We start from the raw sequence: 113,586 nt of genomic DNA, 5'->3' as shown, positions 1-113,586 counted from the left end.
GTGGAGCTCGAAGTCACGGGAGCCTCCGTGGCTGTTCTTCGCTGTGCGTCGGTCGGGCTGCGGATAGCTAACGCCCTCCGCAACACGACGTCAACAGTTTGTTGAAATTCCGTATACAGAAAGAGCCGCCGCCCGGTGGTCCGGGCGGCGGCTTGATCGATCATGCATCGGCAGCCGGTGCGAGTGTGTCCCAACTACCCGCTCTTGGCGCCGTTTTCCCTGTTCAGGTAGTTGTACACGGTGAACCGGGAGACGCCCAGCGCCCCCGCCACGGTCTCGACCCCATGGCGTACGGAGAAGGCACCGCGTGCCTCCAGCAGCCGGACCGCCTCCTGCTTGGCCTTGCGGTCGAGCTCGGCCAGCGGCATGCCGTGCCGGCGCTCCATCGCGGCCAGGATGTGGTCCAGCGACTCCGAGAGCTGCGGCAGCCGGACCGCCACGACGTCCTCGCCCTCCCAGGCCAGCACCACGTCGTCGGGGTGCGCCTCGCCGGGGCCGACGAGCTCGGCCCCCATCGCGTCCACGAGCGGCTTCACCGCGGTGACGAGGGGGTGGTCCACCGGTCCGGTCACTTCGGGTCCTCCCCGATGACGTTGACCTGGAGCGAGACCCGGGTGGCACCCGATGCCAGCGCTTGCCGCAGCAGGCTGTCCACCGCCGTGAGCACCTGGTCGGCGCCGCCCTCCGCCGTGTTGCCGAACGGACCGACGTCGACGGCGTCCAGTTCGGCCCCCTGGATGACCTCGCGCGCCACGACCGCGTGCGCGGGCGCCTCGTCCAGATCGAAGGGCTCGGTGGTGAACTCCACTCTCAAGCGCATGGTGCCTCCCTGATACGTCGCACCGCGTCCGGTGCGACCTGCGGCTCGGGCTCGACCCTAACGCCCCCGCACCGGCAGCACGCAGACGGCCGCCGGGGCCGCGTACGGGGTCCCGACCGCGGTCAGGGCGCCGGACGCGGCGTCCACCCGGAAGGCGGTGACGGTGCCGGACCGCTGGTTGGCGGCGAAGAGCAGGGCGCCGTCCGGCGAGAACGCGGTGTGCCGGGGGAAGTCGCCGCCCACGGGCACCGTGTCGAGCAGGCGCAGCGCGGCCCCGCCGTCCTCGATCGCGTACCGGGTGATGCTGTTGTGGCCCCGGTTGGCGAGGTAGGCGAACCGGCCGTCGCCGGTGACCAGGAACTGCGCGGGGTAGCTGGTGCCGGAGCCCGTGCCGGTGGACTGCGGGTCCCCCGGGGTCAGCGCGCCCGTAGCGGGGTCGTACCCGCAGACCACCGCCGTGTTGTCGAGCTCGCAGGCCAGGTAGGCGTGGCGCCCGTCGGGGTGGAAGGTGAGGTGGCGGGGCCCGGCGCCCGGCCGCAGCGCGGCGTACGAGACCTGCGCCAGGGTGCCGCGCGTCTCGTCCAGCCGGTACGTGTACACCGTGTCGTTCCCGAGGTCGACGGCGAGCACGTGGGCGCCGTCGGGCGAGGTGATGATCTGGTGCGCGTGCGGGCCGCCCTGCCCCGGTCCGGGGGCGGGCGAGCTGTGCGCGACCAGGTCGGTGCGCTCCCCCACCGATCCGTCCTCGGCCAGGGGGTGCACGGCGACGCTGCCCGAGGTGTAGTTGGCGCTCAGCAGCCACCGCCCGCCCGGGTGGACCGAGAGGTGACAGGGTCCGGCGCCGCCGGTGGACCGGGTGCCCAGGACGCGGAAGGTGCCGTCACCGACGAGGGCGATCGCGGTGACGCCGCCGTCCTGCTGCTCGTCCACCGCGTAGAGCGTGGCGCCCGAGGGGTGGAGGGCGAGGTACGACGGGTTCTCGACGCCCGTGACGACGGTGCGGGCGGTGATGCCCGCCGTCTCCGGGTCGTACGCGGCGACGCCGACGCCGGTGCCGCCCGGGCTGGTCGAGGTGTAGGTGCCGAGGTAGAGGGTGCCGGTGCTGGTGGTGGCGGGGTGTGCGGGGTGCGGCGGGTGGTGGGGGTGGCGGGGCGCGGGGTGGTGCGCGGAGCGCGGCAGGCTGGGGGCGGCGGCGAGGGCACCGCCCGCCAGGAGGGCTCCGAGCAGGGTGCGGCGGCTGGTGGGGGACGTCATGCGAGGCACCTCGTGGGGTTGGTGGCGTCGGATGTGCCAGCCACAGTGGCCCTGCTCGGGGCCCACCGCAAGAGGCGCACCGGCCATTGCGCAGGGCGCAACGCCTGCCCGGGCGCCGGTGCCGGGTCAGTCCCCGGACTGGATGTCGCCCCGCGTCGAGGACGTGATCGGCTCGCGCTGCGCGAAGTCGCCCGGCGGGATGCCCGGATGGTGGCCGCCCTCGACCGGTGCGACGGCGGCGGCCGGGCCGAGGGCCAGCCGGGACACGATGCGGTAGCGGTCGCCCCGGTAGAGCGAGTGCACGTACTCGACGGGGCGGCCGGTCATGTCCGAGGTCAGCCGCTCGAAGAGCAGTGCCGGGGACAGCTCGGGCACGTCCAGGAGGCGGGCCTCGGCGCGGGTCACCACGGTCGGTTCGATCGCCTGGACCGCCTCGTGGACGTGCACGTCGTGCCGCTCGCGCAGGTGCTCGTACAGGTCGCCGCTCTCCAGTTCCTCGGCGGAGAGGCCGGGCACCAGCTCGGCCCGGATGTGCAGGTGCTCGATGGCCATGGGGGCGCCGTCGACCAGACGCAGCCGGGCGACGTACACGATGTCGGCAGCCGGTGACATGCGCAGCTTCCGGCCGACCCGGGCGCCGGCCTGGACGGTGGTGAACTCCAGCAGCCGGCTCGACCAGGCCCCGGACGCCTGCGGGACCGACAGGGCGAGGTCGGCCGAGATCAGCTCCTGGGTGATCTTCTCGGGGGCGACGAACATGCCCCGGCCGTGCTCCCGCACCAGCAGCCCCGTCGCGACCAGCTCGTCCACCGCCGCGCGCAGGGTGGGCCGGGAGACGCCGAGCGTGGCGCACAGGGATCGCTCCGACGGGATCGCGTCGCCCGGACGCCGGGACTCGATCATTTCCAGGATGGCGTCACGGGCCCGCTCCCGTTTGAGCACCGTGCCCGATGCGTCGGCGTCCATGCGCTGCCCCCTTCTGGCGGGTTACCTACCTGACCACTGGACCACTGGTCAGATGGATTGTAGCCGCTTTCGCGGGCCACCCCTCCGAAAGATTCCCAAAACCCGTTGAATACAAGGGGCTTGACGGCTCCATTGGTCCATGCCACCTTCATCCACCAACAAGAGGTGAGCTGTCCAGCGGCCTTCACTGGTCAGGTGGTCAGGTCCTGTTCTCCCAGAGGTGAACCGTGAAGTACCGCTTGCTTGCCGGTGGGTCCGCGCTCGTGCTGGCCGCCGTGCTCAGCGCCTGTGGCTCGTCCGACGACTCCTCCGACGCGTCCGGTGACGGCCGGACCAGCATCGACGTCTGGCTGATGCGCGACAGCGTCTCGGCCCAGTTCCAGAAGGAGTTCGTCCAGGGCTTCGAGAAGGCTCACCCCGACATCCGGGCCCGGATCCAGATCCAGGAGTGGGACGGCATCGGAGAGAAGATCACCGCAGCGCTCGCCAGCAACGACGCCCCGGACGTCATCGAGAGCGGCAACACCCAGGTCGCCCAGTTCGCGCAGAGCGGCGGACTGCTCGACCTCAGCGACAAGGTGGACGAGCTGAACGGCAAGGACTGGCTGGGGGGCCTCGCCGAGCCGGGGTCGTACGAGGGCAAGCAGTACGGCATCCCGTACTACGCGGCCAACCGCGTGGTCATCTACCGCACCGACCTCTTCGAGAAGGCCGGCGTCGACGCGAGGACCATCAAGACCCGCGACCAGTGGATCGCCGCCACCGAGAAGCTCGACAAGGGCGGCAACCAGGGCATCTACCTGCCGGGCCAGACCTGGTACGCGCTGGCCGGCTTCGTCTGGGACGAGGGCGGCGAACTCGCCACCGAGTCCGGGGGCAAGTGGAAGGGCGCCCTGGACACCCCGGAGGCGCTGCGCGGCATGGAGTTCTACAAGCGGCTCCAGGCGCTCGGCAAGGGGCCCAAGGACGCCGACGAGGCCGACCCGCCGCAGGCCGACGTGATGGCGCAGGGCAAGGTCGCCCAGGTCATCTCGACCCCGGGCGGCGCCAACGTCGTCATCGAGAAGAACCCCGACCTGAAGGGGAAGCTGGGCTTCTTCCCGATCCCCGGCAAGACCGCCGACACGCCGGGTGCCGTCTTCACCGGCGGCTCGGACCTGGTGATCCCCACCGCCTCCGGGAAGCAGGACGCCGCGCTCACGTTCATCAAGGAACTCACCGGCGACACCTGGCAGAAGAAGCTCGCGGTCGCCATGAGCTACGTGCCGAACCGGACGACGCTCGCCTCCGCGGTCGCCGCGGACCCGGGCGCCGCCGCGATGGCGGTCGGCGCGGCGAACGGCCACGCCACGCCCAACACCCCGAACTGGGCCGCGGTCGAGGCGGAGAACCCGATCAAGGACTACATGACCGCCGTCCTCACCGGGGGCGATCCGGCGAAGGAGGCGGCCAAGGCGTCCGCCGACATCACCCGGGCCATGAACTCCGGCTCCTGACCGCCCGTCCGCCCACACCCCGGAGAGGAGGCGTGCCGTGTCGGTCATCCGGGAACGGACCGCACCCCCCAGTCCCCTGCGCCGGGCCGTACCCGGCACGTCCGGACCGCCGCCCCGGCGGCGGTCCGGGGAGCCGCGCGGCCTGTGGCCGTACGCCCTGATCGCACCCGCGGTCGGCGGCATGCTCTACCTGCTGGTCTATCCGCTGCTGCGGGCGGTCCTGATCTCGCTCCAGGACTTCCGGCTGCGGCAGCTGATCACGGGTGACGCGGAATTCGTCGGGCTGCGCAACTACCGCGCGCTGCTGGGCGATCCGCGGTTCTGGCAGGTCGTCCGGCGCACCTTCCTGTTCATGGCGGTCAACGTGGTCCTCATCATGGTGATCGCGACGCTGGTCGCCCTGATGACGGAGCGGCTGAGCAGGATCGCCCGGACGGTGGTGCTCAGTTCGCTGGTGCTGGCCTGGGCGATGCCGGTGATCGCGGCCACCACGGTCTTCCAGTGGCTGTTCCACTCCGAGTTCGGCATCGTCAACCACCTGCTGACCGGTGCGGGCTTCTCCTCGTTCGACCGGTATCCGTGGTTCGCGCACGGCACCGCCGCCTTCGCCATCCTGGTGCTGCTGGTCGTGTGGCAGTCGGTGCCGTTCGCGGCGATCACCCTCTACTCCGGGCTGACCACGGTCCCGACCGAGCTGTACGAGTCGGCCCGGCTGGACGGCGCGAGCGGCGCCCGGATCTTCCGCTCGGTCACCCTGCCGGTGCTCCGGCCGATCTTCCTGCTGGTGTTCTCACTGGAGGTGATCTGGACGTTCAAGGCGTTCGTCCAGATCTGGGTGATGACCCGGGGCGGGCCGGGCGACGCGACGACCATCCTGCCCGTGTACGCGGTCCAGACCGCGCTGGCCGGCCAGCGCTACGACCTCGGCTCGGCCGCCTCGATGGTCACCGTGGTCCTGATGTCCGGGGTGCTCGTCCTCTACTTCCGCCAGATGCTCCGCCAGGAGGACGAGATCCGATGAACCGTGCCCGTAGCGCCCGACTGCGGCGGCTGCCGCTGAACGCCGCCGCCACGCTGACCGTCCTGGTCTGCCTGTTCCCCGTCTACTGGATGATCTCCACCGCGTTCAAACCGTCCAAGGACATCCAGTCGTCCGACCCGCGACTCTTCCCGCGCACCTGGACGCTCGACCACTTCCGCACCGCGGTGCACGCCGACGGCTTCGGGATGTTCTGGCGCAACAGCGTGCTGGTGACGGTGAGTTCGATCCTGCTCGCCCTGATCGTCGCCCTGGCCTCGGCGTACGCGGTGGCCCGGCTGCGCTGGAAGGGGCGGCGGCAGTTCATGCTCATGGTGTTCATCGCGCAGATGGCGCCCTGGGAGTCGCTGATCATCCCGGTCTACATCATCTCCCGCGACACGGACATGCTGGACCGGCTGCCGACGCTGACCCTCGTGTACTTCATGGTCACGCTGCCGTTCTCGGTGATCGTGCTGCGGGGCTTCATCGGGACGATTCCGCCGGAGCTGGAGGAGGCCGCGCAGGTCGACGGCTGCACCAGGACCGCCGCGTTCCGGAAGGTGGCCCTGCCGCTGCTCGCGCCGGGACTGATGGCCACCTCGCTGTTCGGCTTCATCACCGCCTGGAACGAGTTCGCGTACGCCAACTTCCTGATCATCAAGCACCAGGACAGCCGCACCCTGCCGGTCTGGCTGTCCTCCTTCCAGAACACCTTCGGCACCGACTGGGGCGCCACGATGGCCGCCTCCACGCTCTTCGCCCTGCCCGCGCTGGTGGTCTTCCTGCTGCTCCAGCGCCATGTCACCTCCGGCTTCGCCGCCGGCGCCGTCAAGGGTTAGGGCCTTTCGGCCGTGTCCACACCCCCTCCCGGAGGCCCCGCATGCCCGCACCCCGCCCCGAACACTCCCTCGTCCCCCGCCCCCGCAAGGTCTCCGCGCGCCCCGGCCGCTTCACCCTGACCCCGGACACCGGCATCCGCGCCCACCCCGGCGCGGAGGGTGCCGCCGACCTGCTGCGCACCCTGCTCGCCCCCGGCACCGGGCTCCCCCTCGCCCCCTCCCCCACCGGCCGCGTCGTGCTCGCCCTGGACCCGCAGCTGAGCGGCCTCGGCGAGGAGGGGTACGGCCTCACCATCGGCCCGGACTCGGTGCTGATGCGGGCCGCCCGCCCGGCCGGCCTGCTATGGGGGGTCCAGACCCTGCGCCAGCTGCTGCCCGCCGAGGCGCTGTCGGCGGGGGCCCGGCGGGGCGGCGCATGGTCCCTGCCGTGCGTGGAGATCAGCGACGTCCCGGCGCATCCGTGGCGCGGCACGATGCTCGACGTGGCCCGGCACTTCCAGCCCGTCTCCTACCTGCGTCGTTACGTGGACCTGATGGCCCTGCACAAGCTGAACACGCTGCACCTCCACCTCACCGACGACCAGGGCTGGCGGATGCCGGTCGCCGCGTATCCGAGGCTGACGGGGATCGGCGGCCACCGCAGCCAGTCGATGGCCGGTCCGCCGGGCGGCCCCGTCGAGCGCTTCGACGGCATCCCGCACTCGGGGGCGTACACCACCCAGGAGTTGCGCGGCCTCGTCCGTTACGCGGCGGCGCGCGGGGTGCGGGTGGTGCCGGAGATCGAGATGCCCGGCCATGTCCGGGCCGCCCTGGCCGCCCATCCGGAGCTGGGCAACGACCCGTCGAGGCGGCTCGGCGTGTGGACCCGGTGGGGCGTGTGCGACACGGTGTTCGGGGTGCACGAGGAGGTCTTCGACTTCTGCCGGACGGTGCTGGACGAGGTCATGGACGTCTTCCCGTCCCCGTACATCCACGTGGGCGGCGACGAGTGCCCGACCATCGAGTGGGAGACCAGCCCGGCGGCCCGGGAGCGGGCCGCCGCCGAGGGGCTGCCCGACGCGCGGGCCCTGCACGGCTGGTTCATGGGCCGCATCGGTGCGTACGTCGCCGAGCGAGGCCGCATCCCGGTCGGCTGGGCGGAGACCGGCACCGAACTCCCCCCGGAATTCACGGTGATGACCTGGCGCGACCCGGCCCACGCCCGCGCCGCCGCCCGCCGCGGCCACCAGGTGGTCGCCGCCCACTACCGGGCCACCTACCTCGACTACGCGGAGTCCGGCGCCCCCGGCGAACCGCTCACGCAGCCGGGCCCGCCGGTCGAGCTGCGCACGGTGCACGGCGACCGCTCGCTGACCGACGACTGGGAGCCGGGTGACGCGGTCCGGCTGCTCGGTACGCAGGCCCAGCTGTGGACCGAGTACGCGCCCACCCCGGACCGGATCGAGTACCAGACGTATCCCAGGCTGTGCGCCCTCGCGGACCGCGCCTGGTCCGGCGGCGGCGACGGCTGGCCCGGCTTCCTCACCCGCCTGGGACACCACACGGCCCGGCTGGACGCACTGGGCGTCCGCTACCGCCGCCTGAACCCCCGGCCGCTCACCGCGGCATCCCCAGGAACAGCGCCGACCCCGTGACATCCCACTCCCCAGGAACAGCGCCGACCCCCTGAAGTCGCACTCCCCCACGACGTTCCCGGAAGGAACACACGCATGAAGTCACACGCGAAGAGCCGGCTGCGCGCCGCTGCCGCTGCCGCTGTCACCGTGGCGCTCGGCTGTACGGCCCTGGCCGCCGTCCCCACGACGGCGAGCGCCGCCGGCGAGCCGATCGCCGTGCAGTACCGCACCGGCGCGTCCGGCGCGAGCGCCGACCAGAGCGAGCCCTGGTTGAAGGTCCGGAACACCGGCAGCGGGTCCGTGCAGCTCAGCGACGTGAAGATCCGCTACTACTTCAAGGGCGACGCGGTGGGCGAGGCCTACCGGTTCGCCTGCTCCTGGGCGGTGAGGGGCTGCGGGAACATCACGGGGACGTTCGGCACGCTCGCGCATCCGACCGCCAGTGCCGACCGCTACCTGGAGATCGGCTTCACCTCCGGCGCGGGCTCCCTGGCACCGGGTGCCGACAGCGGTGACCTGCAGCTGCGGTTCTACCGGTCCAGCTGGCAGCCGCTGGTACAGAGCGACGACTACTCCTTCGGCGCCGGCGCGACCGCGTACACCGACTGGACGAAGGTGACCGCACAGCTGGGCGGCACCACGGTCTGGGGCACCGCCCCCGAGGGCAACGACCCCACCGACCCGACCGATCCGACGGATCCGACCGATCCGACGGACCCGGGTGAGGACGGGCCGACGCTCTTCGACGACTTCAACTACAGCAACCACAGCGACCCGCAGATCGCCGCGCACGGCTGGAGCGTCCGCTCCAACGCGGGCGGGCCCGGCGTGCCCGGCGCCACCTGGGCGCCGGAGAACGTCACGTTCGCGACGCAGAGCGGCAACTCCGTCATGAACCTGGAGACGTCGACGGCGGGCAGCGGCGAGTCGACGAAGCAGACCGAGATCCTGACCCAGTCGATGAAGTTCCGGAACGGCACCTACGCGGCGCGGGTCAAGTTCAACGACGCGCCGAAGTCGGGCCCGGACGGGGACCACTTGGTCCAGACGTTCTTCACCATCAACGACCTCAAGGCCCCGATGGCGGACGACTACGCCGAGTACGACTTCGAGTACCTGCCCAACGGCGGCTGGGGCGAGAGCGGCAACATCCTCTACACGACCTCCTGGGAGACCTACCGGCCCGACCCGTGGGAGGCCGTCAACCAGCACACCGAGTCCCGGCAGAGCTACGCGGGCTGGCACGACCTGGTCGTGACCATCGACAACAGCGCGATCACGTACTACATCGACGGTCAGCTCTTCGGCACGCACGGCGCGGCCTACCTGCCGGAACGCGGCATGTCGATCAACTTCAACCAGTGGCTGATCGACCTGGCCGGGCAGACGAGCACCACGCCTCGCGCGTACGACCAGCAGGTGGACTACGTCCTGCACGTGAAGGACAAGGTCCTCACGCCTTCGCAGGTGAACGCGAAGGTCGCCGCGTTGCGCGCGGCGGGGACGACGTTCCAGGACACGGTTCCGGCCGGGTGATCCGGTAGCGGAACGCACGGGCGGGGGCGGAGGCCGACGGGCCTTCACCCCGCCCTTTCGCATGCCCTCCGAGAGGTGCGCGCCACCTCCCTGACCGGCACGAATTACGGGCACCCCCTTGACAGCCCCGCCACCCGCCGGGCAATCTTCCATTAAGCAGAAACAAACTTCCGCAATACGGAAGGAGCGCCGAAACCCTCATGGGCTACCCGGACCAGCGCTTCGATGTGAACCTCTCGATCCTCTTCACGGAACTCCCGCTCCTGGAGCGTCCCGCGGCAGCCGCCGCGGCCGGCTTCACGGCGGTCGAGCTGTGGTGGCCCTGGATCGAGACCCCCACCCCCGAGCAGGCCGAGCTCGACGCCCTCAAGAAGGCGCTCGACGACGCCGGCACACAGCTGATGGGCCTGAACTTCTACGCCGGACAGCTCCCCGGCCCCGACCGCGGCGCGCTCTCCGTGCCCGGCGCGGAGTCGGAGCGGTTCCGGGCCAACATCGAGGTGGCGGCCGGCTTCGCCGCCTCGGTCGGCTGCAAGGCGCTCAACGCGCTGTACGGCAACCGGGTCGACGGCGTCGACCCCGCCGTCCAGGACGAACTCGCCCTGGAGAACCTCGCACTGGCGGCCCGCGCCGCCGACCGGATCGGCGCGGTGCTGCTGATCGAGACCCTGAACGCACCGGAGTCCCCGCGCTATCCGCTGGTGAGCGCCCCGGCCGGGATCGAGGTCGTGGACCGGGTCAACGCGGCGACGGGCCTCGGCAACGCGAAGTTCCTGCTGGACCTGTACCACCTGTCGATGAACGGCGAGGACCTCAGCCAGGTCATCACCGCGTACGCCGACAAGACCGGGCACGTCCAGATCGCCGACAACCCGGGACGCGGCGCGCCCGGCACCGGCTCGCTCCCCCTGGAACAGCTCCTGGACGAGCTGACGAAGGCCGGTTACGAGGGCTGGGTCGGGCTGGAGTACAAGCCCGGCGACCGCCCGAGCGCCGACTCCTTCGACTGGCTCCCGGCCGCCGCGCGGCCCGCCCGCTGAGGCTTCCCAGGAGCCCTTGTACACGCTGATCGGAAGGCACCCTCATGAGCAACAACCTCCCCAAGGTTGCGTGGATCGGTCTCGGCATCATGGGTTCGCCCATGTCGGAGAACCTGATCAAGGCCGGTTACGACGTCACCGGCTACACCCTGGAGCAGGACAAGGTCGACCGGCTGGCCGCGGCCGGCGGCACCGGCGCCGCCTCGATCGCCGAGGCGGTCCGGGACGCCGACGTGGTCATCACGATGGTGCCCGCGTCGCCGCAGGTCGAGGCCATCTCGTACGGCCCCGACGGCATCCTGGAGAACGCGAAGCGCGGCGCGCTGCTGATCGACATGTCCTCGATCACCCCGCAGACCTCCGTGGACCTCGCGAAGAACGCCGCCGAGAAGGGCATCCGGGTCCTGGACGCCCCCGTCTCCGGCGGGGAGGCCGGCGCGATCGAGGCCGTCCTGTCCATCATGGTGGGCGGCGACCAGGCGGACTTCGACGCCGCGAAGCCGCTGTTCGAAGCGCTCGGCAAGACCATCGTGCTCTGCGGCCCGCACGGCTCCGGCCAGACGGTGAAGGCCGCGAACCAGCTGATCGTCGCTGTGAACATCCAGGCGTGCGCCGAGGCCGTGGTCTTCCTGGAGAAGTCCGGGGTGGACCTCGCCGCCGCGCTGGACGTCCTGAACGGCGGCCTGGCCGGCTCGACGGTGCTGACCCGCAAGAAGGACAACTTCCTGAACCGCGACTTCGCCCCGGGCTTCCGGATCGACCTGCACCACAAGGACATGGGCATCGTCACGGACGCCGCCCGCAACGTCGGTGCCGCGCTGCCGGTCGGCGGTGTGGTCGCCCAGCTGGTCGCCTCGCTGCGCGCGCAGGGTGACGGCGGCCTGGACCACTCGGCGCTGCTGCGCTCGGTCGAGCGGCTGTCGGGCCTGCCCGTCCAGGGCTGACCCCGGCCGCCCTCCCCCGCCCCACAGACTTCCGGACGGTGCCGTCGCTGACAACCTGTCCTGTCGCGCCCAGGCGCCGGCACCGTCCGGAACACCCTCCCACCACGAATTTCAACAAACTGTTGACGCCGCATCCGGGGCCTCTTTACGCTCCGGACACGCCCCCAGGAATCTGCCCCCTGGCCGTCGCAGTTCAGCAGCTCCCCGTACGGAAGGTCGCCCCGACACCATGACGCAGCGTGTGCTTACGACCGAGTCCGGCGCCCCGGTCGCCGACAACCAGAACTCCGCCACCGCGGGTGCCGGAGGCCCGATCCTCCTTCAGGACGGCCACCTCCTGGAGAAGCTCGCCCGCTTCAACCGGGAGCGCATCCCGGAGCGCGTGGTGCACGCCCGGGGCTCCGGCGCGTACGGCTACTTCGAGGTGACCGACGACGTCACCGCGTACACCCGGGCCGACTTCCTCTCCGAGGTGGGCCGCCGCACCGAGACGTTCCTCCGCTTCTCCACCGTCGCCGACTCGCTGGGCGGCGCGGACGCGGTGCGCGACCCGCGCGGATTCGCGCTGAAGTTCTACACGAACGACGGCAATTACGACCTGGTCGGGAACAACACCCCGGTGTTCTTCATCAAGGACCCCATCAAGTTCCCCGACTTCATCCACTCGCAGAAGCGCGACCCGTTCACGGGGCGTCAGGAGCCGGACAACGTCTGGGACTTCTGGGCGCACTCCCCGGAGGCCACGCACCAGGTGACCTGGCTGATGGGCGACCGGGGCATCCCCGCCTCGTACCGCCACATGAACGGCTACGGCTCGCACACCTACCAGTGGACGAACGCCGCGGGCGACGCGTACTTCGTGAAGTACCACTTCAAGACCAACCAGGGCGTGCGCTCCCTCTCCGCCGACCAGGCCGCCGAGCTCGTCGGCAAGGACGGGAACTCGCACCAGACGGACCTGCTCCAGGCCATCGAGCGCGGCATGAACCCGTCCTGGACGCTCTACGTGCAGCTCATGCCGGCCGCCGAGGCGGCGGACTACCGCTTCAACCCGTTCGACGTCACCAAGGTGTGGCCGCACGCGGACTACCCGCTCCAGCGGGTGGGCCGCCTGGTGCTGGACCGCAACCCGGACAACGTCTTCGCCGAGGTGGAGCAGGCGGCGTTCTCGCCGAACAACTTCGTGCCCGGCATCGGCCCGTCCCCGGACAAGATGCTCCAGGGCCGCCTGTTCGCCTACGCGGACGCGCAGCGCTACCGCCTGGGCATCAACCACACCCAGCTCCCGGTGAACGCGCCGCGCGCCGCCACCGCGGACAACTACGGCCGCGACGGCCTCCACGCCACGCGGTACGGCTCGCGCCACGACAAGAACTACGAGCCCAACTCGTACGCGGGCCCGGCCCAGACGGACACGGCGCTCTCCGCCCCGCTCCCCGTCCAGGGCTGGACCGGCACCCACGAGGCACCCCTCCACACCAAGGACGACGACTTCTTCCAGGCGGGCGAGCTGTACCGCCTGATGTCGGCCGACGAGAAGGACCGCCTGATCGCCAACATCGCGGGCGGCCTCTCCCAGGTCTCCCGGGACGACGTCATCGAGAAGAACCTCGCCCACTTCCACGCGGCCGACCCCGAGTACGGCAAGCGCGTGGAGGAGGCGGTCCGCGCCCTCCGCGAGGACTGACCTCACCCCCGAACCCTGCCCGCGCCGACGCGTCCACCCGGATGAGGGGTCATCGCACGGCACGGGCAGGACGAGGCCGCGGCGGTGGCGCGATGCCAGTGCGGTGGTACGCGGAGGGCGGTCCGGTCGCCAGACCTGAAGGCCCGTGCAGCCCCCCTTCGCGCTACTGCCGCGGCCCCTGTTCTTCCCTGAACCAGGGCGCGGAGTACGGATACGGTCCCGTACTCCGCGCCCTTTTCACGCGCTGCCGCTGTGGCGGAAGCCGATGTGGCGGTGAGCCGCAGTGTCACCTCAGAAGACCGGCGGCTTCACCATGAAGTTCTCGCCGCCGTACAGGGATTCGTAACGGACTTCTATCACCAGCCGGCGCGTGACGAGTTCCCAGAACCAACCGTGCTCGTCATCGCTGAACTCGTCCAGAGAAAGGAGGAAGGTGGACTGCCCGGCCAGCACCACGGCACCGGGACGCAGGGAATGCGCCTTGGGACTTGTCGGCAGCAGCTCGCGGATGCGTTGCTGCGTGTGGTAATCCCACTGCCCGATGACCTCCCCGTCCAGGCGTACGACCGAGCCCGTCACGATCGCCGGCCCGAGCCCGGCGTTGGTGAGGCGTAGCCCCGCTTCCGTACCTTCGTACGCCTTCACCCGATGCATATGCAGCAACGGCCGCACCGACTGCCGACCGTGCCGCCTGCTGTCCCGGGCCTGCGTGTAGCTGATCCAGAGAGAGCCGAGCGCCACGACTACCGCCGCGATGGCGGTGACCGTGTCTGCATCCATGCGGATACCCCCGTGCGAAGCCGCGGACAGTGCTCAGGTCCTCCCCCACCGGTCTCCGTTCCACTCCTCCACCGACGAGGGCGAGAAGGGCTCCGTCAGCCATCAGCGGGTATTGCTCACTTCTCAGGCGTGGGAGACGTGGAGTTCAGGGGGAGTTCGGGAATCCTGTCGAGGCACCTGAACACCACCGCAAGGAGCCCTCCAGTGCGCCGCCCGACCCGTAGTGCCTTCGCCTCCCTCATCGCCGCAGCCGCCCTCGCCCTCCCCCTCCTCACACCCACGCCCGCCTCGGCCGCCACCACGACCACCAGCCGCTTCGCGAACTACCGCTACGGTGACTGCCTGCGCGAGAACTCCGAGACCGGCCTCAAGGGCGACCGCTGCACCACGGGACGCGGCAGCCTCCGGTGGCAGTGGAACGGCCGCCTCAACACCACCACCACGCTGAAGAACAACTTCTGGGGCCGCTGCCTCGACAGCAACGACCGGGGCGACGTCTACCCCCAGCGCTGCAACGGCGGCTCGTACCAGAAGTGGCGCACCGTCCAGCCCGCCGCCCGCAGCGCCGTCCTGCTCCAGAGCGTCGGCACGGGCCGCTGCCTCTACCAGCAGGACAACGGCTACTACCGCACCGCCGCCTGCGACCGAAACGCCCAGAACCAGCGCTTCACCATCGGCTGAGACGAAGGTCCCGCCACCGCCCGCCCCGCCTCGGCGTCCGATCCGGCAGCAACGGCTCGATCCGCGCCCACTGCGCGTCACTCAACGGCATGCCCCAACGGGCGACTCACATCTACGGAGGCAATGGCAGCCCGCCGTACTGGTCAGATGGACCGCAGCACCTGGTCGGGCTCCGCCAAAGCCTCTGCGGCGTACTCAGCGAAATCCACGTTGGCGAGCGCCAGGTCCGCCTGGACGCCATGCACCGCGGCGGGCAGGGCTCTGAACTCCCTGGGATCCGGCGACTCAATGAGTTCCTGATAGTAGACGGGGTCGAGGCCACTCACGTCCTCCCAGACGGTCGACAGAGCCAGCAACGCCCGCACCGGCGAATTCATCGTGCCGCGGTCAGCGAGAAAGACGACAACCAGGCCCTCATCCACCACGGCGGCAAGAACCTCGTCGGCCGTTGCTCCTGACCAGGCAGGTGCATCGACCAGCTGCACTGCTGCGTCGAACTCACCGCTTGGCCCCCACGGCTGCTGCAACTCCTCAACCACCGCGCTCCATGCCTCGTCGTCGCTGAAGTCGGTCCTGATGACGAGAACGTCGAACAAGTCGCGTCCGATCTCAGGCAGCACTCGCTCAAGGTTTTCGGGCAACGTCATGCCCAGGACTCTCGCATCCCGCACTGACAAACAGCTCCTGCGGGAGGGGGAACTGCATCCGCGAGGCGTCACCACCGCCGCCCCCTCTCAGGACGGGAGTTCTGGCAGTCCCGTTGGACCGTCTATCTTCTCGGACATGGATCATCGAGGAGAGTTTCGTCGGGCCGCGCTCGGACTCGGCATACCGGACGACGAGATCAGCAGATTCGGCCGGCATCTCCGACTGTCGATCGGGCTGTCCCCCGTGGGCGATGGTGTGCCGGTCGGGCACATCGGTGGGCTGCCCAGGCTGCCCGTGGGCATGGAGTGGCCCTCCGCCGAGAACATTCCGTTGCCGCTGCTCCTCTCCGTCGACTGCGCCGCCCTGCCGGGAGTCGACGGCTTCGATCTGCCGGCGGACGGGACACTGCTCTTCTTCGTGCATCAGCAGCTGGACCATGAGGACCGCTCCGGGAGGTACGCGCGGGTCGTGCACGTGCCCGACGGCACCGAAACCGTGGTCGCGGAGGCCCCCGGCCCCGACTGCGTGCGCGAGCGGCTCGACGTCCGCGCGGAGCTCGGAGCTGAACTGCCGCTGTGGCTGCGCGAGAGGGACGAGGACGAGGACTGGCACGAGTTCTGGGAGGACCTCGGATGGGAGGACATGTCGCCCTTCCAGCAGCGATTGGCCCGGTACATGGAGCAAGATCTGCCGCATCTGGACGAACTGCGGGCCCTGGCACACGATCTCTGGCCGTCCGACGCCGCCGTGTCCCTCGGCGGGTACGTCGATGACGAGGTGATCGGCGGCATCGCGGAGCAGACCCTCGCGGGACGCGAGAAGGAAGGGAAGATCCCGTCCATCCCGATCGCGCAATGGCCGTCCCGTCTGGAGGAGGAACGGCACCGGCTGGCAGACGAGTGGATCTCCCTCGCCCGTGAATCGCGGGCTTACGAGGAGTACCGCACGAGTTTCGTCATCCGCCACGACGACCTGGCCGCCGCCCGGGTGGGCAAGGCGCTGGCCGTGACGGGGTTCGAGGCTCCCTGAGACACGGCTCGCATCGCAGCGCGGGGCCCTCCCCCTTCTATACACCGCGTGTATAACGTGAATGTATAGTCACTGCCATGACCTCCCCGCCCTCCACGTCCGCGACGACCTCGCCCCCCGCCCTCCGGCACCCCGCCGCATGGCGGGGCCACGCGGCCCTCACGCCCGCGCTGTGCGCCGCCACCGGTATCGCGCTCGGCGTCCTGACGAACCTGCTGCAGGGGTGGCTGCCCTGGCCCTGGAGCCAGTTGGCGAACTCCGGCGGGGTGTGGTCGGTGCTCGCCTTCGCCATCGGCGCGGTCCTCGCGGCGCGCGACGGCGAGATCCGCCGCATCGCGACGGCCGGTGCGCTCGCGGAGATCGGGCTCGTCGTCGGCTACTACGGCTACGCCGAACTGGGCCGCGGAGGCATGGGGAGCCTCGTCTTCCCTCTGGTCTGGCTGGTCATGGCCTGTGTCACCGGCCCGCTCTTCGGCACGGCCGGTGCCTGGTCGCGGCGCAGTCCCCGGCTGTGGCGGCGCGTCGGGTCCCTGGGCGCGGTCGGCGGCCTGTTCGGGAGCGAGTGCCTGCACTCCTGGCTGACACTCGGATACGCCGGCCAGGCCGGTGCCTGCGCCGCAGTCGCCTGCGTGCTGCCCCTTGCGCTGGCCCGCACCTGGCGCGAACGCGGCCTGGGCCTCGCCGTGGCGGTTGTCGCTTCCCCGGTGGCCTACGCAGCCGTGTACGGGCTGCTGGATCAGGTCTCCGGCTGAGGGCACCCACGGTTTTCCGCAGGTGCCCTTCCACGGGCCCCAGGCCCTGCCGCGTCACGCCTCCGCGTAAGGCCGGATCGCCGTGGGCGCGTGGCCCGGCTCCGTCGCCACGTCCTCGAACTCGTTGACCGACGCGATGTCCGAGCCGCTCATCGAGATGTTCGTGACCCGCTCCAGGATCGCTTCGACCACCACCGGGACCCGGTGTTCCGCAGCCAGCTTCTTGGCCTCCTCGAAGGCGGGGAGGAGGGCGTCCGGTTCGGTGACGCGGATGGCCTTGCAGCCCAGGCCCTCGACCACCTTGACGTGGTCCACGCCGTAGACGCCCAGCTCCGGGGAGTTGAGGTTCTCGAACTCCAGGTTGACCTGGAAGTCGATGTCGAAGTTGCGCTGGGCCTGGCGGATCAGGCCGAGGTACGAGTTGTTGACCAGGACGTGCACGTACGGGATGCGGTGCTGGGCCCCCACCGCCAGCTCCTCCAGCATGAACTGGAAGTCGTAGTCGCCGGAGAGGGCGACCACCGAGCCCTCGGGGTCGGCCGTGGCGACGCCCAGGGCGGCCGGGATCGTCCAGCCGAGGGGGCCGGCCTGGCCGCAGTTGATCCAGTGGCGCGGCCGGTACACGTGGAGCATCTGGGCGCCCGCGATCTGGGAGAGGCCGATCGTCGTGACGTACCGGGTCTCCGGGCCGAACGCACGGTTCATCTCCTCGTACACCCGCTGCGGCTTCAGGGGCACGTTGTCGAAGTGCGTACGGCGCTGCAGGGTCGCCCGGCGCTCCTGCGTGGACGCCGCCCAGGCCGAGCGGTCCTTCAGACGGCCTGCCGCCTTCCGCTCCCGGGCCACCTCCACGAACAGTTCCAGCGCCGCCTTCGCGTCGGAGACGATGCCCAGGTCCGGGGCGAAGATCTTGCCGATCTGGGTGGGCGCGATGTCCACGTGGACGAACGTGCGGCCCGCCGTGTAGACGTCCAGCTTGCCGGTGTGGCGGTTGGCCCAGCGGTTGCCGATGCCGAGGACGAAGTCGGACTCCAGGAAGTTCGCGTTGCCGTAGCGGTGCGAGGTCTGGAGGCCGACCATGCCGGCGTTCAGCTCGTGGTCGTCGGGGACGATGCCCCAGCCCATGAGCGTCGGGACGACCGGGACGCCGGTCAACTCGGCGAACTCGACGAGGAGTTCCGACGCGTCGGCGTTGATGATGCCGCCGCCCGCGACGAGCAGCGGGCGCTCCGAGGCGTCGAGCATGTCCAGCGCGCGTTCGATCTGGCGGCGGCTCGCGGCGGGCTTGTGCACCGGCAGCGGCTCGTACAGGTCGGGGTCGAACTCGATCTCGGTGAGCTGCACGTCGATCGGCAGGTCGATGAGGACCGGGCCGGGGCGGCCGGTGCGCATCAGGTGGAACGCCTGCTGGAAGACGCCGGGGACCTGCGCGGCCTCCAGGACGGTGGTGGCGGCCTTGGTGACCGGGGCGGCGATCGAGGCGATGTCGACGGCCTGGAAGTCCTCCTTGTGCAGGACGGCGGTCGGCGCCTGGCCGGTGATGCACAGGATCGGGATCGAGTCCGCGATCGCCGAGTACAGGCCGGTGATCATGTCGGTGCCGGCGGGCCCCGACGTACCGATGCAGACGCCGATGTTGCCCGGGCGGGCCCGGGTGTAGCCCTCCGCCATGTGGGAGGCGCCCTCGACGTGGCGGGCGAGCGTGTGGTGGACGCCGCCGGACGCCTTGAGGGCCGCGTAGAAGGGGTTGATCGCGGCGCCCGGCACACCGAACGCGTTGCTGACGCCTTCGCGCTTGAGGATCTCGACTGCCGCGCGGGCAGCGGTCATACGAGGCATTGAGTGCTCCTGCTCGTCCCTGGGTGGAGTCGGGGATGGAGTCGGGCTCTGTCGCGCCACCTGAGAGCACCAAATCACCGATTCCGCATTGCGGAAAACATCTTCTGTTATGTGGAAGCAAATCTAGGCCGCGCCCGGACCGGCGTCAAGGGAGGCGGAACCCGCGCGGAGAAGGGCGCCAAGTGGAGCGAATCCGCACCCGGCGGCGGGCTCTTGGGGGAGCATGGAGGGATTACGGAAGTGGTACGGAGGGAGCACGGCGTGGAGTCAGTGCCGGTACGGTGCCCGGCCTGTCGCCGCGACCACGCGTACGTGACCCCCGTCTACCCGTGCCCCTGCGGGGAGCCGACCGCCCCGCCGGTGCTGCGCGGCGCACCCGCCGTCCCGATCACCCATCGCACCTGGAACGACGACTGGGTGACCGTGCGGTGCCGGGGCTGCGGGCGGCACGACCAGTGGCCGCAGCCCGAGCTGTGCTGCCCGTGCGGCGCGGTGCTGCGGGTGCCGGTGCGGCCGGTGGCGTCCGCCGGCGCGGTCCGGCCCGCGCACATACCGCTGCCGCGCACGGCGGCGGCGCCCCGTCCGGCGTTCCGCCCGCTGACCATCCGTACCGCCCGGGACGCGGTCGCGGCGGCGGCGCTCTATCTGACCTGGCTGGGCTTCCGGGACGTGACGCACCCGGTGAACCGGCCGGCGTCGCGGATCGACCTGCGGGCGGCCGGGCTGATCGCCGAGGTCGACTCCACGACCGGGCCGACCGGCCTCCGCGACGTCGAGTGCCTGTGGCTCAACGCGCTCAACGGCTCGGTGCGCGGGGTGCTGTTCTCACTGGCGGGCTACACGCCGGAGGCCCGCAAGCGCGCGGACACCCTGTGCGTGCCGCTGTTCGTGCTGGACCTCACCGGCACGCCGCAGCCGGTGAACGGCGCGGCGGACGAGCTCGTCAGCACCGGCGCCTGACCGCGCGCACGCCACATTTTCGGACACCCGAACCGGTCGAGGTGTCGTACCTCACAGAAACCGCCCGGCCACCCTGCGTGTGATCCGTCACGTTCTGGCCAACGGCCCCCGATCTGCGGTCCGTTGTCAGTGGCGGGCCCTACAGTGGAGCGCATGGTCTTAACTCCACGGACTTCACCACCCTCGGACACACCCGCGCACGCCCCCGCGCTCCCGAGGCGCTCCGCCCTGGAGGCCAACGAGGCGATCCGCGCGCTCGTGGACGCCCGCGCGGGCCAGGACTGGTCCCCCGTGGAGTCCGCCGCGTACGAGGTGCTGCTCCTCCAGTGGGCGGCGGCCACGCGCGGCGGCACGGGGGACGTGACCGAGGCGGCCTGAGCCCCCGGCCCGATCCAAAGGAAAGGCCCTAACGCCCGTAGTTCTCCCGCAGTTCGATCTTGCGGACCTTGCCGCTGACCGTCATCGGGAAGGTCTCCAGGATCTGGAGCAGGCGCGGGACCTTGTAGTGCGCCAACTGCCCCTCGCAGAAGGCCCGTACGTCGTCCAGCGCGGGCGGGTCGGCCGGGTCGGCGGGGATGACGCAGGCCAGCACCTCTTCCCCGTAGCGCTCGTCCGGCACGCCGACCACCTGCACGTCGGCGATCTTCGGGTGGCGGTACAGGAACTCCTCGATCTCGCGCGGGTAGATGTTCTCGCCGCCCCGGATGATCACGTCCTTGATGCGGCCGACGATCTGCACGTAGCCGTCCTCGCGCATCAGCGCCAGGTCCCCGGTGTGCATCCAGCGCCCCGCGTCGATGGCCTCGGCGGTCCGTTCGGGCTGGTCCCAGTAGCCGAGCATCACGCTGTAGCCGCGGGTGCACAGCTCGCCGGACCGCCCGCGCTCCAGGGTCACACCGGTCGCCGGGTCGATGACCTTGACCTCGATGTGCGGCATGACGCGGCCGACCGTGCCGGTGCGGCGCTCCAGGTCGTCGTCGCGGCGGGTCTGCGTGGAGACCGGGGAGGTCTCCGTCATGCCGTAGCAGATGGACACCTCCTCCATGTGCATCTCGGCCACCACCCGTTTCATCACCTCGACCGGGCACGGCGACCCGGCCATGATGCCGGTGCGCAGCGAGGACAGGTCGTACGAGGCGAAGTCCGGCAGGTTGAGCTCGGCGATGAACATCGTCGGCACCCCGTACAGCGAGGTGCAGCGCTCCTGCTGCACGGCGCTCAGCACGGCGGCCGGTTCGAACGAGCCGCCGGGGATCACGATGCAGGCGCCGTGCGAGGTGATCCCGAGGTTGCCCATCACCATGCCGAAGCAGTGGTAGAAGGGGACGGGGAGGCAGACCCGGTCCTGCTCGGTGTAGGCGACCAGCTCCCCCACGAAGTATCCGTTGTTGAGGATGTTGTGGTGGGAGAGCGTCGCGCCCTTGGGGAAGCCGGTGGTGCCGGAGGTGTACTGGATGTTGATCGGGTCGTCGCAGGACAGCTCCGCCTCGCGTTCCGCGAGCTGATCGGCCGTCACCTCGCGTGCGGCGGCGAGGAGTTCGTCCCAGGTGCTGTCACCGATGTAGTGCACGGCGCGCAGGTCCGGGCAGTTGGCGCGGACCTGTTCGACCAGGGCGCGGTAGTCGCTGGTGCGGTGGGCGAGGGTGGCGGCCAGCAGGCTGATCCCGGCCTGCTTCAGCACGTACTCCAGCTCGTGCGCCCGGTAGGCGGGGTTGATGTTCACCATGATCGCGCCGATGCGCGCGGTGGCGTACTGGACCAGCACCCACTCGGGGCAGTTGACCGCCCAGATGCCGACCCGGTCCCCCTTGGCCACGCCCGACGCCATCAGCGCCCGCGCCAGCTCGTCAACGGCCGCGCCGAACTCCGCGTACGTCCAGCGCCGCCCGGACGGTACGTCCACCAGCGCCTCCCGGTCGGGCCAGGCGGCGACGGCCCGGTCCAGGTTGCGTCCGATGGTGTCGCCGAGCAGGGCGGTGGTGCCGGTGCCGTGCGCGTACGAGAGCTCGGTCATGCCAGGTCCCCCTCGGCGTACTCGGTGCCGCCGCCCTGGGCGGTGCGCTCACGCAGTTCGATGCGGCGGATCTTGCCGGAGACGGTCTTGGGCAGCTCCGCGAACTCCAGCCGCCGCACCCGCTTGTACGGGGCGAGCACGGACCGGGAGTGGGCGAAGAGCACCTTGGCGGTGTCGGGTCCGGGCTCCCAGCCCTCGGCGAGCACCACGTACGCCTTCGGGACGGAGAGGCGGACGTCGTCGGGGGCCGGGACGACGGCGGCCTCGACCACCGCCTCGTGCTCCAGCAGGGCGCTCTCCAGCTCGAACGGGGAGATCTTGTAGTCCGAGGACTTGAAGACGTCGTCGGCGCGCCCCACGTAGGTGATGTAGCCGTCCTCGTCGCGGGAGCCGATGTCACCGGTGCGGTAGTAGCCGCCGGCCATCGCCTCGGCTGTGCGCTCCGGGTCGCCGTGGTAGCCGGTCATCAGGCCCACCGGGTGCGCCGACAGGTCGAGCGAGATCTCGCCCTCGACCGCGCCCGGCTCACCGCTCACCGGGTCGAGCAGGACCACCCGGAAGCCAGGGCTGGGCCGCCCCATCGAGCCGGGCTTGAGGACCTGGCCGGGGGTGTTGGCGACCTGGACGGCGGTCTCCGTCTGGCCGAAGCCGTCGCGGATGGTGACGCCCCAGGCGCGCCGGACCGCCTCGATGACCTCGGGATTCAGCGGTTCACCGGCCGCCACGACCTCGCGCGGCGGGGTCTTCAGCTGGGTCAGGTCCGCCTGGATGAGCATGCGCCACACGGTGGGCGGGGCGCAGAAGCTCGTGATGCCGGAGCGGTCCATCTCGGCCATCAGGCGGCCGGCGTCGAAGCGGGTGTAGTTGAAGATGAAGACGGTCGCCTCGGCGCTCCACGGCGCGAAGAGGTTGGACCAGGCGTGCTTGGCCCAGCCGGGCGACGAGATGTTGAGGTGCACGTCGCCGGGCTTGAGTCCGATCCAGTACATCGTTGCCAAGTGCCCGACGGGGTAGGAGACATGGGTGTGCTCGACGAGTTTGGGGCTGGCGGTCGTGCCGGAGGTGAAGTAGAGCATCAGCGGTTCGTCCGCGTCGGTCTCGCGGTCCGGCGTGAAGGTGCGCGGGGCCCCGGCCGCCTCCGCGTAGTCGAGCCAGCCCTCGGTTGGGGCGCCGACGCAGATCCGGGTGTAGCGGCCGGGCACCTCGGCGAACTTCGCGGTGTCGGTGTCACGGACCAGGACGTGCCGGACCCGGCCGCGCTCGACCCGGTCGCGCAGGTCGGCGGGGCCGAGCAGCGGCGTCGCCGGGATGACTACGGCGCGCAGCTTCATCGCGGCGAGCGCGGTCTCCCACAGCTCGACCTGGTTGCCGAGCATGACGAGGACGCGGTCGCCCTCGCGCACCCCCTGGGCGCGCAGCCAGTTCGCGGCCCGGTCGGAGCGGGCGGACATCTCGGCGAACGACACCTCGGTGCGGGTGCCGTCCTCCTCCACGATGTGCAGCGCGGTGCGGTCGTTGTCCCGGGCGATGACGTCGAACCAGTCGAGCGCCCAGTTGAAGCGGTCGCTGCGGGGCCAGCGGAAGCCCTCGTACGCGGCGGCGTAGTCCTCGCGGTGCCGGAGCAGGAAGTCCCGGGCCGCCCGGAACGTCTCCGTCGCACTCGTTTCCGGCATGTGCCCTCCTCTTTACCGACCCGGCCGGTCCTTTGGCTCCTCACATGATGTAAACAGTGACCCAGGTCTCACCACCCCCGGACGGGGGTGTCGCGGGGCCGCCATTCCATCGGGGGCGGGGCAGAGAGGCGGCAGGGTGCCGGAATCCGTCGAGGCGGTCGAGATGCAGGCGGCGCTGCTGCGGCTGCGCCGGACGAGCGGGCTGCCGGTCGCCTTCGGCGGGCTGCTCTCGGACCGCCGCCACGCCAGGATCGCCGAGGTGAACGGGGCGCGCACGGCCGCGCTGCGCGGGCTCGTGATCTCGTCGGGCAGCGGCCTGGGCGGCAAGTCCATGGCCCTGTCCAGGCCGTGCGCGGTGACCGACTACCGCTCCTCGCGCCACATCAGCCACGAATACGACACGGCCGTCGCGGCGGAGGGCCTGCGCTCCGTGGTCGCCGTCCCCGTCGTGGTGCGGCGCGAGGTGCGGGGGGTGCTGTACGGGGCGCTGCGCGAGCCGCTCGCGCTCGGGGACCGCACGTTCGACGCGGCGGTGGCCGCCGCCCGTGACGTGGAACAGGCGCTGGTGGTCCGGGACGAGGTGCGGCAGCTGCTGGCGGCGGGCCGCCCGGCCCCGGACGCCGCGCCCGGGGCCGCGGGGGCCTGGGAGGACGTCCGGGAGGCGCACCGCGAGCTGCGCGCCCTCATGCCGAAGGTGCTGGACCCTGCGCTCCGGGACGAGCTGCTCGCCGTGTGCGGGCGGCTGGCGTCGGCGACGGGCGCCCGGGAGCCCGGGGGGCGGGAGGTCCGGCTGGCGCCGCGCGAGATCGATGTGCTGGCGTGCGTGGCCGCGGGCGCGACCAACGCGGTGGCGGCGGACCGGCTGGGGCTGCGCCCGGAGACGGTGAAGGGCTATCTGCGGTCCGCGATGCGGAGGCTGGGCGCGCACACCCGGCTGGAGGCGGTCGTGGCGGCGCGGCGGGCGGGGCTGCTGCCGTAAGCGCGTCCCGCGCGCCGTCAGGCCTCCCCCGCCGGTGGGCGTCCCCGGCGCCGTCGGGCGCCCCCCGCCCCGTGAACCGGCCCCCGCTCCCGCGACCCCGTCAGCGCCCCAGGTCCACGAACGACCCGAACCGGACGTCGTACTCCGCGGCCTGCGTCATCGCCGTGATCACGTACGCCGCCTCCTCCGTCACGGCGTCGCGCTCGGCGGGGGTCAGCGGGCGGACCTCCTGGACGGTGACGACGGCCGGGGCCCGCGGCGGGGTGTCCAACCGCCAGACCGCCGCGAAGAAGCCGTCCACCAGCACGCTGCCGTAGGTCTGGTTGCCCACCCCGTTGAGCCCCTTGAGGTCCGCCGGGATGACCCGGGTGCGGTCGGCGTGGCCGAGGAGGACGTTGTCGAACTCGGGCAGGAAGCGGGGCGGGGCGGGGGTGTCCTCGGCGGGGCGCGGGGCGTCCGGCAGGTCGAAGAGCTCGGTGCCGTGCTCGTCGCGGAAGGTGACGAGCCGGGGCCGCAGCCGCTCGAAGACCTCCTTCAGACGGGTCAGCCCCGCCCAGCTCTGCATGTCCTTGACCGATGCGGGGCCGAACGCGCCGAGGTAGCGCAGCACGGCGTCCTCGATGTCGGGGGCCGCGTCGGCCGTGCGGCCGAGCCAGTGTTCGACGGTGGTGAGCGCGACGCCGCCGCTGGTGCCCCAGAGGCCGCGCGGGGTGACCTGGACCAGGGGCAGCAGGCAGCGGGCGGCGGTGCTCAGGGCCTGCGGGTCCGCTTCGGGCCACTCGGTGAGGAGCCGGGTGCGGATCTCCTTCGGGGTGCGGGGCGCCTCCTCGACGTATGCCCGGCTCAGCTCGCGCAGCCGGTCCAGGTCCACGCCCGTGAGCCTCTTGCGGAAGATGCCGAGCTCCCGGTCACGGGCCGCCTGCACCAGGGGCCTCAGGGTCAGGGCGTCGTCGGCGGTGTGCGTGTGGATGGTCGAGCGCAGGGTGACGATGCGGACGACCTCGCGGGATTCCATGAGCACGGACAGGTCGGCGGGCCGGAAGCCTTCGAGCCGGGCCAGGAGCTGGTAGTACGGCGGCTTGGTGTTCTGCGCCTGGAGGCCGACGAGGTGGCCGACGGCGTCCTTCGCGCTCATCGCGGTCCGGCGCAGCAGGAGCTGGCGGTCCAGCGTCGCCCGGCCGAGGGCCCTGGGCGTGAGCACGGGGACGGGGACGGCACCGGCGGAGGTCTTCTTCTTCACGGCCATGACGGCACGCTACGGGGGAACGAGGACAGATCGCGTCCTGATGGGACACCTTAAGGGCCGCCACGCCCTCCCCCGGCGAAGCCGGGCTCGCGGCGGGCCCCGCCCGCATGATGGTCCGGTGATCGCCGTCCTGTTCGCCGTCCTGACCGCCCTCAGCAACGGCTCCGCCTCCGTGCTCCAGCGCCGGGCCGCCCTCGACGTGCCGCAGACCGAGGCCATGCGGGTGTCCCTCATCGGCCATCTGCTGCGCCAGAAGGTGTGGCTCGCGGGAATCGCCCTGGTCATCGTCGCCGCCGTCTGCCAGGCCGTCGCGCTGGCCACCGGCCCGATCTCCGTGGTGCAGCCGATCTTCGTGATCGAGCTTCCGGCGACCCTGCTCCTGGCCGGTTTCATGATGCGGGCACGGCTGCCCCGGACGGTCTGGCTGGGAGTCGCCGCCGTGACGGCCGGGCTGGCTCTCGGGATGGCGACGGCCGCACCGGGCGGCGGCAGCGAGAGCGTGCACGGGGCGGCGTGGGTGCCGGCGCTGATCCTGACGGGCGTGGCCGAGGCGCTGCTGATCGCGGGTGCGCTGGCCACCCGCGGCAATCTCCGGGCGGCCCTGCTGGCCACGGCCGCCGCCTGCGCCTACGCGCTGACCGCCGCGCTGATGAAGGACGCGATGTCACGGCTCGACTCGGGCGGCGCGGGGGCGCTGTTCAGCGCCTGGCAGCTGTACGCCATGGCGGCGGCGGGGGTCGGTGCGCTGTTCCTGCTCCAGAACGCCCTTCAGGCGGGCACGCTCGTCGCCGTGCAGCCGTGTCTGACGCTGGGCGACGCCCTGATCAGCGTCCTCTACGGGGTGACCCTGTTCGGCGAGGAGGTGCGCACCGGCTGGTGGGTGCTGCCCGAGCTGCTGGCCCTGGGACTGATCGCGGCGGGGTGCGTGGAGCTGGCGCGGTCGCCGCTGGCCGCCGGGAACCCGACGGCCCCGCCCCGCGCGCGCCGGGTCGACTGACCGGGGCGGGCACGGGCCGGGGCCGGTGCGCGTGCTACTTGCTGATCGCGAAACGCATCAGGGCGTGCTCGTCGCCCTGCTTGATCTTGCCGGTCTCGTTGATCACCTGGAGCTTCCAGCCGGCGCCGACGCGCATGGCCTTCGCCACGGCGCAGCCGTTGTCGTTGGTGAGCAGGCTCGGCCAGATGTCGGCGACCTGCTGGCTGCTGCCGCCCGTGGCGTCGTAGACCTTGATGCTGACGTTGCGCGCGTTCTGGAAGGAGCTGCCCTTCTTGTACGCGGCGGCCACGAAGACGATGGCCGTGACGTTCGGCGGAATCCGGGCGAAGTCGACGGTGACGGTCTCGTCGTCGCCGTCGCCCTTGCCGGTCTGGTTGTCACCGCTGTGGGTCAGCGAACCGTTGCCCAGCGGGTCGAGGGAGTCCAGACCGGCCAGTCGCACGGGGTCCGCGCCCTGCATCGCGATGGCGATCAGGTCGAGGTCGGTGCCCTTCTTCTGCTTCAGCTTCCCCAACAGCCCGCCACTGCTGCCGACGGTGGGGTCCCAGGAGACGCCGATGGAGAGGTGGGTCACCCCGTCCAGGTCCGCCGGGCCGTCTTCCTTCTTCAACGTGATCATGCGTGATCCTCTTCGTGGCGAGATTCCTACAGGGTGAGTCTGCCTGGTGTCCTCCCACTACCCCTCACCAGGGGCAAAATTTCGACCAAGTGTGGGAGGTGCCCGGCCGTATTGTCCTGCCTCGGCATGATGTACGGGCACGTGTCCCCGTGATACGGGCACGCGAACGACGCCCGGTCCTGGGTCGGGCCGGGCGTCGGTTGTCAGCCGTTCAGGCGGCCTTCTCCGGCACCACCAGCGGGGTTCCCAAGTGCTGGTGGCCGCCGCTGGCGAGCATGCGCACCTCCGCGTGATCGCTTATCTCGGCGCGTACGATGCCGGTCTCGTCCTCGTAGACGGGATGTCCGCCGGCCCCGCTCTGTGCCGTCCGGTGGACGGTGACGGCGTCGTCCTCCACGGCCGAGGACTGGAAGACGAGCTGATAGCTCTCCGGATACTCCATGACGGCCTTTCCAGACGACCCTTTCCGGGCAGGTCGCTCGGGGCGCACCACCCGGCCTGCACTGTCCATGGTCGCGCAGCCCCGGGCGGAACGCAGGGGCGTGCGCGTCCTGCGGGCCCGGGCGGGGGCTGCCTATGCTGAAGGGGAGCCCCGCCGCGGGAAGGGAAGCGCCATGGACGAGGCCGGTCTGGGCGATGACGTCTATCAGCCCCAGCAGGAGCCGGAGGCATCCGATCCGGTCGAGCAGCTCGACACGGAGGACACCTTGGCCGATCCGGACGTGGACGACGTCCTGGACCGGGGCTACTCGCCTCCCGAGCGCCCCTACGCGGTGGACGACGTGGGCACCACCGCCGCCGAGCAGCACCGGGGCGAGTCCCTGGAGAGCCGCCTCGCGCGCGAACGGCCCGAGGACGACGGCCCGTCCGGCGACGGGGTCGGCGACGTCGTGGACGGGGACGGGGAACCGTGGGACGGCGAGGTCGGCACCGTACGCGCCGGGCGGCTCACCCGGGACCTGGACATCGACGACCCGGACAGCACGGCGGGCGAGGACGTCGGGATCGACGGCGCCGCCGCCTCCGCCGAGGAGGCCGCGGTGCACGTCATCGCGGACGAGGTGTAGGAAGGCCCGCTCCCCCCTTACCCCGGAGGTAATCGACGCCCCGCGCGGCCTTCGGCATCGTGTTCCTCACGAGCACAGCGCTCCCGGCCCACCGGCCGGAAGCCCTACCGGAGGGGACCCACGATGACCATGTACGCCGACGCCGTGCAGCGCTACTTCGCCGCCTGGAACGCCGGTCCCGACGAGCTGGAGAAGGCCGTCGCCGCCGCGTTCACCGAGGATGCCTCGTACACCGACCCGCTGGCCGACGTACGGGGCCACGAGCAGCTGGCGGCCGTCATCGGCGGGGCGCAGCAGCAGTTCCCCGGGTTCACGTTCCGGCCGGTCGGCGCGGTGGACGGGCATCACTCGCTGGTCCGCTTCGGGTGGGAGCTGGTCGCGCCCGACGGCTCGGCGCCCGTCGCCGGTTTCGACGTGGCCACGCTCGCCGACGACGGCCGGATCACCTCGGTCAGCGGCTTCCTGGACCGGGTGCCGGCCATGTGAGGAGGCGGCGGGGGGTACGGTTCAGCGGCGCGCGGTCCGGGCGGTGCGCGCGCCGCTGAACCGCACCGGGCCACGCGTCACCGAACGTTTTCCGGAATTCACCCCTGATGCCTTGTCATCGCCTGTTCTACGCGCATAGCTTGTGCTCCCTCACCACACTCTGAGGGGCATTCTCCGTGCGCATATCCACCACCCGTTCCGCCCTGCTGGCCGGCGCGGTAGCCGTGACGCTCTCGGCGACCGCGCTGCCCGCCGCCTTCGCGGCTCCGTCCGCGACCGCCGTGATCTCCGAGGTGTACGGGGGCGGCGGGAACTCCGGTGCGACGCTGACCCGTGACTTCATCGAGCTGGGCAACGCCGGTTCGGCCGCGTACGCCCTGGACGGGCTCAGCGTCCAGTACCTGCCGGGCGCCCCGTCGGCCGGTTCGCTGTGGCAGGTGTCCGCGCTGACCGGCTCCGTCGCGCCGGGCGGCCGCTATCTCGTCGCGGAGGCGGCGGGCACCGGCGGCACGGTGGCGCTGCCCACCCCGGACGCCACGGGCACCGTCGCGATGTCCGCCACGGCCGGCACCGTGGCCCTGGTCTCCGGGACGGCCCCGCTGACCTGCAAGACGGCCGCCGACTGCGCCGCCGACACCCGCATCGTGGACCTGGTCGGCTACGGCACCGCGGTCGTCCGGGAGGGCAGCGGACCGGCCAAGGGCACCTCGGCCACCGCGTCCGTGGCGCGGGCGGCCTCGCTCGCGGACACCGACGACAACGCCGCCGACCTGACCGCGGGGACCCCGACACCGGTGAACGCGGCCGGTGAGACCTCGGGCGGCGGCGAGGACCCGGGCGACCCGGGCAACCCCACCGAGCCCGGCACCGTGCGCGTCCACGACATCCAGGGCACCACCCGGGTCTCCCCGCTGGACGGCAAGGCGGTCACCGGGGTGCCCGGCGTCGTCACGGCGGTCCGGACCTCGGGTTCGCGCGGCTTCTGGATCCAGGACGCCGCCCCGGACGCCGACCCGCGCACCGGCGAGGGCGTGTTCGTGTACACCGGCTCGACGGCCCCGGCCGTCAAGGTGGGCGACTCGGTGCTGGTGAGCGGCACCGTGGACGAGTACTACCCGTCCTCCACCACCCAGTCGGTCACCGAGATCACCGCCCCGAAGGTCACGGTCCTCTCGTCCGGCAACGCGCTGCCCGCCCCGGTGGTGCTGGACGCGAACGCCGTGCCCGAGGCGTACGTGCCCTCGGCCGGGGGCGGTTCGATCGACACGCTGCCCCTGGAGCCGTCGACGTACGCGCTGGACCTGTACGAGTCGCTGGAGGGCACCCGGGTCCAGATCGCCGACACCCGCGTGACCGGCGCCACGACCGCGTACCACGAGGTCTGGGTGACCGTCGAGCCGCAGCAGAACCCGACCCGGCGCGGCGGCACGCTCTACGCCTCGTACACCGGCCAGAACTCCGGCCGGATCAAGGTCATGTCGCTGGACCCGGCCGCGCCGGTGCCCACCGCGAACGTGGGTGACGTGCTGGCCGGAACCACCTCGGGCGTCCTGGACTACGACTCGCACGGCGGCTACAACCTCCAGGCCACCGCGCTCGGCACGGTCACCGACCACCACCTGCGGCGCGAGGTCACGCGCAAGCAGAAGGGCAAGGAGCTCGCGGTCGCCACGTACAACGTGGAGAACCTCGACGCGCTCGACGACCAGGCGAAGTTCGACACCCTGGCCGAGGGCGTCGCGGTCAATCTCTCCTCGCCCGACATCGTGTCGCTGGAGGAGATCCAGGACGACAACGGCGCGGTCAACGACGGCACGGTCGGCTCCGAGGCGACGCTCAAGCGGTTCACGGACGCGATCGTCGCGGCGGGCGGCCCGCGCTACTCGTGGCGCTATGTCGCCCCGCAGGACGGGAAGGACGGCGGCGAGCCCGGCGGCAACATCCGCAACGTCTTCCTGTACAACGCCGAGCGGGTGGACTTCGTGGACCGTCCGGGCGGCGACGCGGCCACGCCCGTCGCGGCCGTGAAGACGAGGAAGGGCGTCACGCTGTCGGTGTCGCCGGGCCGGATCGCACCCGCGAGCGCGGCCTGGGACGACAGCCGCAAGCCGCTGGTCGGCGAGTTCCGGTTCCACGGGAAGTCCGTCTTCGTCGTCGGCAACCACTTCGCCTCCAAGGGCGGCGACCAGCCCCTGTACGGGCGCTACCAGGAGCCGGTGCGCAGCTCGGAGACCAAGCGCGTGCAGCAGGCGAAGGAGGTCAACACCTTCGTCAAGTCACTGCTCGCGGCGGACAAGTCGGCGCGGGTCGTGGTGCTCGGCGACCTCAACGACTTCGCCTTCTCGCCGACCGTGGGTGCGCTGACCGACGGCGACGTGCTCAAGCCGCTGATCACCACGCTGCCGGAGAACGAGCAGTACAGCTATGTGTACGACGGCAACTCGCAGACGCTCGACCACATCCTGACGAGCCCGGGCGTGCGCCGCTTCGACTACGACGTGGTGCACATCAACGCGGAGTTCGCCGACCAGGCGAGCGACCACGACCCGCAGATCGTGCGGGTCGACGTGAACGCCCCGGAGCACGGGCACCGTTGACCCGGCTCCCCCGGGCGGGCGGTCTCAGCCGCCCGCCCGGGGGACGGCGTGGCCCGCCACGCCCGTACGCGGACGCGGCAGCGCGGGGAGCGGCAGCAGCGCCGGGGCGGACTCCAGCGGCCGGTCGGTGACGAAGCGCGCCACCAGGTCCGCCACGTCGTCGGGGCGTTCCAGGACGACCCAGTGGTCCGCGTCGCCGATGGTCAGGAAGCGGCTGCCCTCGATCGTCGCCGCGAAGGCCCGCTGGTGGTGCGGTGAGGTGACGGTGTCGTGCTCACCCGCGAAGACGAGCGCCGGGACCCCGGTCAGCCCGCCGGAGAAGTCCGGTCGGTGTTCGAGGGACCGGCGCAGTGAGCGCTCGGCGTGCGGCGAGTGCGCGAGGGCGTGCGCGAAGGACCGGCGGACATAGCGCAGGGCCAGCTCCCGCCGGTGGACCGGCCGCTGTGGGTCCAGACACATCAGCGCCCCGGCGGCCAGGGCGGCGAGCCCGTCCGCGTCCCCGGCCTCCAGGCGGCCGAGACCGCGCCCCCACTCCTCGCACTGGGCCTCGCTGATGTGCGACGGCACGCCGCCGAGGACCAGGCGGGCGATCCGGCCGGGGGCGCGCCGGGCGCAGCCGAAGGCGATGGACGCACCGTAGGAGAAGCCGAAGAGGTTGACCCGGTCGGCGCCCAGGTCGTCCATGACGCCGGTGACGGCGGCGCACAGCAGGTCGTCCCCGGTGCCGGGCGGCAGCGGGTCGGCGCTGCCCATGCCGGGCAGGTCGAGGGTGATCACGGAGGCGTGCGGGCCGACGTGCTCGTCCATCTGCGGCCAGCCGTGGATGCCCTGGAGGGCGCCGCCGAGGACGACGACGGGTTCGGTGCGGGGCGCGGGCCGCGGCAGGAGCCGGTAGCGGTAGCGGAGCCCGCCGACGGTGAGGGTGCGGATGATTTCTTCGGTCATGAGCTGCGGTCACCTGGTGAGGACGAGGGCCGCGTTGTGGCCCCCGAAGCCGAGCGAGGTCTTGACGGCCGCTTCGAACGAGGCGGGCCTGGCCTCCTTGCTCACCACCTCGACCGGGATGTCCGGGTCGGGGGCGTCGAGATTGACGGTGGGCGGTACGAGCTGGTGCTGGAGGGCGAGGACGGTGAGCGCGGTCTCGATGCCTCCGGCGGCGCCGAGTGTGTGGCCGGTCATCGCCTTGGTGGAGGTGACGAGGAGGTGCTCGCCCAGGACGCGCCGGAGCATGGCCGTCTCGATCAGGTCGTTGGAGACGGTGGAGGTGCCGTGCGCGTTGACGTGGCCGATCGCGGCCGGGTCGGTCCCGGCGTCCGCGAGGGCGGTGCGCAGCGCGCGTTCGATGCCGAGCCCGTCGGGGTCGGGGGCGACGGCCGAGTAGGCGTCGCTCGATGAGCCGTAGCCCGTGACGTGGGCGCGGACGGTGGCGCCCCGGGCGCGGGCGTGTTCGGGGCGTTCCAGGACGAGGAGCCCCGCGCCCTCGCCGACGACGAAGCCGTCGCGGTGGCTGTCGAAGGGGCGGCAGGCGGCCTGCGGGTCGTCGCGGCGGGTGGAGACGGCCTTCAGGCGGCAGGCGCTGGCGATCAGGAGCCGGGAGCAGACGGACTCGGCGCCACCGGCGACGACGATGTCGCAGGCCCCGGTGCGCAGCATCTGGTGGGCGGTGCCGATGGCGACGGTGCCGGAGGAGCAGGCGGTGGAGACGGCCTGGCTGGGGCCGTGCGCGCCGAGGTCGGTGGCGACGCTGCTGGCGGCGCCGTTGACGACGGTGAGCGGGGCGAGCTTGGGCGAGACGCGGCGGGCGCCGCGTTCGGTGAGGGCGTCGTGCTGCTCGTCGTAGAAGGGCAGGCCGCCGTGGGCGGAGCCGATGACGACGGCGACCCGGCCGCTGTCCCAGACGGCGGGGTCCAGGCCCGCGTCGGCGACGGCCTCGCGGGCGGCGATGACGGCGAGGTGCGAGAAGCGGTCCATCAGCCGGTGCGCGGCGACGCCGAGCACCGCCCGGGTGTCGAGGCCGGTCACGCTGTACATGAAGTCGCAGGGCAGCCCGGCGAGTTCGGGCCGGTGCGGTACGCAGGGCGCGGTCGCGGGGTCGTTCACGGCGCGCCAGGTGGCCTCGGCGCCGACGCCCGCCGAGGTGACGAGGCCGATGCCGGTGACGGCCGCGGCGAACGGCGGCAGGCGGTGGGGGGCCGTCACGCGGCGGCCTTGCGGCGCACGGCGTCGACCAGCTGGCCGACGGTGTCGCGCGAGGTGAGCTGGACGTCGTCCAGGTCGACGTCGAGCCGGTCCTCGATGAGGAGCCGCAGCTCCTCCAGCGCCAGCGAGTCCAGCCGGAGCTGCCTGAGCGGCACGTCGGGGCGGATCGCCACGGGGTCGGTTCCGAAGTTCGCCGTCAGCAAGGTGCTGATCTCGTCTGCCGTGCTCATGCTCATCGGGCACTTCTCCGCTGTCGTACGCGGTGACGCCTTGCCGCGTGAGATGTGAGTGCCATCGGGGACGCCGGCCGGTCCGGAGTTCTCTGTTATACGCCCTGTCGGCGGCGGGCCCGGCCCGCGTTCCCCCGTGCGGTGGGCCGCCGTCCAGGTGTGCGAATACCGCGCGGCGCGCTGGTGCTCACCCCCCGTCAACTCCGCCGGAGTGCACGCGCTTCGACACGCCTGCGGGCTGATTGTCATACCCCTGGTGGCTCCTTATCGTGAGCAGGCTTTGCGGCCCCCCTGGCCCCGTCCGCCCTCCCCACAGAGCAGGAGCAGGTATGCCCACACGCGCCGCCCGCACCCGGACCCGCGCCGCCCTCCTCGCGGCCCTCACCGCCACCGTCCTCGCCGCGACCGGCACCCCCGCCCCCGCGGCGGCGGACCCCGGGCACCCGATGGACCGGGCGTTCACCCGGGCCGCCAGGGCGTTCGACGTACCGCGCGATCTGCTGGCCGCCGTCGGGTACGGCGAGACCCACCTCGACGACCACGCCGGACGCCCCAGCCAGGCGGGCGGCTACGGAGTGATGCACCTGGTCAGCAACCCGGCGCGGCACACCCTGGAGCGCGCCGCCGCCCTCACCGGCGAACCGGCCGCCACCCTGCGCACCGACACCGCCGCCAACATCCTGGGCGGCGCGGCGCTGCTGCGCGGTTACGCGGACGGGCTGGGCCTCGACGCCGCCGCCCGCGACGACATCGACGCCTGGTATCCGGCCGTCGCCCGCTACAGCGGCACGCGGGGCACCACCGCCGCGCTCTACGCGGACTCGGTCTACACCTTCCTGGCCGACGGGCTCGACGCGCTCACCCCGGACGGCGAGCGGATCACGGTGGCCGGACGGCCGGTCTTCCCGCAGCGGGACGGGGGCGCGGCGGCGGACACCGGGGCCCGGAGCGCCGACTACCCGGCCGCGCTCTGGGTCCCGGCCGACCCGAACAACTACACCGCCGGCCGGACCGCGAAGATCGACAAGATCGTCGTCCACGTCACGCAGGGCTCGTACGCGGGCTCGATCAGCTGGTTCCAGGACCCCGTGTCCGAGGTGAGCGCGCACTACGTGGTGCGGTCCTCGGACGGGCAGATCACCCAGATGGTGCGGGACGCCGACACCGCCTACCACGCGCGCAGCGCCAATGCCTCGTCGCTGGGCATCGAGCACGAGGGCTTCATCGACGACCCGACCTGGTTCACCGACGCGATGTACCGCTCGTCGGCGGCGCTGACCGCCTCGCTGTGCGACAAGTACGGCATCCCGAAGGACCGGGCGCACATCATCGGGCACAGCGAGGCACCGGGCAACGACCACACGGACCCCGGCCCCTACTGGGACTGGGACCGCTACATGGAACTGGTCACCGGCACCGGGACGGGCTGAGCGGAGGCGTCCGGGACCGGTCCACGTGACGTCACCGGTCGGCGCGGTCGTAGCAGAGCTCCACGACCCCGTTGCCGAAGGTGCGGGTGCCGGTGAGGCGGAGGGGCCGCAGGGTCTCCTCCGCCGGGAACATCGGCTTGCCCCGGCCGATGAGGACCGGGTGGACGTAGACGCGGTACTGGTCGATCAGGTCGTGCGCCGCGAAGGACGCGGCGAGCCCGGCGCCGCCGAGGGCGAGGTCGCCGCCGGGCTGCTCCTTGAGGGCCCTGACCTCCTCGGGGACGACCTCGCGGACGATGGTGGTGTTCCAGTCGGCGTGGTCCAGCGTCCGTGAGTAGACGTACTTCGGCATGTTCCGCCAGATGACGGCGAACTCGGCCATCGGACCCGCGTTGGCCGGGTCCTGGTCGGCGGTGGGCCAGAAGCCGGCCATCAGCTCATGGGTGACGCGCCCGTCCAGCATGCCGCCCATACCGGCCAGTTGCTCGTTGAAGTAACGGTGGAGCTCCTCGTCCACCGTGTGCCAGTCGATGTTCCGGTCCGGGCCCTCGATGAAGCCGTCGAGGGACATCGACATCCAATAGACGATCTTGCGCATCGGAAACCTCACCGGGCGTTCGGGGGACGGGGCGGTGAACGCCGCCGACGTTACCGGCGGCGGCCCGCCCGTGCTTGACGCCGAGCCGGACCGGCGCATAGGTGTCGGAGGCATGAGAATCGGAGAGGCGCGTGCCGCCGCCGCGCACTGGGTGTCCACGCACGCCCGCCCCGCGCCGGACTATCTGGGGGCCTACTTCAGCGGGTCCACGGTCGGGCGGCCGGACGACCCGGAGCTGCCGGTCTCCTCGGACGTGGACGTGGTCGTGGTGACGGCGGGGGCCGAGGTCCCGGCGAAGCCCGGCAAGCTCCCGCACCGGGGCGCGCTGCTGGAGATCACCTACGAGCCGTGGTCCCTGCTGGCCGACCCGGAAGCGGTGCTGGGCGCGTACCACCTGGCGGGCGGCTTCCGCCGGGACACCGTCATCGACGACCCCACGGGGCGGCTGCGCGCGCTGCACGCGTACGTCGCACCGCGCTTCGCCCGGCGGGTCCACGTGCGGCGGCGGTGTCTGGACGCCCGGCACCGCGTCGAGACCCGGCTCGCCGCCCTCGACACCGCGCAGCCCTTCGCCACCCGCGTACTGGCCTGGCTCTTCCCGACCGGGGTCACCGCGCACGTCCCGCTGGTGGCCGCCCTGCGCAACCCGACCGTCCGGCTGCGCTACCCCGCCGTACGGGACGTGCTCACCGCGTACGGGCAGGAGGCGCTCTACCCCGAGCTGCTGGCGCTGCTGGGCTGTGCCGAGGTGTCCGCGCCGCTCGTCCGGCACCATCTCGCCCAGCTGACACGGACGTTCGACGCCACGGTCCCCGTCGCCCGCACGCCGTTCCCCTTCTCCGGCGACCTCACCGAGCGGGCGCGGCCCGTCGCGGTCGACGGCAGCCGCGAGCTGATCGACCGGGGCGACCACCGGGAGGCGGTGTTCTGGATCCTGGCGACCTTCGCCCGCTGCCACACCGTGCTGGCCACGGACGCGCCCGCGCTGCACACGGCCCGGCTGCCGGCGTTCCGGAAGGCGGTCGCCGAGCTCACCGGCATCGCGCACACCGGCGACCTGCTCGCCCGGCGCGACGAGGTGCTGCGCTTCGTGCCCCGGCTGTGGGCCGTCACGGAGGAGATCCTGGCCGCCAACCCGGGGGTCGCCGACTAGCGGCGCACCCTGCTACCTTGCCCGCGTGTCTCTTCCCTGTGCGTAGGACCCCGTCGAGACCGCGCCCGGCGTACCGGGTGCGGCGTTCCGGCGTCCCCGCATGCCCGTGGCCAGGCCCCGCCGCGCCACCCTCCCGAGGAAGACCATGTCCACTCCTTCGTACGTCGCTGTTCTGCGCGTCCCGCACGCCGCGCGCGCCTTCGCCGCCGCGCTGACCGGGCGGCTCTCCTACGGAATCGCCCCGCTCGCCCTGCTGCTCGCCGTCAAGGAGGCCACCGGCTCCTACGCGGCCGCCGGGACCGTGATGGCCCTGTTCGGGGCCGCCAGTGTGTTCCTGTCCCCCGCCCGCGCCGGGCTGATCGACCGGCACGGCCCGCGCCGCGCCCTGCCGCCGATGGCCGGTCTGTACGCGGTGCTGCTCGCCGTCCTCGCCCTGGCCACCTGGCGGCCGGGCGCCTCCCCGCTGGTCCTCGGGGTCCTCGCCACGGCTGCGGGGGCCTGCACGCCGCCGCTCGGCCCGGTCATGCGGACGCTGTGGAGCGACCTCGTCCCCGACCGGGAGCTGCTGCGCCGCGCGTACAGCCTGGACGGGGTGGCCGAGGAACTGCTGTACGTCTCCGGGCCGTTGCTGGTGGGCGTCGCGGTGACGGTCACCGGGCCCGCCGTCGCCGTACTGGCCGGTGCGGTGCTGATCGCGGCCGGCGCGGGGGCGCTGGTGACCTCGCCCGCCGTGCCGCGCGGGAAGCCGGACCACCGCACCGGGGCGGACGGCACGGCCGCGGCCGGACTGCGGCTGAGCGCCGTGCCCGCGCTGCGACGGGCCGTGCTGGTGACGGCGGCCGTGGGGCTCTGCCTCGGGGCGCTGGATCTGCTGGTGGTGGCCCTCACCGAGGCGATGCACCGCGCGTCGGCGGTGTCCTGGGTGCTGGCCGCCCTGTCGGCGACGAGCGCGGCCGGGGGCCTGGCCTACGGGGCGCTGCGGTGGCGGGCGCCGCTGGGGGTGCGGCTGCCGGTGATGGCCGCCGGCCTTTCCGGCGCGGTGGCGGCGGCCGGGCTCGCGGGGAACGTGTACGTGCTGGTCGCCGTGGTCGGCGCGGCCGGGCTGTTCGTCGCTCCGGCGCTGACGACCGCGTACCTGATCGCGGACGAGTCGGCCGACGCGGCCCGGCGCACCCAAGCGGGCGCCTGGGTCAACACCGCGTTCAACGCGGGCTCGTCCGGCGGCACGGCCGCGGTGGGGCTCCTGGTGGACCGGCTGCCGCTCGCCCTGTGCTGCGCGGTGGCGGCGGCCCCGGCGCTGCTGTGCGCGGCGGTGGTCCTGGGCTCCGGCGTCCGGCGCGCCCGCCCGGGGGCGGGGGCGCCGGAGGCGGCGGAGCAGGTCAGCGGAGCTTGATCGCACCGCCGTCGGCCATCAGGGTCTGACCGGTCATGTAACGGGCGTCGTCGCTCGCCAGGAACGCGACGACGGGCGCGACGTCCGTGCGCGGGTCGCCGAAGCGGCCGAGAGGGACCTTGGCCGCGGAGAGGGCGTACTGCTCGGGGTGGGCCTCGGCCCAGGCGGCGACGCCCGCCGTCCTCGCCATCGGGGAGACGACGTTGACCCGGATCTGGTCCGCCGCCCACTCGTTGGCCACGACCCGGCTCAGGCCGCGGATGGCCTCCTTGCCCGCGGCGTACGACGCCTGGTTGGGCTGGCCGTCGATGCCGGCTCCGGAAGCGAAGTTGACGACCGCGCCCCGGCTCTTCCTGAGCTCGGGGTAGGCGGCGAGCATGAAGTTCCGGGTGGCGAAGAGCCCGGTGTCCAGGGCGAGCTTCCAGTCGTCGTCGGTTTGCTCCGTGAACGGGCGGACGCGGGAGGCACTGGCGTTGTTCACCAGGACGTCCAGGCCGCCGAAGCGCTCGACGGCCGTGGCGACCGCCCGGTCGGCGACCGCGCGGTCCGCGACGTCGCCCCGCAGGAACGCGACCGCGTCCCCGAGACCGTCCACCAGGGTGTCCCCGGCCTCCTGCTGGAGGTCGACGACCACGACGCGGGCGCCGCGCTCGACGAAGAGCCGGGTGACGGCTTCGCCGATCCCCGAGGCTCCTCCGGTGACGAGGGCGACCTTGTTCTCCAGTGTCATTGCGCTGTTCCTTCGACTCGCTGTGCCGGCCCCCGAACCCAGCCCTTCTTTATGCACCATACACTTCTTATGTATGTTGCATATAAGTGGGCCGGGCGGGGCGGCACGCGAAGGCGGCCGCCCACCCGCTCCCGGGTGGACGGCCGCCTCGTACGAGGGTTCAGCGGATCACTTCAGGCCGAACGCCCGGATGATCTCCTGGTCCACCGCGAGGCCGCCCGCGGCCTCGGCGTGGGCCTTGAGCGAGACCGCGGTGGCGCCCTTCTTCGGAGTCCTGAACCGGGCGGTCCAGGAACCCGTCCGGTCCTTCTTGAGCGAGACCGCGCTCCAGGTCTTCCCGTCGTCGTAACTCACCGACAGGGAAGCCTTCGTGGCCTTCACGGCACCGTCCAGCCACTCCTGCGTGGTGGACGACAGGCCGATCTCGGTCCACTTGCCGGCCCGCACGTCACCGGCGAGGTCCGTGGCGACGTCGTAGTCCAGCTGGAGCATCGGGATGTCGACCTGGTACGGGCCGTCCGGGTCGTTGGCGCCCGAGACGAACGTCCACTCCGAGTGGGTGCGCACGGACGTCTTCCAGGTGTCCGCGTCGCGCGAGGCGTCCAGCACCAGGCGGTAGGGCAGCTTCTCGTCGGGCAGGTCGCCGATGTAGCCGGCGCGGCCCGGGGACTCGTCGAGCAGCTTGTCGCCCTGGTAGACCGTCACCTTGCCGGTGTCGTACTCCTTGTCCGGCATGGAGCCCGAGTGCCCGGCCCCGCCGTCCGTCCACGGGGTGATGTTGTACTGGATGTCGCCCCACTGCGAGCGGTTCGGGCCCCAGTAGGCGGTGCCCAGGCGCGGCCGGGTGACGGGCGCGAACCAGTCGGCCTTGTTGCTGGACCCGGCCCGGTAGTCCATCTCGCCGCCGCGCTCCTCCAGCGCGGTGTCGGTGCCCTCGGCGTTGAACTGGGAGTGGTTCTCGTACCAGAAGGAGTCGCCCGGCAGCGGGTTGACCCACTCGGTGCGGGTGCCGGGGAACTTCTCGTACTCCTCGAAGCCGAGGCCGGGGCCGTATTCGGGGATGTCGTAGCGGAAGCCGCCGCCGACGACGTCGCGGTGGCCGTAGAAGGTGTTCTCGATCTTCGCCAGGTCGCGGGTGGCCGGGGCGAAGGCGAGCGAGCGGTCCGGGACGGTGCCGTCGTGGCGGTCGACCAGGTCGTAGACGTAGCTCGCGTACTTGTGCTGCTCGACGGTCAGCTTCTTGCCGCTCCGGGCGGCCTTGATCAGGGCCTCACCGGCGATCCGCTGGACGGTGGCGACCGGGACGGGGAGCGTGGTGCCGTAGTCGGCGTACGCCTCCATCAGCCGGCCGTCGCCCTGGTTGACGACGAACAGCGCCTTCGCACCGGCGGCGACGGCGGCGGCGAGCCGGTCGGCCGGGGCCACCGCGTCGCTGCTGCGGACCACGACGGCCTTGCCCTTGGCGTCGAGGTCCTTGTAGTCGGCGGCGGAGCCGTTGCCCGCGTAGACACCGCGGAGCTGGGCGCGGCTGTCCTCGGCGACGGGGGAGCCGTTCTGCACGGTGGCCGGGACGTCCTGGCCACCGGCGGTCAGGTCGAGCAGCTTCTCGCCCTGGCGCCAGCGGGTCAGGAAGGAGAAGTCGCCCTGGGTGACCTTCTCGGTCGGGGCCGCCCACAGCTGGTCGTACGTCAGCGGGATCTGGTACGCGTCGCGCTGGACGGTGCCGTTGGGCGCGGTGCGCGCCATGTCGTAGCGCAGCTGCCGGGTCTCGGTCTCCTTCGGCGTGCGCACGCTGATCTTGCGCGCCTTGGAGGCGTCGAGGGTGGCCGTGACCGGCTTGTCGAGGATGATCTCGGGAGCCGCCAGGAAGGCGATGGCCTTGGAGTCGGCGGTGTCGCCCTTGATGTCGGCGGCGGTCCAGGCGGTGTAGTTGCCCGGGGGCAGCCTCAGCGTCGTGTCGCCCGACACGGCGACGGGCGAGAGGTTCGGGTCGCCGAGCGCGCCGAGGACGACGGTGCCGTCCATGGGCTTGCCGGAGCGGTCGCGGAGCCGGAGCGTGAGGTCGTAGAGCTCCTGCTCCTTGTTGAGCGCGAAGCCGGTGTGCGCGACCACGGCGCCGGCGGCGTCCTTGGCGACGACCTGGCCGGAGAACGTGGTGCCCGGGTCCACCTTCGACGGGTCGAGCGTGAGGACGGCCTCGGCGGTGGAGCCGGCCGGGACGGTCAGCTGCTTCACGGACAGCGTGTACGCGTCCGACGCGCTGTCCGTCGCCAGGTCGAGGGTGACGTCGGCGGTGCCCGTGTTGCGGTAGGTGATGGTGCGCTCGGTGACCGGGTCGGAGGCGCTGTGCGGCCAGTCGTACGCGGCGACCGCGACGGAGCCGGTGGCCTCGATCTCCGTGTCGATGGCGGCCTTCACGTCGAGGCGGCCGGTGCCCTGCTCGTACGGGGTGTAGTCGGGCAGGACCTTGGACGAGGTCATCAGCGCGTCCTTGATGCGCTGGCCGGTCCAGTCGGGGTGGCGCTGCTTGAGGATGGCGGCGGCGCCGGCGACGTGCGGGGTCGCCATGGACGTACCGGACATCGACTGGTACATGCCCTCGATGCCGGGGACGGACTGGGAGGCGGCGGCGTTGATGTCGACGCCGGGCGCGGACAGGTCGGGCTTCAGGCCGTAGCTGCGCACCAGCGGGCCCATGGACGAGAAGTCGGCGCGGCCGTCCTGCTTGTCGACGGCGGCGACGGTGAGCGCCTTGTCGGCGGAGCCGGGCGAGCCGATGGTGCCCGCGCCGTACGCGTTGCCCGCGGCGATCACGAAGAGCGGGCCGCCGTCCGCGGAGAGGGTGTTGACGGCCTGGGACATGGGGTCGGTGCCGTCGTCGGGGACCGGTGAGCCGAGGCTCATGGAGACGACGTCGGCGCCCTCCGCCTTGGCCCACTCCATGGCCTCGATGATCCCGGAGTCGGCGCCGGAGCCCTCGTTGCTCAGGACCTTGCCGACGAGCAGCCCGGCCTCGGGGGCGACGCCCTTGTTGACGCCGTCGGACGCGGCGCCCGAACCGGCGATGGTGGAGGCGACGTGCGTGCCGTGGCCGTTCTTGTCGTCCACCTCCTCGCCCGGGACGAAGCTCTTCGTCTCCAGGATGCGGTCCTTGACGTCCGGGTGGTCGGCGTCGATGCCGGTGTCCAGGACGGCGACCTTGATGCCCTTGCCGTCGTAGCCCTCGGCCCACGCCTCGGGGGCGTTGATCTGCGGCACGGAGTCCTTGAGCGCGGCCTCGGCGCGGCCGTCGAGCCAGAGCTTGGCGATGCCGTTGTCCAGCGAGCGGGCCGTGGCGCTGCGCGCGATGTCGTTCCAGAAGGCGCGGGCGGTGTCCTTGCCGGCCTTGAGGGCGGCGCCGTGGATGGACTCCAGCTGCCGGACGGCCTTGCTGCCGCGCGGGGCGACGGGCAGCGAACGGGCCTTGGACGCCGGGTAGGTGGCGATCAGCGGGATGCCGCCGGTCGTCCTGTCGTCGTAGCCCATCCTGGCGAGCGCCGTGACGTTGAAGAGGCGGCGGTCCAGCTTGCCGGCCGCGAGCAGGCTCTGCGCCTCGTCGGGCAGGACGTAGACGTCGTCCCCCGCCTGCTGGACGTGGACACCGCCGGTCGCGCCCTCGGGGCGGTCCACGGTGACGGTGTCCTGCTTGCCCACGCCGTCGGCGTAGTGGACGACGTCACCGGTGACGAGGGTGATGTCGTAGCGGTGAACGGGCTGCGCGGCGGGGGTGGTTGCCGCGGCCGGGGAGGCGGGGGCGGCGTACGCGGCGCCCGTGACGGGCAGCAGCGCGCCGCTCATCAGGGCCGCGGCGGTGGCTATGACGAGGGTGCGTCGTCCGGCGCGTGCGGGTCTCGCCCGGCCGGTCGCGGTGGAGGGGGAGAAAGTCATGGGTGATGATCTACCGGTAAACCGGCCGCCGTGGGACGGTCCACGTCTGGCGCGAATGTGCCGTGGCGGTTAACCGCCGGTCGCGGACGCGGTGCCGCGAGGGCGACTTCAGGCCACCGAGCCGATGCGCCCCGCCGGAGGGAGCCCGCCGGGGTGATGGATCGGGGTGTGCGCGCCGGTCAGCGGGGCGCCGCTGCCGCCGCGCCGGACGGCGACGATCTCGGCGGCGATCGACAGGGCCGTCTCCTCGGGCGTACGGGCGCCGAGGTCGAGCCCGATCGGCGAGTGCAGGCGGGCCAGCTCCAGCTCGGTCACCCCGGCCTCGCGCAGCCGTTCGTTGCGCTGGAGGTGGGTGCGGCGGGAGCCCATCGCGCCGACGTACGCGACGGGCAGCCTGAGCGCGGCCTCCAGCAGGGGCACGTCGAACTTGGCGTCGTGCGTGAGGACGCACAGGACCGTGCGGGCGTCCACCGCGGTCCCGGCCAGATAGCGGTGCGGCCAGTCCACGACCAGCTCGTCGGCGTCCGGGAAGCGGGCCTCGGTCGCGAAGACGGGGCGCGCGTCGCACACCGTGACGTGGTAGCCGAGGAACTTGCCGGCCCGGACCAGGGCGGCGGCGAAGTCGATGGCCCCGAACACGATCATCCGGGGTGGCGGCACGCTGGACTCCACGAGCAGCGTGAGGGGCTGCCCGCAGCGCGAGCCGTCGGCGCCGATGGTGAGGGTGCCGGTGCGGCCCTGGTCCAGCAGGGCGCGGGCCTCGGCGGCGGCGGTGCGGTCCAGCTCGGGGTGTCCGCCGAGCCCGCCCTCGTAACGGCCGTCGGGGCGCACCAGGAGCGGGTGGCCGAGGAGTTCGGCGGGTCCGTCGGTGATGCGGGCGACCGCCGCCGCCTCGCCGCGTACGGCGGCGGCGAGGGCGGCGGCGTACACCGGGCGGGCGGGGTCGTCCGCCCGGACCGGGGTCACCAGGATGTCGATGACGCCGCCGCAGGTCAGGCCGACCGCGAAGGCGTCCTCGTCGCTGTAGCCGAAGCGTTCGAGGCGGGTGAGGCCGTCGTCCAGCGCCTCCTGGCACAGCGCGTACACCGCCCCCTCCACACACCCGCCGGAGACCGAGCCGATCGCCGTGCCGTCGCGGTCGACGGCCAGCGCGGCCCCCGGCTGGCGGGGCGCGCTGCCGCCGACGGCGACGACGGTGGCGACGGCGAAATCGCGTCCCTGCCCGGCCCAGCGGTCGAGCTCCTCGGCGATGTCCAGCATCTCGGTCTCCTAGGGCGTGTGGGGCTGCGGGTCAGCTGACGCCGAGCCAGCTCTCGATCGGGTGCAGGGCGAAGTAGACGACGAAGATCACCGTCAGGCCCCACATGAACGCGCCGACCTCGCGGGCCCGGCCCTGGGCGGCCTTGATGGCGACGTACGAGATGACGCCCGCCGCCACACCGGTGGTGATGGTGTACGTGAACGGCATCAGGACCACCGTCAGGAACACCGGGATGGCCACCGAGCGGTCGCTCCAGTCCACGTGCCGTGCGTTCTGCATCATCATCGCGCCGATGACGACGAGGGCGGCGGAGGCCACCTCGGCGGGCACGATCGCGGTGAGCGGGGTGAAGAAGAGGCAGGCGGCGAAGAAGAGGCCGGTCACGACGGAGGCCAGGCCGGTCCTGGCCCCCTCGCCGACGCCGGTCGCGGACTCCACGAAGACCGTCTGCCCGGAACCGCCGGCGACACCGCCGATGGCTCCGCCGGCGCCGTCGATGAACAGCGCCTTGGACAGGCCCGGCATGCGCCCCTTGTCGTCGGCGAGCCCGGCCTCCGTACCGACGCCGATGATGGTGGCCATGGCATCGAAGAAGCCGGCGAGCACGAGGGTGAAGACGATGAAGCCGACGGTCATCGCGCCGACGTCGCCCCAGCCGCCGAACGAGACGTCGCCGAAGAGCGAGAAGTCCGGCGAGGAGACCGCGGAGCCCTTGAGCTCCGGCGGGCCGCTGCTCCAGATCTTGGGGTCGACGTCCGCGAGCTTGTTGATCACGACGGCGACCACGGTGCCGACGACGATGCCGATGAGGATCGCGCCGGGGATGTTGCGGGCCTGGAGCATGAAGATCAGCAGCAGGGTGACCGCGAAGACGAGGACCGGCCAGCCGGCGAGTTCACCGGCCGGGCCCAGGGTCACCGGGGTCGCGGTGCCCTTGCCGACGAAACCGGCCTTGTAGAGCCCGATCAGGGCGATGAACAGGCCGATGCCCATGGTGATGCCGTGCTTCAGCGGGAGCGGGATCGCGTTCATGATCAGCTCGCGCAGACCGGTGACCACCAGGAGGCAGATCACCGCGCCGTACATCACGCACATGCCCATGGCCTGCGGCCAGGTCATTTCGGGGGCGACCTGCGAGGACAGGACGCCGGAGACGCTGAGGCCCGCGGCGAGCGCGAGCGGGACCTTGCCGACGAAGCCCATGAGCAGGGTGGTCGCCGCCGCCGCGAGCGCGGTGGCGGTGATCAGGGCGGGCTGGCTGAGCAGATTGCCGTCGACGTCCTTGCCGCCGAGGATCAGCGGGTTGAGCAGGAGGATGTACGCCATGGCCATGAAGGTCGTGACGCCGCCGCGCACTTCCCGGGCCACGGTCGAACTGCGGTCGGATATGTGGAAGTACCGGTCGAGCCACGATCTGCCGGCGGGGACGCGCGAGCCGGGGCCCGCGTCCTCCGCACCGGTCTTCGGCTGCACTGACTGCTGGGTCATGATGCCTGACTCCCAAGGTTCACAGGGGCACCCGCGATGAGGAATCGAAATGCGGGATTTGGGATGACTGCGCTGGCGGCACGACCCGGGGGACGGCCCGAGACGAACTGTTCATGCAGGAAGGAGCGGAACGGTGGTGCTGTTCCGGTGCGGGGGGTTCGGGGCCGCGAGCGGGGCGGGACCCTGGGGCGTGTTTCGGAAGTAGCGCCGTCCGCCCGTAGGGCGGGTCCGGCGGCGTCTGGTGCGTGCGATCGCAAGGCGGAGGGTCGCCCCGATACTGGTTGTATCGGGGTGATCCCGACAACGCGGCGAGCGTGCGTGCCAGGCGCCGCCGGACAGGCGGGACTTTCGAAACACGCCCCGGCCTCCGGGCGGTGCGGGCCGGGAAGTGTGACGTTCACCGGTGGCGCGCACCGCCCGGAGAGCTGGTGGCGGAGCCTGGTCAGACGCCGGTGAGGTGTTCCGGCCGGACCGGCGTCCGGTTGAGCTCCAGACCCGTCGCGTTCCGGATCGCCGCGAGGACGGCCGGGGTGGACGACAGGGTCGGGGCCTCGCCGATGCCGCGCAGCCCGTACGGGGCGTGGTCGTCGGCGAGTTCGAGCACGTCGACCGGAATGGTCGGCGTGTCGAGGATGGTGGGGAGGAGGTAGTCCGTGAAGGAGGGGTTGCGCACCTTCGCGGTCACCGGGTCCACGATGATCTCCTCCATGACGGCGATGCCCATCCCCTGGATGGTGCCGCCCTGGATCTGGCCGACGACCGACAGCGGGTTGAGCGCCTTGCCGACGTCCTGGGCACAGGCCAGTTCGATGACCTTGACCAGGCCGAGCTCGGTGTCGACCTCGACCACGGCGCGGTGCGCCGCGAAGGAGTACTGGACGTGGCCGTTGCCCTGTCCGGTGCGCAGGTCGAAGGGCTCGGTGGGCCGGTGGCGCCACTCCAGCTCGATGTCGATCGCCTCGTCCTCCAGGACGTCCGCGATCTCGGCCAGCACCTCGCCGCCGTCGGTGACGACCTTGCCGCCCTCCAGGAGGAGTTCGGCGGTGGCCCAGGCGGGGTGGTAGGTGCCGAGCTTGCGGCGGCCGAGCTCCAGGAGCTGTTCGCGGACGGCCTCGCAGGAGTTCTTGACCGCGCCGCCCGTGACGTACGTCTGGCGGGACGCCGAGGTCGATCCGGCGGAGCCCACCTGGGTGTCGGCGGGGTGGATGGTGACCTGGGAGACGCCGAGTTCGGTACGGGCGATCTGGGCGTGCACCGTGACGCCGCCCTGCCCGACCTCGGCCATGGCGGTGTGGACGGTCGCGACGGGTTCGCCGCCGATGACCTCCATGCGGACCCGGGCGGTGGAGTAGTCGTCGAAGCCCTCGGAGAAGCCGACGTTCTTCAGGCCGACCGCGTAGCCGACGCCGCGCACGACGCCCTCGCCGTGGGTGGTGTTGGAGAGGCCGCCGGGCAGGGCGCGTACGTCCGGGTGTTCGCCGGCGCTCTCCCACTGGCGCTCGGGCGGCATCGGCATGGCCTTGACGCGGCGCAGCAGTTCGGCGACCGGGGCGGGCGAGTCGACCTGCTGCCCGGTGGGCAGCAGGGTGCCCTGCTCCATGGCGTTGAGCTGCCGGAACTCGACCGGGTCCATGCCCAGTTCGGCGGCCAGCTTGTCCATCTGCGCCTCGTAGGCGAAGCACGCCTGGACGGCGCCGAAGCCGCGCATGGCGCCGCACGGGGGGTTGTTGGTGTAGAGGGCGATGGCCTCGATGTCGACGTCGTCGATGACGTACGGGCCCACGGCCAGCGAGGAGGCGTTGCCGACGACGGCCGGGGACGCGGAGGCGTAGGCGCCGCCGTCCAGGACGATGCGGCACTTCATGTGCGTGAGCTTGCCGTCGCGGGTGGCGCCGTGCTCGTAGTGGAGGCGGGCCGGGTGGCGGTGGACGTGCCCGAAGAAGGACTCGAAGCGGTTGTAGACGATCTTCACGGGCTTGCCGGTGCGCAGGGCGAGCAGGCAGGCGTGGATCTGCATCGACAGGTCCTCGCGCCCGCCGAAGGCGCCGCCGACGCCGGAGAGCGTCATGCGGACCTTGTCCTCGGGCAGGCCCAGGACGGGCGCGATCTGGCGCAGGTCGGAGTGGAGCCACTGGGTCGCCACGTACAGGTCGACGCCGCCGTCCTCGGCGGGTACGGCGAGGCCGGACTCGGGGCCCAGGAACGCCTGGTCCTGCATGCCGAAGTAGTAGTCGCCCTTGACGATCACGTCGGCCCGGGCCTCGGCCGCCGCCGCGTCGCCGCGCACGATCGGCTGGCGGTGGACGATGTTGGGGTGCGGCACATGGCCGATGTGGTGGTCGTCGCGGCCCTCGTGGATGAGGGGGGCGCCGGGTGCGGTCGCGGACGCCTCGTCGGTGACGACGGGCAGTTCGCGGTAGTCGATCCGGATCTTCGCGGCGGCGCGGCGGGCCGTCTCCGGGTGGTCGGCTGCGACGAGCGCGACGGGTTCGCCGTGGTGGCGGACCCGGCCGTGCGCGAGGACGGGGGTGTCCTGGATCTCCAGGCCGTAGTTCTTCATCGCGGCCGGCAGGTCGTCGTAGGTGAGGACCGCGTAGACGCCGGAGGTGGCCAGCGCCTCGGAGACGTCGATGGAGACGATCTCGGCGTGCGCGACGGTGGAGCGCAGGGTGTGGCCCCAGAGCATGTCCTCGTGCCACATGTCCGAGGAGTACGCGAACTCGCCGGTGACCTTCAGGATGCCGTCGGGTCGCAGCGTGGACTCGCCGATGCCGCCCTTGGTGCGGCTGCCCTGGTTGATGTTGGTGGGGGAACCGGTGACGCCCATGGCTCAGACCGCCCCTTCCGCGCGGGCGGCCGCGAGGCGGACCGCGTCGAGGATCTTCTCGTAGCCGGTGCAGCGGCAGAGGTTGCCGGAGAGCGCCTCGCGGATGTCCGCGTCGGACGGCTGCGGGGTGCGCTCCAGGAGCTCGTCGGCCGCGACCAGGAGGCCGGGGGTGCAGAAGCCGCACTGGACGGCTCCGGCGTCGATGAACGCCTGCTGGATCGGCGAGAGCTCCCCGGTGTCGCGGGTCTCGTCGCCGGCGGCCGGCTCGGCCTTCCAGCGCTTGGCCCGGTCCAGCGAGGTGCCGCAGGCGCCGGAGGCGCAACCGGTGCCGGGGTGGGCCTCCGCGCGGTGGGCCGCGAAGTCGGCCAGCCCCTCCACGGTGACGACGTCTCGGCCCTCGACCTGGCCGGCGGCGACCAGGCAGGAGCAGACGGGGACACCGTCGAGGCGGACCGTGCAGGAGCCGCACTCGCCCTGCTCGCAGGCGTTTTTGGAGCCGGGCAGGCCCATGCGCTCGCGCAGGACGTAGAGGAGGGATTCGCCCTCCCAGACGTCGTCGGCCTCGTGGCGGCGGCCGTTGACCGTGAAATTGACGCGCATGATCAGGCGGCTCCTTCGGTGCTGCGGCCGTTGCCGCGGTAGGACTCCCAGGCCCAGCCGAGGGTGCGGCGGGCCATGATGCCGACGGCGTGCCTGCGGTAGCTCGCGGTGCCGCGCACGTCGTCGATCGGGTTGCAGGCGCCGGCGGCGAGCGTGGCGAACTGCTGGGCGACGGACGGCGTGATGATCGTCCGGCTGTCCCAGAACCCGCCCTCCTCCAGGGCGGCGTTCAGGAACTCCTCGGCCTCCTTCGCCCGTACGGGGGTCGGGGCGGCCGATCCGATGCCGGTGCGGACCGTGCGGGTCTCGGGGTGCAGGGCGAGGCCGAAGGCGCAGACGGCGATGACCATCGCGTTGCGGGTGCCGACCTTGGAGTACTGCTGCGGCCCGTCGGCCTTCTTGATGTGCACGGCCCGGATCAGCTCGTCCGGTTCGAGGGCGTTGCGCTTGACGCCGGTGTAGAAGGCGTCGATGGGGATCATCCGGCTGCCGCGTACGGACTCGGCCTCCACCTCGGCGCCTGCGGCGAGCAGGGCCGGGTGGGCGTCACCGGCCGGGGACGCGGTGCCGAGGTTGCCGCCGACGCCGCCGCGGTTGCGGATCTGCGGGGAGGCGACGGTGTGCGAGGCGAGCGCGAGACCGGGCAGCTCGGCCCGCAGGTGCTCCATGATCCGGCTGTACGGGACCGAGGCGCCGAGCCGCACGCTCTCCTGGCCCACCTCCCACTCGGTGAGCTCACCGATGCGGTTGAGGTCCAGGAGGTGTTCGGGGCGTCGGTGGTCGAAGTTGATCTCGACCATCACATCGGTGCCCCCGGCGATGGGCACAGCCGTCGGGTGCTCGGCCTTGGCCGCGAGCGCCTCCTCCCAGCTTGCGGGGCGAAGGAAGTCCATGGTGGCTCTCTTCTTCTCGGTCGGGTCTGCGCGGGGGGCTGGGTGACGGCCGGCCCTCGAACTTGTTCATGTCTTGTTCACGCGGTGTGTGGCCCAGTACACAAGCCCTGCTCCACCTGGTGCAGTCACCGAACCCATGAAGCGGTTGGCTGGTCTCCGCTCATGTCTTGTAGATTCGAACGAATGGCGGGGCCCAACAGCCTCACCGCAACACCCAGACTTCACCCGTACCAACGAAAGAGATCGGCGGCGACGAGATGCGGCTGCGCGCACTGCTGGAGAACGACGCGCTGGGCCTGCGGCTGCTCGGCGGCGACGAGGAGCTGGACCGGTCGGTCCGCGGCGTGATGACGACCGACCTGCGCGACCCGAGCCGCTACCTCACCGGCGGCGAGCTGGTCCTGACCGGTCTGGCCTGGCGCCGGGACGCCGCGGACTCGGAGCCGTTCGTGCGCATCCTGGCGGGCGCCGGGGTGGCCGGTCTCGCGGCGGGCGAGGCGGAGCTCGGCGACATCCCGGACGATCTGGTGGAGGCGTGCCGCCACCACCGGCTGCCGCTGTTCGCGGTCCACGAGACGGTCGCGTTCGCAACGATCACCGAGTACGTGGTGCGCCAGGTGTCCGGCGAGCGGGCGGGCGACCTGGCGGCCGTGGTGGACCGGCACCGCAGGCTGATGACCTCCGGCCCGACGGGCGGCGGCCCCGAGGTGGTCCTCGATCTCCTGGGCTCCGACCTGGACCTCCACGCCTGGGTGCTCTCCCCGACCGGGCGGCAGATCGCGGGCGCGGGCGCCCCGCTGCCCGCCGCCGCCGGGGCGGAGCTGGCCGGGCTGCATCTGGCCGCCGTCCGCTCCGGCCGCCGCGCCCCGCACCGGGCCACCCTCGGCGGTACGACGTATTCGCTCTTCCCGATCCGGAACAACGGCCGGGGCGGCGCGGTGCCGCCCGCCCGCGACGTGCGGGAGTCGGCGCTCTCCGACTGGCTGCTCGCCGTGGAGGCCGACGCGAGCGACTGGCCGGCCGCGCGGCTCGACCTGCTCCAGGGCGTCACCCAGCTGATCGCCGTCGAGCGCGACCGGCGCGACGCGGCCCGCACGGTGCGCCGCCGGCTCGCCCAGGAGGTCCTGGAGCTGGTCCAGGCGGGCGCCGCGCCCGCCGAGATCGCCGCCCGGCTGCGCGTGGCCACCCCGGTCCTGCTCCCCGGCCTCGGCACCGCGCCGCACTGGCAGGTGGTGGTGGCCCGGGTCGAGTGGGACGCGGACGGCGGGTCCGGGGTCCCGGGCGGCCCGGTCACCCAGGCGCTCCTCGAGGAGATCCTGGTCGACCCGGCGGTGACCGGACCCGACTCGGCCGACCGGATCGCCGTCGCCCACACCGGCGAGGAGGCCATCGCCCTGGTCCCGCTGCCCGCCGCCCCGGACGGGCCGGACGGCACGGGAGACGAGCCGTCCGACGGCGGTGACGAGGGGCCCGCCCTGCACGCAGACGCGCTGCTCGCCGCCGTGCGCGCCCCGCTCTCCGCGGGCCTCGGCGACGACGGCCGCCTGACACTCGGTGTCAGCGCCTCGGTGCACTCGGCGGAGGGGCTGCGCGGCGCCCTGGAGGAGGCCCGGCACGCGCGCCGGGTGGCGGCGGCCCGGCCCGGCCGGGTGTGCGCGGCGGGCCACCACGAGCTGGCCTCGCACGTGCTGCTGCTGCCGTTCGTCCCGGACGACGTGCGCCGGGCGTTCACCGCGCGGCTGCTGGACCCGCTGCGCGAGTACGACCGGCGCCACCGCGCGGAGCTCATCCCGACCCTGGAAGCGTTCCTGGACTGCGACGGTTCGTGGACCCGCTGCGCGGCCCGGCTGCACCTCCACGTCAACACGCTGCGCTACCGGGTCGGGCGAATCGAGCAGTTGACGGGGCGTGATCTGGCGCGCCTGGAGGACAAGCTCGACTTCTTCCTCGCGCTGCGGATGAGCTGAAATCCCGGGCCGGACAAGGCCGCTGACGGCGTCCGACCCCGCACCGTCGATTGTGAAAAGTTTCACCTGACATTGCCTCGACCTCTTGGCCCGGCGTGCCATTCCGTGCTGTGATGCGGGCCATACTCAGCTCGAAGGCGCGCTCGGGGAGGGCAATGTGGCGCATACCGCCATGTCTGGTTCCGGAACGACAGCAGATGACGATCCTCCGCTCCAGACCGCGGTATGGCGGCTGCGCTCGCGCGGCTGCTGGACGGACGCCGCGGCCCTGCTGGAACACGACGCCGCCACCGACCCCGCCGCGGCCCTCCAGCGGACGGCCCTGCTGACCGAGCGGTGCCTGTACACCGGGCAGGGCTGGACGGACGCCGAGGACGCCCTGCGGACCGCCGAGGCCATGGCCCACGACGACGAGGAGCGCGGCGCGGCGGCCTGCGAGCGCGGCCACCTCGCGTACGCCTCGACCCTGCTCGGGGTGCGGGACCGGGCCGACGAGGCCCGGGTGGCGCTGGGCCGGGCCGCGGCCCTGCTCTCCCCCGCCGCCCAGGGGCGCCCGCTGCTCGACTTTCGGCGCGGCCTGATCGCGCAGAACATCGCGGACTCCCCGCAGGCCGCCCGGGCCGCCTACCGCAGGGCCCACGCCGGCGCGACCGCGCAGGGCGACGCGCTGCTGCTCTCCTCGACCTGGCGCCATCTCGCCCTGATCGCCCTGCGCGAGGGGGAGCTGGCGGAGGCCCGGCACGGCTTCGCGGAGTCCCTGCGGATAAGGGAGGAGCTGGGCTACCTGGTCGGTACGGCCCCGGCGCTCATCGCGCTGGCCGACGCCGAGCCGGAACCGGAGGCGGCGACCCGGCTGCGCGCCGAGGCGGCCCGGCTCTTCCGGCTCCTGGGCGGCGTCCCGACCTGGCTGGGCCCGCACCTGGACCAGCCCCCGCCGGAGACGGTCGAGGCGAACTGAGCGGGCTCCGGGGCGCCGACGCGCACCGGCTCAGCCGTCGGCGCCCGCGAAGTGCTCGCGTACGAGCGACTGGACGACGGCCACGTCCTGGGCGATCAGGGCGTCGAGCAGCGCGGTGTGCTCGGAGGCGTCGGCCAGCAGGTCGGCGCGCCGGGTGACCGGGTTGTCCACCAGGGGCCACTGCGAGCGCCGGTGCAGGTCGTCGGCGACGGCGACCAGGCTGTGGTTCCCGGCGAGGGCGAGCACCGCGCCGTGGAAGGCCCGGTCGGCCTCGGCGTAGCTCGCCCGGTCGCCGACGGCCGCCGCGGCCACGGTGGCGTCGGCCAGCGGGCGCAGCGCGCACCAGCGGGCGGGCGGGATCGTGCGGGCGAGCCGCAGCATGACGGGGACCTCGATCAGGGCGCGGACCTCGGCCAGCTCCGCCAGCTCGCGCGGGCCGCGCTCGGCGACCCGGAAGCCCCGGTTCGGCACGACCTCCACGGCCCCTTCGGTGGCCAGCCGCTGCATCGCCTCGCGCACCGGGGTGGCGGAGACGCCGAGGCGGGCGCCGAGCACGGGCGCCGAGTAGACCTGGCCGGGGACCAGCTCGCCGTCGACCAGGGCGGCGCGCAGGGCCTCCAGCACCTGGCCGCGCACGGAGTGCCGGCGCACCTGGGCGCGGGGGGCCTCGTGCGGCTGCTCGCCGTGGGTGTGCTCGCCGCGGGCCTGCTCGGGCACCCGGACGGCGGGGGCGGGCACGGCCGCGCCACGGTACGCGGGACGCACCTCCTCGCGCGCTCCGCCCTGCTCCACGGGCACCTCCCTCGGCCGGTCACGGGCGCGCTCGCGCGTCGGGCGCCCTGAGTGCACGATAGGCGCAAGGACCCCCAGTTCAAACATCGATCCGGCAGGGTAAGGTAAGGCTTACCTGCTGACGATCGTGAATCGGTGGTCCCCGCATGACCCTGCCCGCCCTGCTCCCCGCGGTGTCGGCCTCGCCCGTGGCCGACGCCTACGCGCGCCTGACCGAGGTCTTCCCCGGGGTGCGCGCCGAGATCCTGGCCGAGGGCGAGAGCGCCCCCGGCGGCCCCGGCTGGGTGGGCGCGCAAGAGCTGGCGGCCGGCGGCGAGGCCCTGGACACGTTCCTCGCCTTCGACGCCGAACAGGTGCGGCGGGACTACGGCCAGGAGGGCCGCCCCGATGTGATCGCCAGCTTCGGACTGCACCGGTACGCGTGGCCGGCCTGCCTGCTGGTGACGGTGCCGTGGTTCCTGCACCGCCGGGTGCCCCGCGTCCCGGTCGGAGACGTGTCGTTCCAGCGGGCGCTGGGCCATCTGACGCTGCGGGTGCGGGAGTTCGCCTGCCTGCCCGACGACCCGGCGGCCGGGCTGCCGGGGGCCCGTGTGGTGGCCGACGAGGCGGCGTTGCGGGCCGAGGTGCTGGACGCGGTGGCCGAGCACCTGGGCCCGGTCCTCGAGGGCTTCCGGCCGCGGATGCGGCGCGGCAGGCGGGCCCTGTGGGGGATGGCGACCGACGAGATCGTCGAGGGCCTCTGGTACGTCGCCCATCTGCTGGGCGAGGAGCGGCGCGCCATGACGGAGCTGGAGGCGCTGCTGCCGGGCACCACCGCGCCGTACGTCGGCACCGCCGGCTTCCGCGAGCTCACCGGGCCGAACGGGGAGTCGCTGCCGACCCGGGACCGGGCGAGCTGCTGCCTGTTCTACACGCTGCGCCCCGAGGACACCTGCGTCACGTGCCCGCGTACGTGCGACGAGGAGCGCGTCCGCAAACTGACGCCCGCGCCCTGATCCACTGCGCCGGACCCACACCGCCCGGACGGGTGGCAGGTATTCGAACATCGTGCGCAAGCCGCTGAAGGGTGTTCGACCAGAACGTCCATATCGACGGTCTCCTGCACCCCATTGGCGTTCTCTTGCCCCGAAACGGCCTGGACGTGACGGGATTTCCGCCACGATGGCGCCCGAAACGCCCTACGTGACGCAAGGGACCGCGCATGAGACTGACCGACATATCGCTTGACTGGCTGCTTCCGGGCGCCGTGCTGCTCGTGGGGGTCATGGCGGCGGTGGCGGTGGTCGCGCGCGGAAGGCGCGCCTCTGACACAGCCTCGGCCGACGACAGCTGGGAACGCAGCGAGGAGCGGCGCAGGCGCAAGGAAACGCTGTACGCCACCGCTTCGTACGTGCTGCTGTTCTGCTGCGCGGCGGTCGCCGCCGCCCTCTCCTTCCACGGGCTCGTCGGCTTCGGCGAGCAGAACCTCGGCCTCTCCGACGGCTGGGAGTACCTGGTGCCCTTCGGCCTGGACGGGGCGGCGATGTTCTGCTCGGTCCTGGCCGTGCGGGAGGCCAGCCACGGGGACGCGGCGCTCGGCTCGCGCCTCCTGGTGTGGACCTTCGCCGGTGCCGCCGCCTGGTTCAACTGGGTGCACGCGCCGCGTGGCATCAACCACGCGGGGGCCCCGCACTTCTTCGCCGGCATGTCGCTCTCGGCCGCGGTGCTGTTCGACCGCGCGCTGAAGCAGACCCGCCGGGCCGCGCTGCGCGAACAGGGCCTCGTGCCCCGTCCGCTGCCGCAGATCCGGATCGTGCGCTGGCTGCGCGCGCCCCGGGAGACCTTCGGCGCCTGGTCGCTGATGCTCCTCGAAGGCGTACGCACGCTGGACGAGGCGGTCGACGAGGTACGCGAGGACCGCAGGGAGAAGGAGCAGAACCGTCTCCGCAGAAGGGACCAGGAGAAGCTGGACCGGGCGCACATCAAGGCCCTGAACCGGCAGAACCGGGCCTGGGGGCGGCTCGGGCGGGGTGGCCCCCCGGTCGAGGTGGCGGCGCTGGCCCCGGCGACGGGCTCCGCGCAGTCCGTCGCGGAGCCCGCCATATCCGAGCCGGGTCAGCTGCCCCTGCGACCCCGGCCATCCCTGCAAGCCGTGAACCACTCGAACTCGGCGAGCGTCCCTGAACTGGGCGCGAGCGAATCGGCCCCGGTCGATCTCACCGCCGAGGACGACACCCAGGCCCTGCCCCGGCTCGATTCGCTGGAGCAGAAACTCAAGGACCTGGAGCAGCAGTTCGGCTGACACGGAACAGCGGATGCGAGGTGACGGCCCTGACGGTCCTCCCGGACCGTCAGGGCCGTTCGCCGTCCAGTTCGAACCAGACCACCTTGCCCAGCGAGCGGGGGCTGATCCCCCAGGAGTCGGCCAGACTCTCCACCAGGACGAGCCCCCGGCCGTGCGTACCGTCGTCGGCGGGCGGTACGTGCGGCTCGGTGTCCATTCCGGGGACGAAGTCCCGCACCTCCACGCGCAGTCGGCGGGGTGCGACGCTCACGGCGACGACCGCGCCGTCGTCCGTGTGCACCAGGGCGTTGGTCACCAGCTCGCTGAGCAGCAGCTCGGCGACCTGCGCCGGTTCCTCCTTCCACCGGTAGCGCAGTAACTCACGGACCGCGCCCCGGACTTCTCCCACGGCTGCCAGATCGGCCCGGTCCACCCTGCGATGCATCCGGGCCTCTTCGTGACGCTCCATCGTTTCCCCCGCCCACACGACCATTCGCCCCCTGTCTCGAAGGTGCTCAGGCAATGCATGCCCCGCGTGCGGGCTGCCACGCTTGCCGAGTCCTCCGGGCCGGGGGGAATCGTGCGGGGCTCAGGCCCGCTTGTAGTAGTACTTCATCCCGCTGACGTCGTGCTGGATGCCGCTGCCGTTGGTGACGAAGTAGGTCGCGCCCGTCGTGGTGTAGCAGTAGCCGGGGTTGGGGCCGACGAGCTTGAGGGTGCCCACATTGATCCGGCTGCTGGTGCTGGACGTCACTTTCCCTTCGTACGGGCAGTTGTTGTACACGTAGTCGCTGAGGCGCACCACGCCGTTCTTGGAGATGGTGACGGTGCCGGGCTGGCCCGGGTTGTACGTCTCGGCGTACTTCCAGGTGCCGACGAACGCCGCGGGAACCGTCGTGCCGCTGCCCGAGCCTCCGGTGGAGCCGCCCGACGTGCTGGTGGAGCCTCCGCCGCCGGACGTGCTCGTGGAGCCGCCCGAGGTGCTGCCGCCCGAACCGCCGCCGCTCGTCGTGGTGGAGCCTCCCCCACCGCCCGATGTGCTCGTGGAACCGCCGCCGGTGGCGGAGGAGCCACCGCCCGCTGTCCCCGCGTCCTGGCCGTCCCGGCCCGGCTCCCCGTCCTTGCCGTCCTCCCCGTCCTTGCCGGAGTCCGCCTTCTTCTTGCCGGGCGACGCCTTCGGGCTCTTGCTCGCGGCCGGGGACGCGCTGCCGGCCACCGAGGGCTCCGGGGTGGCGGTCGGGCCCGTCGAGGTGGCGACCGGGGGCGCGGCCTGCGCGTCGCCGCCGTCATGGCTGAACGGCTGGAGCATGACCAGCGTGCCGCCCCCGCCGCCTAGGACGACCACCAGCGGCACGGCGACGATCCAGCGGCGGCGCCGCTTCGGCTTCTCCTTCTCCGCCGTCTTCGCGCCCTTCACCTCCGCCGCCACCTCGGGCGCTCCCCGGAGGTCGACCGTCGGGCGGTCCCCCTCCTGCCGCAGCGGCGCGGCCTCCGCGTCGAGCAACTGCGCGGACTGGCGCGCCAGATGACTCACGACGGCGGCGGGCAGCCACGAGGAGGCGACCGGACCGGCCTCGCGCCCCGGCTCGGCCAGCAGCTCGTCCACCGAGGGCCGCTCGTCCACCGGCTTGACGAGCAGCCGGGCGATCAGCGCCTTGAGGTCCGCGTCCCGGACCCGCTTCAGCTCGGGCTCGGCCTCGGCGATCCGGTACATGATCGCGTGCTGGTTGCTCGCCCCGTGCCCGAAGGGAAGCGTTCCGGTCGCCGCGTACGTCAGGACACAGCCGAGGGTGAAGACGTCGCTCTTCGGGACCGCGCTCTCCCCGTGCACCTGCTCCGGGGCCATGAAACCGGGCGTGCCGATCATCATGTTGGTACTGGTGAGCAGGGACTCGACGGCGGTCCCTACGGCGCGGGCGATCCCGAAGTCGATGACCTTGGGCCCCTCCATCGTGAGCATCACGTTGGACGGCTTGAGGTCGCGGTGGACGATGCCCGCCGCGTGGATGTCCTTCAGCGCGTGCAGCAGCCCGGTGGCGAGCGCCTGCACCGAGGCGGCGGGCAGCGCGCCGTGGCCCCGCACGACCTGTTCCAGGGAGAGCCCGGGCACGTATCCCGTGGCCACCCAGGGGAATTCGGCGTCGGGTGCCGCGTCCAGGACGGGTGCGGTCCAGCGTTCGCCGACGCGCCGTGCCGCCTCGACCTCGCGCCGGAAGCGGCCCCTGAACTGCGGGTCCGCGACGTGCTCAGGGTGCACCACCTTGACCGCGACCGTGCGGCCGCCGTCGGAGCGGGCGAGGTAGACCCGGCCCATACCGCCGGCGCCGAGCCGGCCCAGCAGCAGATACGGCCCGACGCGTGCCGGGTCCGTCGGCGTCAGCGGCTTGATGCCTCCGTCGAGGTAGTCCTCGTTGTCCGCCTGGTCGTCGTTGTTCACGCCGTTCTCCTGAAGTCCCCGTATGCGGCCGCGACTTGGCGCGACAAACGTTCAGTGTGAAGCAAAGTGAGCGCCAATTGGAACAACTTCCGGAAACAATTCCGGAACCTTCTCTTACGCTGTTCCCGGCACCACCATGAGGAGCCAGAGATTCCGGAAGCGGGGCGGCGCGATGAGTCCGAAGCAGCAGCGTGGGGAGGCCACGGCCGCCCAGGTGCTCGACACCGCCCTGGCACTGTACGCGGCCCAGGGTGAGGCCGGCCTCACGCTGAACGCGATCACCTCGGCCAGCGGAGTGAGCGCGGGCAGTATCTACCACCACTTCGGCAGCCTCCAGGGCGTGGTCCTCGCCCTCGCCCAGACCTGGCTGGGCCGCCTCCTCGGCGAGGTGGTCGAGGCGCTGCACCAGGTGACCGACGCGCGCGGCGGGGTGCGGGCGCTGACGGAGACGTACCTCCGCTTCGTCCAGGAACACCCGGACGCGGCCCGGCTGATGCACTCGGTCACCGCCGACCGCGAGGCCATCACCAACGCGCGGCAGCTGCGGGGCGCCCAGGAGGCCCGGATCGCGCCGCTGGCCGCCTGGCTCCACGCGCACCGGGAGTCGGGCGAGCTGGCCGCGTTGCCGCTGCCCGTCCTGGAATCGCTGATCCTGGGTCCGGTGACGAGCATCGCGCGGCGCTGGCTGGCGGTGGGCGACATCGACATCGAGGAGGCCATCCGCACGGTGCCGTATCACATCTGGCGATCCGTCAGCCCGTAAGTCCTGCACGGACTTCCGTTCGACCGCCGCACGGTCGTGGCACCCGGACGGCCCCCGATGCGCCATGTGTTCCCTCTCCACGGTTAACTCTCGAAGAATTCACCCGAGTTGGCGTTGACGCGCCGCTGTCTACGCGCGTCATCATGGAGCATGCGAATCCCCCCACGGATCACCACGCTCGGCGGCGCTGCCGCCCTTCTGTCCGCTCTCCTCGTCGGCGGCCCGGTCACGGCGACCGCGTCGGCGACTACCGCGTCGGTCGGCAGCATCTGCTACTCCGACCTGCCGTCCCAGGCCCACGACACCCTCGACCTCATCGACGCCGGCGGCCCGTTCCCGTACGACCAGGACGGCACCGTGTTCCAGAACCGCGAGGGCGTGCTGCCCGCGCAGAGCACCGGCTACTACCACGAGTACACCGTCATCACCCCCGGCTCCCCGACGCGTGGCGCGCGGCGCATCGTCACGGGTGAGGAGAGCCAGGAGGACTACTACACCGCCGACCACTACGAGACGTTCGACCTGGTGGACCACGACTGCTGAGCCGTGCCCGTAGGGTCGGCCCCATGACCGTGACGTATGTGATCGAGGGTTCCCGGATCACCGGCCTGGACAGCTTCTGGACCGTGGTCGGTGAGGCGGTGAACGGGCCCGGCGGCTACTTCGGCCGCAATCTCGACGCCTTCGCGGACTGCCTGAGCGGCGGCATGGGCGCGCCGGACGACGGCGACTTCGTCTTCGAATGGCGCGACCATGCCTTGTCCGCAAGGGCGTTGGGTCATGCGGAGACCGCCCGTCGTCTGGACCGGCTGGCCGCCCGCGCCCATGAGAGCAACCGGAGCCGCCTGCGCGAGGAGTACGCGCAGGCGGCTGCGGGACGCGGTCCGACGCTCTTCGATCTGCTGGTGGCGATCATCCGGGACCGGGCGGGGCCGGGCGCGCTGCGGTTGCTCTGAGGGCGCTCCGGGCCCCGGGTCAGTAGCTCGTCGCGACGCTCACCTGCCCGAAGTCCCGCACGGCGTACAGGCTGATGTAGTGCGCACCGGCGGCCGGGTGGTCGATGGTGAGGGTGTGCGCGTTGCCGCTGCCGGTGACCCTGGCGGTGTACGAGCCGGTGGTGGCCCAGCCGGTGGAGCTGTAGTAGAGGTCGGCGTCGCCCGTGCCGCCGCTGGTGGTGATGGTCAGCCGGTCGGTGCCCGCCGGTATGTAGAGGTACAGGTAGTCGTAGTCGCCACGGGTGGCGTGCCGGCCGTCCCGGGCGCAGTCCTGGCCGAGTTCGCGGGTGTCGCTGCCGGTGCACGGGGCGGTGGGCTCGGTCGGCGGGTTGGTGGTGGTGCCGCAGCTGCCGGCCGCACAGGCCGTGAGCCAGGCCGCCCAGTCGGCTTCGTAGCGGCTGCCGATGGTGGAGGTGAGCAGGGTGCGGGCCCCGTTCCAGTCACCGGCCCGGTACAGGCCGAGGAGTTCGTCCACGTCGGCACGGTGCGACTGGAGCATGTAGCGCACGGCCAGGTACCCCCAGTTGTAGACGCGGGTCTGGTCGGCGTTCTCGTAGGTGGTGTCGAAGAGGGTGCGCAGGGTGTAGGTGTGGGTGCCCGCCTGGGCCAGGGCGTCGTCGTAGGTGACCTCGCGGTACGAGTAGGAGACGTACTCCGCGAAGCCCTCGATCCACCACACGGTCGGGGTGGTCACACCGGCCGCGAAGTCGCCCGCCATGTCGAACCGGCCGTCGAGGTAGTGGGTGTACTCGTGGTTGAGGTTCCAGATCTGGAAGTCGGGCCGGACCCACTCGGCCTCGTAGGCGATGAACCTCGGCTGGTTGCCGGCCGCTGAAGGGTCGCCCTCCAGGTACATCCCGCCGTTGTTGGTGTCGATGCCGTAGATGGCACCGGCGTAGGTCTGGTAGTCGGTGCTGGAATCGAAGACGACGACCTCGATGGTGGTGTTGCGGTCCCCGGCGACGGGGCCGCTGTCCCGGGCCACCTGGTGGAAGTAGGCGTCCTGGCCGCGCAGGCTGGCGCACGCCTCGGTCAGGTCGTCCGATGACATCTGCTGGGCGAGGATGCGGATGCTGTCGCTGCAGGTGTACGAGGTGGGCAGGACGGCGCTCCTGAGGCGTGCGGCCAGGTCGCAGGTGCCGTACGCGGAGCAGTTCGCGCTGTCGTAGTAGTCGGCCATCTCGGCCAGGCCGACCCAGAGCGGCGCGGTCCGCCCGGTGAGCGAGGAGCGGCCGAGGAGATCGATGACCAGCGGTTTCGCCGTGGGCCGCAGCGTGTCCTCCTGGAGGAAGCGGGCCAGCTCGCGGCCCGCGTTGGAGGTCAGGTAGGACTGGTCGGTGCCCAGCAGGTCCAGGTGGTCGCGGGCGAATCCGGCGAGCGCGTCGAGCAGGCTCGGGTCGGCCTCGACGGCGCTGACGAACGCGGGCAGCTGGTGGCCCCGGAAAGTCACGGTGTAGACGTTGTTGACCGCGTTGAGCATGTACCAGGAGCTGTTGTACGAGGAGTTGTAGCCGGCCAGCAGCCGTTTCACGACGTCCAGGTAGCGGGCGTTCTGCTCGGCGCTGTCGATGAGGACGACGGCCTCGGCCAGGGTCTCGCCGTTGGCGTCGGTGACGTCGCGGGAGTGCGCCGAGGCGAAGAAGGCGTCGAGGCCGCCCTGGATGGCGGTGCGCAGGGCGGTGCCGTACGGGCCGACGGTGCCGGGGTCGTAGTACTGCACGTAGTACCCGGCCCGCAGGTAGAGCACCAGTTGGGGCATGCCCGTGCTGCTGTCGCCGGGGTAGGCGGCCGATCCGTCGCGCAGGGCATCGGCCACGGTGACCATCTGGGCCTCGCGGAAGGCCAGGTAGCCGTCGTTGCCCTTGACGGAGAAGAGCGTGTTGACGCAGTCGGTGGTGGACGCCTTGATCTGCTGGACGAGGGCGCTGCCGGTGCGGCCGGTGAAGTCGGCGACGGAGCAGGCGGCCGCCCGCGCCGTGCGCCCGGTCTTCATCGAGGGGGCCGGGTGCTCCGGCTTCGTGGCGCGCGGGTCGTCGTAGTCGCGCCGCAGCGCGTCCTTGGAGGCGCTGAGCGGGGCCCGGTCGGCGGGGTCGGCGGCCGGTTCGCCCACATGGGCCGGGTCCTGGGCGGGCGCGGTGGGGGCCTGTCCGGCGGGTCCGCCCGGTTCGGACGGGGCCCGGCCGGTGACCCGGTGCGCTGCGGCGGCGCTCGCGGCGGCCGGGGCGGTGGGGCGGGGCTCGGCGGCCTGGGCGGGCGCGGCGAGCATGCCGAGGCCCAGGCAGGCGGCCAGGACCGCGGTGGTGAGTCCGGTGACTCTCTGTCGGACCGTTCGTTTCTTCACGTGCCGCCTCCCAGCGGTGTGATGGCCGCGCGTCGTCGCGCGGCTGTGGGGGATGGCGCGCGGGTGAGGCCGGACGGGGACGGCGGGCGACCGGAACGTCAGCTGAATGACATGGACACGACCTCAAGCGCGACCGTCAGTACAATGGCACATGTCACATGTCTTTAGGAAGCGGCCGTGACGACATTCGTGGAGGCGTCAACGCCCTTGTGCGTGAGGGAGTTTGAGACCCTACGCCCGGCTCGCCGGTGCACCCCGGCGGCCGTCCGCCCACAGCGAGCGGACGTGCGACATGTGGCCGAGCATGCAGGACTCCGCACCCTCCGCGTCCCCGGCGACCACCAGGTCGAGCAGCTCGATGTGCTCCTCGGCCGACGCGGCCAGCTGCCCGGTCTCGGCGAGCCGGTTCAGCCCGAACAGCCGCGAGCGCTTGCGGAGTTCACCGACCTCCTCGACCAGCCGGCGGTTGCCGGCCAGCCCCAGCAGGGCGAGGTGGAAGCGCCGGTCCGCCTCCAGGTAGCCCAGGATGTCGTGGCGGCGGGCGGCCTCGACGATCTCCTCGGCGACGGGCCGCAGCGCCTCCAGCTCGTGCGTCAGGCCCATGCCCGCGATCCGGCCGACCGTGGGGACCTCGATCATCGCGCGCAGTTCGGTGTAGTCGTCCAGGTCCTGCTCGGTCACCTCGGTGACCCGGAAGCCCTTGTTGCGGACGGCTTCGACCTGGCCCTCCCGGACCAGGTCGAGCATCGCCTCACGTACGGGAGTGGCGGAGACGCCGAACTGGGCGGCCAGCGCGGGCGCCGAGTAGACCGTGCCGGGCCGCAGCTCGCCGGAGACGAGGGCCGCCCGCAGCGCGTGCGCCACCTGGTCGCGCAGGTGCTCCTGCGCCGAGATGGCGTTGAGCGACGTCAGGCGGGCCATGTCTGTTCCTCCAGCACCGTGCGGAGGGCCAGAATACAATGTGACGTTGGACCCGGACCCCGCGCGGGCTCACAGCAGGAAGCCCTCCGGGAAGGGGTCTTCGGGGTCCAGGAAGTACTGCGCGGTCCCGGTGATCCAGGCCCGTCCCGTGACCGTCGGGACGACCGCGGGCAGCTCGCCCACCACGGTCTCGCCGACCAGCCGCCCGGTGAACCGGGTGCCGATGAACGACTCGTTGACGAAGTCCCGGCCCAGCGGGAGTTCGCCCCGGGCGTGCAGCTGGGCCATCCGCGCGGAGGTGCCCGTGCCGCACGGCGAGCGGTCGAACCAGCCGGGGTGGATGGCCATCGCGTGTCGCGAGTGCGCGGCGTCGGAGCCGGGCGCGATCAGCTGGACGTGCTTGAGCCCGTGGATCGCCGGGTCCACGGGATGGACCGGCCGGTCGGCGGCGTTGACCGCCTCCATCAATGCCATTCCCGCCGCGAGCAGTTCGTCCTTCCGGGCACGGTCGAACGGCAGGCCCAGGTCCGCCAGGCGCACCATCGCGTAGAAGTTGCCGCCGTAGGCGAGGTCGTACGGCACCTCACCGAAGCCGGGAACCTTCGCGGTGAGGCCGAGCCCCGCGCTGAAGGCCGGCACGTTGGTGAGGGTGACGGAGGTGGCGGCCCCGCCCTCCACCCGTACGTCCACGGAGACGAGCCCGGCGGGGGTGTCCAGCCGTACGGTGGTGACGGGTTCGGTGACCGGGACCATGCCGGTCTCCACCAGCACGGTCGCCACCCCGATCGTGCCGTGTCCGCACATCGGCAGGCAGCCGGAGACCTCCATGAAGAGCACTCCGAAGTCGGCGTCGGGCCGGGTCGGCGGCTGGAGGACGGCCCCGCTCATGGCGGAGTGGCCGCGCGGCTCGTACATCAGCAGGGTCCGCACCGCGTCCCGGTGCGCCATGAAGTACGCCCGGCGCTCGGCCATGGTGACGCCGGGGAGCGTGCCGATCCCGCCGGTGATCACGCGGGTGGGCATGCCCTCGGTGTGCGAGTCGACGGCATGGAAGACGTGGCGGCTGCGCATCGTCCCTCCCCCTCTCAGTCCAGGCCCTCGGCGAGGGCCTTCTCCGTGGCCGCGCGTACGGCGGCCAGGGCGTCGGCGTCGAGCGGCAGGCGGGGCGGCCGGGTGGGCCCGCCGTGCCGGCCAACGATGTCCATGGACGCCTTGATGGCCTGGACGAACTCCGGCTTGGAGTCCCACCGCAGCAGCGGGTGCAGCCGCCGGTAGAGCGGCAGGGCGCGCTCCAGGTCGCCGGAGACGGCCGCCCGGTACAGCGCGACACAGCCGCGCGGCAGCATGTTGGGGCAGCCGGCGATCCAGCCGACCGCCCCGGCCAGGGCGAGTTCGAGCAGCACGTCGTCGGCGCCGACGAGCAGATCGAGACCGGGCGCGACCTCCGCGATCTCGTACGCCCTGCGGACATCGCCGCTGAACTCCTTGACCGCGACGACCGACCCCTCCGCGTGGAGCTGCCCGAGCAGCCGGGGCGTCAGATCCACCTTGGTGTCGTACGGGTTGTTGTACGCGACGACGGGGAGCCCGGCCGCCGCCACCTCGGCGTAGTGCGCGCGGACGCCCGCGTCCTCGCACGGGTAGCCGTTGGGCGGGAGCAGCAGCACGGAACCGGCCCCGGCATCGGCGGCCTCCTCGGCCCGGCGCCGCGACTGCGCGCTGTCGTACGAGGAGACCCCGGGCATTACCCGCCCTCCGTCCCCGGCCGCCTCGACGGCGACCCGCACCACGTCCCGGCGCTCCCGGTCGCTGAGGGTCTGATACTCCCCCAGCGACCCGTTGGGCACCACACCGTCGCAGCCCGCGTCGAGGAGGTCGCGGACGTGTGCGGCGTAGGCGTCGAAGTCGACGGACCCGTCCTCGCGCAGGGTGAGCGGGGTGGCGACCATGACGCCCCGCCAGGGGGCGCGGGTGCGGGTGGGCTCGGCTGTCATGCGGGCTCCTCAGGGGTGGGTGTGCGGATACGGGTGCTCAGGCGTTGTCCGGCCGGGCGGCGCGGGCCAGCGTGGCGAGCGGGACCGGGCAGGCGAGCGGGCGCCGGTCGGGAGCGGCACCGGCACCGGACGGGCCGGCCAGGGCGCGAACGGCGAAGCCGCAGGTGCGGCCCTGGCACCAGCCCATGCCCGCCCGGGTGAGCAGCTTGGCGGTGCGGGTGTCGGCCGCGCCCAGTTCGGCGACGGCGGTCCGGACCGTGGCTGCGGTGACCTCCTCGCATCGGCAGACCTCGGTGTCCGGGGCGAGCCACCCGGTCCATCCCGGTCCCGGCCGGTGCGCGGCCCCCATCAGTCCGGCGAACCCGCGCATCCGGCGACGGCGGCGGACGAGCGCCCTCGCCCGGGCCGGGACGGGGCCGCCCCGCACGTCGGCGATCACCGAGAGGGCGGCCAGCTCGCCTTCGGCCAGGGCCAGTCGCACACCGCCGATGCCCCCGGTCTCCCCGGCGGCCCAGACTCCGGGCACGGTGGTGCGCAGCCGCGCGTCGACCTCCAGGACCGCCGAGCCGTCCGTGCCGGTGCGGGTGGCGCAGCCGAGGCCGAGGGCGAGGTCGAGCTGCGGCACGAGGCCGTGGCCGACGGCGAGCGCGTCGCAGTCGATGCGCCGCCCGGTGCCCGGCACGGGGCGCCAGGCGCGGTCGAGCCGGCTGACCGTGACCCCTTCCACGCGTTCGGTGCCGTGGACGGCGGTGACCGCCCGGTGCGTGAGCATCCGCACCCCGTACCGGGCGAGGCCCGCCCGGTGCCGGGCGCCTTCCGCGAGCCGGTCCGGGTTCGCGGCCAGGGTCAGGGGCGCCCGGGCGTACGCCGCGTAGCCGGCGGCCTCCACCAGTGCGGGCACCCTGGCCCCGGCCCCGGCCAGGGAGAGGGCGACGGCCTGGAGCAGCGGCCCGCTCCCGGCGACGACGACGCGCCGGCCGGGCAGCACGAGCCCCGACTTGAGCATGGCCTGGGCCCCGGCCGCACCGACGACGCCGGGCAGCGTCCAGCCGGGGAAGGGGAGTTGGCGCTCGACGGCACCGGTCGCGATCACGAGGCGGCGGGCACGTGGGGCGGCCCCGTCGCCGCCGTCCGGGCCGGTGAGCGCGAGCAGGGTCCAGTCCGCGCCGGTCCGCGTCACCGCCCACACCTGGTGGCCGGTGAGGTGGCGCACCCGCCCGGTGTCGCGGTGCCGGCCGAGGCGGGCGGTGAGCGCGGTGAACGTGCCCCGGCCGTGGAGCGGGGCCCCGGGGCGGACGGTGCCGAGGCCCGGGGCGGGTGCGCGGTAGTACTGCCCGCCGGGTGCGTCGGCCGCGTCGATCAGGAGCACGTCGAGCCCGGCGTCGGCGGCGGTGACGGCGGCGGCGAGTCCGGCCGGTCCCGCGCCCACCACGGCGACCTCGGCACGGTCAGGGTCGTGGTGCGGCATGTCCGTTGCCCTCCTGGGTGGTGACGGCGTCGCCGGGACGGGCGGGCAGCAGGCAGGCCCGCAGGTTGGGCCGCCCGTTGACGGTGGCCAGGCACTCGAAGCAGGAGCCGATCCCGCAGAAGGCGCCCCTGGGCCGCCCGTTGACCCGGGTGGTGCGCCAGCTGAGGACGGAGGCGGCCCACAGCGCGGCCGCGATGCTCTGCCCGGGCAGGGCGGGCACCGGGCGCCCGTCGAAGGTGATCTCGAAGGCGGACCCGGCACCGGCCGGCCCGGCCGGGCTGCGGGCGGGGTCACGTCGGCGTGCTCGTCTCACCGGGGCTCCTGTCTCGTGGATCGGGCGGTACGGGGAGGGACGGACGGCTCGCTGGGAGGGACGGACCGCTCACGGGGGTGGGGCCACGGCTCGCCCGCCCCCGGCGTCCGCCCCGAAGCGGTCCGGCCGGAACGGCTCCGCGTCCAGGGGCGGTCGCTCGCCCCGGACCGCCGCCGTGATCAGGACGCCCGTCGCCGGGGCCAGGCCGATGCCCGCGCCCTCGTGGCCGCAGGCGTGGAAGAGGCCGGGGACCCTCCGGTCGGGCCCGATGGCGGGGAGGTGGTCGGGCAGGTACGGGCGGAAGCCGTGGTAGGCGCGGAGCACCCGGGCGGCCCCGAGGACCGGGAACAGCGCGGCGGCCGCGTCGGCCAGCCTGCTGATCACCGGCACGGACAGGGTGCGGTCGAAGCCGACCCGTTCGCGGCTTGCGCCGATGAGGACGGGCCCGGCGGGGGTGCCCTCCACGACCGGTGACGTCTGGAGGGCGGCCGAGGCGCTGGACACGTCGGCCAGGTACTCGGCGGCGTACACCTTGTGCCGGATCAGCGGCGGCAGCGGCTCGGTCACCAGGACGAACCCGCGCCGGGGCAGGACGGGCAGCTCCACCCCGGCGAGCGCGGCGAACTCCCCGCCCCGTACGCCCGTCGCGTTGACCACGGCCGGGGCGAGCAGGTCACCGGCCTCGGTGCGGACGCCGCGCACCGCGCCCGTGGGGCCGGTGAGCACGGCGGTGACCGGGCGGCCGGTGTGCAGGGCCGCCCCGGCGTCGCGGGCGGCGCGGATCAGGTGGGCGGCGGCGAGGGCGGGCTGGACCTGGGCGTCCTCCGGGTAGAGGACGCCGCCCGCGAGGCCGGGGGCCAGGTGCGGTTCCAGCCCGGGCAGTTCGTCCGGGGCGACGGCGGTGGTGCGTACCCCGGCCCGGGCCTGTCCGGCGGCGGTCGCGGTCAGGGTCGCGAGGGACCGCTCGTCCGCCGCGACGACGAGGCCGCCCTTCTGCTCGTACTCGACCGCCCCGGGCAGCACCTCGGACAGCTCGCGCCAGAGGGCGGCGGAGAGCCGGGCGAGATCGAGTTCGGGGCCGGGCGGCTTGTCGGAGACGAGGAGGTTCCCCTCCCCCGCGCCGGTGGTGCCTCCGGCGGGCGGTCCGCCGTCCACCACCGCGACCGAGAGACCGGACCGGGTGGCGTAGTACGCGCAGGCGGCGCCGACCACACCGGCTCCGACGACGACAACATCCAGAGGCTGTCTCGTGAACACGTCAGTAATATGTCACATGGTTCTGAGGGTTCCAAGAGTGTGTCGCGCACGCCCTCATGACACTTCGTCAGCTCACGGCCGGGGCACGTTGCGGAGGTTGGAGCGGGCCATCTGAAGCATCCGGCCCACTCCGCCGTCGAGGACGATCTTGCTGGCGGACAGCGCGAAGCCGGTCACCATGTCCGCGCTGATCTTCGGCGGGATGGAGAGCGCGTTGGGGTCGGTGACGACGTCGACGAGCGCCGGGCCCTTGTGCTTGAAGGCGTCCTTGAGCGCGCTCGTCAGCTCCTTGGGCTTCTCGACCCGGACGCCGTACGCCCCCGCCGCGCGCGCCACGGCCGCGAAGTCCGGGTTCTTGTTGGTCGTCCCGAACGAGGGCAGGCCGCCGACCAGCATCTCCAACTCCACCATGCCGAGCGATGAGTTGTTGAAGAGGACCACCTTGACCGGCAGGTTGTACTGGACGAGCGTCAGGAAGTCGCCCATCAGCATGGTGAATCCGCCGTCGCCCGACATCGAGACGACCTGCCGGTTCCGGTCGGTGAACTGCGCGCCGATGGCCTGCGGCAACGCGTTCGCCATCGAGCCGTGACTGAACGAACCGATCACCCGGCGCTTGCCGTTGGGGGTCAGATAGCGGGCCGCCCAGACGTTGCACATGCCGGTGTCGACGGTGAACACGGCGTCGTCGTCCGCGAGTTCGTCCAGCACCGAGGCCACGTACTCGGGGTGGATCGGGACGTGCTTCTCGACCTTGCGGGTGTACGCCTTGACCACGCCCTCCAGGGCGTCGGCGTGCTTCTTGAGCATACGGTCGAGGAACTTGCGGTCGCTCTTCGCCTTCACCCGGGGCGTCAGACAGCGCAGCGTCTCCCGGACGTCGCCCCAGACGGCCAGGTCCAGCTTGGTGCGCCGGCCGAGGTGTTCCGGCCGCACATCGACCTGCACGATCTTCACGTCGTCGGGCAGGAAGGCGTTGTACGGGAAGTCCGTGCCGAGCAGGATCAGCAGATCGCACTCGTGCGTGGCCTCGTAGGCGGCTCCGTAGCCGAGCAGCCCGCTCATCCCGACGTCGTACGGGTTGTCGTACTGAATCCATTCCTTGCCGCGCAGGGCGTGCCCGACGGGGGACTTGATCCGCTCGGCGAACTCCATCACCTCGGCGTGCGCGCCCGCCGTGCCGCTGCCGCAGAACAGCGTCACCCGTTTGGCCTCGTCCACCATCCGGCACAGCTTCTCGATCTCGGCGTCGCCCGGCCGCACGGTGGGGCGCGAGGTGACCAGGGCGTGCTCGGCGGTCCGTTCGGGCGCGGGCTGCCCGGCGACGTCGCCCGGCATGGTCACGACGCTGACCCCGCCCTGGCCGACCGCGTGCTGGATGGCGGTCTGGAGCAGCCGGGGCATCTGCTGCGGATTGGAGATCATCTCGTTGTAGTGGCTGCACTCCTGGAAGAGCAGCTCGGGGTGGGTGGCCTGGAAGTAGTTGAGGCCGATCTCGCTGGACGGGATGTGCGAGGCCAGCGCGAGCACGGGGGCCATCGAGCGGTGGGCGTCGTACAGGCCGTTGATGAGGTGCAGGTTGCCGGGCCCGCACGACCCGGCGCAGGCCGCGAGGTCGCCGGTGATCTGCGCCTCCGCACCGGCCGCGAACGCCGCCGTCTCCTCGTGCCTGACCTGGATCCACTCGATGTCCGCGTGCCGCCGTACGGCGTCGACCACCGGGTTGAGGCTGTCCCCGACGACCCCGTACAGGCGCTTGACGCCCGCCCGGGCGAGGATGTCGACGAACTGCTCCGACACGTTCTGCTTGGCCATGGGTGACGCACTCCCTCTGCCTGTGCTCCGTGCACGTCCGGCTGTCCGGGACGCGGGGCGTCAAACCCCGGCCCGGACGGGTATCCGGAATCCATCAACCCATGGCGTGCGCGGTTACGCCTCCCAGACGCCGACCGCCGTCCGGTCGTCCGCGTACCCCTTCACCCGGATCCGGGTGTCCGCGAGGAACGCCCCGAGCCCCGGCGCCTCCACCGGCGACCAGCGCGTGGCGAGCTCGGCGGCCAGCTCCGGTTCGCCGCGCAGCGGGTCGGCGAGGCCCGCCCCGCACAGCAGCAGGGTGTCCCCCGGCCGGGCGACGGAGGCACGGAAGCGGAACGGTTCGGCAGGGGGCGGGAGGGGGTCCTCGACATACGGGGCGGGGCCGGTGGCGATGTTCAGGTCCATGGTCAGCCGGTCGCCCTCGGGCCCGCTCTCGGGCGGGCTCTCCGGCGCGGAGGAGCCGAAGCCGACCACCGGCTCACCGCTCAGCGCGGCGGGCGGTGGAAGCGCCGGTTCCAGGTCGTGCCAGCTGCCGTCGCGCAGCCGGAAGAGGCCGCCCGCGCCGATGCCGAAGAAGACCCGGGTGCGGCAGCCGGGGTCGGCGGACAACAGCAGGCATCGCAGGCTCGCGGTGTACGCGTCCGGTTCGACGCCCAGTTCGGCGGCGCGGGCGCGCAGCTTGCCGAAGGCGCGGTCGGTGAGCCGGTGGAGCCCGGACTTCAGGTCGGCGCGGCGGCCCGCCCTTATGTCGTCGGAGAGCCTGGCGTGGCTGCGCCCGACCGCCTCGCCGATCCAGTGGCAGGTGTCCGCCGCCGCCGTGCGCGCCCCCTCCGCGCCCCGCGACGCGCCCGCGACGGCCACCAGCACCAGCGCGTTCTCGCCGGTCCCGAAGCGCGCCGTCAGCAGCGCGTCCCGGCGCGGCTCGCCCCGGAACCGGGCCGAGTCACCGCGTACGGACGCGGCGCGCAGCGTGTAGGTCCCGTAGGTGGCACCGTCCAGGACCGTGTCCGGGACGACACGGGCGACTTCGTACGGGTCGGTGGCGGGCAGCGCCGTGGGCTCGGCGTCGTAGGTGGGCGGCCGGGCGCCGACGTGGTCGACCCGCGGCGGGGGCCCGACGGCCGGCTCCGGCGGCGCCTCGTCCGGGGCGGGTGCGTCCGCCTCGGCGCGCTCGGTCACCGGCCGCCTGGGCAGCGGGGGCGCTTCGCGCCCGGCGGGAACACGAGGGTCATCCGAGGGGGGCGGCGGCGGGGGCTCGGGCGGCGGCGGCCCTGGAAAGGTGCGCGGCCGCACCGGTCCGGCCATGGGCTCCCACGGGGCGCGGGGCGGCGTCCGCACGTCCCACGGGGCGCGGGCCTCCGGCTCCGGCGGGGTGTCCCGCTCCGTGTCCGCCGGACGGGTGACCGCCGCCGGGCCGGCCGGCAGCGACTCGTCCCTGGGCCCCGGTATGTCCACGGCCGCCACCGTGCCCGACGCCGAGTCGAACCGGTCGTCGAGGCTGTCGGCGGCCTGAGCCGCCCCCGCGTCCGGGGCGGATTCGTCGTACAGCCTGCGCCACCAGTCGTCCTCGTGGGCCGCGGGCTTCTCCCCCTGCTGACTCATGTCCTTATTGTCGACCGCGGGGGCGGTACGAAAACGGTCATCCGGAAAATCGGTCCGCCGGACGACCCCACCCCCCACGGGAAGGACGCCCGGCAGACCGGTCCTGAAAGCGGGTGCCGGACAAGGCACCGGTCCCGCTGTGACGTCACATTGGCAGAGTGGCGCACGGTGCGGCGATGATGTGCCGTGGCGAGATCACGCCGTGGCGACTTTTCGCCACACGTGTGCGCCGAAGGCGTACGCACGGTCCGGGGAGGGGTCGGGGATGCTGGCAGCCATAGGTCTTGACGAGAGGCAGGAGTCGGCCTACCGCGCACTGGTGGCGCTCGGGGCCGCCGAGTTGTCCGATCTCTCGCACCGGCTGGCGCTCCCCGAGCGGGACACGGAACGCGCGCTGCGCCGGCTGGAACAGCACGGCCTGGCCGCCCAGTCCTCCGCCCGCACGGGCCGCTGGGTCGCGGCGCCGCCCGGAGTCGCCCTGGGGGCGCTGCTCACCCAGCAGCGCCACCAGCTGGAGCAGGCCGAGCTGGCGGCGGTGCTGCTCGCCGAGGAGTACCGCGCCGACGCCGCCGAACCGGCCGTCCACGACCTGGTGGAGGTGGTCACCGGGGCGAGCGCGGTGGCCCACCGCTTCCATCAGCTGCAGCTCGGGGCGACGAGCGAGGTGTGCGCGCTGGTCACCGGGAAGCCGATCGCGGTCAGCGGCCTGGACAACGAGTCGGAGGAGGCGGCGGCCACCCGCGGGGTCTCGTTCCGGGTGGTCGTGGAGCGCGAGGTGCTGGGCCTGGAGTCCGGGATCGTGGAGCTGTCGGCGGCGCTCAGCCGGGACGAGCAGTGCCGGGTGGTCCCCCGGGTCCCGACGAAGCTGGTGATCGCCGACGGGGCGCTGGCCATGGTGCCGCTGACCGGCCGGGGCGCGGAGCCCGCCGCGCTGGTGGTGCACGCGTCGGGCCTCCTGGAATCGCTGACCGGGCTCTTCGAGGCGGTGTGGCGCGAGGCCATGCCGCTGCGGCTCGGCGAGGGCGGCGCGGTCCTCGCGGAGCCGGGCGGCCCCGACCCGACGGATCTGGAGATCCTGTCGCTGCTGCTGGCCGGCCTCACCGACGCGAGCGTCGCCAAGCAGCTGGACCTGGGCCTGCGGACGGTGCAGCGCCGGGTCAAGGGCCTGATGGAGCTGACCGGCGTCTCCACCCGGCTCCAGCTCGGCTGGCACGCGTACGAACGGGGCTGGGTGGCCCGCTAGTGACCTGGTCAGAACGGGCGGGAGCGGGCGGTCTCCGGCACGCTGGTCAGATGGGTGTGTGGCAGCTCGTCGCCGTCGGACTGGTGATGCTGCTCGGTCTGATCGGCGTGCTGGTGCCGGGCGTGCCGGGGCAGGCGATCGTCTGGGCCGCCGTCCTGTGGTGGGCGTTCACCGACACGACCCCGGCCGCCTGGGCCGTGCTGATCGGCGCGACGGCCCTGCTCCTGCTCAACCAGGCGCTCAAACCGCTGCTGCCGCCGCGCCGGCCCCGCGAGTCGGGCGCCCCGCGCCGGACGCTGATGCTGGGCGGGCTCGGCGCCATCGTCGGGTTCTTCGTGCTGCCCGTCGTCGGGGCGGTCGTCGGCTACGTCGGGGTCATCTTCGGGGCGGAGCGGCTGCGCCTCGGCAGCCGGGGCGCGGGCTGGACGTCGGTCCGCTCGGTGATGCGGGCGACCGGCTACTCGGTGCTCGTGGAGCTCTTCGCGTGCCTGCTGGTGACCGGCGCCTGGCTGGGCGCGCTGATCTGGGGCTGACGGCGGTGTCCGGCCCGCCGCACACCGTACGAACGCCAGGGCCGCCAGCCGCTCGCGCCCGGGGTGCCGTACGGGTCCACGTCCGGGTCGCCCAGCCCGCGCATCCGGATCAGCGCGGCGGTGGCGGGGCCGATGCCGGGCAGCCGGCGGAGCGCCTGCTCGGCCTCGTCGCGGTCGGCGCCCGCGTCCAGGCGTACGGTGCCGTCGGCGAGCGCGGTCGCCAGAGCCCGCAGGGCCGGGTCACCGGCCGCGTCGGCGAGCACGGCCGGCTCGGGGAAGACGTGGGTCAGCGCGCCGCACGGCACGTCGAGCGCCTTGCCGTACTCCTCGACCAGCTCCGCGGCCGCCGCGTCGCCCACCAGGGCCCGCACGGCGAACTCCTCGGCGTCGGCCGCCCCCGGCGAGCGCACCCCCGGCCGCGCCGCGACGTCCGGGGCGAGCGCGGGGTCGGCGGACAGCAGCTCGTCCACGGCGTACGGGTCGGCGTCCAGGTCGAAGAGCCGGCGCAGCCGCTGGACGGCCGTGGTCAGGTCGCGCAGGTCGGTGAGGTGGATGCGGGCGTCCAGCCAGTCCCCGGCGGACCGTTCGTCCACGGAGGTGACGGCGGTGCCGTACGGGAGGCGCAGCGTGCGCCGGTAGGTACGGCGGCCGGGCTCCCCGGTGATCTCCTCGACGCGGGCGACCGGCCCGACGGCGAGCAGGTCGAAGACGTCACCGGCGGCGTACGGTCCGCGGTGGGCGAGCCGGAGCGGGATGCCGGTGGCACCGGCCCCGCGGTCCGCGGCTCCGAGCCCCGTACCGGCCTCGGCGCGCAGGGCGCTCGGGGTGCGGGCGTAGATCTGCCGGACGGTGTCGTTGAACTGGCGCAGGCTGCCGAACCCGGCCGCGAAGGCGATCTCGGTGACGGGCAGGGCCGTGGTCTGGAGCAGGACCCGGGCGGTGTGGGCGCGCTGGGCGCGGGCCAGGGCGACGGGTCCGGCGCCCAGTTCCGCGTTGAGCTGGCGCTGCACCTGGCGGGAGCTGTAGCCGAGCCGGTGGGCGAGCCCGGGGACGCCTTCCCGGTCCACCACACCGTCGCCGATCATCCGCATGGCGCGCCCGACGACATCGGCCCGGACGTTCCACTCGGCGGAGCCGGGGACGGCGTCCGGGCGGCAGCGGCGGCACGCCCGGAAGCCGTTGGTCTGGGCGGCCGCCGCCGTCGGGTAGAAGCGGACGTTCTTCCGTTTGGGCGTGACGGCGGGGCAGCTCGGCCGGCAGTAGATGCCGGTCGTCTCGACGGCGAAGAAGAACTCGCCGTCGAAACGGGCGTCGCGGCTGCTGACCGCCTCGTATCTGGTCTCCTCGTCCATCACACCGTCCAGTGTGCGCCCCGCAGGGCACCGGCACTCGCGGTTTTCGGACGTGGACCGGAGGGGGTCGGCTAGCGAATCCGGCCGCGCTTGGCTTCGATCGCGGCGCGGCCCTCGGCCCCCTTCCGCTTCCAGTCGCGCCGGATCTCGGCCCGGACGCGGGCGTCGGTCTTGGCGACGATGCGCTGGTTCTCGCGCTGGAGCTTGCGGTAGCTGTCGAAGCGGCGCTCGGGCAGGACACCGTCCTCGATCGCCTCCCGCACGGCGCAGCCGGGCTCCGCCTCGTGGGCGCAGTCGTGGAACCGGCAGCCCTCGGCCAGTTCCTCGATCTCCGAGAAGACCTGGCCGACGCCGACCCCGGCGTCCCAGAGGCCGACCCCGCGCAGCCCGGGGGTGTCGATGAGGACCCCGCCGGTGGGCAGCACGAGGAGGTTGCGGGTGGTGGTGGTGTGCCGGCCCTTGCCGTCCACGTCGCGGGCGGCCTGGACCTCCATCACGTCCTGGCCGAGCAGCGTGTTGGCGAGCGTGGACTTTCCGGCGCCGGACACCCCGAGCAGCACGCTCGTGCCGCCGGAGACGATCGCCGAGAACACGTCGATGCCCTCGCCGGTGGTGGAACTGACCGGGAGCACCTGCACACCGGGCGCGACGCGCTCGATGTCCTGGACCAGGTGGGCGAGGGTGGCCGCGTCCGGGACCAGGTCGGCCTTGGTGAGGACGACGACCGGTTCGGCTGACCGCTCGCCCGCCCCGGCGGCGTCGCCCAGCAGCGCGTCACCGCCGGAGCTGGACATGGCGAGGGCCAGGAACCGCTCGACGCGGCCCAGGTCCAGCTCCACGGCGAGCGAGACGCAGATGACGATGTGGTCGACGTTGGTGGCGAGCACCTGGCCCTCGGAGCGCTTGGACGAGGTGGAGCGTACGAAAGCGGTGCGGCGCGGCAGCAGCGTACGGACGAACCGAGGGTCGCCGTCGGCGTCGACGGCCGCCCAGTCGCCGGTGCAGACGATCCGCATCGGGTCGCGCGGCACGACGAAGGCGGTGTCCGCCCAGATCGTGCCCTCGGGCGTGACGATGTCGCAGCGCCCGCGGTCGACCCGCACCACGCGTCCGGGCACCAGTCCCTGGGCGGCATACGGGGCGAACTCGGCCGCCCAGTCGTCGTCCCAGCCGTAGGGGGCGAGCGGGTGCGAAGCGGTGGTGGAGAGGGAGGAGGAGAAGGTGGAGAAGGACGGGAGAGACAAGGGAAACCCTTCACAGGGTGGCCCGGCGGTGCGCGCGAGGCGCGAAGAGGTCAGCCGGTGGCCACGGAGGTGACAAAGAGGAACTTCGACTCGTGGGCAGCGCCCACCGCAACGACCGTCGTCAATGTCCTCACCTCCGCATTCGTCCAGGTCCGGTACCGGCGGCAGGTCCGCCGTCCGTCTCGTCGCACACCATAGCCCCCCGCGGTGCGGCGGCTCAACGGATTATTCCGCGCGGACCCTGTTGCGGCAGTCATCCCCCGATCGGGTGATACGCATGGAGTTGGACCGGTCGCGGACGGTTAGGGTGCCGCACATGACCTCCCCCCAGACAGCCACCGGCTCGTTCACCCAGGCCCAGTTGGGCACCCTCATCCTGATCGGCTGGAGCGGCGAGTACCGGCAGAGCGGGCGCGACGCGGCCTTCCTGCTCGCCTACTCGCTGGGCGACGGATCGGACGGCCCGGCGGCCGGCGAGCACGCCATGCGGCTCGCCCTGCAGCGCAGCGGGCTCCCCGTCGGCGGTGCGCCGGTGCGGGCCGACGAGACGCCGGGGCTCCCGGTGAAGCTCCTCGTCCAGGCCGGCCAGGCCGTCCTGACCCTGCCGCACTTCAAGGCGCAGTACCCGGTGCGGCCCGAGTGGCTGGCGGCGGCGACCGACCAGGGCGAGGTGCACGCGATGTTCGCGACCCGCCCCTGGCCGCAGGGCGCTCCGGGGCTCCCCATCGGCGAGGCGGAGCTGCGTGCCTTCGCGGGCGATCCGGACACCATCGCGACCTCGGCGCACTGCGTGCTCCCGGTCCGCAGCCTCGGCTGACCCGGCCCACGGAAGAGGCCCACCACCCGGCGAGGGTGGTGGGCCTCCGTCATGCCGTACGCGCCCGCGTCGCACAGGACGGACGACGCGGGCGCGGCACGCGATCAGTTGTTGGCGACGCCGTTCCCGGAGAGGACCGGGATGCCGTTCACCAGGTGCGACAGGGGCTCGTCGCCCTTGGCCTGGGTGGAGTTGTCGGCGCACTGCTGGTTCTGCGGGTTGGACAGGACGTTGACGTCCTGGACCGCGACGGGCACCAGCAGACCCACCAGCGAACCGACGTTGGCCTTGACCGGGACACCCAGGCACAGGTCGTTGAGCGAGCCCTGGATGAGCTGGGCCTGCGGGCTGCCGTCACCCTGCGTCTCGGCGTTGCCGTACGAGCTGGTGGCGCCGTTGCCGTTGACCGAGGTGGTGCCCCCGTCGTTGCCGATCGCCATGGCCGAGGGGGCCGCGGCGGCCGACAGGCCGACCAGGGACACGGCCACTGCCGCGCCGGCCATCATCTTCTTCATCACGCTTCACCTTTCGGAGCGTTCCGTTTGGAACGTACTGATCAACCCCGTGCGGACGCTTCGGTTCCGCTGATCCACCCAAATGGGTTCGATCCCGCATGAGTTCGACGGGCCCGGGTCAGGCCCGGCCGCCCGCTTCGGCCGAGGTGCGCGCCGAGGGCACGAGTCCGCCGACGCGGGCGGGGCCGGGGTCCGGGGCCGGTTCGGCCCGGGCGGCGCGCCACTCGGCGAGGAGCCGGTCGTAGATCGGGGTTGCGCTGTCGGGGTGCCGGCTGGGGTGCTGGTCCATGCCCAGGCCCTACCCGTTGCGGCGCGGAACGGCCGCCCGTACTACGGCAAGCGGCCCAGCGAGCCGCCCTTTCGGGCGACCGCCGGGCCGCGTGTGGTGCGCCGTCAGTGCCGGTCAGTTGTTGCCGGCACCGTTGCCCGAGAGGATCGGGATGTCGTCCAGAATGTGCGACAGGGCCTCGTCGCCCTTGGCCTGGGTGGAGTTCTCGGTGCACTGCTGGTTCTGCGGCGAGGACAGGACGTTGATGTCCTGGACCGAGATCGGCACGACGCCGAGCAGCGAGCCCACGTTGGCCTTGGCCGGCAGGGCGATGCAGGGCTTGTTGAGCGAGCCCTGGATGAGCGCGAACTGCGGGCTCCAGTCACCGTGGGTGGCGGAGTTGCCGTACGCCTGCATGGCACCGTTGCCGTTGACGGTGGTGGTGCCCTGGTCGTTGCCGATGGCCATGGCCGACGGGGCGACCGCGGCCGAGACGCCGACGATCGATGCGGCGACGGCCGCCGAGGCCATCATCTTCTTGATCATGAAACTGCCCTTCTGGTTTTCTCTGGTTGCCCGCCGGTGCCGAGCGCACTGATCAACTCGGCGTGGCGGGAATGGTTGTGGCACATCACCCGAAAGGTGCGGGTCAGTTCGAGAGCGGGAGCCCACCGAGGAGCGGGGCCGCACCCTTGGCAGCGTCGGTGGCCTGGCCGGCTACCTTCGCGACGGTGCCGTCCTCGTGCAGGCGCTCGGCGGCGCCACTGACGGTGTCGAGCACCGGGTCGACCGCCTGCGGTGCGGCCGCCATGACCTGGTTGACGCCTCCGTCGAGGCTGAAGCTGGGGGCCGTGGTCGTGGTGACGGCGAAGGCGGGAGCAGCCGTGCCGAGTGCGACCACGGAACCGGCGACGAGCGCGGCGGACTTCGCGTACTTCACTTTCGGGTTCCCTTCTCAGCGGCGGCCGTTCCGGTCGCGTCCCCGCGCCGCACGTTGCCTTCTTTGGCCGTGTTCCCGGCCGCCCTTTCCCTGGCTAACGAACCGGATACCGCGGGGAAACTGTGCGTCGCGGGATTTCTCGGAGCGCGGGAGAACTTCCGGGCACGGGAAAAGCCCCGGAGCGTTCAGAACGCGGTCCGGGGCTTTTCGAGCCGAGACAATTCGGCGAGGTACGTCAGTCGTTGACGCAGGCGTTGCCGAAGGCCGGGTTCAGCAGGCCGATGATGTCGATGGTGTTGCCGCAGACGTTGACCGGGATGTGGACCGGCACCTGGATGTTGTTGCCGGAGATGACACCCGGGGAGGCCACGGCCGCGCCCTCGGCGCCCGAGTCGGCGAAGGCCGGGGCAGCGGCGCCCATGGCCATGAGCGTACCGGCGGCGACGGCGGCGATCTTGGTGTACTTCACTTGAAACCCTTTCTTGTGCGGAGTCCGGAGCGGCCACGGCTTTCGTGCCGCACGAGCGCGGACCTGATCGCTCGTAACTCCGCCACTCTCATTCGTAACGATTTCGGACGGTACGCGACACTGCTCGGCGAGGAGATTGCTCGAATAACGCCCGAATGATGCAGTTCCGGTCAGCCGACCGTGTTCCCGCCCGACACGCGCGAGGCGGCAGCGGGCCCGGGCCGTCCGGAGGAGGAACGCCGGCGGCCCGGGCCCGGGAGGGGGCCGGATCAGCGGTTGCCGGCGCCGTTGCCCGAGAGGACCGGGATGCCGTCCAGGATGTGCGACAGCGGCTCGTCACCCTTGGCCTGGGTGGAGTTCTCGGTGCACTGCTGGTTCTGCGGGTTGGACAGGACGTTGACGTCCTGGACCGCGATCGGGACGAGACCGATGAGCGAACCGACGTTCGCCTTGAGCGGCAGGCCGACGCAGGGCTTGTTGAGCGAGCCCTGGACCAGGTCGAACTGCGGGCTGCCGTCACCCTTGGTCACGGCGTTGCCGAACGACTGCGAGGCACCGTTGCCGTTGACCGAGGTCGTGCCACCGTCGTTGCCGATGGCCATCGCCTGCGCGGCGCCGAGCCCGAGGATGGAGGCGGCGACGGCACCCGTAGCCAGGACCTTCTTGATCACGATGAACCCTTCTCGTACTGGATACCCCGTAGCCGGAGCGCCCTGAACAACTGACGGGCCGACGTTTGGTTATCGCCATTCACTCGAATGCCTGGAAGACACGGACGTCCGTACGAAAGTGATCGAGTAATACTGTCGGAAATCGAGAGGCGAAACGTTCACTCGTAGCCCCGCCGCGTGCGCACAAAAAATTCACGGCATTCACGTTTCCCATGCACGCGGACGTCGTTATGGGTGTCGTCAAGCCGCTCAGCCAGGAGGGCCGCCTCTGGATGGGCGGGTCCGACGACTGCTGCACCGCCTGATGAACGAACCGAGGGCCCCGCGCCCGCGAGAAATGTCCAAGGAAGGGCACCAATGCGAAAAGCCTTGAGTAAAAGCATGCTCGTCATGGCGGCGGCGTCAGGCATCCTGACCGCCTCCGGCGGCTATGCCTTCGCCGATGCCACGGCCGACGGTGCGGCCGTCGGCTCCCCCGGCGTCGCTTCGGGCAACGTCGTTCAGGTCCCGGTGCACGTGCCCGTCAACGTCTGCGGCAACACCGTCAACGTGATCGGCGCGCTCAACCCCGCCTTCGGCAACGAGTGCGAGAACGAGGGCGGCTCCGGGGACGGCGGCTCGCAGGGTGCGAGCGCCCAGGGTGTGGCCGCCGGCTCCCCCGGCGTGCTCTCGGGCAACGTGGTCCAGGCACCGGTCGACATCCCGGTCAACGTCTGCGGCAACAGCATCAATGTGGTCGGCCTGCTGAACCCGGCCGCGGGCAACGAGTGCGAGAACGGCGACGACGAGGGCAACCCGCCCACCACGGAGCCGCCGACGGAGCACCCGCCGCACAAGCCGCCGCACCACAAGCCGCCGAAGGGTCACGACCACGACTGCGACTGCGGTCACCACCACAACCCGCCGAAGCCGCACCACCCGCCGAAGCCCCCGAAGCCGCCGGTGCACCACCACGACGACGACTGCCCGCCGAGCCACCACCACAACCCGCCGAAGCCGCACCACCCGCCGAAGCCCCCGAAGCCGCCGGTGCACCACCACAACGACGACTGCCCGCCGAGCCACCACCACAACCCGCCGACCCCGCCCACGGAGAACCCGCCCACGCACAACCCGCCGACCCACACCGGTTGGCACCACACGCCTCCGAAGCACCACAAGCCGCCGCAGATGGCGCACACCGGTGCCAACGAGAACCTGGGCATCGCCGGTGGCGCCAGTGCCGCGCTGGTGCTCGGTGGCGGCCTGCTGATGCGCCGCGCCCGCGCCGCGAAGAAGTGAGCTGACGCTTCCCCGAGCACGAAGAGGTCCGGCCCGACAGCCCTGAGCTGTCGGGCCGGACCTCTTGTGTGCGGCGCCCCGTGCGGCGTACGGGTCAGACCGTGCCGAGCCCCGCGCGGTCCAGGCAGGCGGCGACCGCCGCCGTCTCCCCGGCGTCCAGCGGGCGCATCGGCGGGCTCATCACGTTGGTGGCGATGATCCCCCGCAGCATCAGCGCCGTCTTGAACGCGCCGAGCCCCGCCGCCGTGGCCGACGCCGTGCCCGGGCGGGCGGCGCGCACGATGTCGAACAGCGCGACCAGGCGGTCCTGCTCGGCGCGCGCGGCCGCCCAGTCACCGCGCACCGCGGCCTCGTGCAGGCGTACGTACCCGTGCGGATCGACGTTGCCGAGCCCCGGCACCGAGCCGTCGGCGCCACCGAGCATCATCGCGTCGACCACCAGCTCGTGGCCGGTGAGCACGGAGAACCCCGGCAGTTCGCGGGCGCCGATGACCAGCCGGCGGAACGAACCGTCGTCGCCGCTGGAGTCCTTCACACCGGCCAGCACCCCGTCGGCGGCCAGCGGCAGCAGCAGTTCCGGGTCGAGCTTGCTGTGCACGCAGACCGGTACGTCGTACGCCAGGACCGGCAGGTCGAGGGCGGCGGCGACGTCCCGGAAGTGGCGGTCGATCTCCGTGGTGTGGGTGCGGGTGTAGAACGGCGCGGTCACCACGACGGCGTCGGCGCCCAGTTCGGCGGCGCGCCGGGCGCGTTCGACCGCCCGGTTGGTGGTGGTCTCGATGGCGCCGACGAGGACCGGCACCTGACCGCCCGCCGCCGCGACGACGGCCTCGATGACCCGGTCCTGCTGGCCCGGGGTGAGGTAGGCGGTCTCGCCGGAGCTGCCGAGGGCGAAGAGACCCGTGACACCGCCGTCGATGAGGTGCGCGACGACCCGCTCCAGCGAGGGGAGGTCGAGCTCGCCGTCCGCCGTGAGCGGGGTGACGACGGGCGGGATGACTCCCGTGTGGCGGGGGGTGCGGGCGGTCATGCGGTGCTCCTTGCGGATGGTACGGGGGACGCGGGGGTCTGGGGGTGGACGCAGTGGTGGCGGTGCCCTTCGGGCCCCTCGGTGCGTTCCGGGAAGGCGGTGGCGCAGGCGTCGTCCGCCTTCCAGCAGCGGGTGCGGAAGGGGCAGCCGGACGGCGGGTTGGTCGCCGAGGGGACGGGGCCGGTCAGCACGATGCGCTCGGTGCTCTCCAGCAGGCTGGGCGTGGCGGAGAGCAGCGCCTCGGTGTACGGGTGGGAGGGGGCGCCGGCGACGTCGGCCGCGCGGCCCTCCTCGACGATGCGGCCGAGGTAGAGGACGGCGATGCGGTCGGCGAGGTAGCGGACGGTCTGGATGTCGTGCGAGATGAACACCATGCCGAGGCCGAGGCGTTCGCGCAGGTCGACCAGGAGGTTGAGGACCTGGGCGCGGACCGACACGTCGAGCGCGGAGGTGGGTTCGTCCGCGACGATCAGTTCCGGTTCCAGGGCCAGGGCGCGGGCGATGGCGACCCGCTGGCGCTGGCCGCCGGAGAGCTGTCCGGGCAGCGCGGCGAGGGTGTGGCCGGGCAGGCCGACCAGGTCGAGGAGTTCGGCGACCCGGGCGGTGCGTGCCTCGCGGGTGCCCCGGCGGTGCACGTCGAGCGGGTCGCGGAGAATCTGTTCGACGGTGAGGCGCGGGTTGAGCGCGGTGGACGGGTCCTGGAAGACGACGCCGACGGCGGAGCCGAAGTCCTGGCGGCGCTGGGTCCCGGTCATCTCCCACAGGTCGCGGCCGTGGAAGGTGACCGTGCCCTCGGTGGGCTTCTGGAGGCCGGTCAGGACCCGGGCGAGGGTGGACTTGCCGCAGCCGGACTCGCCGACGAGGCCGACGATCTCGCCGCGCTTCACCTCCAGGTTCGCGTCGGTGAGGGCGTGCACGGCGTCGCGGCGGAAGACGCCTCCGCTGCGTGCCTTGTGGCGTACGTGGACGCCGTCGAGCCTGATCACAGGGCGCTCCCTTCCAGCTGTGCGGTCTTCGCGGGGTGGTGGCAGGCGAAGCCGTGGTCCTGCTCGGCGCCGCGCGCGGTGAGTGCCGGGGTGGTGGTGCGGCACAGTTCGGTGGCCGCGCCGCAGCGCGAGGCGAACCGGCAGCCGGGGCCGAAGCCCTGGGGTGCGGGGACGACGCCGCGGATCTGGTGCAGCCGGTCGGCGCCGGCCTCCAGCGAGACGACGGAGCCGAGCAGGCCGCGGCTGTAGTGGTGGGTGGGGGCGGTGAGTACGGAGCGGGTGGAGCCGATTTCGGCGAGCCGTCCCGCGTACATCACCGCGACGCGGTGCGAGAGGTCGCCGACGAGGGCAAGGTCGTGCGAGACGAGGACCATGGCGAAGCCGAGCTCCTCGCGGAGCCGGACGAGGAGTTCCACGACCTGGGCCTGGACGGTGACGTCGAGGGCGGTGGTCGGTTCGTCCGCGATGAGCAGGCGGGGGCTGCGGGAGAGGGCCATGGCGATCAGGACGCGCTGGCGCTGGCCGCCGGAGAGTTCGTGCGGGTAGCTGCGCAGGGTGCGTTCGGGTGAGAGGCCGACGAGTTCGAGGAGTTCGGCCGGTGTCTTGGTGCCGCCGCGCGAGGTGAGCTGCCTGAGCTGGGTGCCGACGAGCACGGACGGGTTGAGGGAGGAGAGCGCGTCCTGGTAGACCATCGCGATCTCGGGGCCCATCAGGGCCCGGCGTTCCTTCGGCGGGAGCGCCAGGAGGTTGCGGCCGCGGTACAGGATCTCGCCGCTGACCTCGGCGTTGCGGGCGAGGAGGCCCATGACGGCGAGGCTGGTGATGGACTTGCCGCAGCCGGATTCGCCGACGAGGCCCAGGGTCTCGCCCTCGTGGACGGTGAAGGAGAGCGCGTCGACGACCGGGGTGGTGCCGTACCGGTCGGGGAAGCGGATGGCGAGGTCGCGTACGACGAGGAGCTCGGCGGCGTCCTCGGGGACCGGCGTGATGGTGGCGTCCTGGGCGTTGACGCGCCGGGCGAGCTTGGCCAGGGCGGCGTCGATGTCCACGGTGGAGCGGGCCTCGACGGGGTCCGGGGCGGTGGGGGTGTCGGAGGGGGCGGTGGGGCGGGCGGACGCGGGCGCGGCGGAGGCGTCGGTCAGGCCCTCGGAGAGGATGTTGAGGGCGAGGACGGTGACGAGCAGGGCGAGGCCGGGGAAGAAGGTGGCCCACCAGCCGCCGGCCAGGAGGATCTGCCGGCCGTAGGCGAGGACGCTGCCCCAGCTGGGGTCGGGGTCCTGCACTCCGGCGCCGATGAAGGAGAGGCTGGCCTCGAAGATGATCGCCTCGGCGACCATGACGGTGGCGAACACCATGACCGGGGCCATGCAGTTGACGGCGACGTGCCGGAGCACGATGTAGCCGCGCCGGGCGCCGATGACCTTCTCGGCGGCGACGTAGTCCTCACCGTACTGGGACAGCACGTTGGCGCGGACCACGCGGGCGAGCGAGGGGGTGTAGACGAAGGCGATGGTGAAGATGATGACGGGGATGCTGGTGCCGAAGACGGCCACGAGGACGGCGGCCAGCGCGATCGGCGGGAACGACATCACCACGTCGAGGGTGCGCATCACGGACTCGTCGCCGAGCTTGCGCGAGGTGGCGGCGAGGGCGCCGAGCAGGGAGCCCGCGACCAGGGCGACGGCGGTGGCGCCGAGGCCGATGACCAGCGAGTAGCGCGAGCCGTGGACGACACGGGCGAAGACGTCGCGCCCGGCCCGGTCGGTGCCGAACCAGTGGTCGCCGCTCGGTGCCTGGACGGGCGTTCCGGTGGTGAGCGGGTTCTGGGTGAGCAGGGGGGCGAGGACCGCGCCGAGCACGACGAGGACGAGCACGCCGAGCGCGATGCGGGAGGTGACCGGCAGCGCGCGGAAGGCGATGCCGGGGCGGGAGAGCTTGGTGGTCAGCCGGCTGGTGGCAAACATGTCAGACCGTCCTGATGCGCGGGTTGACCAGCAGGTAGAGCAGGTCGACGATGACGTTGACCACCAGGAAGGCGATGGCGATGGTCAGTACGGTGCCCTGGACCAGGGCGACGTCGCCGCCCGTGACACCTTCGAGGATGAGCTTGCCCATGCCGGGCAGGTCGAAGATCGCTTCGATGACGACGGCGCCGCTGAGCAGGTAGCCGACCTTGACGCCGAGCACGGTGAGCGGGGTGACGAGCGCGTTGCGCAGCACCGAGCGGATCACCAGGAACACGGGCAGGCCGTTGCCGCGTGCGGTGCGGACGTAGTCGCGGTCGAGTTCGGCGACCATCGAGGTCCGTACGAGGCGGGCGAGCGAGGCGGCGACGGGGACGGCGAGCGAGACGGCGGGCAGGGCCATGCTGCGCAGCCAGCCGCCGAAGGAGTCGGCGGGGTTGGTGTAGCCGCCGGTCGGGAAGACCGGGGAGTTCAGGGCGAACTGCTGGATGAGGAGGACGCCGAGCCAGAACGAGGGGATGGCGACGCCGGCCATGGACAGCACCCGGAAGAGCTGGTCGGGCCAGCGGTCGCGGTACATGGCGCCGAGCACCCCCGCGACGACGGCGAGGACGATCGCGAGGATCAGGCCGAGGACCGTCAGCTGGAGGGTGAGCGGGAAGGCGGCGGTGATGCGGTCCGCGACGGGCTGGCTGGGCGGGACCGTCATGCCGAGGTCCAGGTGGAGCAGCTGCCCCAGGAAGTGGAAGTAGCGTATGGGCAGCGGGTCGTTGAGGCCGTTGGCCTCGGCGAAGGCCGCACGGGCCTCGGGTGTGGCGCTCTCCCCGAGCGCGTTGAAGGCCGGGTCGACCGGCGAGAACTGCAGCACCACGAAGACGAGCAGCGCGATGCCGAGGATCATCACCGGCATCATCGCGACGCGGCGCAGCGCGAGCCGGAGAAAAGCAACCATCGTCGGGTTCCTTGCGGTTGGGCGGTCCGGTCCGGGACGCCGGGTGGGGTCGTGCGTCCCGGACCGGGGTTTCGGGCGGGGGCTGACGAAGCCCTCAGCCGCGGCTGACGTCCAGGAAGGACAGGCCCGTGGTGGGCAGCGGCTTGAAGCCGGGGAGCGCCTTCTCGTTCCAGGCGGTGGGCAGCTTGCGGTGCAGGATCGGGTAGAGCGCGGCTTCGTCGGCGACGAGGTCGGTGACCTGGCCCCACAGCTCCTTGCGCTTCGCCTCGTCGGCGGCCTGGGCGGCCTTGTCGAGGGTCTGGCGCACCTTCTTGTACGCGGCGGACTTGCCCCAGCCGTAGCGGCTCTCGGGCCAGAAGCCGTAGTAGAACCAGCGGAGCAGCAGGTCGGCGTCGTTGCCGAAGACGGAGGGGTCGCCGGGGGCGACGAGGACCTCGAAGTCGCCCTTGTCGATCTTGGCGTACTGGGCCGGGGACTGGGCGATGTTGAGCGTGACCTTGACGCCTGCGGCCTCCCAGCTCTCCTTGAGCAGCGGGGCGATGTCCTTGACCCAGCCGGTGTCGGTGGTCAGGACGGTGAAGGAGAGGCCCTTGACGCCCGCCTCGTCCAGGAGCTTCTTCGCCTTGTCCACGTCGTGCGTGTAAACGGTGGCGGCCTTGTGGTAGTCCGGGTGGGTGGCGGGGACGTAGCCGGTGGCGGCGGTGGCGTTGCCGACCATGGCGGTGGAGATGATCTTCTCGGTGTCCAGGGCGTAGTGCAGGGCCTGGCGCACCCGCTTGTCGGCGAACCGCTTGTCGGCGGTGTTGAACATGAGGAAGAGCAGGCCGAAGGACTGCACCGACTCGGTCTTGGCGGAGCCGGAGAGGCGCTTGACGTCGATGTAGGGGACGTCCTCGATGGCCTGGACGCGGCCCGACTCCATGGCGCTGACGCGGGCCGACTGGTCGGACATCAGGCGCCAGACCATCTTCTTGGCCTTGGCGGGGTGGGCGCCGTTGTACTTGTCGTACGCCTCGAAGACGATCTTGTCCTCGCGGGTGGCGGAGACGAACTTGTACGGCCCCGAGCCGACCGGCTTCGCGTCGAACGCCTTGGGGTCGGGCTCCACGATCTTCTTCGGCACGATCCGCGCGACGGCGATGCGGGACGGGAAGAGCGCGAAGGGGTACTTGAGCTTGAACTCGACCGTGCCCGCGTCGACGGCCTTCACCGTGTCGATGAAGGGCACGAACTGCGCCATCAGGGAGGCGTTCTTCGGGTCCAGGATGCGTTCGAAGCTGAAGACGACGTCGTCGGCGGTGACGGGTGAGCCGTCGTGGAAGGTCGCGCCCTTGCGGAGCGTGGCGCGGTAGGTGGTGGCGTTGATCTTCTTCGGCATCTCGGTGGCCAGGGCGGGTCGTGCCACGAGTGTTGCCGGATCGAGATCCACCAGGCCCTCGAAGATGTGCATATTGGCGGCGTACGGGGTCGCACCCGAGGTGATCATGGGGTCGAAGCCGGTCGACAGCGGGTAGGACAGGCCGGCCTCGATGAGGTCGCTGCCGCTGCCCTTGTCGGTCGAGCCGTTGGCGGTCGAGGACGGCCCGCCGCACGCGGACAGGCCGGCCGTGATGGCGGCCGCGGCGCCGACGACGCCGGTGTAACGCAGGAAGGTGCGGCGCTCGACACCGGCTGATCTCAGCTCGGGCACGGGTCCTCCAGGGACTTGAGGTGGGGCGTCTGGGACGGAAACGGGGGCCGGCGCAGGTTCACGGGGGACCGCGAGACCCTGAGCGTCAGACGTCAGATGTCTGATGCCTTGATAGCGTGGGAACGTAGCTTGACAATCGAGAGGGGTCAAGAGGTGGGGAGTTCACATATGTCCGGCACGAAGCCCGGGAGGCAGCTGCTCCGGCAGGAAGTCGTGGACGGCATCAAGCGGTACATCCTGGAGGAACGACTCCGTCCCGGGGACCCGCTGCCCACCGAGCCCGCCCTGTGCGAGGCACTGGGCGCCAGCCGCTCCAGCGTCCGCGAGGCCGTCAAGATCCTCAACGCGCTGGACATCGTGGAGGTCCGGCACGGCCACGGCACCTACGTCGGCCGGCTGAGCCTGTCCGCGCTCGTGGAGAGCCTGACCTTCCGGGGCCTGCTCTCCCCCGACGACGACTTCCAGGTCATGGCCGATCTGGTCGACGTGCGCGAGCTGTTCGAGCGCGGGATGGCGGACCGGATCGTCTCGCGGCTGAGCGCGGAGCAGCTGGACGCGCTGGACGCCCTCGTGGCCACCATGCGCGAGACGGGCGCCCAGGAGGGGCACGGCTTCGTGGACGCCGACCGCGCCTTCCACGCCCAGCTCGTGGCCCCGCTGGGCAACGAGCTGATCGGCCAGCTCTCGATGGCCTTCTGGGACGTCTACACGATCGTCGCGCCGCACCTGGACGGGTTCACGCAGGCCGACGAGACGGAGACGATCACCGCCCACCAGAACATCGTGGACGCCGCGCGGGCCGGTGACATCGCCGGTTTCATGAAGGCGCTCGGCGAGCACTACGCGCCCGTGCGCCGCCGGATCGCGGAGGCCCGCGCCCGGCGCTGAGCCGCCGCGCGACGCGGAGCGTCGCCCGGCCGGGCGCGCGGGCGACTCCGGAACGCCCCCCTTGACGGCCGCCTCGGGCGGTGCCTAGGGTCCGTGTGCCGACAGGACATCTGACGTCATGCATCTGATGTCGAAGCTCGCTCCCGGCACTTCCCACCGCGCCCCAGGAGGGCACCTCCATGCCGTTGACGGACCTCTCGCTCGACGCCTGCCGCGACTACCTGCCGCCGCTGCCCGTCCCCGCGGACTTCGACGCCTTCTGGTCCCGGACCCTGGACGAGGCCCGCGGCCACGCCTCCGACAAGCCCGTCTTCACGGAGGTGCGGACGGGGCTCACCCAGGTCCGCACGTACGACGTGACGGTCCCGGGCTTCGCCGGGCAGCCGGTGCGCGGCTGGCTGCGCATGCCCACCGGGGCGACCGAACCCCTCGGCTGCGTGGTGGAGTTCCTGGGCTACGGGCGCGGCCGGGGCCTGGCCCACGAGAACCTGCTGTGGGCCTCGGCCGGTTACGCCCACCTGCTGATGGACACCCGGGGGCAGGGCTGGTCGGCGGCCGGCGGCGCGACCGCCGATCCGGACGGCGGCGCGTCCGGGGTGGTGCCCGGCTTCCTGACGCGGGGCATCGAGAGCCCCGAAACGTACTACTACCGGCGGCTGTTCACCGACGCGGTGCGGTGCGTGGACGCGGTGCGCGAGCACCCGGAGATCGACCCGGGCCGGATCGTGGTGACCGGGGTCAGCCAGGGCGGCGGCATCTCGCTGGCGGTCGCCGGGCTGGTGCCGGGGCTCGCCGGGGTCATGCCGGACGTGCCGTTCCTGTGCAACGTGCGCCGGGGCGCCGAGATCGCGGGGCGCCCGCCGTACACCGAGATCGCCGAGTACCTGAAGCTGCACCGCGACCGCACCGAGTCGGTCTTCGCCACCCTGGCCTACTTCGACGCCGCACTGCTCGCCACCCGGGCGACGGCCCCCGCGCTGTTCTCCATCGCGATGATGGACGACATCTGCCCGCCCTCCACCTGCTTCACCGCCTACAACGGCTACGCCGGGCCCAAGGACGTACGGGTCTATCCGTTCAACGGGCACGAGGGCGGCGCGGAATTCCAGCAGCGGGAGCAACTGGCCTGGGTGGCCTCCCTGTTCACCGGCCTGTCATCGGGGCAGGCCGGTCGCTCCTGACCGGAGGCACCTTCCGTGCGCAGACGATCCATGCTTTTCGCCGCGGGCGCGACAGCGCTGAGCACCCAGCTCGGCGACCGCGCCTCCGCCGCCGCCCCGGGCAGCGGCCCCCTCCTGGACCACAGCACCCCGGTGGACCTGGACGGCAGCGAGTACGTCGATCTGTCGACCCAGGTCGGCGCGCTCGCCCCGCTCACCGCGGGAACCGTCGTCGTCACCTTCCGCACCACGAGCCACAACCAGGCGATGACGCTGATCAGCGCGTCGGACCCGGCCGCCCCTTCGTCCAACATCACGCTCAACCTGAGCGGGGGCGCCCTTCAGTTCTCCGTGCGGGAGAAGGGCACCGTCCTCGTGAATGTCATGACCCGGACACGCTACGACGACGGGCGGAGCCACACCGTGGCCGTGACCGTCGACGCCTCGGGCACCCGCCTGCACGCCGGCGGCCGTACGGTCCTCGCAACCGGCGCGCACCCCTTCTTCGGCAGCGTCTCCGGGCTCACCTCGCTGTCGCTCGGCCGGAACACGGACAGCGACCACCCGGGCGGCGAGTGGTTCTGCACCGGCACCATCGAGCGCGCCGCGGTGTGGGGCCGGGTGCTCGGCGAGAGCGAACTCGTCGCACAGTGCCCGCGCCCCGACCTCGCGGACCTGGGCCGGCTCTCCGCCGTCCTCAACGGCGACACCCCGGCCACCTGGGTCATCACGGGTGACAGCATCACGCACGGCGCGCTGCACACCCATGGCTGGCGCAGCTACCCGGAGCACTGGACCGAGCGGGTGCGCTGGGAGCTGGGCAAGCCGAAGAACCGGGACTTCGTCATCGACTCCGGGGTGAGCGGCGCGACCAGCGCGGAGCTCGTCGCGCAGTTCGCCCAGCGGGTCACCGCGTTCTCGCCGCACGTCGTCTCGGTCATGATCGGCACCAACGACATCGCGACGGCCGGTCTCGGGCTCGACGCCTACCGGGCCAACCTGGTCTCGCTCGTGCGGTCGGTGCGCGCCCTGCCCGGCTCGCCCGTCCCGGTCCTCCAGGCTCCCAACCCGGTCGATCCGGCGAAGTGGCCCGGGCGGGTGCAGCTCTCCCAGTACGCGCGGGTCATGGGCGAGGTGGCGGCCCAGCAGAACGCGGTCTTCGTGGACCACTACGACGACTGGCTGACCGGCGACGGCGGCCAGGTCCCCCTGTCCCTGCTCAGCGACGGGCTCCACCCCAATGAGCGGGGCCATCACCGCATCGCCCTGAAGATGATCAAGGACCTGCGGATCTTCGAGGCGAACAGCCAGGTCTGCTCCCTGCGGATTCCGTAGTCCGGCCATCGCCTGCGTACCCCCTTCCAGAAGCACCACCCCTTCCGAGAAGAGAGATCGTCCATGCAGCGAACCGTCCCTGTCGCCCTGCTCGGCGCCGCCCTGCTGGTCGTCACCACGACCGGCACCGCGCAGGCCGCGTCGCCCGCCCCCGGCACGCTCACGTCCCAGGACCTGACCGTCGACGGCGTCGGCTCCCCCCACTACCGCATCCCGGCCCTGACCACCTCGAACAAGGGCACCCTGCTCGCCGCGTACGACGCCCGGCCGACCCTGGCCGACCTGCCGTCCAACATCGGGATCGTGCTGCGGCGGAGCACCGACGGCGGGACGACCTGGCAGGCGCAGCAGGTGGTCCGCAAGGACGCCGCGCCCCAGGGGTACGGCGATCCGAGCCTGCTGGTCGACCGGATCACCGGGCGGATCTTCCTGTTCTACGCGGCCGGGGAGAACCAGGGCTTCTTCGGCTCGGCCACCGGGAACGACGAATCCGATCCGAACGTCCTCCAGGCCGACTACAGCTACTCCGACGACGACGGGCTCACCTGGACCCACCGCCGGATCACCAAGCAGATCAAGAACCCGGCCTGGGGCGGGATGTTCGCCTCGTCGGGCGAGGGCATCCAGCTGCGCAACGGCCCGCACCGGGGCCGGCTGATCCAGCAGTACGCCATCCGGAACAACGGGGCCAACTACGCGGTCAGCGCGTACAGCGACGACCACGGGGAGACCTGGCACATGGGCACCCCGGTGGGCCCCGGGGGCGACGAGAACAAGACCGTCGAGCTGAACGACGGCACGGTCATGCTCAACAACCGCTCGGCGCCGTACCGTACGATCGCGTACTCCTCGGACGGCGGGGTCACGTACACGCCGTTCGTCCAGGACACCGAGCTGCCCGACCCGGCGAACAACGGCTCGGTCATGCGGTACGCCCCCGACGCGCCGGCCTCGGACCCGCAGTCCTCCTGGCTGCTGTTCAGCAACACCGACGCGACCTCGCGCAAGAACCTCACGGTCAAGATGTCCTGCGACAACGGGAAGACCTGGCCGATCAAGAAGGTGGTGGACCCGGGAGCCGCCGCCTACTCGACGCTGACCCGGCTCCCCGGCGGGCGGCTCGGCCTGCTCTACGAGCGGGGGAACTACGAGCACATCACGTACTCCTCGTTCGACCTGAAGTGGCTCGGCGGCACCTGCGCGGACATCACCATCACCCCGCCGGCCACCCTGAAGGCGGGGACGACCGCGGAGATCACCGTACGGGTCGTCAACCGGATGGACGTCCGGCGCGACGCGGGCACGGTCGAGCTGACCGTGCCCGCCGGCTGGACGACGAAGCCGGTGGCGTTCCCGGCGACCCGGCCGGGCGAGGGCGCCAATGTGAAGGTCCCGGTCACCATCCCGGCCGGCGCCTCCGGTGACGCGAAGCTGACGGCGACGTACCGGTCGAGCGGGAAGACCGCGTCGGGGAGCGCGACGGTGACGGTCACGCCGTAACCGGAGGGAGCGCCGGGTCCGGGGTGGCACCCGGACCCGGCGTGAGCGACGACGGTCGGATGTGGAGGCGGCGCACGTACTCCTGGGCCGTGGGCAGCGTCTCCAGCAGAATGCGCTGCTGGCGCGCGACCCGCAGGAACAGGGCGTCCGCCTCCTGCCGGGCCGCCGGGCGGTGGGCCAGGGCGGGCCTGGGCGAGGGCGGGTCCGTGAGCAGTGAGGCCAGCAGGACGTGGTGCGCCACCTCCTGGGGGTCCGGCCCCGGGGAGAGGCCGGCCCGATAGGCGGCCAGCGACTCCCGCGGGGCGTCGGGCAGCGGACGCGTGCGCCGGTCCGCCCAGAACGGGGTGTCGAGTCCGGGCGCCACGGCGTAGCGCAGCGCGGCCAGGTCGCGGGCCTCCTCGTGGTCCCGGCGGACCGCTCGGTGGTAGCGGGCCGCGGGCGCCTCCCGGTCCCGGAGTGCGGGGAAGTCCCGTATCAGGAGCCCCACTTGGCGCAGGACCTCGCCGAGACCGCCGTCCGCCAGGGGCTCCAGGACATGGGCGGCGCGGCCCACGGCGACGCAGTTCCCGACCCAGGACCGGCGCAGGTGCCCGGTGCGGTACCGGCTGTGCCGGACCGTCCCGTTCCGGGGGAGGGGGCCGTGCAGCGCGCGCAGCGCCTTCAGCGCCTCGTCGGGCCCGGTCAGGTCATGGGCGTAGACCCGGCCGGCCCCGAACCCGCCCAGCAGCGGCATCTTCCACGCCCATCCGTCGGGCAGGGCGGTGACCGTGGTGAAGGGCTCGATCGCGTGCGTCTCCTCGTCCATCGGGACGGTGACCAAGACGGCGCTGTCGCACCCCGGGCTCTCGTCCGTCTCGACGAACGGTTCCCCCAGCATCCCGGTCATCAGCAGCCGCTCGTCCTCGGTGCAGTCCAGGAAGAGGTCGCCGGGGACGGGGCCGGACTCCGTCGTCGTGTGCAGCAGCGTCGGTGTGCCGTCGGCATCGCGCTCGGCGCGGACGGGCGTGTCACGGACCTCGCGTACCCCGAATCGCCGCATCGCCAGGTCCCGCAGATAGCGCGTGAACATCGTGGTGTCGATGTGCCAGCCGTACGGAACCGCCGCGCGTCCGTCCATCCATCGCGGCGACTTGCCGGCGTCCAGCAAAGGCGGTTCGCGGAAACACGCGTAATCGAATGCCTCGATGGTCTCACCGCTGCCGCGCCGGTTCTGCCAGCATTCGAGAAGCGTGAATTCCTCGCACGAGGAAAGGGGCGTACAGGTGCGGTAGAAGTGGTCCGCGCGAAAGCGTCCCGCGCTCTCCGGGGCGGATGCGCCGGCCATTCCGGCGCGCCAGTCCGCGTAACGGACGCCGGTCGCGAAGGACGCCCGGCACGCCCGCATCCATTCCTCCTCCGGGACCCCGAGCCGGTCGAAGAGTTCGCGTTGCAACTCCGGGGGCACGGCGCTGACCTGGCCCGTTCCCGGGGCTCCGGCCGGACGCGAGGGCGGCTCCAGCACCGTGACGGAGACTGTGCCACCGAACACGGACGCGAGTCTGGCGGCGGCGGTCCAGCCGGCTGCCGTGCCGCCCACGACCACGATCCTCCTGATGAGACTTTCCATGGCGCCCACTCTCCCCGCCCTTTCTGTACCGCTTCCCTCGCGAATCCATGGAGACCTGTACCGGTCTGCACGGACGCGTACAGATCCTCCGGGGAATTCTTATATCCCCTCGGCCGAACCTGTTGGTGCGGGACCTGATCGGGGCCCGGACCCATACAGGAGGAATGATGTACGACAAGCAGCCCGGCCCCACGATGGTTCAGCATCCGCTGGAATTCCTGGCGGAGATCGAGCGACGGGAAGCGACGGCGCAGGAGATTCTGCTGCGGGACGCCGGGGCGCCCTGGACCGCCTTGCTGGCGGAGTACGTGGACGCCCTGACCGGTCTGGCGGCCCCGGGCACCGCCGCCACCGGCTACATAGCCGCCTACGGCTTGGACGAGGGCCATGCGGGCGGCTGCGGCTGACGCCGGACGGTCCGGTGGGCCGGCCGGAGTCCGGCCGGCCCACCGGACCGGGGAGGGAACGGGCGGGCGGGAAGAAGGGATCGGCCGCCTCACGCCGGGGCGGGGGCGAGGACGGGATCGGCGCACTGCTCCCTGGCGAACAGCCCCACCAGCGGCATGAAGCGGTAGCTCAGCCGGGCGGCGCCGTCGACGCTCCAGGCCTCCAGCAGCCGGGCGTCCGCCAGCCGTTCGAGCAGTTCCTCGGCCTCCTCCGGGCCCGTGCCCAGCAGCGCCGCGGCGTCACCGGCCGTCAGCGCGGACAGGCCGGCCCGTGCCAGCACGGCGAAGGCGGGCCTGGTGGCCCGGTCCAGCTGGGACAGGGCGGTGCGCAGCCCGGCCCGTACGTCGAGGGTGCCGATCCGCAGCTCCCCCAGCCGGCGGTCCTCCGGGGCCAGCCGCTCGGCCAGCCGGGCCGCGGGCCAGTGCGGGTGGGCGGCGAGCCGGGCCGCGGCGATGCGGAGGGCGAGCGGGAGCCGGTCGCAGAGTTCCGCGATCCGCGCCGCCGCCCCGGGGGCCCCGGCGAATCGCTCGGGCCCGGCGACGGCGGCCAGCAGGGCACCGGCCTCGGCGGGTTCCATGGGTCCGAGGCCGACCAGCCGGGTGCCCTCCAGCGAGGCCAGGGGGGAGCGCACCCCGCTGACGAGTGTGCGGCTTCCGCCGCTGCCCGGCAGCAGGGGGCGGACCTGGGCGTCGTCGGTGGCGTTGTCGAGGACGATCAGCACCGGGCGGCTCCGGGCGAGCAGGGTGCGGTAGAGCTGGACGCGTTCCTCCTGGGTCGCGGGCAGCCGGACCGGCGCGGTGCCGAGGGCCCGCAGAAACCAGCCGAGGACTTCGCCGGGTGCGCGGGCCCCGCCCTCGGCGGTGCGCAGGTCCGCGTAGAGCTGGCCGCCGGGGAAGTCGGCCCTGCAGCGTTCGGCGGCCCACAGGGCGAGGGCCGACTTGCCGGTGCCGGGTGCGCCGGTGACCACGACGTCCTGGTGGCCGCGCAGGGCGGCGAGCACGTCGCGCGTTTCTGCGGCGCGGCCGGTGAAGTCGCCGGGTGCGGCGGGCAGCATCGCGGGGACGAGGCCCTGCCAGCCGCCCCCGGGGGCCTCGGCCCCGGGCGGCGCGGGGACGGGTGCGGTGTGCCGGGGCCCGGGGTGTTGTCCGGGTGTCGGGGCCGGCGTCGCGCGGTCCCGCTCCGGTGCGCGGGTGGGCGGCTGTGCGCCGGTGAGGATTTCCTGGTGGAGCGCGCGCAGTTCCGGGCCCGGGTCGATGCCGAGGTCCTCGGCCAGGGCCCGGCGGCCCTTCTCGTACACCGTGAGCGCGTCCGCCTGCCGGCCGCAGCGGAACAGGGCGGTCATCAGCTGCCCGCGCAGCCGTTCGCGTACCGGGTGGAGCGTGACCTGCCGGGTGAGTGCCGGGACCATGTCGGTGTGCCGGCCGAGCGCGAGGGCCGCCTCGGCGTGGTTCTCCAGCGCGGAGAGGCGGGCCTCCTCCATGCGCGGGACCTCGGCCTCGGCGAGGTGTGCGGTGACGTCGGTGAGCGCGGGACCGCGCCACAGCGCGAGGGCGTCGTGCAGCAGGCGCTCCGCCTCGGCGTGACGGCCCGCGTGCAGGGCGTCCCGGCCCGAGTCGGCGAGTGCGCGGAAGACGTCCCAGTCGAAGCGGGCGTCGCGGATGTCCATGCGGTATCCGGGTCCGTGCCGTTCCAGGCCGAGGCCGGCGCCCAGGCGCGTACGCAGTCGCGACATGTAGGTGTAGAGCTGGTTCCGGCTGGTGGCGGGCGGGTCCCAGCCCCACAGCAGGAGGGTCAGCCGCTCGTCGGAGACGACCTTGCCACGGGCGAGGAGCAGGGCCGCGAGCGCGGTGCGCTGCTTGCCGCCGTCCAGTGCGACGGCGCGGCCGTCGAGCTCGGCCGAGACGGGCCCCAGGATCTTGAGTTCCATGCGGTTCCCCCGTTCAGCAGGCCCGTTCCGGTCGCCGGGCCACGTGGGGAAAACGCTATTGACCTGGTGTTTTTCTGCGCCATCGCCTCTATTTCGCGGTTCCGAAACCGAGATGAAAGAGCCTCAAAAAGGGTTCTCCGTAACGTTCATGGCACACACCGGGACAACAGCCCGAAACGCCCGTCGCAGCTGTCACAGGAGGTCATCATGAAGCTCTCCCCTCTCTCGGCCAGGACCGTTCCGGCGGGCCGTGTCGCGGCGGGAGCCGTGCTCCTCCTCGCGGTGGCCGGCACGGCGGGCTCCGTCGGCGTCATGGGTCCGGCCGCGCTCCGGTCCGGTACGGACGCCGCCGTGCGGGCGGTGGCCGACGATCCCTGGACCGTCGCCCCGTCGAAGCCGGCCGACGATCCGTGGACCGTCGTCCGCGCCGCGAAGCCGGACGACCCGTGGACGGTCGCCCCGGCGACGACGGCGGACGACCCGTGGACGTGAGCCGGGCGGTGCTCAGGGCCGTACGAGCGCGAACAGGCGGTCGGAGTCCCAGGTCTCGCCGTCGCCGAGCGCCGCCAGCAGCCGGGCGGACCTGTCCTGCCAGCCCGGCGCGCCGACCTCCGCGAAGAGGTCGTGCGCCGTCTTGAGACTCCCGGCCGCCCCGGCCCGGTCGGTGTGCAGGACCTGCACACAGCCGAGGACGATCGCGGCCCGCGCCTCCAGGAAGCGGTCGGGCACCTTGCCCGAGGTCAGCAGCGCGTCCCGCAGGACCGCCTCCGCCTCCTCCGTCCTGCCCCGGCACCACAGTGCCTCACCCAGGGTGCGCAGCGTGTGCGCCTCACCACGGCGGTCACCGCTGCCCCGGACCAGCTCCAGCGCCCGCCGGCTGGCCTCCTCGGCCCGCTCCCCCTCACCCCGGTGGAGCAGGGCCTCGGCCAGCCGGACGGTGTTCTGCGCCTCTCCCCGTACGGTGCCCAGCCCCCGGCTCCGGGCGACCGCCTCGGAGGACAGGCGCAGACTCGCCTGGGGGTCGCCCCGTTCCAGCTCGATCTGCGCCAACAGGCCCAGCACATGGGCCTCGGCGTAGTGGTCACCGACCGCGCGGAAGATCTCCAGCGAGCGGTGGGCCATCTCTCTTGCCCGGTCCATGTCACCGCGATGGCGTTCGCACAGCGCCAGGTTCCGCAGGACCAGGGCGCGTCCCTGATCCTGGCCCTGCTGCTCGAACAGCCGCAGGGCCAGGCTGAGTCGCCGGTGGGCCGAATCGTGGTCCCACCCGACGATCTCCAGGGTTCCGAGGGAGTGCAGCATCGCCGCCCGGCCGAGGGTGTCCCCGGTCCGGGTCGCGGCCTCCAGGGCCCGTTCGCCGCAGTCCCGCCAGTCCTCCAGGTAGTCGCGGTTCTGGAACAGCGTCACGCTCGTCATGGCCAGGTCCCAGGCATAGGCGGACTCGTCCTCGCGGGCGGCCTGTTCGACGAGACCGGTGATCGACGAGCGTTCGGTCTCGAACCACTCCATCGGGTCCTCCAGCAGGCTGTCCACCAGATGGCCGGGGAGCCGGTGGAGCGGCGCGGGCCCGTGGATGACGGTGTAGTCGCCGCCGTAGACCCGCCGGTGCGCCTCGCCCGCCAGTGCGAGCCAGGCCCCCCAGGCGCGCCGGCCGGCCGCGCGCAGTTCCTCCTCGGTGTCCTCCTCCCGCGCGCACTCGCGGGCGAACAGCCTCAGCAGGTCCTGGAAGCGGTAGCGGACGTGGCCGGTGGTGGCGCTGAGCGGTTCCAGGAGCTGGGCGTCGACCAGCAGCTCGATCAGGTCCTCGGCGTCGACGGGGTCGATGTCGAGGAGCGCGGCTCCGGCCCAGGCGGAGAAGTCCGAGACGTTGAGGACCCCGAGCCGCCGGAACATCCGGGCCGCGTCGGCGGGCAGGTCCCGGTAGCTGAGCCTGAGCCCGGCCCGGACCCCGCGCTCGTCCAGGCTGAGTTCGTCGAGCCTGCGGTGCTGGTCCTCCAGCCGGGCCACCAGGGTCCGCACCGACCAGTGGGGCTTGGCGGCGAGCCGTGCGGCCGCGATCCGCAGGGCGAGCGGGAGGCGGTCGCAGAGCGCGCTGAGCCGGGCGGCGCCCACCGGGTCGACACCGAAGCGGTCGTCACCGGCGACCCGGGACAGGAGGGTGATGGACTCGTCCTGTTCGAGGGCGCCGAGGTGCAGCGGTACGAAGGCGTAGTCACCGGCGAGCGCCCGGCCCATGGTGTCCCGGCTGGTGACCAGGACGCAGCAGCGTCCGGTGCCGGGCAGCAGGGGACGGATCTGCTGGAAGGAGCGGGCGTTGTCGAGGACGACCAGGACCCGGCGGCCGCCCAGCACGCTGCGGAAGAGGGCGGTGCGCTCGTTCTGGTCGGCGGGGATCTGCGGTCCGGGCACGCCCAGGGCGCGCAGGAACCTGTCGAGCACCGCGGCCGGTCTGCGGGGCGCCTCGGCCCCGTCGTAGCCGCGCATGTCCGCGAAGAGCTGCCCGTCGGGGAAGCGCGCGGCGACCTGGTGGGCCCAGTGCACGGCGAGGGCGGTCTTGCCGACGCCGCCGGTGCCCGTGATGGACCCGACGGGGAGCGCGCCCCCGTCGAGGTGCTCCAGGAGCCGGTCCAGCGAGGCGAGTTCGGCGTGGCGTCCGGTGAACGACGCGGCGCTGGGCGGCAGGTGGGCGGGGACGGTCGTCTGGGGGACGAGGGTGACGGATTCCGCGGGCAGGCCGAGTCGCGGGGAGTCGGCCAGGATCTCCTCGTGCAGTTCCTGGAGGGCGGGGCCCGGGTCGATGCCGAGTTCGTCGGCGAGCAGCCGCTGGGCGTCGCGGTAGGTCTCCAGGGCCTCGGCGCGGCGGCCCGAGCGGTACTGGGCCAGCATGAGGTGGCCCTTGGCCTGTTCGCGGAGCGGGTGTTCGCGGACGAACGTGCTCAGTTCGCCGGTCATGTCGCGGTGCTGGCCGAGCGCGAGGCGGAGTCCGGCGTACTCCTCGTACACGTCGAGGCGCATCTCGGTCAGCTGGGCGGCCTCGGACTCGACGCGTTCACCGGAGATGCCTTCGAGCGCGGGGCCGCGCCACATGGCGAGCGCCTCCTCGAAGTGGGCGCAGGCCTCCTCGGACCGGCCCCGGCGGGCGGCCTCCCGCCCCTTGGCGGCGCTCTCCTCGAACTCGACGGCGTCGATGCGGTGTTCACCGGCGAACAGCATGTAGCCGGGGTGGCTGGTGACCAGGATGTCCTCGACCCCGACCGCGTTCTTGATGGTCTTGCGCAGGGCGGAGACGCAGATGGCGATCTGGTTGCGCGCGGTGGCGGGCGGGCGGCCCTGCCAGACGGCGTCGGCGAGGGTGTCGACCGAGACCACGCGGTTGGGTGCGAGGAGCAGCATCGACATGATCGTGCGCTGCCGGGCGCCCTGCAGGACCACGGGCCGCCCGTCGGCGCTGATGTCCAGCGGCCCCAGGATTCGGAACACCACCTGAAGCACGAACCGCCTCCTGATTTCGACCTCGGCCGTTCCGGTACGACCGGGTTCGCCGCTTTGGGACTGATTACCAGGGCGCCGCCGGGCCCGGCAACGACAGCGGCAGCAAACTGCCAGGCCGCGGGCCCGGGGCGCCGGTCGTCACCTCAGGTCCTGGCCATCCAGGAGGCGGGCGGAAAGGTGTCGGGCCGGTCCCAGACGGCGGCCGGCGCGGCCTCGCGCACCGGACCGGGCTCGTCGCGGCCGGCTGCGGTCAGGGCGGTGAGCAGGGCCGCGACGGCCGCCAGCTCCTCCGGGGACGGGGCGCCCCTGATCACCTTGAACAGGGCCGTACCGAGGGGTCCTTGAAGCGGCGGTGCTGACATGGGGCCTCCTAGACAGGGGGGTTGCCGTGTTTTCGGGCGGGCATCGCGGCGTGCTTCGAGCCGAGCATGGCGAGCGCGGCGACGAGGGCCGCGCGCGTGTCGGCGGGGTCGATGACGTCGTCGACGAGCCCGCGCTCGGCCGCGTAGTAGGGGTGCATCAGCTCCGCCTTGTACTCCTTGACCAGCTGCCGGCGCATTGCGCCCGGATCGCTCGCCGCCTGGATGCGTCGCCGGAAGACGACGTTGGCGGCGCCCTCGGCCCCCATGACGGCGATCTCGTTGCCCGGCCAGGCCAGCGAGAGGTCGGCGCCGATGGACCGGGAGTCCATGACGATGTAGGCGCCGCCGTACGCCTTGCGCAGGATGACCTGGATGCGGGGCACGGTGGCGTTGCAGTACGCGTAGAGCAGTTTCGCGCCGTGCCGGATGATGCCGCCGTGCTCCTGGTCGACGCCGGGCAGGAAGCCGGGCACGTCGACCAGGGTGACGAGCGGGATGTTGAAGGCGTCGCAGAGCTGGACGAAGCGGGCGGCCTTCTCGGAGGAGTGGATGTCGAGCACGCCGGCGAGCGCCTGCGGCTGGCTGGCGACCAGACCCACGACCCGGCCGTCGAGGCGCGCGAGTGCGGTGAGGACGCTGGTGGCCCAGCGTTCGTGGACCTCCATGTACTCGCCGCCGTCGACCAGTTCCTCCACGACCCGCCGCATGTCGTACGGGCGGCTGCCGTCCAGCGGGACCAGGTCGCGCAGGGCCTCGCACCGCCGGTCGGCGGGGTCGTCGTTCGCCGCGGCGGGCGGGTTCTCGCGGTTGTTCCGCGGTAGCAGGGACAGCAGGTAGCGGACCTCGGCGATGCAGGTCTCCTCGTCGTCGTACGCGAAGTGCGCGACGCCCGACGTCTCGGCGTGGACGTCCGCGCCGCCCAGCCCGTTCTGCGTGATCTCCTCGCCGGTGACCGCCTTCACGACGTCCGGACCCGTGATGAACATCTGCGAGGTCTCACGCACCATGAACACGAAGTCCGTCAGCGCGGGACTGTACGCCGCACCACCGGCGCAGGGACCGAGCATGACGCTGATCTGCGGAATCACACCCGAGGCGCGCGTGTTCCGCTGGAAGATCCCCCCGTACCCCGCGAGCGCCGAGACGCCCTCCTGGATACGGGCACCCGCGCCGTCGTTCAACGACACCAACGGCGCACCCGCCGAAATGGCCATGTCCATGATCTTGTGGATCTTCGTCGCGTGGGCCTCGCCCAGCGCCCCGCCGAAGATCCGGAAGTCATGCGCGTACACGAAGACCGTCCGGCCCTCGACCGTCCCCCAGCCCGTGACCACACCATCGGTGTACGGCCGCTTCGCCTCCAGACCGAAACCCGTCGCCCGGTGCCGCCGCAACTGCTCCACCTCATGGAACGAACCCGGATCGAAAAGGAGCTCGATCCGCTCACGCGCCGTCAGCTTGCCCTTGGCGTGCTGCGCCTCCGTGGCCGAGGGTGCGCCCTCGACGGCCTCCTGACGGATGCGCGTCAGCTCGCCGATCCGCTCGTGCATCGACATGACCAACTCCTTCGGGTGTCAGCCCCTTTTCGCGGTCCGGTTCAGGCGGTCCGGCGGGCGACGTAGTCGCAGAGGGCGGCGAGTGCGGTGCGTGCGGGAAGTGGCGGCAGCCCGGCGAGGCAGGAGCGGGCACGGGCCAGCCGCCCGCGCAGCAGCGCCTCGGCCTCCGCCGTCGCCGGTGAGCGGCGGAACAGCTCGAGGGCGCGGTGGTGATCGGCGGGGCGGACCGGGAAGCCGCCGGAGAGCAGCGCGCGCAGCTCGGCGTCGGCCGCGTCGTCGCCCGCCCGCGCCAGCAGAACGGGCAGGCTGTCCACACCGGCCAGCAGGTCCATGCCCTGCGGCTTTCCGGTCAGGGCGGCCGGGGAGGCCAGGTCGAGCAGGTCGTCGGCGATCTGGAAGGCGATGCCGAGCTGTTCCCCGTACTCGATGAGCGCCGCCACGTGCGGGGCGGGCGCGCCGGACTGGAGGGCGCCGAGCCCCAGGCACATGGCCAGCAGCGCGGCCGTCTTGCCCTCGGCCACCCGGAAGTAGTGCGCCACGGGGTCCTCGTTGTCGGCGGGCCCGGTGAGTTCGCCGAGCTGTCCCGACACGAGCCGGGCCGCCGTCCGGGCGTTGAGTGCGATCGCTCCGGGGACGAGGTCCGCGGCGAGGCGGGCGGCGCGGGCGAGGAGCCAGTCGCCGCCGAGGACCGCGGTCCGGTCGCCCCAGCGTGCGTTGGCGCTCGCCACTCCGTGCCGGGTGGCGGCCCCGTCCATGACGTCGTCGTGGTGGAGCGAGGAGAGGTGGACCAGTTCCGCGATGACGGCGGCCCGCCCGACGCCGTCCCGCCAGGGGTCGCCGAACTCGGCACCGAGCAGAACCAGCAGCGGGCGGAGACGCTTTCCGCCCGCTGCCGCCAGATGGCCGGTGAGTGCGGCGATCCGTGGGTCGGGGGCGTCGTGGACGCAGTCCTGGAGCTCTTTCTCGGCGGCGGCCAGCGCCTCATTCATCTCGGACTCGAACTCCGGTTCGCCCAGACCGAGTCGCCCGAGAATTCCGGACGAAGGAAACGGCACGGATATCGGAGCCTCGTACATCAGTTTTGCACTCACGAGGAAACCCCTCGGTCGCACCGGCGGTGACGGTGGCATTCGGCGAATATCTCCCCCACCGTGTCCCCGCCACCACGCCCCGGCAAGGGAAATGACATGAAGGTGACACGAGGTGCGCGACACCCCGAACGGAAGGGAATTGTCAGCTTCCTGCCAGATCTCCGGGCGTCGTCCCGCACCCCGAAAGGCCCCGTTACGCTCTCGTGCACATCACTGGGATTGCCGGGAAAGGGCGAGGAATTGCGTATTCGATTCATCATGACCGCGGTGGCGGCGGCCGGGCTGCTGTCCCTGTCGGCGGTGCCGGCGACGGCTGCCGCCGGGGACGCGGGACAGCCGGCGGACGGGACCGGTCAGGAGTGCGCCTCGGTGCGGCTCTCGGGTTCCCTGCCCGCACCGCCGCCCGGCATGGCCGTGGAGCAGCGGGTCACCATAGGTACCGACTGCGCACCTCACCTGGGCCCCGCCCGGCTGGTGGCCGCCGCCGGCACGGACGCGGCGGACCGGACGGTGGCCCCGGCGGCCGGGGTCCGGCAGCTGGAGAGCTGGTCCGAGATGTACGACTGCTGCAACATCCGGATGACCGGGCTCTACACCACCTCGTCCTGGGAGGCCGACGGCCACCGCGTCGTCACCGCGTCGACCACGGCACGGCAGGAATGGAACCGGGAGCCCTGGGACGCGGGCTGGTCGCTGGAGTCGTCGGGAAAGACCGCCGATTGCGTCAGCGACTGCGCAGCTTCGCACAACGAGGCCCGGGCCGCGTTCTCGTACAAGGGAATTTTCGATGCCACCGGGGACTGGTACGCGAACGAGCACCGTTCCTTTGTGGACCTGAATGCGGACGGCACGGCGTCCTGCCGTTTCGAGGTGGATCTGAAGCACACCTTCGTCGGCTGGAATCTGCGGCGCGGCTGCTCCTGAGAACCGGCCCGGGTACGTGGGCCGCGGAAGGTGTGGCAGCAACCTGACATCCCCCGGGATTTACGGGTGCGGTCTCCCTACACTCGCGCAGAAGACTCTCCCCCACCAGAAATCCGCAGAAGGAGTCCCATGTTCGGAGGGATCGGGCGGCTGGCCGTTCGCCGCCCCTGGCTCACCATCCTCGCCTGGATCGTCGTCGCGGTGGCGCTGGGCTTCGCCGCCCCGCAGCTGAAGGCCACCAGCGACCAGGCGGACTTCCTGCCCTCCTCGTACGAATCCGTGCAGGTCAGCCGTCTGCAGGAGAAGGTGTTCCCGCAGCAGGAGACACCGGCCGCGGTGGTGGTGTTCCAGCGGTCCGACGAGGGCAAGCTGACCGCCGCCGACCGGGCCGACCTGCGCGAGGTGGTGTCGGGGCTCCAGGACAGGGGGTTCGACAAGGTCAAGTCGGTGAAGACGGACGCCGGTTCGGTATCGCCCAACGGCCGGATAGCCCTCGCCGGGATCATCGCCACGGTCGACGACCCGTACGACGCCGACGTGACCGAGTCCGTGAAGGACATCCGGACCGCTCTGAAGAAGCTGCTGACCGGGACGGAGCTGACGGCGGGCACCACCGGCCCCGCGGCCACCGCGCTGGACTCGCAGGAGTCGGCCGGTGACACGGACGCCATGATCATGCAGGCGACCCTGCTCCTGATCATCGTGCTGCTGCTGATCATCTTCCGCAGCCCGCTGATCGCCGTCCTCCCCGTCCTCATCATCGGGCTCACCTTCGTGGTCGCGACCGGGCTGATCTCCACCGCCGTGGAGGTCGGCGGGCTTCAGGCCGACAGCTCGATCACCGCGATCCTGATCGTCGTCCTGTTCGGCGTCGGCACCGACTACATCCTCTTCCTGCTGTTCCGGTACCGGGAGCTGCTGCGGGAGGGCCACGACCCGAAGCCCGCGATGAGCGAGGCCGTCGGCCGGGTCGGCGAGACGATCGCCTCGGCGGCCGGCGCGGTGATCGTCGCCTTCCTCGCCCTCCTGCTGTCCAGCCTCGGGATGCTGCGCGCCATGGGCCCCGCCCTGGCGATCTCGGTGGCGGTCACGCTGGCCGCGGCGCTGACCCTGGTCCCCGCGGTCTTCTCGCTGCTCGGCCGCAAGGCGTTCTGGCCGTCGAAGCCCTGGCGCACCCGGCCCCGGCACCGTTTCGCCGCCCGCGCAGGTGCGGTCACGGCACGGCGTCCCGGTCTCGTCGCCGCGCTCTCGGGCGGACTTCTGGCGGCCCTGGCCGTCGGCGTGTTCAGCTTCAACCCGGCTTTCGACAGCGAGAGTTCGCTCCCCAAGGACCTGGAGTCCGTGCGGGCCGGCCAGGACATGCAGCGCGGTTTCGCCGCCGGGCAGACCGATCCCAGCTGGGTGCTCCTCGAATCGGAGGACGGCAGCCGACTGCGCCGGGCCGACCTGGACACGTACCGGCGGAATCTGGCGGCGGCCGGGTTCGGGGAGGTCTCCCCCGCCGTGGTCGGCCCGAAGGGCGACGTCGCCCAGTTCGGTGTGGTGCTCAAGGTGAAGCCCGCGAGCGACCGTGCGATCGAACTGGCCTCGGGCCCGCTGCGCGACACCGCGCACCGGGCCGCCCCGGACGGCAGCAGGGCCCTCGTCGGCGGCACCTCGGCGGTCCTCGCCGACATCCAGCACGCCACGAACCGCGACTACTCGGTGGTCTTCCCGGTCGCCGGGATCGCGATCATGGTCATCCTCGGGCTGCTGCTGCGCAGCGTCGTGGCGCCCTGGTACCTGATGCTCGCGGTGGGCCTCGGCTTCGGCGCGACGCTGGGCTCCACGGTGTGGCTGTTCCAGGACCTCAGGGGTGAGCAGGGCCTGCTGTTCACGCTGCCGGTGATCGTGTACCTCTTCGTCGTCGCCATCGGCACCGACTACAACATCCTCATGGTGGCGCGGCTGCGCGAGGAGACCGGGCGCGGCCGGAGTCCGGCGGAGGCCGTGCGCGAGGCTGTCACGCGTACCGCCTCCACGGTCGGGGCGGCGGCGTTCATCCTCGCCGGGACCTTCGGGGTGCTCCTGCTGGCCGAGAACAGCATGCTGCAGCAGATGGGCTTCGCCGTGGCGTTCGGCATCCTGCTGACCGCCTTCGTCATGGCCCTGCTGCTGGTGCCCGCCGTGACGACGCTGCTGGGCCGCAGGGCCTGGTGGCCGGGCGGCCGGAACTCCGGCGGCGGAGGCGCCCGACCGGACGGAACGGCGCCCCCGGAGCCCCACGAACCCGTGGACGCCGTCGCAGGATCCACGACTTGACCCTCCAACACTCCGGCCTCCCGGCACCCCCGCACCGTCCATCAGGACGGTAGGGGGTGCCGGGCTTTGCCTCGTTGTGCCGCATACAAGAAGATTGGCAGTCTGACGCCCATGACCACTGAAGTCACCGACGAGCCCCGCCCCATGGCGGTGCTGTCCACTCCGCCTCCGTCCCGGTTGATCCGCTGGACGGCCCACGCCGTCCCGCTGATCGCCCTGCCGTCCTCACTGTGGCGCCTGGCCATGACCGTCGGGGTGCCGGTCGGCTACAGCGACGCGGTCCTGCGCGACGACTACGGTCTGCCCGGCAGCGGATATCTCGTCCTGCCCCTCATCACGCTGTTCCAGGAGCTGGCGGCCCTGCTCACGCTCGGCCTGGTCAGCAACTGGGGTCTGGTCGCCCCGCGTTGGCTGCCGTTCATCGGGGGCCGGCCCGTCCGTACCTGGGCGGCCGTCGCGCCCGCCGCCCTCGGAGCGGTGATCCTGACAGTGGTGACGATCAGCCAGTACCTGGTGTGGGACGAGGTCGACAGCGGCAGCCTCGACGCCACCCACCGGGCCCTGATGGGCTGGTGCTACGCGCCGCTGCTGCTCTGGGGCCCGCTGCTGGGTGTGGTCACCGTCTCGTACTACCTGCGGCGAAGGCGTCAGCGATGAACACGGCGGTGCTCGTCCTGCTGGCCGCGCTCTCCCTGACGGTGTTGCTCACCGGACTCGCCTCCGGCGCCCGGCGGCTGCTGGGCATCGAGATCGGCAAGGGGCGCGCCGCGCTCACCGCGGCCGTGGGCCTGACCGCCGGCACCCTCGTGGGGTTACCGCTGCGCGATGTGCAGCCGCTGGCCCTGCTCACCCTGGAGATCGGGGTCTCGCTGCTGGTGGCCATGGTCTTCCTGGCCGCGACCGAGGTGCTGATCCCGTCGGGCACCGTGCGCGGTCTGGTGGGTTTCCCGAAGGCGGTGCGCCGCCGGTTCGCCCGGACCCGCAGGTACGCGCGGCTGAGCCGGATCTTCGTACGGCACGGGCTGGGGCGCTTCCTCACCGGCGGTTCCCGCCGCGCGCCCGCCGAACGGGCCGTCCTCGCACCGTCCCTGCGTCTCGCCCTGGAGGAGGCCGGGGTGACGTTCGTGAAGCTCGGCCAGGTCATGTCCACGCGCTACGACCTGCTGCCGCAGGAGTTCATCGACGAACTCAGCGCCTTGCAGGACCGGGCGACCCCCGAACCGTGGGAGTCCACGGCCCAGGTGCTCCGCGAGGAACTGGGCGCACCGGCCGCCGAGGTGTTCGCCGAGTTCGATCCCGAGCCGGTCGCGGCCGGTTCGATCGCCCAGGTGCACCGCGCCCGGCTGCACAGCGGGGAGCAGGTCGCCGTCAAGGTGCAGCGGGCGACGGCAGGGGCGATCGTCGCGGACGACCTGGACATCCTCTACCGGTTCGCCTCGAAGCTGGAGCACCACACCGAATGGGGCCGCAGCGTGGGCGCCGAAGCGCTCGCCGAGGGGTTCGCGACCTCGTTGCACGAGGAGCTGGACTTCCGTGTCGAGGCCCGCAACACCCTGTCGGTGGCGGCCGCCATCGAACAGTCGACGGGTGACTCCGTGATCAAGGTCCCCGAGGTCCACCTCGACCTCACCAGCCGGCGGGTCCTGGTCACCGAGTGGATGGAGGGCGTCCCGCTGCACAGCGTCGGGGACGTGCTCGACGACGGCGGCCCGGGCCGGGAGGCACTGGCCCAGGCGATGCTGGAGTGTCTGCTCGGGCAGATCATGACCAGCGGGGTCTTCCACGCCGATCCGCATCCCGGCAATCTCCTGCTGCTCCCGGACGGGCACCTGGGGATGCTCGACTTCGGCGCGGTCGGACGCATCGACCGGTCGCTGCGCTCCACCCTGCGCGGCATGCTGCTCGCCCTGCACCGAGGCGATCCCGCGGGCCTCTCCGACGCGCTGCTGGAGCTGGTGGACCGCCCCGAACTGGTCGACGAACGCAGGCTGGAGCGGGCCCTCGGCCGCTTCCTGGCCCGGCACTTCGCACCCGGGATCAAACCGGACCGGGAGATGTTCGCCGACCTCTTCACGATCGTGGCCCGGCACGGGATCACGGTGCCGCCGGAGATAGCGGCCGTGTTCCGGGCCCTGGCCACCATGGAAGGCTCCCTGGAGCGGCTGGTCCCCGGCTTCGACATCGTCAGCCAGGCCCGTTCCTTCGCCGTCACGCAGCACCTGCAGAAGCTGCGGCCCGAGACGCTGGGGCGCTCGGTGACCGAGGAACTGCTCTCCATGGTGCCGATGCTGCGCCGGCTGCCGCGGCGGATCGAGCGGATCGGCAGCGCCATCGAGGGCGGGCAGCTCACGGTCGGCGTGAGGATGTTCCAGGACCCGGAGGACCGCAGGTTCCTGCGTTCGCTGGTGCACGACGTACTGCTGGCGTTCCTGGGCGGAGTGATAGGCCTGGTCGGCGTGCAGCTGCTGCGTACCGGCGGCGGTCCCCGGATCAGCGAGGGACTGGGACTCTTCGAGCTGTTCGGCTACAACCTCCTGCTCATCAGCTGTGTCCTGGTGCTGCGGGTGCTGTTCATGATGATCAGCCCGCGGCGCTGACGACCGGGACCCGGCCGTCAGCGCTGGGCGGCCGCCTTCTGGTACGCGCGTCCCGCGAGCGGCACGACCACGACGATCAGCAGGACGAGGACGCCCAGCGCCGCCGGGACGGGGTGCTCCGAGGGGAACGCCCCGCTCGCCGGCCCGCGTTCGTTGCCGAACAGGTCCCGGCTCGCGGAGACGACCGCGCTGACCGGGTTCCACTCGGCGACGGCCCGCATCCAGCCCGGGAGCCCGTCGAGCGGCACGAACGCGTTGGACAGGAACGCGAGCGGCATCATGATGACGCCGGACACCGCGCTCACCGTCTCCGCGTTGCGCAGCACGAGCCCGAGCAGGGCGCCCAGCCACGACATGGCGAACCCCATCAGCAGGAGCAGCCCGAAGCCGGCCAGCGTCTTGAGCACACCGTTGTGGGCGCGCCAGCCGATGAGGTACCCGACCAGGGCCATCACGGCGCAGGTCCAGGCGACGAGCATGCCGTCCGCCACGGTCCGTCCCACCAGCACGGAGGACCGGGAGATGGGCAGGGCGCGGAACCGGTCCACGAGCCCGTTGTCGAGGTCACCGACCACGCCGACGGCGGTCGTGGTGATGTTGGCGAGCATCACCTGCGCGAAGATGCCGGCCATGATGTATTCCTTGTAGCCGCCGTCCCCGGGCACCTGCATGGCGCTGCCGAAGAGGTAGCCGAAGACGATGACGAACGCCACCGGCATCACGGTGATGCCGATCAGCTGTTCCGGCATCCGGCGGATGTGCCGCATCTGGCGGCCCACGAGTGCGAACGAATCGCTGATGGCCTCGGTCATGCCGGCTGCTTCTCCTTGGTCGTGGTCGATGCGGTGGCGGGGGCCGGTTCCGGCCCGGCCCCGGCGCCGCCCTGTCCGCCGGTCAGGGCGAGGAACACGTCGTCGAGCGAGGACCTGCGCACGGCGAAGTCCTCGGGCTCGATGCCGAGCCGTTGCAGGCCGCTCGCGGCCCCGGCGATCGTGGCGACACCGCCGGTCAGCGGCACGGAGACGGTGCGGGCTTCGCGGTCGGTCACCGGTTCCCCGGGCGAGATCTCCGCCAGCGCGCGGGCGACGGCCGCCAGATCGGCGACGGAAGCCACCGACACCTCAAGGCGTTCACCGCCCACCTTGCGCTTGAGCTGGTCGGGGGTGCCCTCGGCGATCACCGTGCCCCGGTCGATGACCGCGATGCGGTCGGCCAGCTGGTCGGCCTCCTCCAGGTACTGCGTGGTCAGCAGCACGGTGACGCCCTCGGCCACCTGGTCGCGGATCATCTGCCAGAGCGTCATCCGGCTGGTGAGGTCGAGGCCGGTCGTCGGTTCGTCGAGGAAGAGCACGGGCGGGCGGCCGACCAGGCTCGCCGCGAGGTCGAGGCGGCGGCGCATCCCGCCGGAGTACGTCTTCGCCGGCCGGTCGGCGGCGTCCAGCAGCGCGAAGCGGTCGAGCAGCTCGTGCGCCCTGGCCTTCGCGCCGCGCCGCCCGAGGTGCAGGAGCACCCCGATCAGCTGAAGGTTCTCCCGCCCGGTCAGCCGCTCGTCCACCGCCGCGTACTGCCCGGCCAGACCGATGTGGCCGCGCACCTCGCGGGCCTGGGTGGCCAGGTCGTAGCCGGCCACGGTGGCACGCCCCTCATCGGGTTCGAGGAGCGTGGTGAGGATGCGTACGGTGGTGGTCTTGCCCGCGCCGTTGGGCCCGAGGACCCCGAGGATGGTCCCCGCCGGGACCTCCAGGTCGATGCCGCTCAGCGCCTGGTGGTCGCCGTAGCGCTTCCGTAGACCCTCTGCGGATATCGCCGTTTCCATGACGGTCGCTCCTTCTGTTCTGCTGTCGTGGACAGCGGTAAGTGGGGTGTTCAGGCACCGGCAACCGCGTGCGGGGCGGCCAGCCGTTCCAGGAGGACGCGGCCGATCTCCGCCGCGGGTTCCGGCTGGAGCAGGTGTCCGTGGTGCGCGTGCACCGGGTGGGTGGCGATGTCGCCCGAAACGTGCGGGCGCCACGCGGCGACCGAGTCGGCCGTCTTCCCGGCGGGGTCGTCGGTCCCGACCGTGGAGACGAACAGCAGCAGCTCGCCGTCGAAGCGCCGGGGCCGGTAGCGGGCGCTCAGCTCGTGGTTGTTGATGCCGACCTTCATGAAGGCGGTGATGTTCTCCTCCTCCAGGCTTCCGAGCGCGCTGTCCCGGCCCCGGATGATCTCCATCACCCGCTTGTGTTCCAGGGGCCCTTCGGGCAGCTCCGCCAGGTCGTAGCCGACGAAGTCGAGCAGGGTCTCCAGTACGTCCCGCTCCGTGGGCAGGGCGTAGTCGTCGTCCTCCCACGAGGCGTCGTACGGTGTCTGGTCCAGGTTCGCCAGCAGGGCGACCCTGTCCCCCGCCTCGGTCAGCAGGGTGGCGATCTCGTGGGCCACCAGGGCACCGAAGGACCAGCCGACGAGGTGGTAGGGCCCGGCGGGCTGTATCCGCCGGATCTGTCCGACGTAGTCGGCCGCCATCTCCTCCACGCTCGTCGCGATCGGCTCCTTGCCGTCGAGGCCCCGGGCCTGGAGTCCGTACAGCGGATACTCGGCGCTGACGGCCTTCAGCAGGGACGAGTACGGCCAGCTGAGCCCGCCGGCGCCGTGCACGCAGAAGAGCGGTGCGCGGTCGCCCCCGGTGCGCAGCGGCAGCATCACTTCGAAGCCGTCGCTGTCCGTACCGGTGCCGAGCTTGTCGCTCAGCTGCGCCACGGTCGGCGTCTCGAAGATGCCCCGGTTGCTCAGCTTGACGCCGAGCACCGAGCGGATGCGGCTGACCAGCTGGATGGAGGTGATGCTGTCGCCGCCCAGCTCGAAGAAGCTGTCGTCGATGCCCACCCCGTCCACCTTGAGCACATCGGCGAAGAGCCCGCACAGCACCTCTTCCTGGACGGACCGGGGTCCGCGCCCGGCGTCGTGCGTTTCGGGGCCCGGAGCGGGCAGCGCTTTACGGTCGAGCTTGCCGTTGACGGTCAGCGGCAGGGCGTCCAGGGAGACGAAGGCGGACGGCACCATGTAGTCCGGCAGCACGGCGGCCACGTGGGCCCGCACGGCGGCGGTGTCCAGCTCGCCGGTGCGCGGCACGGCGTACGCGACCAGGCGTTTGATGCCGGGCCGGTCTTCGCGGACGACGACGGCGACCTGGGCCACGCTCTCGTGCCGAGCGAGGACGGTTTCGATCTCGCCGAGCTCGATGCGGAAACCACGCACCTTCACCTGGTCATCCGAACGGCCCAGATACTCCAGCTCACCCTGACGGGACCACCGCACCACATCACCCGTGCGATACATGCGGGAGCCTGCCGGACCGTAGGGGTCGGCGACGAACCGCTCAGCTGTGAGGCCCGGACGGCCCAGATAGCCGCGTGCGAGCCCGGTGCCGGAGACGTACAGCTCACCCGCCACACCCGGCGCCACCGGACGCAACGCATCATCCAGCACGTACGTGCACGTGCCCGGCACCGGCCCGCCGATCGGAGGGACACCCGAACCCGCCACCAGACGATGCGACATCGACGCCGCAACCGTCGACTCCGTCGGACCATACGCGTTCACCATCAAACGCCCCGGCGCCCAACGATCCACCAACTCCGCCGACGTCGCGTCACCACCCACGATCAACGACCTGAACAGCGGAAACTCCCCATCAGGGACACTCGCCAGCGCGGCCGGCGGGATCAGCGCGTGGGACACCTCCCGCTCCACCAGCACCTTCGCCAGGACATCCCCGGCCAGCGGGCCCGGCGGCGGAACCACCAACGCACCACCCGACCCGAACGCCATCACCAGCTCCAGCACCGACGCATCGAAACTCGGCGACGCGAACTGCAACACCCGGCTCCCGGAACCGGCCTCACACCGCTCCACCAACCCCGCGGCGAAGCCGGCCACGCCCCGATGCGAAACCACCACACCCTTGGGACGACCCGTCGAACCCGACGTATAAATCACATACGCCGCACCATCCACACCCACCGACACCCCAGGCCGCGAACCATCCACCTCGTCGCCCAGGGAGGGGAGTTCACGCAGCACGAGCACGGGTGAGGCGTCCGTGAGCATGTAGTCGATGCGGTCCTGCGGATACTCCGGGTCCACCGGCAGATACGCCGCACCCGCCTTCAGCACCGCCAACTGCGCCACCACGATGTCCACCGAACGCGGCAGCACCAACGCCACCACACCCTCCGGACCAACACCCTGCCCACCCAGCCAACGCG

At 72.3% G+C, this 113,586-nt stretch carries 99 protein-coding genes and 1 pseudogene (1 of these 100 only partly in view); 42 read left to right on the top strand and 58 right to left on the bottom strand.

Annotated features, from left to right (window positions below; genetic code table 11):
- The 5 genes from uraD to AB0L33_RS28060 all read right to left on the bottom strand — a co-directional run.
- On the bottom strand, window positions 1-17 hold the start of the coding sequence (gene uraD / locus AB0L33_RS28080; protein WP_365685855.1) for a 2-oxo-4-hydroxy-4-carboxy-5-ureidoimidazoline decarboxylase. 493 nt of this gene lie to the left of the window's left edge; the window shows 17 of its 510 coding nt (coding positions 1-17); its start codon is at window positions 15-17; the stop codon falls past the left edge of the window.
- A gap of 177 nt (window positions 18-194) precedes the next feature.
- The gene (locus tag AB0L33_RS28075) at window positions 195-572 is read right to left on the bottom strand and encodes a helix-turn-helix domain-containing protein (protein WP_265539551.1); all 378 of its coding nucleotides are present in this window, start codon (window positions 570-572) and stop codon (window positions 195-197) included.
- The gene (locus tag AB0L33_RS28070; RefSeq protein WP_143618285.1) at window positions 569-820 is read right to left on the bottom strand and encodes a hypothetical protein; all 252 of its coding nucleotides are present in this window, start codon (window positions 818-820) and stop codon (window positions 569-571) included. The genes AB0L33_RS28075 and AB0L33_RS28070 overlap by 4 nt, the downstream gene beginning before the upstream one ends.
- Before the next feature lie 57 nt (window positions 821-877).
- Window positions 878-2,074 (bottom strand): lactonase family protein, encoded by a 1,197-nt coding sequence (locus tag AB0L33_RS28065; RefSeq protein WP_365685853.1) that lies wholly within the window; start codon window positions 2,072-2,074, stop codon window positions 878-880.
- A 126-nt stretch (window positions 2,075-2,200) separates the two neighbouring features.
- Window positions 2,201-3,040 carry a GntR family transcriptional regulator gene (locus AB0L33_RS28060; RefSeq protein ID WP_365685852.1) on the bottom strand — a complete coding sequence of 280 codons (840 nt, stop codon included), beginning with the start codon at window positions 3,038-3,040 and terminating at the stop codon, window positions 2,201-2,203.
- Between the two features lie 227 nt (window positions 3,041-3,267).
- On the opposite strand from AB0L33_RS28060, the gene AB0L33_RS28055 reads away from it, so the two are divergent.
- The 8 genes from AB0L33_RS28055 (at window position 3,268) to AB0L33_RS28020 (ending at window position 13,219) form a co-directional block, all read left to right on the top strand.
- Window positions 3,268-4,536 carry an extracellular solute-binding protein gene (locus AB0L33_RS28055; protein WP_365685851.1) on the top strand — a complete coding sequence of 423 codons (1,269 nt, stop codon included), beginning with the start codon at window positions 3,268-3,270 and terminating at the stop codon, window positions 4,534-4,536.
- 37 nt (window positions 4,537-4,573) lie between these two features.
- Window positions 4,574-5,557 (top strand): sugar ABC transporter permease, encoded by a 984-nt coding sequence (locus tag AB0L33_RS28050; protein WP_365685849.1) that lies wholly within the window; start codon window positions 4,574-4,576, stop codon window positions 5,555-5,557.
- Complete coding sequence (locus tag AB0L33_RS28045) at window positions 5,554-6,396, top strand: carbohydrate ABC transporter permease (RefSeq protein ID WP_365685847.1); 843 nt, start codon at window positions 5,554-5,556, stop codon at window positions 6,394-6,396. Before AB0L33_RS28050 ends, AB0L33_RS28045 begins: the two co-directional genes overlap by 4 nt.
- A 41-nt stretch (window positions 6,397-6,437) precedes the next feature.
- Window positions 6,438-8,030 (top strand): beta-N-acetylhexosaminidase, encoded by a 1,593-nt coding sequence (locus AB0L33_RS28040; RefSeq protein ID WP_365685845.1) that lies wholly within the window; start codon window positions 6,438-6,440, stop codon window positions 8,028-8,030.
- 75 nt (window positions 8,031-8,105) lie between these two features.
- Window positions 8,106-9,548 carry a cellulose binding domain-containing protein gene (locus AB0L33_RS28035; protein WP_365685843.1) on the top strand — a complete coding sequence of 481 codons (1,443 nt, stop codon included), beginning with the start codon at window positions 8,106-8,108 and terminating at the stop codon, window positions 9,546-9,548.
- Window positions 9,549-9,748: 200 nt separating this feature from the next.
- Window positions 9,749-10,588 (top strand): TIM barrel protein, encoded by an 840-nt coding sequence (locus AB0L33_RS28030; RefSeq protein WP_365685841.1) that lies wholly within the window; start codon window positions 9,749-9,751, stop codon window positions 10,586-10,588.
- A 44-nt stretch (window positions 10,589-10,632) separates the two neighbouring features.
- Entirely contained in the window at window positions 10,633-11,532 is a 900-nt protein-coding gene (locus tag AB0L33_RS28025; RefSeq protein ID WP_365685839.1) for a 2-hydroxy-3-oxopropionate reductase, read from the top strand.
- A 229-nt stretch (window positions 11,533-11,761) separates the two neighbouring features.
- Window positions 11,762-13,219 (top strand): catalase, encoded by a 1,458-nt coding sequence (locus AB0L33_RS28020; RefSeq protein ID WP_365685838.1) that lies wholly within the window; start codon window positions 11,762-11,764, stop codon window positions 13,217-13,219.
- A 291-nt stretch (window positions 13,220-13,510) separates the two neighbouring features.
- Here AB0L33_RS28020 and AB0L33_RS28015 read toward each other — a convergent pair whose 3' ends face one another.
- The gene (locus AB0L33_RS28015; RefSeq protein ID WP_365685837.1) at window positions 13,511-13,999 is read right to left on the bottom strand and encodes a hypothetical protein; all 489 of its coding nucleotides are present in this window, start codon (window positions 13,997-13,999) and stop codon (window positions 13,511-13,513) included.
- 204 nt (window positions 14,000-14,203) lie between these two features.
- On the opposite strand from AB0L33_RS28015, the gene AB0L33_RS28010 reads away from it, so the two are divergent.
- Window positions 14,204-14,680: a hypothetical protein gene (locus AB0L33_RS28010; RefSeq protein ID WP_365685836.1), complete on the top strand. Its 477-nt coding sequence runs from the start codon at window positions 14,204-14,206 to the stop codon at window positions 14,678-14,680.
- Between the two features lie 143 nt (window positions 14,681-14,823).
- Here AB0L33_RS28010 and AB0L33_RS28005 read toward each other — a convergent pair whose 3' ends face one another.
- Entirely contained in the window at window positions 14,824-15,327 is a 504-nt protein-coding gene (locus tag AB0L33_RS28005; protein ID WP_365685834.1) for a hypothetical protein, read from the bottom strand.
- 136 nt (window positions 15,328-15,463) lie between these two features.
- Here AB0L33_RS28005 and AB0L33_RS28000 point away from each other — a divergent pair, with 136 nt between their 5' ends.
- Both AB0L33_RS28000 and AB0L33_RS27995 read left to right on the top strand, forming a co-directional pair.
- Complete coding sequence (locus AB0L33_RS28000) at window positions 15,464-16,357, top strand: DUF1963 domain-containing protein (protein ID WP_365685832.1); 894 nt, start codon at window positions 15,464-15,466, stop codon at window positions 16,355-16,357.
- 77 nt (window positions 16,358-16,434) lie between these two features.
- Entirely contained in the window at window positions 16,435-17,109 is a 675-nt protein-coding gene (locus tag AB0L33_RS27995; RefSeq protein ID WP_365685830.1) for a DUF6518 family protein, read from the top strand.
- A gap of 54 nt (window positions 17,110-17,163) precedes the next feature.
- On the opposite strand, the gene gcl is transcribed toward AB0L33_RS27995, so the two are convergent.
- Window positions 17,164-18,948 carry a glyoxylate carboligase gene (gene gcl / locus AB0L33_RS27990; RefSeq protein WP_365685828.1) on the bottom strand — a complete coding sequence of 595 codons (1,785 nt, stop codon included), beginning with the start codon at window positions 18,946-18,948 and terminating at the stop codon, window positions 17,164-17,166.
- 261 nt (window positions 18,949-19,209) lie between these two features.
- Here gcl and AB0L33_RS27985 point away from each other — a divergent pair, with 261 nt between their 5' ends.
- Together AB0L33_RS27985 and AB0L33_RS27980 are read left to right on the top strand one after the other, a co-directional pair.
- Window positions 19,210-19,908, top strand: coding sequence for a hypothetical protein (locus AB0L33_RS27985; RefSeq protein ID WP_365685826.1), 699 nt, complete (start codon window positions 19,210-19,212; stop codon window positions 19,906-19,908).
- Window positions 19,909-20,061: 153 nt separating this feature from the next.
- Window positions 20,062-20,286 carry a hypothetical protein gene (locus tag AB0L33_RS27980; RefSeq protein WP_164403429.1) on the top strand — a complete coding sequence of 75 codons (225 nt, stop codon included), beginning with the start codon at window positions 20,062-20,064 and terminating at the stop codon, window positions 20,284-20,286.
- A gap of 28 nt (window positions 20,287-20,314) precedes the next feature.
- Here AB0L33_RS27980 and AB0L33_RS27975 read toward each other — a convergent pair whose 3' ends face one another.
- Together AB0L33_RS27975 and AB0L33_RS27970 are read right to left on the bottom strand one after the other, a co-directional pair.
- Window positions 20,315-21,922: an AMP-binding protein gene (locus AB0L33_RS27975; RefSeq protein ID WP_365685825.1), complete on the bottom strand. Its 1,608-nt coding sequence runs from the start codon at window positions 21,920-21,922 to the stop codon at window positions 20,315-20,317.
- Window positions 21,919-23,595: an AMP-binding protein gene (locus AB0L33_RS27970; RefSeq protein WP_365685824.1), complete on the bottom strand. Its 1,677-nt coding sequence runs from the start codon at window positions 23,593-23,595 to the stop codon at window positions 21,919-21,921. Before AB0L33_RS27970 ends, AB0L33_RS27975 begins: the two co-directional genes overlap by 4 nt.
- Window positions 23,596-23,731: 136 nt before the next feature.
- Here AB0L33_RS27970 and AB0L33_RS27965 point away from each other — a divergent pair, with 136 nt between their 5' ends.
- On the top strand, window positions 23,732-24,574 hold the full coding sequence (locus tag AB0L33_RS27965; RefSeq protein ID WP_365685822.1) for a helix-turn-helix transcriptional regulator: 843 nt from the start codon (window positions 23,732-23,734) through the stop codon (window positions 24,572-24,574).
- 100 nt (window positions 24,575-24,674) lie between these two features.
- Here AB0L33_RS27965 and AB0L33_RS27960 read toward each other — a convergent pair whose 3' ends face one another.
- The gene (locus AB0L33_RS27960) at window positions 24,675-25,820 is read right to left on the bottom strand and encodes a winged helix DNA-binding domain-containing protein (RefSeq protein WP_365685820.1); all 1,146 of its coding nucleotides are present in this window, start codon (window positions 25,818-25,820) and stop codon (window positions 24,675-24,677) included.
- Window positions 25,821-25,938: 118 nt separating this feature from the next.
- Here AB0L33_RS27960 and AB0L33_RS27955 point away from each other — a divergent pair, with 118 nt between their 5' ends.
- Window positions 25,939-26,817 (top strand): DMT family transporter, encoded by an 879-nt coding sequence (locus tag AB0L33_RS27955; RefSeq protein ID WP_365685819.1) that lies wholly within the window; start codon window positions 25,939-25,941, stop codon window positions 26,815-26,817.
- Between the two features lie 34 nt (window positions 26,818-26,851).
- Here AB0L33_RS27955 and AB0L33_RS27950 read toward each other — a convergent pair whose 3' ends face one another.
- Together AB0L33_RS27950 and AB0L33_RS27945 are read right to left on the bottom strand one after the other, a co-directional pair.
- The gene (locus AB0L33_RS27950) at window positions 26,852-27,436 is read right to left on the bottom strand and encodes a TerD family protein (RefSeq protein WP_365685817.1); all 585 of its coding nucleotides are present in this window, start codon (window positions 27,434-27,436) and stop codon (window positions 26,852-26,854) included.
- Between the two features lie 211 nt (window positions 27,437-27,647).
- Window positions 27,648-27,878 carry a DUF6296 family protein gene (locus AB0L33_RS27945; protein ID WP_365685815.1) on the bottom strand — a complete coding sequence of 77 codons (231 nt, stop codon included), beginning with the start codon at window positions 27,876-27,878 and terminating at the stop codon, window positions 27,648-27,650.
- Between the two features lie 172 nt (window positions 27,879-28,050).
- Here AB0L33_RS27945 and AB0L33_RS27940 point away from each other — a divergent pair, with 172 nt between their 5' ends.
- The 3 genes from AB0L33_RS27940 (at window position 28,051) to AB0L33_RS27930 (ending at window position 31,586) form a co-directional block, all read left to right on the top strand.
- Window positions 28,051-28,503: a DUF5709 domain-containing protein gene (locus tag AB0L33_RS27940; RefSeq protein WP_365685813.1), complete on the top strand. Its 453-nt coding sequence runs from the start codon at window positions 28,051-28,053 to the stop codon at window positions 28,501-28,503.
- Window positions 28,504-28,626: 123 nt separating this feature from the next.
- On the top strand, window positions 28,627-28,989 hold the full coding sequence (locus tag AB0L33_RS27935; protein ID WP_365685812.1) for a nuclear transport factor 2 family protein: 363 nt from the start codon (window positions 28,627-28,629) through the stop codon (window positions 28,987-28,989).
- Between the two features lie 176 nt (window positions 28,990-29,165).
- Entirely contained in the window at window positions 29,166-31,586 is a 2,421-nt protein-coding gene (locus tag AB0L33_RS27930) for an endonuclease/exonuclease/phosphatase family protein (protein WP_365685811.1), read from the top strand.
- 24 nt (window positions 31,587-31,610) lie between these two features.
- Here AB0L33_RS27930 and AB0L33_RS27925 read toward each other — a convergent pair whose 3' ends face one another.
- Genes AB0L33_RS27925 through AB0L33_RS27915 form a run of 3 tightly spaced genes read right to left on the bottom strand, consistent with a single transcriptional unit; the run spans window position 31,611 to window position 34,015 of the window.
- Window positions 31,611-32,531 (bottom strand): alpha/beta hydrolase, encoded by a 921-nt coding sequence (locus AB0L33_RS27925; RefSeq protein WP_365685809.1) that lies wholly within the window; start codon window positions 32,529-32,531, stop codon window positions 31,611-31,613.
- A 9-nt stretch (window positions 32,532-32,540) separates the two neighbouring features.
- Window positions 32,541-33,785: a beta-ketoacyl-[acyl-carrier-protein] synthase family protein gene (locus AB0L33_RS27920; RefSeq protein WP_365685808.1), complete on the bottom strand. Its 1,245-nt coding sequence runs from the start codon at window positions 33,783-33,785 to the stop codon at window positions 32,541-32,543.
- Window positions 33,782-34,015: a phosphopantetheine-binding protein gene (locus AB0L33_RS27915; RefSeq protein WP_026171182.1), complete on the bottom strand. Its 234-nt coding sequence runs from the start codon at window positions 34,013-34,015 to the stop codon at window positions 33,782-33,784. Before AB0L33_RS27915 ends, AB0L33_RS27920 begins: the two co-directional genes overlap by 4 nt.
- 329 nt (window positions 34,016-34,344) lie before the next feature.
- Between AB0L33_RS27915 and AB0L33_RS27910 the strand changes: the two are divergent.
- Window positions 34,345-35,442: pseudogene (locus tag AB0L33_RS27910) on the top strand (N-acetylmuramoyl-L-alanine amidase); the annotation flags it as partial.
- Window positions 35,443-35,476: 34 nt separating this feature from the next.
- Here AB0L33_RS27910 and AB0L33_RS27905 read toward each other — a convergent pair.
- Entirely contained in the window at window positions 35,477-36,043 is a 567-nt protein-coding gene (locus tag AB0L33_RS27905) for a dihydrofolate reductase family protein (RefSeq protein ID WP_365685806.1), read from the bottom strand.
- 112 nt (window positions 36,044-36,155) lie between these two features.
- Between AB0L33_RS27905 and AB0L33_RS27900 the strand changes: the two genes are divergently transcribed.
- Window positions 36,156-37,196: a hypothetical protein gene (locus tag AB0L33_RS27900; RefSeq protein WP_365685804.1), complete on the top strand. Its 1,041-nt coding sequence runs from the start codon at window positions 36,156-36,158 to the stop codon at window positions 37,194-37,196.
- Window positions 37,197-37,341: 145 nt separating this feature from the next.
- Complete coding sequence (locus AB0L33_RS27895) at window positions 37,342-38,589, top strand: MFS transporter (RefSeq protein WP_365685803.1); 1,248 nt, start codon at window positions 37,342-37,344, stop codon at window positions 38,587-38,589.
- Here AB0L33_RS27895 and AB0L33_RS27890 read toward each other — a convergent pair.
- From AB0L33_RS27890 to AB0L33_RS27860, 7 genes are all read right to left on the bottom strand, one after another.
- On the bottom strand, window positions 38,576-39,319 hold the full coding sequence (locus AB0L33_RS27890; RefSeq protein WP_365685801.1) for an SDR family oxidoreductase: 744 nt from the start codon (window positions 39,317-39,319) through the stop codon (window positions 38,576-38,578). The genes AB0L33_RS27895 and AB0L33_RS27890 overlap by 14 nt on opposite strands.
- Before the next feature lie 168 nt (window positions 39,320-39,487).
- Window positions 39,488-43,246, bottom strand: coding sequence for a S8 family serine peptidase (locus AB0L33_RS27885; RefSeq protein WP_365685800.1), 3,759 nt, complete (start codon window positions 43,244-43,246; stop codon window positions 39,488-39,490).
- A 108-nt stretch (window positions 43,247-43,354) separates the two neighbouring features.
- Window positions 43,355-44,506, bottom strand: coding sequence for an XdhC/CoxI family protein (locus tag AB0L33_RS27880; RefSeq protein ID WP_365685799.1), 1,152 nt, complete (start codon window positions 44,504-44,506; stop codon window positions 43,355-43,357).
- A 31-nt stretch (window positions 44,507-44,537) separates the two neighbouring features.
- A complete protein-coding gene (locus AB0L33_RS27875) occupies window positions 44,538-45,995 on the bottom strand; it encodes an NCS2 family permease (RefSeq protein ID WP_365685797.1) in 1,458 nt (485 codons plus the stop codon).
- Window positions 45,996-46,437: 442 nt separating this feature from the next.
- Entirely contained in the window at window positions 46,438-48,822 is a 2,385-nt protein-coding gene (locus AB0L33_RS27870; RefSeq protein ID WP_365685795.1) for a molybdopterin cofactor-binding domain-containing protein, read from the bottom strand.
- 3 nt (window positions 48,823-48,825) lie between these two features.
- Window positions 48,826-49,422, bottom strand: coding sequence for a (2Fe-2S)-binding protein (locus AB0L33_RS27865; RefSeq protein WP_143618201.1), 597 nt, complete (start codon window positions 49,420-49,422; stop codon window positions 48,826-48,828).
- Between the two features lie 2 nt (window positions 49,423-49,424).
- Window positions 49,425-50,315 (bottom strand): xanthine dehydrogenase family protein subunit M, encoded by an 891-nt coding sequence (locus AB0L33_RS27860; RefSeq protein ID WP_365685793.1) that lies wholly within the window; start codon window positions 50,313-50,315, stop codon window positions 49,425-49,427.
- Between the two features lie 257 nt (window positions 50,316-50,572).
- On the opposite strand from AB0L33_RS27860, the gene AB0L33_RS27855 reads away from it, so the two are divergent.
- A complete protein-coding gene (locus AB0L33_RS27855) occupies window positions 50,573-52,282 on the top strand; it encodes a PucR family transcriptional regulator ligand-binding domain-containing protein (protein ID WP_365685791.1) in 1,710 nt (569 codons plus the stop codon).
- A 172-nt stretch (window positions 52,283-52,454) separates the two neighbouring features.
- Window positions 52,455-53,240 (top strand): hypothetical protein, encoded by a 786-nt coding sequence (locus tag AB0L33_RS27850; protein WP_365685790.1) that lies wholly within the window; start codon window positions 52,455-52,457, stop codon window positions 53,238-53,240.
- 30 nt (window positions 53,241-53,270) lie between these two features.
- Here the strand turns inward: AB0L33_RS27850 and AB0L33_RS27845 are convergent, their stop codons facing one another.
- The gene (locus AB0L33_RS27845; RefSeq protein ID WP_365685788.1) at window positions 53,271-54,032 is read right to left on the bottom strand and encodes a GntR family transcriptional regulator; all 762 of its coding nucleotides are present in this window, start codon (window positions 54,030-54,032) and stop codon (window positions 53,271-53,273) included.
- Window positions 54,033-54,178: 146 nt separating this feature from the next.
- On the opposite strand from AB0L33_RS27845, the gene AB0L33_RS27840 reads away from it, so the two are divergent.
- Entirely contained in the window at window positions 54,179-55,027 is an 849-nt protein-coding gene (locus tag AB0L33_RS27840; RefSeq protein ID WP_365685786.1) for a (2Fe-2S)-binding protein, read from the top strand.
- Between the two features lie 206 nt (window positions 55,028-55,233).
- A complete protein-coding gene (locus tag AB0L33_RS27835; RefSeq protein WP_365685784.1) occupies window positions 55,234-56,313 on the top strand; it encodes a DUF2637 domain-containing protein in 1,080 nt (359 codons plus the stop codon).
- A 49-nt stretch (window positions 56,314-56,362) separates the two neighbouring features.
- Here the strand turns inward: AB0L33_RS27835 and AB0L33_RS27830 are convergent, their stop codons facing one another.
- Window positions 56,363-56,728, bottom strand: coding sequence for an ATP-binding protein (locus AB0L33_RS27830; protein ID WP_365685882.1), 366 nt, complete (start codon window positions 56,726-56,728; stop codon window positions 56,363-56,365).
- Between the two features lie 156 nt (window positions 56,729-56,884).
- Entirely contained in the window at window positions 56,885-58,732 is a 1,848-nt protein-coding gene (locus tag AB0L33_RS27825; RefSeq protein ID WP_365685783.1) for a protein kinase, read from the bottom strand.
- Window positions 58,733-58,904: 172 nt separating this feature from the next.
- On the opposite strand from AB0L33_RS27825, the gene AB0L33_RS27820 reads away from it, so the two are divergent.
- The 3 genes from AB0L33_RS27820 to AB0L33_RS27810 all read left to right on the top strand — a co-directional run bounded on the left by AB0L33_RS27820 (window position 58,905) and on the right by AB0L33_RS27810 (window position 60,451).
- Window positions 58,905-59,495, top strand: a complete 591-nt coding sequence (locus AB0L33_RS27820; protein ID WP_365685781.1) for a TetR/AcrR family transcriptional regulator — start codon at window positions 58,905-58,907, stop codon at window positions 59,493-59,495.
- A gap of 150 nt (window positions 59,496-59,645) precedes the next feature.
- Window positions 59,646-60,038, top strand: coding sequence for a ribonuclease domain-containing protein (locus tag AB0L33_RS27815; protein ID WP_365685780.1), 393 nt, complete (start codon window positions 59,646-59,648; stop codon window positions 60,036-60,038).
- A 23-nt stretch (window positions 60,039-60,061) separates the two neighbouring features.
- On the top strand, window positions 60,062-60,451 hold the full coding sequence (locus tag AB0L33_RS27810; protein WP_365685778.1) for a barstar family protein: 390 nt from the start codon (window positions 60,062-60,064) through the stop codon (window positions 60,449-60,451).
- 19 nt (window positions 60,452-60,470) lie between these two features.
- Here the strand turns inward: AB0L33_RS27810 and AB0L33_RS27805 are convergent, their stop codons facing one another.
- From AB0L33_RS27805 to AB0L33_RS27765, 9 genes are all read right to left on the bottom strand, one after another.
- Window positions 60,471-62,831: a M9 family metallopeptidase gene (locus AB0L33_RS27805; protein WP_365685777.1), complete on the bottom strand. Its 2,361-nt coding sequence runs from the start codon at window positions 62,829-62,831 to the stop codon at window positions 60,471-60,473.
- A 231-nt stretch (window positions 62,832-63,062) separates the two neighbouring features.
- Complete coding sequence (locus AB0L33_RS27800; RefSeq protein ID WP_365685776.1) at window positions 63,063-63,752, bottom strand: GntR family transcriptional regulator; 690 nt, start codon at window positions 63,750-63,752, stop codon at window positions 63,063-63,065.
- Window positions 63,753-63,821: 69 nt separating this feature from the next.
- Window positions 63,822-64,823: a proline racemase family protein gene (locus tag AB0L33_RS27795; protein WP_365685775.1), complete on the bottom strand. Its 1,002-nt coding sequence runs from the start codon at window positions 64,821-64,823 to the stop codon at window positions 63,822-63,824.
- 14 nt (window positions 64,824-64,837) lie between these two features.
- The gene (locus AB0L33_RS27790; RefSeq protein WP_365685774.1) at window positions 64,838-65,746 is read right to left on the bottom strand and encodes a dihydrodipicolinate synthase family protein; all 909 of its coding nucleotides are present in this window, start codon (window positions 65,744-65,746) and stop codon (window positions 64,838-64,840) included.
- Between the two features lie 37 nt (window positions 65,747-65,783).
- A complete protein-coding gene (locus AB0L33_RS27785) occupies window positions 65,784-67,214 on the bottom strand; it encodes an NAD(P)/FAD-dependent oxidoreductase (protein WP_365685772.1) in 1,431 nt (476 codons plus the stop codon).
- Complete coding sequence (locus AB0L33_RS27780; protein WP_365685770.1) at window positions 67,195-67,527, bottom strand: (2Fe-2S)-binding protein; 333 nt, start codon at window positions 67,525-67,527, stop codon at window positions 67,195-67,197. The genes AB0L33_RS27785 and AB0L33_RS27780 overlap by 20 nt, the downstream gene beginning before the upstream one ends.
- Window positions 67,528-67,596: 69 nt before the next feature.
- Window positions 67,597-68,784, bottom strand: coding sequence for an FAD-binding oxidoreductase (locus AB0L33_RS27775; RefSeq protein WP_365685768.1), 1,188 nt, complete (start codon window positions 68,782-68,784; stop codon window positions 67,597-67,599).
- Between the two features lie 72 nt (window positions 68,785-68,856).
- On the bottom strand, window positions 68,857-70,599 hold the full coding sequence (locus AB0L33_RS27770) for a pyruvate dehydrogenase (RefSeq protein WP_365685767.1): 1,743 nt from the start codon (window positions 70,597-70,599) through the stop codon (window positions 68,857-68,859).
- 114 nt (window positions 70,600-70,713) lie between these two features.
- Window positions 70,714-72,201 carry a protein phosphatase 2C domain-containing protein gene (locus AB0L33_RS27765; RefSeq protein WP_365685765.1) on the bottom strand — a complete coding sequence of 496 codons (1,488 nt, stop codon included), beginning with the start codon at window positions 72,199-72,201 and terminating at the stop codon, window positions 70,714-70,716.
- A 265-nt stretch (window positions 72,202-72,466) separates the two neighbouring features.
- Between AB0L33_RS27765 and AB0L33_RS27760 the strand changes: the two genes are divergently transcribed.
- Window positions 72,467-73,444, top strand: a complete 978-nt coding sequence (locus tag AB0L33_RS27760) for a helix-turn-helix domain-containing protein (RefSeq protein WP_365685763.1) — start codon at window positions 72,467-72,469, stop codon at window positions 73,442-73,444.
- 50 nt (window positions 73,445-73,494) lie between these two features.
- On the top strand, window positions 73,495-73,977 hold the full coding sequence (locus AB0L33_RS27755) for a DUF456 domain-containing protein (RefSeq protein ID WP_365685762.1): 483 nt from the start codon (window positions 73,495-73,497) through the stop codon (window positions 73,975-73,977).
- Here AB0L33_RS27755 and AB0L33_RS27750 read toward each other — a convergent pair.
- Together AB0L33_RS27750 and rsgA are read right to left on the bottom strand one after the other, a co-directional pair.
- Window positions 73,902-75,329 (bottom strand): AlkA N-terminal domain-containing protein, encoded by a 1,428-nt coding sequence (locus AB0L33_RS27750; protein WP_365685760.1) that lies wholly within the window; start codon window positions 75,327-75,329, stop codon window positions 73,902-73,904. The two genes, AB0L33_RS27755 and AB0L33_RS27750, sit on opposite strands and share 76 nt — an antisense overlap.
- 71 nt (window positions 75,330-75,400) lie before the next feature.
- On the bottom strand, window positions 75,401-76,573 hold the full coding sequence (rsgA, locus tag AB0L33_RS27745; RefSeq protein ID WP_365685758.1) for a ribosome small subunit-dependent GTPase A: 1,173 nt from the start codon (window positions 76,571-76,573) through the stop codon (window positions 75,401-75,403).
- 316 nt (window positions 76,574-76,889) lie between these two features.
- Between rsgA and AB0L33_RS27740 the strand changes: the two genes are divergently transcribed.
- Window positions 76,890-77,390 carry a DUF5949 family protein gene (locus AB0L33_RS27740; protein WP_365685756.1) on the top strand — a complete coding sequence of 167 codons (501 nt, stop codon included), beginning with the start codon at window positions 76,890-76,892 and terminating at the stop codon, window positions 77,388-77,390.
- A gap of 104 nt (window positions 77,391-77,494) precedes the next feature.
- On the opposite strand, the gene AB0L33_RS27735 is transcribed toward AB0L33_RS27740, so the two are convergent.
- The 6 genes from AB0L33_RS27735 to AB0L33_RS27710 form a co-directional block, all read right to left on the bottom strand.
- Window positions 77,495-77,905 (bottom strand): rodlin, encoded by a 411-nt coding sequence (locus AB0L33_RS27735; RefSeq protein WP_365685754.1) that lies wholly within the window; start codon window positions 77,903-77,905, stop codon window positions 77,495-77,497.
- A gap of 118 nt (window positions 77,906-78,023) precedes the next feature.
- A complete protein-coding gene (locus tag AB0L33_RS27730) occupies window positions 78,024-78,194 on the bottom strand; it encodes a hypothetical protein (RefSeq protein ID WP_365685752.1) in 171 nt (56 codons plus the stop codon).
- A gap of 114 nt (window positions 78,195-78,308) precedes the next feature.
- Window positions 78,309-78,719, bottom strand: coding sequence for a rodlin (locus AB0L33_RS27725; protein WP_018100605.1), 411 nt, complete (start codon window positions 78,717-78,719; stop codon window positions 78,309-78,311).
- A 103-nt stretch (window positions 78,720-78,822) separates the two neighbouring features.
- Window positions 78,823-79,113, bottom strand: coding sequence for a hypothetical protein (locus AB0L33_RS27720; protein WP_365685750.1), 291 nt, complete (start codon window positions 79,111-79,113; stop codon window positions 78,823-78,825).
- Between the two features lie 235 nt (window positions 79,114-79,348).
- The gene (locus tag AB0L33_RS27715; protein WP_365685749.1) at window positions 79,349-79,582 is read right to left on the bottom strand and encodes a chaplin; all 234 of its coding nucleotides are present in this window, start codon (window positions 79,580-79,582) and stop codon (window positions 79,349-79,351) included.
- Between the two features lie 269 nt (window positions 79,583-79,851).
- Window positions 79,852-80,253 (bottom strand): rodlin, encoded by a 402-nt coding sequence (locus AB0L33_RS27710; RefSeq protein WP_365685747.1) that lies wholly within the window; start codon window positions 80,251-80,253, stop codon window positions 79,852-79,854.
- 381 nt (window positions 80,254-80,634) lie between these two features.
- Between AB0L33_RS27710 and AB0L33_RS27705 the strand changes: the two genes are divergently transcribed.
- Window positions 80,635-81,534 (top strand): chaplin, encoded by a 900-nt coding sequence (locus tag AB0L33_RS27705; protein WP_365685880.1) that lies wholly within the window; start codon window positions 80,635-80,637, stop codon window positions 81,532-81,534.
- Between the two features lie 94 nt (window positions 81,535-81,628).
- Here AB0L33_RS27705 and AB0L33_RS27700 read toward each other — a convergent pair whose 3' ends face one another.
- The 5 genes from AB0L33_RS27700 to AB0L33_RS27680 all read right to left on the bottom strand — a co-directional run bounded on the left by AB0L33_RS27700 (window position 81,629) and on the right by AB0L33_RS27680 (window position 88,156).
- Complete coding sequence (locus AB0L33_RS27700; protein ID WP_365685746.1) at window positions 81,629-82,564, bottom strand: dihydrodipicolinate synthase family protein; 936 nt, start codon at window positions 82,562-82,564, stop codon at window positions 81,629-81,631.
- Window positions 82,561-83,550, bottom strand: coding sequence for an ABC transporter ATP-binding protein (locus tag AB0L33_RS27695; protein ID WP_365685744.1), 990 nt, complete (start codon window positions 83,548-83,550; stop codon window positions 82,561-82,563). The genes AB0L33_RS27700 and AB0L33_RS27695 overlap by 4 nt, the downstream gene beginning before the upstream one ends.
- Complete coding sequence (locus tag AB0L33_RS27690; protein ID WP_365685743.1) at window positions 83,547-85,514, bottom strand: dipeptide/oligopeptide/nickel ABC transporter permease/ATP-binding protein; 1,968 nt, start codon at window positions 85,512-85,514, stop codon at window positions 83,547-83,549. Before AB0L33_RS27690 ends, AB0L33_RS27695 begins: the two co-directional genes overlap by 4 nt.
- 1 nt (window position 85,515) lies before the next feature.
- On the bottom strand, window positions 85,516-86,466 hold the full coding sequence (locus AB0L33_RS27685) for an ABC transporter permease (RefSeq protein ID WP_365685741.1): 951 nt from the start codon (window positions 86,464-86,466) through the stop codon (window positions 85,516-85,518).
- A 94-nt stretch (window positions 86,467-86,560) separates the two neighbouring features.
- Entirely contained in the window at window positions 86,561-88,156 is a 1,596-nt protein-coding gene (locus AB0L33_RS27680) for an ABC transporter substrate-binding protein (RefSeq protein ID WP_365685739.1), read from the bottom strand.
- A gap of 168 nt (window positions 88,157-88,324) precedes the next feature.
- Between AB0L33_RS27680 and AB0L33_RS27675 the strand changes: the two genes are divergently transcribed.
- From AB0L33_RS27675 to AB0L33_RS27660, 4 genes are all read left to right on the top strand, one after another.
- The gene (locus AB0L33_RS27675; protein WP_365685738.1) at window positions 88,325-89,044 is read left to right on the top strand and encodes a FadR/GntR family transcriptional regulator; all 720 of its coding nucleotides are present in this window, start codon (window positions 88,325-88,327) and stop codon (window positions 89,042-89,044) included.
- A gap of 179 nt (window positions 89,045-89,223) precedes the next feature.
- Window positions 89,224-90,225 (top strand): acetylxylan esterase, encoded by a 1,002-nt coding sequence (locus AB0L33_RS27670; RefSeq protein WP_365685737.1) that lies wholly within the window; start codon window positions 89,224-89,226, stop codon window positions 90,223-90,225.
- Window positions 90,226-90,255: 30 nt separating this feature from the next.
- Window positions 90,256-91,539, top strand: a complete 1,284-nt coding sequence (locus AB0L33_RS27665; RefSeq protein ID WP_365685736.1) for a GDSL-type esterase/lipase family protein — start codon at window positions 90,256-90,258, stop codon at window positions 91,537-91,539.
- A gap of 63 nt (window positions 91,540-91,602) precedes the next feature.
- On the top strand, window positions 91,603-93,039 hold the full coding sequence (locus AB0L33_RS27660; protein ID WP_365685734.1) for an exo-alpha-sialidase: 1,437 nt from the start codon (window positions 91,603-91,605) through the stop codon (window positions 93,037-93,039).
- Here AB0L33_RS27660 and AB0L33_RS27655 read toward each other — a convergent pair.
- Window positions 93,029-94,645 carry a tryptophan 7-halogenase gene (locus AB0L33_RS27655; protein WP_365685732.1) on the bottom strand — a complete coding sequence of 539 codons (1,617 nt, stop codon included), beginning with the start codon at window positions 94,643-94,645 and terminating at the stop codon, window positions 93,029-93,031. The genes AB0L33_RS27660 and AB0L33_RS27655 overlap by 11 nt on opposite strands.
- Before the next feature lie 167 nt (window positions 94,646-94,812).
- On the opposite strand from AB0L33_RS27655, the gene AB0L33_RS27650 reads away from it, so the two are divergent.
- Complete coding sequence (locus tag AB0L33_RS27650; protein WP_365685730.1) at window positions 94,813-95,052, top strand: DUF6269 family protein; 240 nt, start codon at window positions 94,813-94,815, stop codon at window positions 95,050-95,052.
- An 89-nt stretch (window positions 95,053-95,141) separates the two neighbouring features.
- Here the strand turns inward: AB0L33_RS27650 and AB0L33_RS27645 are convergent, their stop codons facing one another.
- Complete coding sequence (locus AB0L33_RS27645) at window positions 95,142-97,019, bottom strand: BTAD domain-containing putative transcriptional regulator (RefSeq protein WP_365685728.1); 1,878 nt, start codon at window positions 97,017-97,019, stop codon at window positions 95,142-95,144.
- Between the two features lie 207 nt (window positions 97,020-97,226).
- On the opposite strand from AB0L33_RS27645, the gene AB0L33_RS27640 reads away from it, so the two are divergent.
- Complete coding sequence (locus AB0L33_RS27640; protein WP_365685726.1) at window positions 97,227-97,511, top strand: hypothetical protein; 285 nt, start codon at window positions 97,227-97,229, stop codon at window positions 97,509-97,511.
- A 12-nt stretch (window positions 97,512-97,523) separates the two neighbouring features.
- Here AB0L33_RS27640 and AB0L33_RS27635 read toward each other — a convergent pair whose 3' ends face one another.
- The 4 genes from AB0L33_RS27635 to AB0L33_RS27620 all read right to left on the bottom strand — a co-directional run bounded on the left by AB0L33_RS27635 (window position 97,524) and on the right by AB0L33_RS27620 (window position 103,520).
- Window positions 97,524-100,511: a BTAD domain-containing putative transcriptional regulator gene (locus AB0L33_RS27635; RefSeq protein ID WP_365685725.1), complete on the bottom strand. Its 2,988-nt coding sequence runs from the start codon at window positions 100,509-100,511 to the stop codon at window positions 97,524-97,526.
- Window positions 100,512-100,654: 143 nt separating this feature from the next.
- Window positions 100,655-100,873: an acyl-CoA carboxylase epsilon subunit gene (locus tag AB0L33_RS27630; protein WP_365685724.1), complete on the bottom strand. Its 219-nt coding sequence runs from the start codon at window positions 100,871-100,873 to the stop codon at window positions 100,655-100,657.
- 8 nt (window positions 100,874-100,881) lie between these two features.
- Complete coding sequence (locus AB0L33_RS27625) at window positions 100,882-102,429, bottom strand: acyl-CoA carboxylase subunit beta (RefSeq protein WP_365685723.1); 1,548 nt, start codon at window positions 102,427-102,429, stop codon at window positions 100,882-100,884.
- A 41-nt stretch (window positions 102,430-102,470) separates the two neighbouring features.
- On the bottom strand, window positions 102,471-103,520 hold the full coding sequence (locus AB0L33_RS27620) for a polyprenyl synthetase family protein (protein WP_365685722.1): 1,050 nt from the start codon (window positions 103,518-103,520) through the stop codon (window positions 102,471-102,473).
- Window positions 103,521-103,760: 240 nt separating this feature from the next.
- Between AB0L33_RS27620 and AB0L33_RS27615 the strand changes: the two genes are divergently transcribed.
- From AB0L33_RS27615 to AB0L33_RS27600, 4 genes are all read left to right on the top strand, one after another.
- On the top strand, window positions 103,761-104,444 hold the full coding sequence (locus AB0L33_RS27615; protein ID WP_365685721.1) for a hypothetical protein: 684 nt from the start codon (window positions 103,761-103,763) through the stop codon (window positions 104,442-104,444).
- 129 nt (window positions 104,445-104,573) lie between these two features.
- Complete coding sequence (locus AB0L33_RS27610; RefSeq protein WP_365685720.1) at window positions 104,574-106,745, top strand: MMPL family transporter; 2,172 nt, start codon at window positions 104,574-104,576, stop codon at window positions 106,743-106,745.
- Window positions 106,746-106,856: 111 nt separating this feature from the next.
- A complete protein-coding gene (locus AB0L33_RS27605; RefSeq protein WP_365685719.1) occupies window positions 106,857-107,402 on the top strand; it encodes a hypothetical protein in 546 nt (181 codons plus the stop codon).
- A complete protein-coding gene (locus AB0L33_RS27600; RefSeq protein ID WP_365685717.1) occupies window positions 107,399-109,342 on the top strand; it encodes an AarF/UbiB family protein in 1,944 nt (647 codons plus the stop codon). The genes AB0L33_RS27605 and AB0L33_RS27600 overlap by 4 nt, the downstream gene beginning before the upstream one ends.
- A 17-nt stretch (window positions 109,343-109,359) precedes the next feature.
- Here the strand turns inward: AB0L33_RS27600 and AB0L33_RS27595 are convergent, their stop codons facing one another.
- From AB0L33_RS27595 to AB0L33_RS27585, 3 genes are all read right to left on the bottom strand, one after another.
- Window positions 109,360-110,154, bottom strand: coding sequence for an ABC transporter permease (locus AB0L33_RS27595; protein WP_361036236.1), 795 nt, complete (start codon window positions 110,152-110,154; stop codon window positions 109,360-109,362).
- On the bottom strand, window positions 110,151-111,158 hold the full coding sequence (locus AB0L33_RS27590) for an ATP-binding cassette domain-containing protein (RefSeq protein ID WP_365685716.1): 1,008 nt from the start codon (window positions 111,156-111,158) through the stop codon (window positions 110,151-110,153). The genes AB0L33_RS27595 and AB0L33_RS27590 overlap by 4 nt, the downstream gene beginning before the upstream one ends.
- A 50-nt stretch (window positions 111,159-111,208) precedes the next feature.
- On the bottom strand, window positions 111,209-113,586 hold a 2,378-nt coding region (locus AB0L33_RS27585), incomplete at its 5' end, for an amino acid adenylation domain-containing protein (protein WP_365685715.1).

It is taken from the genome of Streptomyces sp. NPDC052299 (genome assembly GCF_040679335.1).
GTDB lineage: Bacteria > Actinomycetota > Actinomycetes > Streptomycetales > Streptomycetaceae > Streptomyces.
Note: the sequence above shows the minus strand (reverse complement) of the source record. Positions and strands in the feature narration are given on the sequence as shown.

Bases quoted from the DNA above. Each gene is read 5' to 3' on its own strand.
- AB0L33_RS27790 (WP_365685774.1), bottom strand. From the start codon at position 65,746: ATGACAGCCGAGCCCACCCGCACCCGCGCCCCCTGGCGGGGCGTCATG.
- AB0L33_RS27840 (WP_365685786.1), top strand. From the start codon at position 54,179: ATGACCCTGCCCGCCCTGCTCCCCGCGGTGTCGGCCTCGCCCGTGGCC.
- AB0L33_RS27595 (WP_361036236.1), bottom strand. From the start codon at position 110,154: ATGACCGAGGCCATCAGCGATTCGTTCGCACTCGTGGGCCGCCAGATG.
- AB0L33_RS28000 (WP_365685832.1), top strand. From the start codon at position 15,464: ATGGATCATCGAGGAGAGTTTCGTCGGGCCGCGCTCGGACTCGGCATA.
- AB0L33_RS27730 (WP_365685752.1), bottom strand. From the start codon at position 78,194: ATGGACCAGCACCCCAGCCGGCACCCCGACAGCGCAACCCCGATCTAC.
- AB0L33_RS28060 (WP_365685852.1), bottom strand. From the start codon at position 3,040: ATGGACGCCGACGCATCGGGCACGGTGCTCAAACGGGAGCGGGCCCGT.
- AB0L33_RS27890 (WP_365685801.1), bottom strand. From the start codon at position 39,319: ATGACACTGGAGAACAAGGTCGCCCTCGTCACCGGAGGAGCCTCGGGG.
- AB0L33_RS27640 (WP_365685726.1), top strand. From the start codon at position 97,227: ATGAAGCTCTCCCCTCTCTCGGCCAGGACCGTTCCGGCGGGCCGTGTC.
- AB0L33_RS27925 (WP_365685809.1), bottom strand. From the start codon at position 32,531: ATGACCGAAGAAATCATCCGCACCCTCACCGTCGGCGGGCTCCGCTAC.
- AB0L33_RS27610 (WP_365685720.1), top strand. From the start codon at position 104,574: ATGTTCGGAGGGATCGGGCGGCTGGCCGTTCGCCGCCCCTGGCTCACC.
- AB0L33_RS27660 (WP_365685734.1), top strand. From the start codon at position 91,603: ATGCAGCGAACCGTCCCTGTCGCCCTGCTCGGCGCCGCCCTGCTGGTC.
- AB0L33_RS27960 (WP_365685820.1), bottom strand. From the start codon at position 25,820: ATGGCCGTGAAGAAGAAGACCTCCGCCGGTGCCGTCCCCGTCCCCGTG.
- AB0L33_RS27915 (WP_026171182.1), bottom strand. From the start codon at position 34,015: ATGAGCACGGCAGACGAGATCAGCACCTTGCTGACGGCGAACTTCGGA.
- AB0L33_RS27970 (WP_365685824.1), bottom strand. From the start codon at position 23,595: ATGCCGGAAACGAGTGCGACGGAGACGTTCCGGGCGGCCCGGGACTTC.
- AB0L33_RS27865 (WP_143618201.1), bottom strand. From the start codon at position 49,422: ATGCGCGTCAATTTCACGGTCAACGGCCGCCGCCACGAGGCCGACGAC.
- AB0L33_RS28030 (WP_365685841.1), top strand. From the start codon at position 9,749: ATGGGCTACCCGGACCAGCGCTTCGATGTGAACCTCTCGATCCTCTTC.
- AB0L33_RS27855 (WP_365685791.1), top strand. From the start codon at position 50,573: ATGCGGCTGCGCGCACTGCTGGAGAACGACGCGCTGGGCCTGCGGCTG.
- AB0L33_RS27760 (WP_365685763.1), top strand. From the start codon at position 72,467: ATGCTGGCAGCCATAGGTCTTGACGAGAGGCAGGAGTCGGCCTACCGC.
- AB0L33_RS27690 (WP_365685743.1), bottom strand. From the start codon at position 85,514: ATGTTTGCCACCAGCCGGCTGACCACCAAGCTCTCCCGCCCCGGCATC.
- AB0L33_RS27810 (WP_365685778.1), top strand. From the start codon at position 60,062: ATGACCGTGACGTATGTGATCGAGGGTTCCCGGATCACCGGCCTGGAC.
- AB0L33_RS27940 (WP_365685813.1), top strand. From the start codon at position 28,051: ATGGACGAGGCCGGTCTGGGCGATGACGTCTATCAGCCCCAGCAGGAG.
- AB0L33_RS28015 (WP_365685837.1), bottom strand. From the start codon at position 13,999: ATGGATGCAGACACGGTCACCGCCATCGCGGCGGTAGTCGTGGCGCTC.
- AB0L33_RS27770 (WP_365685767.1), bottom strand. From the start codon at position 70,599: ATGGCCAAGCAGAACGTGTCGGAGCAGTTCGTCGACATCCTCGCCCGG.
- AB0L33_RS27650 (WP_365685730.1), top strand. From the start codon at position 94,813: ATGTACGACAAGCAGCCCGGCCCCACGATGGTTCAGCATCCGCTGGAA.
- AB0L33_RS28035 (WP_365685843.1), top strand. From the start codon at position 8,106: ATGAAGTCACACGCGAAGAGCCGGCTGCGCGCCGCTGCCGCTGCCGCT.
- AB0L33_RS27860 (WP_365685793.1), bottom strand. From the start codon at position 50,315: ATGGACTTCCTTCGCCCCGCAAGCTGGGAGGAGGCGCTCGCGGCCAAG.
- AB0L33_RS27885 (WP_365685800.1), bottom strand. From the start codon at position 43,246: ATGACTTTCTCCCCCTCCACCGCGACCGGCCGGGCGAGACCCGCACGC.
- AB0L33_RS27815 (WP_365685780.1), top strand. From the start codon at position 59,646: ATGCGAATCCCCCCACGGATCACCACGCTCGGCGGCGCTGCCGCCCTT.
- AB0L33_RS28025 (WP_365685839.1), top strand. From the start codon at position 10,633: ATGAGCAACAACCTCCCCAAGGTTGCGTGGATCGGTCTCGGCATCATG.
- AB0L33_RS28065 (WP_365685853.1), bottom strand. From the start codon at position 2,074: ATGACGTCCCCCACCAGCCGCCGCACCCTGCTCGGAGCCCTCCTGGCG.
- AB0L33_RS27670 (WP_365685737.1), top strand. From the start codon at position 89,224: ATGCCGTTGACGGACCTCTCGCTCGACGCCTGCCGCGACTACCTGCCG.
- AB0L33_RS27820 (WP_365685781.1), top strand. From the start codon at position 58,905: ATGAGTCCGAAGCAGCAGCGTGGGGAGGCCACGGCCGCCCAGGTGCTC.
- AB0L33_RS27645 (WP_365685728.1), bottom strand. From the start codon at position 97,019: ATGGAACTCAAGATCCTGGGGCCCGTCTCGGCCGAGCTCGACGGCCGC.
- AB0L33_RS27980 (WP_164403429.1), top strand. From the start codon at position 20,062: ATGGTCTTAACTCCACGGACTTCACCACCCTCGGACACACCCGCGCAC.
- AB0L33_RS27950 (WP_365685817.1), bottom strand. From the start codon at position 27,436: ATGATCACGTTGAAGAAGGAAGACGGCCCGGCGGACCTGGACGGGGTG.
- AB0L33_RS27995 (WP_365685830.1), top strand. From the start codon at position 16,435: ATGACCTCCCCGCCCTCCACGTCCGCGACGACCTCGCCCCCCGCCCTC.
- AB0L33_RS27590 (WP_365685716.1), bottom strand. From the start codon at position 111,158: ATGGAAACGGCGATATCCGCAGAGGGTCTACGGAAGCGCTACGGCGAC.
- AB0L33_RS27935 (WP_365685812.1), top strand. From the start codon at position 28,627: ATGACCATGTACGCCGACGCCGTGCAGCGCTACTTCGCCGCCTGGAAC.
- AB0L33_RS28005 (WP_365685834.1), bottom strand. From the start codon at position 15,327: ATGACGTTGCCCGAAAACCTTGAGCGAGTGCTGCCTGAGATCGGACGC.
- AB0L33_RS27600 (WP_365685717.1), top strand. From the start codon at position 107,399: ATGAACACGGCGGTGCTCGTCCTGCTGGCCGCGCTCTCCCTGACGGTG.
- AB0L33_RS27905 (WP_365685806.1), bottom strand. From the start codon at position 36,043: ATGCGCAAGATCGTCTATTGGATGTCGATGTCCCTCGACGGCTTCATC.
- AB0L33_RS27835 (WP_365685784.1), top strand. From the start codon at position 55,234: ATGAGACTGACCGACATATCGCTTGACTGGCTGCTTCCGGGCGCCGTG.
- AB0L33_RS27665 (WP_365685736.1), top strand. From the start codon at position 90,256: ATGCTTTTCGCCGCGGGCGCGACAGCGCTGAGCACCCAGCTCGGCGAC.
- AB0L33_RS27895 (WP_365685803.1), top strand. From the start codon at position 37,342: ATGTCCACTCCTTCGTACGTCGCTGTTCTGCGCGTCCCGCACGCCGCG.
- AB0L33_RS27880 (WP_365685799.1), bottom strand. From the start codon at position 44,506: ATGCTGGACATCGCCGAGGAGCTCGACCGCTGGGCCGGGCAGGGACGC.
- AB0L33_RS27605 (WP_365685719.1), top strand. From the start codon at position 106,857: ATGACCACTGAAGTCACCGACGAGCCCCGCCCCATGGCGGTGCTGTCC.
- AB0L33_RS27850 (WP_365685790.1), top strand. From the start codon at position 52,455: ATGTCTGGTTCCGGAACGACAGCAGATGACGATCCTCCGCTCCAGACC.
- AB0L33_RS27870 (WP_365685795.1), bottom strand. From the start codon at position 48,822: ATGGGCGTCACCGGTTCCCCCACCAACATCAACCAGGGCAGCCGCACC.
- AB0L33_RS27725 (WP_018100605.1), bottom strand. From the start codon at position 78,719: ATGATCAAGAAGATGATGGCCTCGGCGGCCGTCGCCGCATCGATCGTC.
- AB0L33_RS27675 (WP_365685738.1), top strand. From the start codon at position 88,325: ATGTCCGGCACGAAGCCCGGGAGGCAGCTGCTCCGGCAGGAAGTCGTG.
- AB0L33_RS27875 (WP_365685797.1), bottom strand. From the start codon at position 45,995: ATGACCCAGCAGTCAGTGCAGCCGAAGACCGGTGCGGAGGACGCGGGC.
- AB0L33_RS27740 (WP_365685756.1), top strand. From the start codon at position 76,890: ATGACCTCCCCCCAGACAGCCACCGGCTCGTTCACCCAGGCCCAGTTG.
- AB0L33_RS28070 (WP_143618285.1), bottom strand. From the start codon at position 820: ATGCGCTTGAGAGTGGAGTTCACCACCGAGCCCTTCGATCTGGACGAG.
- AB0L33_RS28020 (WP_365685838.1), top strand. From the start codon at position 11,762: ATGACGCAGCGTGTGCTTACGACCGAGTCCGGCGCCCCGGTCGCCGAC.
- AB0L33_RS27705 (WP_365685880.1), top strand. From the start codon at position 80,635: ATGCTCGTCATGGCGGCGGCGTCAGGCATCCTGACCGCCTCCGGCGGC.
- AB0L33_RS27700 (WP_365685746.1), bottom strand. From the start codon at position 82,564: ATGACCGCCCGCACCCCCCGCCACACGGGAGTCATCCCGCCCGTCGTC.
- gcl (WP_365685828.1), bottom strand. From the start codon at position 18,948: ATGCCTCGTATGACCGCTGCCCGCGCGGCAGTCGAGATCCTCAAGCGC.
- AB0L33_RS27630 (WP_365685724.1), bottom strand. From the start codon at position 100,873: ATGTCAGCACCGCCGCTTCAAGGACCCCTCGGTACGGCCCTGTTCAAG.
- AB0L33_RS27625 (WP_365685723.1), bottom strand. From the start codon at position 102,429: ATGTCGATGCACGAGCGGATCGGCGAGCTGACGCGCATCCGTCAGGAG.
- AB0L33_RS27795 (WP_365685775.1), bottom strand. From the start codon at position 64,823: ATGCGCAGCCGCCACGTCTTCCATGCCGTCGACTCGCACACCGAGGGC.
- AB0L33_RS27685 (WP_365685741.1), bottom strand. From the start codon at position 86,466: ATGGTTGCTTTTCTCCGGCTCGCGCTGCGCCGCGTCGCGATGATGCCG.
- AB0L33_RS28045 (WP_365685847.1), top strand. From the start codon at position 5,554: ATGAACCGTGCCCGTAGCGCCCGACTGCGGCGGCTGCCGCTGAACGCC.
- AB0L33_RS27785 (WP_365685772.1), bottom strand. From the start codon at position 67,214: ATGCCGCACCACGACCCTGACCGTGCCGAGGTCGCCGTGGTGGGCGCG.
- AB0L33_RS27800 (WP_365685776.1), bottom strand. From the start codon at position 63,752: ATGGCCCGCCTGACGTCGCTCAACGCCATCTCGGCGCAGGAGCACCTG.
- AB0L33_RS27755 (WP_365685762.1), top strand. From the start codon at position 73,495: ATGGGTGTGTGGCAGCTCGTCGCCGTCGGACTGGTGATGCTGCTCGGT.
- AB0L33_RS27655 (WP_365685732.1), bottom strand. From the start codon at position 94,645: ATGGAAAGTCTCATCAGGAGGATCGTGGTCGTGGGCGGCACGGCAGCC.
- AB0L33_RS27945 (WP_365685815.1), bottom strand. From the start codon at position 27,878: ATGGAGTATCCGGAGAGCTATCAGCTCGTCTTCCAGTCCTCGGCCGTG.
- AB0L33_RS27750 (WP_365685760.1), bottom strand. From the start codon at position 75,329: ATGGACGAGGAGACCAGATACGAGGCGGTCAGCAGCCGCGACGCCCGT.
- AB0L33_RS27900 (WP_365685804.1), top strand. From the start codon at position 36,156: ATGAGAATCGGAGAGGCGCGTGCCGCCGCCGCGCACTGGGTGTCCACG.
- AB0L33_RS27765 (WP_365685765.1), bottom strand. From the start codon at position 72,201: ATGAGTCAGCAGGGGGAGAAGCCCGCGGCCCACGAGGACGACTGGTGG.
- AB0L33_RS27735 (WP_365685754.1), bottom strand. From the start codon at position 77,905: ATGAAGAAGATGATGGCCGGCGCGGCAGTGGCCGTGTCCCTGGTCGGC.
- AB0L33_RS28040 (WP_365685845.1), top strand. From the start codon at position 6,438: ATGCCCGCACCCCGCCCCGAACACTCCCTCGTCCCCCGCCCCCGCAAG.
- AB0L33_RS27975 (WP_365685825.1), bottom strand. From the start codon at position 21,922: ATGACCGAGCTCTCGTACGCGCACGGCACCGGCACCACCGCCCTGCTC.